General features: G+C 58.1%; 115 protein-coding genes (1 of these 115 running past the window's edge). 63 read left to right on the top strand and 52 right to left on the bottom strand.

The window, feature by feature from the left end; genetic code table 11:
- The 4 genes from H7847_RS09035 to regB all read right to left on the bottom strand — a co-directional run.
- A protein-coding gene (locus tag H7847_RS09035) for an aminoglycoside phosphotransferase family protein (protein WP_227269152.1) crosses the window boundary here: on the bottom strand, positions 1–336 show its start. It extends 684 nt beyond the left edge of the window; 336 of the gene's 1020 nt are visible here — the first part of the coding sequence; the start codon lies at positions 334–336; the stop codon falls past the left edge of the window.
- Positions 333–809 (bottom strand): tRNA (adenosine(37)-N6)-threonylcarbamoyltransferase complex ATPase subunit type 1 TsaE, encoded by a 477-nt coding sequence (gene tsaE / locus H7847_RS09030; protein WP_227269151.1) that lies wholly within the window; start codon positions 807–809, stop codon positions 333–335. The genes H7847_RS09035 and tsaE overlap by 4 nt, the downstream gene beginning before the upstream one ends.
- Before the next feature lie 63 nt (positions 810–872).
- Positions 873–2420: a PAS-domain containing protein gene (locus H7847_RS09025; RefSeq protein WP_227269150.1), complete on the bottom strand. Its 1548-nt coding sequence runs from the start codon at positions 2418–2420 to the stop codon at positions 873–875.
- A gap of 88 nt (positions 2421–2508) precedes the next feature.
- Entirely contained in the window at positions 2509–3897 is a 1389-nt protein-coding gene (gene regB, locus H7847_RS09020) for a sensor histidine kinase RegB (RefSeq protein WP_227269149.1), read from the bottom strand.
- A 91-nt stretch (positions 3898–3988) separates the two neighbouring features.
- On the opposite strand from regB, the gene H7847_RS09015 reads away from it, so the two are divergent.
- Positions 3989–4612, top strand: a complete 624-nt coding sequence (locus H7847_RS09015) for an SCO family protein (protein WP_227269148.1) — start codon at positions 3989–3991, stop codon at positions 4610–4612.
- Between the two features lie 90 nt (positions 4613–4702).
- Positions 4703–5257 carry an ActR/PrrA/RegA family redox response regulator transcription factor gene (locus H7847_RS09010; protein WP_227269147.1) on the top strand — a complete coding sequence of 185 codons (555 nt, stop codon included), beginning with the start codon at positions 4703–4705 and terminating at the stop codon, positions 5255–5257.
- 15 nt (positions 5258–5272) lie between these two features.
- On the opposite strand, the gene H7847_RS09005 is transcribed toward H7847_RS09010, so the two are convergent.
- Positions 5273–5758: a GNAT family N-acetyltransferase gene (locus tag H7847_RS09005; protein WP_227269146.1), complete on the bottom strand. Its 486-nt coding sequence runs from the start codon at positions 5756–5758 to the stop codon at positions 5273–5275.
- Complete coding sequence (locus tag H7847_RS09000) at positions 5755–6351, bottom strand: YfbR-like 5'-deoxynucleotidase (RefSeq protein WP_227269145.1); 597 nt, start codon at positions 6349–6351, stop codon at positions 5755–5757. The genes H7847_RS09005 and H7847_RS09000 overlap by 4 nt, the downstream gene beginning before the upstream one ends.
- A 191-nt stretch (positions 6352–6542) precedes the next feature.
- Between H7847_RS09000 and ahcY the strand changes: the two genes are divergently transcribed.
- Together ahcY and H7847_RS08990 are read left to right on the top strand one after the other, a co-directional pair.
- Positions 6543–7931 carry an adenosylhomocysteinase gene (gene ahcY, locus H7847_RS08995; RefSeq protein WP_227269144.1) on the top strand — a complete coding sequence of 463 codons (1389 nt, stop codon included), beginning with the start codon at positions 6543–6545 and terminating at the stop codon, positions 7929–7931.
- Positions 7932–8269: 338 nt separating this feature from the next.
- Entirely contained in the window at positions 8270–8611 is a 342-nt protein-coding gene (locus H7847_RS08990) for a DUF2853 family protein (protein WP_227269143.1), read from the top strand.
- Positions 8612–8905: 294 nt separating this feature from the next.
- Here H7847_RS08990 and H7847_RS08985 read toward each other — a convergent pair whose 3' ends face one another.
- The 4 genes from H7847_RS08985 to tsaD are packed head-to-tail and all read right to left on the bottom strand — an operon-like array spanning position 8906 to position 11658.
- The gene (locus H7847_RS08985) at positions 8906–9328 is read right to left on the bottom strand and encodes an EVE domain-containing protein (protein WP_227269142.1); all 423 of its coding nucleotides are present in this window, start codon (positions 9326–9328) and stop codon (positions 8906–8908) included.
- Positions 9328–9600: a YciI family protein gene (locus tag H7847_RS08980; protein WP_227269141.1), complete on the bottom strand. Its 273-nt coding sequence runs from the start codon at positions 9598–9600 to the stop codon at positions 9328–9330. The genes H7847_RS08985 and H7847_RS08980 overlap by 1 nt, the downstream gene beginning before the upstream one ends.
- Before the next feature lies 1 nt (position 9601).
- Positions 9602–10564, bottom strand: a complete 963-nt coding sequence (locus H7847_RS08975) for an NAD(P)H-dependent glycerol-3-phosphate dehydrogenase (RefSeq protein WP_227269140.1) — start codon at positions 10562–10564, stop codon at positions 9602–9604.
- The gene (gene tsaD / locus H7847_RS08970) at positions 10561–11658 is read right to left on the bottom strand and encodes a tRNA (adenosine(37)-N6)-threonylcarbamoyltransferase complex transferase subunit TsaD (protein WP_227269139.1); all 1098 of its coding nucleotides are present in this window, start codon (positions 11656–11658) and stop codon (positions 10561–10563) included. The genes H7847_RS08975 and tsaD overlap by 4 nt, the downstream gene beginning before the upstream one ends.
- A 102-nt stretch (positions 11659–11760) precedes the next feature.
- Between tsaD and H7847_RS08965 the strand changes: the two genes are divergently transcribed.
- The 4 genes from H7847_RS08965 (at position 11761) to H7847_RS08950 (ending at position 17853) form a co-directional block, all read left to right on the top strand.
- Entirely contained in the window at positions 11761–12444 is a 684-nt protein-coding gene (locus tag H7847_RS08965) for a uroporphyrinogen-III synthase (RefSeq protein ID WP_227269138.1), read from the top strand.
- A 58-nt stretch (positions 12445–12502) separates the two neighbouring features.
- Positions 12503–13993: a hypothetical protein gene (locus H7847_RS08960; RefSeq protein WP_227269137.1), complete on the top strand. Its 1491-nt coding sequence runs from the start codon at positions 12503–12505 to the stop codon at positions 13991–13993.
- 11 nt (positions 13994–14004) lie between these two features.
- Entirely contained in the window at positions 14005–15537 is a 1533-nt protein-coding gene (locus tag H7847_RS08955; protein WP_227269136.1) for a heme biosynthesis protein HemY, read from the top strand.
- A gap of 69 nt (positions 15538–15606) precedes the next feature.
- The gene (locus H7847_RS08950) at positions 15607–17853 is read left to right on the top strand and encodes a heavy metal translocating P-type ATPase (protein WP_319799759.1); all 2247 of its coding nucleotides are present in this window, start codon (positions 15607–15609) and stop codon (positions 17851–17853) included.
- A gap of 18 nt (positions 17854–17871) precedes the next feature.
- Here H7847_RS08950 and H7847_RS08945 read toward each other — a convergent pair whose 3' ends face one another.
- A complete protein-coding gene (locus H7847_RS08945; RefSeq protein ID WP_227269134.1) occupies positions 17872–18699 on the bottom strand; it encodes a helix-turn-helix domain-containing protein in 828 nt (275 codons plus the stop codon).
- Between the two features lie 168 nt (positions 18700–18867).
- Here H7847_RS08945 and H7847_RS08940 point away from each other — a divergent pair, with 168 nt between their 5' ends.
- Both H7847_RS08940 and H7847_RS08935 read left to right on the top strand, forming a co-directional pair.
- Positions 18868–19797, top strand: coding sequence for a fatty acid desaturase (locus H7847_RS08940; RefSeq protein ID WP_227269133.1), 930 nt, complete (start codon positions 18868–18870; stop codon positions 19795–19797).
- Positions 19798–19888: 91 nt separating this feature from the next.
- The gene (locus H7847_RS08935) at positions 19889–20695 is read left to right on the top strand and encodes an enoyl-CoA hydratase (protein WP_227269132.1); all 807 of its coding nucleotides are present in this window, start codon (positions 19889–19891) and stop codon (positions 20693–20695) included.
- Positions 20696–20733: 38 nt separating this feature from the next.
- Here the strand turns inward: H7847_RS08935 and H7847_RS08930 are convergent, their stop codons facing one another.
- Positions 20734–21810 carry a DUF2793 domain-containing protein gene (locus H7847_RS08930; protein WP_227269131.1) on the bottom strand — a complete coding sequence of 359 codons (1077 nt, stop codon included), beginning with the start codon at positions 21808–21810 and terminating at the stop codon, positions 20734–20736.
- Positions 21811–22131: 321 nt separating this feature from the next.
- Here H7847_RS08930 and H7847_RS08925 point away from each other — a divergent pair, with 321 nt between their 5' ends.
- Complete coding sequence (locus H7847_RS08925) at positions 22132–23217, top strand: Hint domain-containing protein (RefSeq protein WP_227269130.1); 1086 nt, start codon at positions 22132–22134, stop codon at positions 23215–23217.
- Positions 23218–23276: 59 nt separating this feature from the next.
- Here H7847_RS08925 and gyrB read toward each other — a convergent pair whose 3' ends face one another.
- From gyrB to mutM, 8 genes are all read right to left on the bottom strand, one after another.
- Entirely contained in the window at positions 23277–25691 is a 2415-nt protein-coding gene (gyrB, locus tag H7847_RS08920) for a DNA topoisomerase (ATP-hydrolyzing) subunit B (RefSeq protein ID WP_227269129.1), read from the bottom strand.
- Positions 25692–25819: 128 nt separating this feature from the next.
- Positions 25820–25990, bottom strand: coding sequence for a hypothetical protein (locus H7847_RS08915; RefSeq protein WP_227269128.1), 171 nt, complete (start codon positions 25988–25990; stop codon positions 25820–25822).
- A complete protein-coding gene (recF, locus tag H7847_RS08910; RefSeq protein ID WP_227269127.1) occupies positions 25987–27087 on the bottom strand; it encodes a DNA replication/repair protein RecF in 1101 nt (366 codons plus the stop codon). Before recF ends, H7847_RS08915 begins: the two co-directional genes overlap by 4 nt.
- 73 nt (positions 27088–27160) lie before the next feature.
- Positions 27161–28279, bottom strand: coding sequence for a DNA polymerase III subunit beta (gene dnaN, locus H7847_RS08905; protein ID WP_227269126.1), 1119 nt, complete (start codon positions 28277–28279; stop codon positions 27161–27163).
- A gap of 142 nt (positions 28280–28421) precedes the next feature.
- A complete protein-coding gene (dnaA, locus tag H7847_RS08900; RefSeq protein ID WP_227269125.1) occupies positions 28422–29786 on the bottom strand; it encodes a chromosomal replication initiator protein DnaA in 1365 nt (454 codons plus the stop codon).
- Positions 29787–30309: 523 nt separating this feature from the next.
- Entirely contained in the window at positions 30310–30573 is a 264-nt protein-coding gene (rpsT, locus tag H7847_RS08895) for a 30S ribosomal protein S20 (protein WP_227269124.1), read from the bottom strand.
- Positions 30574–31388: 815 nt separating this feature from the next.
- Complete coding sequence (locus H7847_RS08890; RefSeq protein WP_227269123.1) at positions 31389–32165, bottom strand: enoyl-CoA hydratase; 777 nt, start codon at positions 32163–32165, stop codon at positions 31389–31391.
- 63 nt (positions 32166–32228) lie between these two features.
- Positions 32229–33107: a bifunctional DNA-formamidopyrimidine glycosylase/DNA-(apurinic or apyrimidinic site) lyase gene (gene mutM / locus H7847_RS08885; protein WP_227269121.1), complete on the bottom strand. Its 879-nt coding sequence runs from the start codon at positions 33105–33107 to the stop codon at positions 32229–32231.
- A gap of 87 nt (positions 33108–33194) precedes the next feature.
- Between mutM and ubiE the strand changes: the two genes are divergently transcribed.
- Positions 33195–33947, top strand: a complete 753-nt coding sequence (ubiE, locus tag H7847_RS08880; RefSeq protein WP_227269119.1) for a bifunctional demethylmenaquinone methyltransferase/2-methoxy-6-polyprenyl-1,4-benzoquinol methylase UbiE — start codon at positions 33195–33197, stop codon at positions 33945–33947.
- Positions 33948–35495, top strand: a complete 1548-nt coding sequence (gene ubiB / locus H7847_RS08875; protein ID WP_227269117.1) for a 2-polyprenylphenol 6-hydroxylase — start codon at positions 33948–33950, stop codon at positions 35493–35495.
- 29 nt (positions 35496–35524) lie between these two features.
- Here the strand turns inward: ubiB and H7847_RS08870 are convergent, their stop codons facing one another.
- A complete protein-coding gene (locus tag H7847_RS08870) occupies positions 35525–36703 on the bottom strand; it encodes an acetyl-CoA C-acyltransferase family protein (protein WP_227269115.1) in 1179 nt (392 codons plus the stop codon).
- A 121-nt stretch (positions 36704–36824) separates the two neighbouring features.
- Between H7847_RS08870 and H7847_RS08865 the strand changes: the two genes are divergently transcribed.
- The 3 genes from H7847_RS08865 to tdh all read left to right on the top strand — a co-directional run bounded on the left by H7847_RS08865 (position 36825) and on the right by tdh (position 39707).
- Positions 36825–37388 carry a helix-turn-helix domain-containing protein gene (locus tag H7847_RS08865; protein ID WP_227269113.1) on the top strand — a complete coding sequence of 188 codons (564 nt, stop codon included), beginning with the start codon at positions 36825–36827 and terminating at the stop codon, positions 37386–37388.
- A gap of 94 nt (positions 37389–37482) precedes the next feature.
- Positions 37483–38670, top strand: coding sequence for a glycine C-acetyltransferase (locus H7847_RS08860; RefSeq protein WP_227269111.1), 1188 nt, complete (start codon positions 37483–37485; stop codon positions 38668–38670).
- On the top strand, positions 38667–39707 hold the full coding sequence (gene tdh / locus H7847_RS08855) for an L-threonine 3-dehydrogenase (RefSeq protein ID WP_227269109.1): 1041 nt from the start codon (positions 38667–38669) through the stop codon (positions 39705–39707). Before H7847_RS08860 ends, tdh begins: the two co-directional genes overlap by 4 nt.
- A 9-nt stretch (positions 39708–39716) precedes the next feature.
- Here the strand turns inward: tdh and H7847_RS08850 are convergent, their stop codons facing one another.
- From H7847_RS08850 to H7847_RS08840, 3 genes are all read right to left on the bottom strand, one after another.
- The gene (locus tag H7847_RS08850) at positions 39717–40445 is read right to left on the bottom strand and encodes a metallophosphoesterase family protein (RefSeq protein ID WP_227269108.1); all 729 of its coding nucleotides are present in this window, start codon (positions 40443–40445) and stop codon (positions 39717–39719) included.
- A gap of 123 nt (positions 40446–40568) precedes the next feature.
- On the bottom strand, positions 40569–42164 hold the full coding sequence (serA, locus tag H7847_RS08845) for a phosphoglycerate dehydrogenase (RefSeq protein WP_227269106.1): 1596 nt from the start codon (positions 42162–42164) through the stop codon (positions 40569–40571).
- A 58-nt stretch (positions 42165–42222) separates the two neighbouring features.
- Positions 42223–43362 (bottom strand): phosphoserine transaminase, encoded by a 1140-nt coding sequence (locus H7847_RS08840; RefSeq protein ID WP_227269104.1) that lies wholly within the window; start codon positions 43360–43362, stop codon positions 42223–42225.
- A gap of 158 nt (positions 43363–43520) precedes the next feature.
- Between H7847_RS08840 and serB the strand changes: the two genes are divergently transcribed.
- Complete coding sequence (gene serB, locus H7847_RS08835) at positions 43521–44402, top strand: phosphoserine phosphatase SerB (RefSeq protein WP_227269102.1); 882 nt, start codon at positions 43521–43523, stop codon at positions 44400–44402.
- Positions 44403–44407: 5 nt separating this feature from the next.
- Here the strand turns inward: serB and H7847_RS08830 are convergent, their stop codons facing one another.
- Positions 44408–45388, bottom strand: a complete 981-nt coding sequence (locus H7847_RS08830) for an asparaginase (RefSeq protein WP_227269263.1) — start codon at positions 45386–45388, stop codon at positions 44408–44410.
- Between the two features lie 176 nt (positions 45389–45564).
- Between H7847_RS08830 and H7847_RS08825 the strand changes: the two genes are divergently transcribed.
- The 3 genes from H7847_RS08825 to H7847_RS08815 all read left to right on the top strand — a co-directional run bounded on the left by H7847_RS08825 (position 45565) and on the right by H7847_RS08815 (position 48132).
- A complete protein-coding gene (locus H7847_RS08825) occupies positions 45565–46095 on the top strand; it encodes an invasion associated locus B family protein (protein WP_227269101.1) in 531 nt (176 codons plus the stop codon).
- A 106-nt stretch (positions 46096–46201) separates the two neighbouring features.
- Complete coding sequence (rlmN, locus tag H7847_RS08820) at positions 46202–47386, top strand: 23S rRNA (adenine(2503)-C(2))-methyltransferase RlmN (protein ID WP_227269099.1); 1185 nt, start codon at positions 46202–46204, stop codon at positions 47384–47386.
- Positions 47386–48132, top strand: a complete 747-nt coding sequence (locus tag H7847_RS08815) for a DsbA family protein (protein WP_227269097.1) — start codon at positions 47386–47388, stop codon at positions 48130–48132. Before rlmN ends, H7847_RS08815 begins: the two co-directional genes overlap by 1 nt.
- Here the strand turns inward: H7847_RS08815 and H7847_RS08810 are convergent.
- Positions 48129–48965, bottom strand: a complete 837-nt coding sequence (locus H7847_RS08810; RefSeq protein ID WP_227269095.1) for an LOG family protein — start codon at positions 48963–48965, stop codon at positions 48129–48131. The two genes, H7847_RS08815 and H7847_RS08810, sit on opposite strands and share 4 nt — an antisense overlap.
- Before the next feature lie 249 nt (positions 48966–49214).
- Here H7847_RS08810 and dapD point away from each other — a divergent pair, with 249 nt between their 5' ends.
- The 7 genes from dapD (at position 49215) to rnr (ending at position 55936) form a co-directional block, all read left to right on the top strand.
- Positions 49215–50042, top strand: a complete 828-nt coding sequence (gene dapD, locus H7847_RS08805; RefSeq protein ID WP_227269093.1) for a 2,3,4,5-tetrahydropyridine-2,6-dicarboxylate N-succinyltransferase — start codon at positions 49215–49217, stop codon at positions 50040–50042.
- A gap of 104 nt (positions 50043–50146) precedes the next feature.
- Complete coding sequence (locus tag H7847_RS08800; protein ID WP_227269091.1) at positions 50147–51058, top strand: hypothetical protein; 912 nt, start codon at positions 50147–50149, stop codon at positions 51056–51058.
- A 9-nt stretch (positions 51059–51067) separates the two neighbouring features.
- Positions 51068–51421: a hypothetical protein gene (locus H7847_RS08795; RefSeq protein ID WP_227269089.1), complete on the top strand. Its 354-nt coding sequence runs from the start codon at positions 51068–51070 to the stop codon at positions 51419–51421.
- A 92-nt stretch (positions 51422–51513) separates the two neighbouring features.
- Positions 51514–52659: a succinyl-diaminopimelate desuccinylase gene (gene dapE, locus H7847_RS08790; protein WP_227269088.1), complete on the top strand. Its 1146-nt coding sequence runs from the start codon at positions 51514–51516 to the stop codon at positions 52657–52659.
- A 2-nt stretch (positions 52660–52661) separates the two neighbouring features.
- Positions 52662–53078 (top strand): GNAT family N-acetyltransferase, encoded by a 417-nt coding sequence (locus H7847_RS08785; RefSeq protein WP_227269262.1) that lies wholly within the window; start codon positions 52662–52664, stop codon positions 53076–53078.
- A complete protein-coding gene (locus H7847_RS08780) occupies positions 53075–53674 on the top strand; it encodes a TIGR04282 family arsenosugar biosynthesis glycosyltransferase (RefSeq protein WP_227269086.1) in 600 nt (199 codons plus the stop codon). The genes H7847_RS08785 and H7847_RS08780 overlap by 4 nt, the downstream gene beginning before the upstream one ends.
- A gap of 6 nt (positions 53675–53680) precedes the next feature.
- Positions 53681–55936 (top strand): ribonuclease R, encoded by a 2256-nt coding sequence (rnr, locus tag H7847_RS08775; protein ID WP_227269084.1) that lies wholly within the window; start codon positions 53681–53683, stop codon positions 55934–55936.
- On the opposite strand, the gene H7847_RS08770 is transcribed toward rnr, so the two are convergent.
- Positions 55933–56625: a glutathione S-transferase family protein gene (locus tag H7847_RS08770; RefSeq protein WP_227269083.1), complete on the bottom strand. Its 693-nt coding sequence runs from the start codon at positions 56623–56625 to the stop codon at positions 55933–55935. The two genes, rnr and H7847_RS08770, sit on opposite strands and share 4 nt — an antisense overlap.
- Positions 56626–56705: 80 nt before the next feature.
- Between H7847_RS08770 and H7847_RS08765 the strand changes: the two genes are divergently transcribed.
- Both H7847_RS08765 and H7847_RS08760 read left to right on the top strand, forming a co-directional pair.
- Complete coding sequence (locus H7847_RS08765; RefSeq protein WP_227269081.1) at positions 56706–57419, top strand: helix-turn-helix transcriptional regulator; 714 nt, start codon at positions 56706–56708, stop codon at positions 57417–57419.
- A gap of 75 nt (positions 57420–57494) precedes the next feature.
- A complete protein-coding gene (locus H7847_RS08760) occupies positions 57495–58850 on the top strand; it encodes a lytic murein transglycosylase (protein ID WP_227269080.1) in 1356 nt (451 codons plus the stop codon).
- Positions 58851–58876: 26 nt separating this feature from the next.
- Here the strand turns inward: H7847_RS08760 and H7847_RS08755 are convergent, their stop codons facing one another.
- The 7 genes from H7847_RS08755 to H7847_RS08725 form a co-directional block, all read right to left on the bottom strand.
- Complete coding sequence (locus H7847_RS08755; RefSeq protein WP_227269078.1) at positions 58877–60055, bottom strand: ABC transporter permease; 1179 nt, start codon at positions 60053–60055, stop codon at positions 58877–58879.
- A gap of 4 nt (positions 60056–60059) precedes the next feature.
- Positions 60060–61763: an ABC transporter permease gene (locus H7847_RS08750; protein ID WP_227269076.1), complete on the bottom strand. Its 1704-nt coding sequence runs from the start codon at positions 61761–61763 to the stop codon at positions 60060–60062.
- Positions 61760–62050, bottom strand: coding sequence for a DUF1330 domain-containing protein (locus H7847_RS08745; protein ID WP_227269075.1), 291 nt, complete (start codon positions 62048–62050; stop codon positions 61760–61762). Before H7847_RS08745 ends, H7847_RS08750 begins: the two co-directional genes overlap by 4 nt.
- Before the next feature lie 71 nt (positions 62051–62121).
- Positions 62122–63228 carry an extracellular solute-binding protein gene (locus H7847_RS08740; RefSeq protein WP_227269073.1) on the bottom strand — a complete coding sequence of 369 codons (1107 nt, stop codon included), beginning with the start codon at positions 63226–63228 and terminating at the stop codon, positions 62122–62124.
- Between the two features lie 122 nt (positions 63229–63350).
- Positions 63351–64451 (bottom strand): ABC transporter ATP-binding protein, encoded by a 1101-nt coding sequence (locus tag H7847_RS08735; RefSeq protein WP_227269071.1) that lies wholly within the window; start codon positions 64449–64451, stop codon positions 63351–63353.
- A gap of 248 nt (positions 64452–64699) precedes the next feature.
- Positions 64700–66097, bottom strand: coding sequence for an aspartate aminotransferase family protein (locus tag H7847_RS08730; protein ID WP_227269070.1), 1398 nt, complete (start codon positions 66095–66097; stop codon positions 64700–64702).
- A gap of 70 nt (positions 66098–66167) precedes the next feature.
- Positions 66168–66866: a GntR family transcriptional regulator gene (locus H7847_RS08725; protein WP_406675982.1), complete on the bottom strand. Its 699-nt coding sequence runs from the start codon at positions 66864–66866 to the stop codon at positions 66168–66170.
- A gap of 158 nt (positions 66867–67024) precedes the next feature.
- On the opposite strand from H7847_RS08725, the gene H7847_RS08720 reads away from it, so the two are divergent.
- Genes H7847_RS08720 through H7847_RS08700 form a run of 5 tightly spaced genes read left to right on the top strand, consistent with a single transcriptional unit; the run spans position 67025 to position 72349 of the window.
- The gene (locus tag H7847_RS08720; RefSeq protein ID WP_227269067.1) at positions 67025–68107 is read left to right on the top strand and encodes a polyamine ABC transporter substrate-binding protein; all 1083 of its coding nucleotides are present in this window, start codon (positions 67025–67027) and stop codon (positions 68105–68107) included.
- Between the two features lie 58 nt (positions 68108–68165).
- Entirely contained in the window at positions 68166–69293 is a 1128-nt protein-coding gene (locus tag H7847_RS08715) for an ABC transporter ATP-binding protein (RefSeq protein WP_227269066.1), read from the top strand.
- A 37-nt stretch (positions 69294–69330) separates the two neighbouring features.
- On the top strand, positions 69331–70206 hold the full coding sequence (locus H7847_RS08710) for an ABC transporter permease subunit (RefSeq protein WP_227269064.1): 876 nt from the start codon (positions 69331–69333) through the stop codon (positions 70204–70206).
- Positions 70203–71018 carry an ABC transporter permease gene (locus tag H7847_RS08705; RefSeq protein WP_227269062.1) on the top strand — a complete coding sequence of 272 codons (816 nt, stop codon included), beginning with the start codon at positions 70203–70205 and terminating at the stop codon, positions 71016–71018. The genes H7847_RS08710 and H7847_RS08705 overlap by 4 nt, the downstream gene beginning before the upstream one ends.
- A complete protein-coding gene (locus H7847_RS08700) occupies positions 71018–72349 on the top strand; it encodes an NAD(P)/FAD-dependent oxidoreductase (RefSeq protein ID WP_227269061.1) in 1332 nt (443 codons plus the stop codon). The genes H7847_RS08705 and H7847_RS08700 overlap by 1 nt, the downstream gene beginning before the upstream one ends.
- Here H7847_RS08700 and H7847_RS08695 read toward each other — a convergent pair.
- A complete protein-coding gene (locus tag H7847_RS08695) occupies positions 72346–73023 on the bottom strand; it encodes a flagellar hook capping FlgD N-terminal domain-containing protein (RefSeq protein ID WP_227269059.1) in 678 nt (225 codons plus the stop codon). The two genes, H7847_RS08700 and H7847_RS08695, sit on opposite strands and share 4 nt — an antisense overlap.
- 10 nt (positions 73024–73033) lie before the next feature.
- The gene (locus tag H7847_RS26990; protein ID WP_227269058.1) at positions 73034–74416 is read right to left on the bottom strand and encodes a flagellar hook-length control protein FliK; all 1383 of its coding nucleotides are present in this window, start codon (positions 74414–74416) and stop codon (positions 73034–73036) included.
- Positions 74417–74533: 117 nt separating this feature from the next.
- Between H7847_RS26990 and H7847_RS08685 the strand changes: the two genes are divergently transcribed.
- The 5 genes from H7847_RS08685 to flbT all read left to right on the top strand — a co-directional run bounded on the left by H7847_RS08685 (position 74534) and on the right by flbT (position 77510).
- The gene (locus H7847_RS08685; RefSeq protein WP_227269056.1) at positions 74534–74812 is read left to right on the top strand and encodes a rod-binding protein; all 279 of its coding nucleotides are present in this window, start codon (positions 74534–74536) and stop codon (positions 74810–74812) included.
- Entirely contained in the window at positions 74805–75164 is a 360-nt protein-coding gene (locus H7847_RS08680) for a flagellar biosynthesis protein FlgN (RefSeq protein WP_227269055.1), read from the top strand. The genes H7847_RS08685 and H7847_RS08680 overlap by 8 nt, the downstream gene beginning before the upstream one ends.
- A gap of 207 nt (positions 75165–75371) precedes the next feature.
- Positions 75372–76661, top strand: a complete 1290-nt coding sequence (locus H7847_RS08675) for a flagellin (protein ID WP_227269054.1) — start codon at positions 75372–75374, stop codon at positions 76659–76661.
- Positions 76662–76737: 76 nt separating this feature from the next.
- On the top strand, positions 76738–77109 hold the full coding sequence (gene flaF, locus H7847_RS08670) for a flagellar biosynthesis regulator FlaF (protein WP_227269052.1): 372 nt from the start codon (positions 76738–76740) through the stop codon (positions 77107–77109).
- A complete protein-coding gene (gene flbT / locus H7847_RS08665) occupies positions 77106–77510 on the top strand; it encodes a flagellar biosynthesis repressor FlbT (protein ID WP_227269051.1) in 405 nt (134 codons plus the stop codon). Before flaF ends, flbT begins: the two co-directional genes overlap by 4 nt.
- 484 nt (positions 77511–77994) lie before the next feature.
- Here the strand turns inward: flbT and H7847_RS08660 are convergent, their stop codons facing one another.
- The gene (locus H7847_RS08660; protein ID WP_227269047.1) at positions 77995–79371 is read right to left on the bottom strand and encodes a FliI/YscN family ATPase; all 1377 of its coding nucleotides are present in this window, start codon (positions 79369–79371) and stop codon (positions 77995–77997) included.
- Between the two features lie 81 nt (positions 79372–79452).
- Between H7847_RS08660 and H7847_RS08655 the strand changes: the two genes are divergently transcribed.
- The 9 genes from H7847_RS08655 to H7847_RS08615 are packed head-to-tail and all read left to right on the top strand — an operon-like array spanning position 79453 to position 84100.
- Entirely contained in the window at positions 79453–79851 is a 399-nt protein-coding gene (locus H7847_RS08655; protein ID WP_227269046.1) for a FlgB family protein, read from the top strand.
- Between the two features lie 12 nt (positions 79852–79863).
- On the top strand, positions 79864–80256 hold the full coding sequence (gene flgC, locus H7847_RS08650) for a flagellar basal body rod protein FlgC (protein ID WP_227269045.1): 393 nt from the start codon (positions 79864–79866) through the stop codon (positions 80254–80256).
- A gap of 54 nt (positions 80257–80310) precedes the next feature.
- Positions 80311–80637, top strand: a complete 327-nt coding sequence (gene fliE / locus H7847_RS08645) for a flagellar hook-basal body complex protein FliE (protein WP_227269044.1) — start codon at positions 80311–80313, stop codon at positions 80635–80637.
- Position 80638: 1 nt separating this feature from the next.
- Positions 80639–80908, top strand: coding sequence for a flagellar biosynthetic protein FliQ (locus H7847_RS08640; RefSeq protein ID WP_227269042.1), 270 nt, complete (start codon positions 80639–80641; stop codon positions 80906–80908).
- Between the two features lies 1 nt (position 80909).
- Complete coding sequence (locus H7847_RS08635) at positions 80910–81623, top strand: flagellar hook-basal body complex protein (protein ID WP_227269041.1); 714 nt, start codon at positions 80910–80912, stop codon at positions 81621–81623.
- Positions 81624–81644: 21 nt separating this feature from the next.
- Positions 81645–82430, top strand: a complete 786-nt coding sequence (gene flgG, locus H7847_RS08630) for a flagellar basal-body rod protein FlgG (RefSeq protein ID WP_227269039.1) — start codon at positions 81645–81647, stop codon at positions 82428–82430.
- Positions 82427–82849 (top strand): flagellar basal body P-ring formation chaperone FlgA, encoded by a 423-nt coding sequence (flgA, locus tag H7847_RS08625; protein WP_227269038.1) that lies wholly within the window; start codon positions 82427–82429, stop codon positions 82847–82849. The genes flgG and flgA overlap by 4 nt, the downstream gene beginning before the upstream one ends.
- Before the next feature lie 9 nt (positions 82850–82858).
- On the top strand, positions 82859–83590 hold the full coding sequence (flgH, locus tag H7847_RS08620; RefSeq protein ID WP_227269037.1) for a flagellar basal body L-ring protein FlgH: 732 nt from the start codon (positions 82859–82861) through the stop codon (positions 83588–83590).
- 9 nt (positions 83591–83599) lie between these two features.
- Entirely contained in the window at positions 83600–84100 is a 501-nt protein-coding gene (locus tag H7847_RS08615) for a flagellar basal body-associated FliL family protein (RefSeq protein WP_227269035.1), read from the top strand.
- A gap of 56 nt (positions 84101–84156) precedes the next feature.
- Here H7847_RS08615 and H7847_RS08610 read toward each other — a convergent pair whose 3' ends face one another.
- From H7847_RS08610 to H7847_RS08565, 10 genes are all read right to left on the bottom strand, one after another.
- The gene (locus H7847_RS08610) at positions 84157–84552 is read right to left on the bottom strand and encodes a hypothetical protein (protein ID WP_227269261.1); all 396 of its coding nucleotides are present in this window, start codon (positions 84550–84552) and stop codon (positions 84157–84159) included.
- 5 nt (positions 84553–84557) lie between these two features.
- Positions 84558–85646, bottom strand: a complete 1089-nt coding sequence (gene flhB / locus H7847_RS08605) for a flagellar type III secretion system protein FlhB (protein WP_227269034.1) — start codon at positions 85644–85646, stop codon at positions 84558–84560.
- Entirely contained in the window at positions 85643–86413 is a 771-nt protein-coding gene (locus tag H7847_RS08600) for a flagellar biosynthetic protein FliR (RefSeq protein WP_227269032.1), read from the bottom strand. The genes flhB and H7847_RS08600 overlap by 4 nt, the downstream gene beginning before the upstream one ends.
- Positions 86410–88494, bottom strand: coding sequence for a flagellar biosynthesis protein FlhA (flhA, locus tag H7847_RS08595; RefSeq protein WP_227269030.1), 2085 nt, complete (start codon positions 88492–88494; stop codon positions 86410–86412). The genes H7847_RS08600 and flhA overlap by 4 nt, the downstream gene beginning before the upstream one ends.
- A gap of 2 nt (positions 88495–88496) precedes the next feature.
- On the bottom strand, positions 88497–89213 hold the full coding sequence (locus H7847_RS08590; RefSeq protein WP_227269029.1) for a transglycosylase SLT domain-containing protein: 717 nt from the start codon (positions 89211–89213) through the stop codon (positions 88497–88499).
- Between the two features lie 100 nt (positions 89214–89313).
- Positions 89314–91569: a hypothetical protein gene (locus H7847_RS08585; RefSeq protein WP_227269028.1), complete on the bottom strand. Its 2256-nt coding sequence runs from the start codon at positions 91567–91569 to the stop codon at positions 89314–89316.
- Complete coding sequence (gene motA / locus H7847_RS08580; protein ID WP_227269026.1) at positions 91566–92435, bottom strand: flagellar motor stator protein MotA; 870 nt, start codon at positions 92433–92435, stop codon at positions 91566–91568. Before motA ends, H7847_RS08585 begins: the two co-directional genes overlap by 4 nt.
- Before the next feature lie 63 nt (positions 92436–92498).
- Positions 92499–93095 (bottom strand): MotE family protein, encoded by a 597-nt coding sequence (locus H7847_RS08575; RefSeq protein WP_227269025.1) that lies wholly within the window; start codon positions 93093–93095, stop codon positions 92499–92501.
- A complete protein-coding gene (locus H7847_RS08570) occupies positions 93092–93478 on the bottom strand; it encodes a hypothetical protein (RefSeq protein ID WP_227269024.1) in 387 nt (128 codons plus the stop codon). The genes H7847_RS08575 and H7847_RS08570 overlap by 4 nt, the downstream gene beginning before the upstream one ends.
- Before the next feature lie 10 nt (positions 93479–93488).
- A complete protein-coding gene (locus tag H7847_RS08565; protein WP_227269022.1) occupies positions 93489–93977 on the bottom strand; it encodes a flagellar basal body-associated FliL family protein in 489 nt (162 codons plus the stop codon).
- A gap of 122 nt (positions 93978–94099) precedes the next feature.
- Here H7847_RS08565 and fliF point away from each other — a divergent pair, with 122 nt between their 5' ends.
- The 5 genes from fliF (at position 94100) to H7847_RS08540 (ending at position 98581) form a co-directional block, all read left to right on the top strand.
- Positions 94100–95722: a flagellar basal-body MS-ring/collar protein FliF gene (fliF, locus tag H7847_RS08560; RefSeq protein WP_227269021.1), complete on the top strand. Its 1623-nt coding sequence runs from the start codon at positions 94100–94102 to the stop codon at positions 95720–95722.
- Positions 95722–96312, top strand: coding sequence for a FliH/SctL family protein (locus H7847_RS08555; RefSeq protein WP_227269019.1), 591 nt, complete (start codon positions 95722–95724; stop codon positions 96310–96312). The genes fliF and H7847_RS08555 overlap by 1 nt, the downstream gene beginning before the upstream one ends.
- Positions 96313–96323: 11 nt before the next feature.
- A complete protein-coding gene (locus tag H7847_RS08550) occupies positions 96324–96602 on the top strand; it encodes a FliM/FliN family flagellar motor switch protein (protein ID WP_227269018.1) in 279 nt (92 codons plus the stop codon).
- 56 nt (positions 96603–96658) lie between these two features.
- Positions 96659–97339: a flagellar type III secretion system pore protein FliP gene (gene fliP / locus H7847_RS08545; RefSeq protein WP_227269017.1), complete on the top strand. Its 681-nt coding sequence runs from the start codon at positions 96659–96661 to the stop codon at positions 97337–97339.
- Positions 97340–98311: 972 nt separating this feature from the next.
- Positions 98312–98581: a hypothetical protein gene (locus H7847_RS08540; RefSeq protein WP_227269016.1), complete on the top strand. Its 270-nt coding sequence runs from the start codon at positions 98312–98314 to the stop codon at positions 98579–98581.
- A 75-nt stretch (positions 98582–98656) separates the two neighbouring features.
- Here H7847_RS08540 and pncB read toward each other — a convergent pair whose 3' ends face one another.
- Entirely contained in the window at positions 98657–99949 is a 1293-nt protein-coding gene (gene pncB / locus H7847_RS08535; protein WP_227269015.1) for a nicotinate phosphoribosyltransferase, read from the bottom strand.
- Positions 99942–100550: a bifunctional nicotinamidase/pyrazinamidase gene (gene pncA, locus H7847_RS08530; protein WP_227269013.1), complete on the bottom strand. Its 609-nt coding sequence runs from the start codon at positions 100548–100550 to the stop codon at positions 99942–99944. The genes pncB and pncA overlap by 8 nt, the downstream gene beginning before the upstream one ends.
- A gap of 117 nt (positions 100551–100667) precedes the next feature.
- Here pncA and trhO point away from each other — a divergent pair, with 117 nt between their 5' ends.
- The 6 genes from trhO (at position 100668) to H7847_RS08500 (ending at position 107543) form a co-directional block, all read left to right on the top strand.
- A complete protein-coding gene (gene trhO / locus H7847_RS08525; protein ID WP_227269012.1) occupies positions 100668–101552 on the top strand; it encodes an oxygen-dependent tRNA uridine(34) hydroxylase TrhO in 885 nt (294 codons plus the stop codon).
- A 132-nt stretch (positions 101553–101684) separates the two neighbouring features.
- On the top strand, positions 101685–102524 hold the full coding sequence (locus H7847_RS08520) for a flagellar motor protein MotB (protein ID WP_227269011.1): 840 nt from the start codon (positions 101685–101687) through the stop codon (positions 102522–102524).
- 99 nt (positions 102525–102623) lie between these two features.
- A complete protein-coding gene (locus tag H7847_RS08515; RefSeq protein WP_227269010.1) occupies positions 102624–103934 on the top strand; it encodes a flagellar hook protein FlgE in 1311 nt (436 codons plus the stop codon).
- Between the two features lie 55 nt (positions 103935–103989).
- Positions 103990–105435: a flagellar hook-associated protein FlgK gene (gene flgK, locus H7847_RS08510; protein WP_227269009.1), complete on the top strand. Its 1446-nt coding sequence runs from the start codon at positions 103990–103992 to the stop codon at positions 105433–105435.
- A gap of 3 nt (positions 105436–105438) precedes the next feature.
- Positions 105439–106443, top strand: coding sequence for a flagellin (locus tag H7847_RS08505; protein WP_227269008.1), 1005 nt, complete (start codon positions 105439–105441; stop codon positions 106441–106443).
- Positions 106440–107543, top strand: coding sequence for a flagellar basal body P-ring protein FlgI (locus H7847_RS08500; protein ID WP_227269007.1), 1104 nt, complete (start codon positions 106440–106442; stop codon positions 107541–107543). Before H7847_RS08505 ends, H7847_RS08500 begins: the two co-directional genes overlap by 4 nt.
- 252 nt (positions 107544–107795) lie before the next feature.
- Here the strand turns inward: H7847_RS08500 and H7847_RS08495 are convergent, their stop codons facing one another.
- The gene (locus tag H7847_RS08495) at positions 107796–108533 is read right to left on the bottom strand and encodes a class I SAM-dependent methyltransferase (RefSeq protein WP_227269006.1); all 738 of its coding nucleotides are present in this window, start codon (positions 108531–108533) and stop codon (positions 107796–107798) included.
- A gap of 239 nt (positions 108534–108772) precedes the next feature.
- Between H7847_RS08495 and H7847_RS26725 the strand changes: the two genes are divergently transcribed.
- The gene (locus H7847_RS26725; protein ID WP_264479512.1) at positions 108773–108907 is read left to right on the top strand and encodes a hypothetical protein; all 135 of its coding nucleotides are present in this window, start codon (positions 108773–108775) and stop codon (positions 108905–108907) included.
- A gap of 519 nt (positions 108908–109426) precedes the next feature.
- On the opposite strand, the gene H7847_RS08490 is transcribed toward H7847_RS26725, so the two are convergent.
- Together H7847_RS08490 and H7847_RS08485 are read right to left on the bottom strand one after the other, a co-directional pair.
- Entirely contained in the window at positions 109427–109714 is a 288-nt protein-coding gene (locus H7847_RS08490; RefSeq protein WP_227269005.1) for a type II toxin-antitoxin system RelE/ParE family toxin, read from the bottom strand.
- Positions 109701–109952, bottom strand: coding sequence for a ribbon-helix-helix domain-containing protein (locus tag H7847_RS08485; RefSeq protein WP_227269004.1), 252 nt, complete (start codon positions 109950–109952; stop codon positions 109701–109703). Before H7847_RS08485 ends, H7847_RS08490 begins: the two co-directional genes overlap by 14 nt.
- 281 nt (positions 109953–110233) lie before the next feature.
- Here H7847_RS08485 and H7847_RS08480 point away from each other — a divergent pair, with 281 nt between their 5' ends.
- The 3 genes from H7847_RS08480 to H7847_RS08470 are packed head-to-tail and all read left to right on the top strand — an operon-like array spanning position 110234 to position 112312.
- Entirely contained in the window at positions 110234–110941 is a 708-nt protein-coding gene (locus tag H7847_RS08480) for a hypothetical protein (RefSeq protein ID WP_227269003.1), read from the top strand.
- Positions 110938–112077 carry an XRE family transcriptional regulator gene (locus H7847_RS08475; RefSeq protein ID WP_227269002.1) on the top strand — a complete coding sequence of 380 codons (1140 nt, stop codon included), beginning with the start codon at positions 110938–110940 and terminating at the stop codon, positions 112075–112077. The genes H7847_RS08480 and H7847_RS08475 overlap by 4 nt, the downstream gene beginning before the upstream one ends.
- A gap of 55 nt (positions 112078–112132) precedes the next feature.
- Positions 112133–112312 (top strand): WGR domain-containing protein, encoded by a 180-nt coding sequence (locus tag H7847_RS08470; RefSeq protein ID WP_319799758.1) that lies wholly within the window; start codon positions 112133–112135, stop codon positions 112310–112312.
- Positions 112313–112514: the final 202 nt, after the last annotated feature.

Here is a 112514-nt window from a genome sequence, read left to right as displayed (position 1 = left end):
GTAAAGCGGGTTTTCCCGTGCCGGATCGGCGGCAATTTCACGTGTAAAGAGGCTGTCCCCCAGGTCTTCGATCAGTAAAAACCCCTGCACCGGGTCACAGTGATAGATTTCCGGGGCGCTGAGCCCCAACGCCGTGAGATGCTTTGCAATCTGCACGAAGGGTCTGACATCTTCGCCTTTCTCCGGCGGGGCATCCATCAGCACGGCTCTTGTGCCGCCGGGGTGGCGCAGTCTTTTATACGTTCGGTTCGAGGCATCCCCCGCCAGATGAGAGACCTGCGCCTCTGCCCATCCGGCTGCCGCAATGAAACGGTTTGCGTCCCGTGCCCGGCTCATGCCGCGGCCCAGCTCTGGATCGGGTCGGACCAGCGTTGTGCCGTCCAGGTCGCTGTGAGATGGCGCGCCTCCTCCTTATCCGCCGGGCTGAACGACAGGGTCAGCGCATCGGGCGGGGCCAGAGCGCCCAACCGGTCCGGCCATTCCACCAGACAGATCGCCGTCTCGAAAGCTTCGCTGAGACCAAGTTCTTCGACCTCGAAGACAGAGGACAGGCGGTAGAGGTCCGCATGCCACAGGGTTCCGCGCGTTGTCTCGTAGCTTTGCACCAGTGTGAAGGTGGGCGAGGGGACGTCTTCGGGGTCGGTCAGGATCGACTGGATGAGCTGACGTGCAAAATGGGTCTTGCCGGCCCCGACAGGCCCTTCAAGCAGCACAACATCCGCAGGTCGCAGGGTGGCACCAAGGGTTTGCGCGTAGCGGGCGGTTTCGTCAGCGGAGCCGAGCAGGAGGGAGAACGTTTGGCAGGCCATGCGCCATGCTTACCGTGCAAAGAGCGGGCTGCAAGAGGATAAGCGCGCCGGTTTGCCTTGGTATCAGCCGGAACGTGAATCTGAGCGTGGGCCTGGCGTGTCTTGCGCGGGATGTGACGTTTTCAGGAACCGCACAATCGTCGCCCCGGAGGCGATGCGGGACACGGTGCATTTCAACTGTGTGCCACAGGCCAGAAAGGCGGGCATTTCCCACGATGACTTCTCGCCATAGTCCAGCACAAAATCCGTCAGGGCTGCCCAGCGCGCGCCGGGCGCGCAGAGTTTTTTCCATTCCTGAACAGAATCGTTGATCGTGACGTCGGCAAAGGAGTTGTCAGGGTCCAGCCCCCACATCTCGCGGTAGGCCAGGTTGCAGAAGGTCAGCACACCCGAGGACGAAAAGACCACCAAAGCTTCGTCAAAAGTGTCCATCAGGGACTGGCCCAGTTCCAGTTCCGCCCGGAAATTGCGGGTCAGGGAAATCTCGGCACTGATGTCTTCGATCAGAAAGGCAATCGCGCCATCCGGGTGCGGCCGGCCCCGAACGCGGTAGGTCTGCCCGGTTTCAAGCGTCCAGGTCTCCTGGTAGCGCCCGTCGGTCGCGGCGGCGATCACCTCGGCAATCTGCTGACGCCATGAATGGTAGTTCTTTGGCTCCGGCATGCGTCGGTTTTCCCGGATACGGTCAAAGAACGACAACAGTGTCGGTCGCCCGCTGAGGAAATCTGCAGGCAGCTCCGTGAGGTCGATCAGGGCAGGGTTGAACAGCGCAAGCTGGCCGTTGCGATCAAATATGGCCAGACCGATGGACAGTTGTGCAAAGGTCTTGGCCAGCGTCTGGACAAAATTGCGCTGGGCAATTTCTGACTTCACAACCGCGTTGACATCGATTGCATGGAAAATGGTGATGTCACCCACACTGACGGCGCTGACGTCATACCAGTCTTTATGCGTATCATTGGGCAGTTTGGTCGAGACCCGTTGATGCCCTGTGTTTTCGTCAAACTCCATCGTGATATTGAACACCGGCTTATCTGCCACCGGATCGGATTGATGCAACCTGCGGTAAAGATCGGTGTAGGCGGCATTGCACCAGGTGACCAATCCGTCGGACCCAACCTGCCAAATGGCATGGGGTGTGGTGTCGCTCGCGCGGCGGAGGTCTTCCAACTCGCGCTGAAGGCTCTTGAGTCTTTGCGACTGAATCGAGCTCTGGGCCCGGCCTTCTTGCATGCTGATGCGGGTGAAGGGACCTTTGCGGGTTACGTAGAGCGTGGCACCATCTTCGAAATCGCGGGCCGGGACCGTGGTTTGGCCGGGGGTGGCGTCGCGTGGATTTTCGGGCAGGTTGGGAAACCGGTTCAACAACCGTTCGCGCATTCCGCCCCAGTCATCCCGACCCGGGATCAGTTGATACAGCTTTGCTGCCGTGTCAGACGCGTGATGCAGGCTTTCATCCTCGAAAAGAAACGAAATACCATGAGCCGCCTCATCCCTGACCTGCGGCTTTTCGGGCACAGTCTGTGCCTGTTGCCGTTTGATCCAGAAAATTGCCGCAAGGGTACTGGTGCCTGCGGCACCGACAATGGCAGCGACGTCAAAAATCTCCATGTAGCTCGAACCCTATGCGACGCAGTCAGGTAGCAGTCCCATGGGTTGGTTAACGCAGGGTTAATTTTTCGGTCGCTGCCCCTGTTTCCTAAATCGGAATACGTTGGTTGGCGCCCTGCGGCACAGGGCTGTCCCCGGTGACCGCGTCGATGTCGCGCCGGCGCCAGGTTACTTCGACAACCGCGCCGATACCGCGCGCAACACCTTGATCAAGCGGCGATTCTTCGCGACCGTTGGCAAAACTCAACTCCGCACCTGACCGCTCAAGCAGCGTTTTGGCGATGAAGAGCCCCAGACCCATACCCTCGTATCCCGGTCGGGCGCCCTTTTCCGAAACCGACCTGCGGTGTTTCATGAATGGGTCCCCGATTCTGCCAATCATCTGGGGTGGAAAGCCGCGCCCGTCATCCATGATTCTCAACCCGATGGTCTTTTCGCTCCACCGTGCCTCGATCCAGATCTGCTGTTCGGCAAAATCCACCGCGTTCTGGATGAGATTTCGAATACCGTGGATGATCTCCGGTTTGCGCAGGATGAGAGGCTGATCCACTTCCCGCCCGACGAGTTGAAACGCGATCTCCTTGCCGCGGTCCCGATGCGGCTCTGCGGCTTCTTCGAGCACCGTGCGCAGGGGGGCTTTCTTGAGATGCAGATCATCTTTGCCGGCGCGGCCCATGTCGCGCAGAATGTCACGGCAGCGGTCTGCCTGTTCGCGGATCAGGGACGCGTCTTCCTGCAGGTCCGGCTTGTCTGCGAGCTCTTCATAAAGCTCACCGCTGGCAAGCTTTATCGTCGCCAGCGGTGTACCCAGCTCATGGGCAGCCGCGGCAACCACCCCGCCGAGGTCGGTCAGTTTTTGTTCGCGCGCCAGCGCCATCTGCGTGGCCGATAGCGCATCTGACATGGTGTGAATTTCGGAGGTGACCCGCACGGAGTAGGCACTGATGAAGATGATCGCGATGATAAGCGCGATCCAATTGCCGAAAACAAAGATATCCGGAATCGCCAGAATGAGCCCCTGTTCCGTCCGCAACGGGTAGTTGAACTGCGCCAGCAGTGACACCAGCATGATCGCCGTGGCCCCCAGAAACACCGTGGAGCGCAGTGTGAGCACCGCGGCGGAAATGGTCACGGGCCCCAGCATCAAAAGCGCAAAGGGGTTGTGCAGCCCGCCGGTGAGGAACAGCAGAAAACTCAGTTGCAGCAGGTCAAAGAGCACCATCAACATGTTTTGCGTGTCGGTCAGGCGCTTGTTTTCGGGAAAGACGAAAATCGCAACCAGGTTCGCGATGACCGAGGCACCAATGGCCAGATAGCAAAGCCCAAGCTCCAGTTGCAGCCCGTACATCTGCTGCGCCACGGTGATCGCGGTCAGCTGTCCGGCGATGGCAAACCAGCGCAGCAGGATCATTGACCGCAGCCGGATCCAATTGGCCCGCGTGCCGCCCGAAAGGGGCTTGAGATTTGTATCCGCCACGTTATCACCGCTTGTTGAGTTGATAGTTTGTCGCAGGACGTTAGGACTGCGCCATGATACCATCAAGCTAAGCTTTTTCGAGGAGTTTGCCATGAACACGCGTCTGATTGCCTTGTTTGCCGTTGCCGCCGTTGTCGGCCTTCTGGGAGGGGTCTGGATCGCCACGCAGAGCTCCGACGACGCGGATCAGTTCGCCCAATGCCGGGCCAGCACCGTTGCCGGTGGGGCAGGCGCTATCGGCGGGCCGTTCGAGCTGGTCAACGCCGATGGCAATACCGTGACGGATCAGGACGTGATCACCGAGCCTTCATTGCTGTATTTCGGGTATACCTTCTGCCCGGACGTGTGCCCGCTCGATGTGGCGCGCAATGCGGTCGCGGTCGACGTGCTGGATGAGCGTGGCATGAGCGTGACCCCGGTTTTCATCTCTATCGACCCCCAGCGGGACACGCCCGAGGTTGTGGGCGACTTTGCGGCAAATATGCACCAGCGCATGATTGGCCTGACCGGGTCACCTGAACAGGTCAAAGAGGCCAGCACCGCCTATCGTACTTACTACCGTGCGCAGGAAGGCGATGAGGATTACTATCTCGTGGATCACTCCACCTTCAGCTATCTGGTCCTGCCGGAGCACGGGTTTGTGGAGTTCTTCCGCCGCGAAATCTCTCCCGAGCAGATGGCGGATACGGTCGCGTGCTTTGTCGAGAATGCGTGACCTGACATGAGGGAAACGGGCGTTCCCATTTGACCTGTCGGGTCTCGCGACACATATATACCGCAAGGCCTGCCTAGGGAGAGAGCAAAGATGCCCGATACATTACATCCTGATCTTGGTGAGGATAAAACCCTTTTGCTTTTGGACGATGATGAGCCGTTTTTGCGTCGCCTCGCCAAGGCGATGGAAAAGCGGGGATTTGACGTGGAGACGGCAGGGTCCGTGACCGCAGGCCGCGCCATCGCGACGGCGCGGCCGCCCGCTTACGCCGTGGTGGACCTGCGCCTTGACGATGGCAATGGTCTGGATGTGGTTGAGGTCCTGCGCAGCAAACGTCCCGACGCACGGGTCGTGGTGCTGACAGGGTATGGCGCCATCGCGACAGCCGTCGCTGCGGTCAAGATCGGCGCGGTTGATTACCTGTCGAAACCGGCCGATGCGGCAGACATTGTGAACGCCCTGCTGGCGCGCGGCGATGATCTGCCACCCCCGCCCGAAAACCCGATGAGCGCGGATCGCGTGCGTTGGGAACATATTCAGCGTGTCTACGAGCTTTGCGACCGTAATGTGAGCGAAACGGCGCGGCGGCTGAACATGCATCGCCGCACCTTGCAACGGATCCTGGCAAAGCGGTCGCCGCGCTGACAGTCGCGCCAAGGCTTAAACGTCATAGCGCTTGCTGATCTTGTCGACGATGGTGCCGCTTTCCAGCAAGACCGCTTCGTCAACGGCCCAATCCCGAAACCCCCGGCTTTGGTAATAGGTCAGCCCGCCGGTGTTGTCCGCGCGAATTGTGGCGTTGATCCAGGAATACCCAAGGTCTTTGGCGGCCTTTGCGGTTGCGCTGAAGAGGGCCGAGCCAATGCCAAGCCCGGTGCGTCCGATCTGGACAAATGTCGCGATATCCGCCGCCTCCGCAGGAAGCTTCGGGTGGGGGCTGATCCATTGAAACCCGACAACCTGCTCCGCCTCGTCCAGCGCCACATGCCAGGCGGATCGCTGCGCGTCGGTGGCCATCCAGTCGGCCAGATCGTCCGCGGTCACGGGACGGGTCAGAGCGGTTGTGCCGCCTTTTTCGATGATGGCGTTGAGCAGGTTTGCCATCGACCGGCAATCCAGCGCCATGGCGCGGCGCACGGTCCTCATCCCATGCTCTCCAACAGGCTGTTATGGCGTGCGGTAAAGGCATCGCGTGTCTCTGCCGGGGGGCGGAGTGTGAGGGTCAGATCCGCGATCACGGCGGTATCCGGTTTGCCAAAGAACTTGCTGGCCTCCGTTTCGGAGAAACCCGCGATCTGGGTTGCTTCCATCCAGGCGCTGATCTTATCGGCCTTTTTGATCTGCCGCTTGATCTGAACCGGCAGGGCCGCCGGCAGGCCAAACCGCAGATGAATGGCGGCCGTCAGTCGCACGTCCAGCGCCTCATACCCCGGCCCCACCGCCGCTTTCACTGGCGAGATCATATCGCCAATCACGTATTCCGGGGCATCATGCAAAAGTGCGGCCAGCCGCCATTTCACCGGTGCCTTGGGGGCGATGCGGGCAAAAAGCGTCTCGACCAAAAGCGAATGTTCTGCCACGGAATAGGCATGGGCACCGCGTGTCTGGCCATTCCAGCGCGCCACAAAGGCCAACCCTCGGGCGATATCTTCGATCTCGATATCAACGGGCGTCGGATCCAGCAGGTCGAGCCGCCGTCCCGACAACATGCGCTGCCACGCCCGTGCCTGAGGTGCCATCGGTTGCTCCTTCCCATGATCCGTCTGAACGTCAGCTTTGCCCCGGCGCGCCACAGGGTGCAAGCCGGATAAGCGCCGGGCTGTTGGCACCATTGGTAACCCTTGGTTCAGCGTGAACGCAAAGCCGCATTGTCTAACAGGGTGGTCAGTGCTATCTGCGCCACAACCCGGATAAACAGGACATGATATAGATGACCAACGATTATGTTGTGAAAGACATCGCACTTGCGGATTACGGCCGCAAAGAGCTCGACATTGCCGAAACTGAAATGCCCGGCCTGATGGCGCTGCGGGATGAGTATGGCGAGAGCAAGCCGCTGGCGGGCGCGCGCATCGTCGGGTCGCTGCACATGACGATCCAGACAGCGGTGCTGATCGAGACGCTCGTGGCGCTGGGGGCCGATGTGCGCTGGGCGTCCTGCAACATCTTTTCGACCCAGGATCACGCCGCCGCCGCGATTGCAGCAGGCGGCACACCGGTTTTTGCCATTAAGGGTCAATCGCTTGAAGAGCATTGGGACTACGTCGACAAATCCTTCATGTTCCCGGAGGGACCGAACCTGATCCTTGATGATGGCGGTGACGCCACGCTTTACGTGTTGCTGGGCGCGCGGGCCGAGGCCGGCGAAGAGATCATCCCGGTGCCCACGTCCGAGGAGGAAACGGTCATCAAGGCGCAGATCAAGAAACGGCTGGAAGCATCGCCGGGCTGGTTCACCAAGACCCGCGACCAGATCGTCGGTGTGTCGGAAGAAACCACAACCGGTGTGCACCGTCTTTATGAGCTGGTGAAACAGGGGCAACTGCCCTTCCCTGCCATCAACGTGAACGATTCTGTCACCAAGTCGAAATTTGACAACAAATACGGCTGCAAGGAATCGCTGGTGGACGGCATTCGCCGCGCTACCGACACCATGATGGCCGGTAAGGTCGCGGTGGTCATGGGCTACGGCGATGTCGGAAAAGGCTCCGCCGCCTCGCTGCGCGGTGCCGGTGCCCGCGTGAAAGTCACCGAAGTTGACCCGATCTGCGCCTTGCAGGCCGCCATGGACGGGTTTGAGGTTGTCCTGCTGGAGGATGTCGTCGGATCAGCGGATATCTTCATCACCACCACGGGCAACAAGGACGTGATTCGCATCGAGCACATGCGCGAGATGAAGGACATGGCGATTGTCGGCAATATCGGCCACTTTGACAACGAAATTCAGGTCGCGGCGCTGAAGAACCACAAGTGGACCAACATCAAAGAGCAGGTCGACATGATCGAGATGCCAAACGGCAACCGTCTGATCTTGCTGTCCGAGGGGCGTCTGCTGAACCTCGGCAACGCCACGGGGCACCCGTCGTTCGTGATGTCGGCATCCTTCACCAACCAGGTGTTGGCGCAGATCGAGCTCTGGACCAAGGGCGAAAATTACAAAAACGATGTCTATATCCTGCCCAAACATCTGGATGAAAAGGTCGCACGCCTGCATCTGGACCGGATCGGGGTGAAGCTGACCCAGCTTGATGCTGACCAGGCGTCTTACATCGGCGTTGCCCCCGAAGGTCCCTTCAAGCCGGAGCATTACCGCTACTGATTGAACGCCGCAGGTCAACGACAGCAGGCTTTTTCAAAACGCTGCCCGAAGTCGCCGGGCGGCGTTTTTTATGGAACCTCTGTCTGGACGCGTTCTCTTTGGCCGTATTTCAAAGAGCAGCTGGCTCAACCTGCTCCAGAGATGAATATGTTTTTTCAAGCAACAGCCCGCTTATCTCCCATGACGGCCGCGTCCTGTCCCGGCGGCATTTGCCGTCAGGGGCCGTTGATGGGGGAATTCCCGGTCAGAAATCCCTTTTGTGAAACCCAATTCGATTCTAGTGTTTCAGGCAGGTCGGGAAATTATCGGCTAGAAACCAACGAGGGAGACTCTTTTATATGGGTAAGCGGGACGATTTGATCGCGCATTATGCGGACGATTTGAAAAACAAATGCGGTATGACACCGGACATGGATCTGTTGACCAAGGTCACCATTGGGTGCGGGCCGTCAATCTACGATGCGGATGCGTCGACCGTCGCCAGCAGCCAGCCCGCTGAGCTGGAAACGGTGAAAGAGAATTTTCTGATGAAAAAACTAGGCCTTGCGGATAGCCCGGCCCTGATGGAAGCGATCGACAAGGTGATCGAGACCTATGGCAAGTCCGAGCGCAACAAATACCGCGCCGTGGTCTACTACATGCTGACCAAGCACTTCGGGAAAGAATCCGTCTACGGATAATCTCACGCAACTGCGGATTTTGGGGCGCCTCTTTTCTTAAAGAGGCGTTTCTATTTTAGATTGCTTTTAAACGACTGAAAAATTGCAGTTTTTCTGTAGACTGATATAGATATTTCACCCGGCCAGTATGGCCAGGACCAGTTTCAAACACGTGCGGTGGGTATGGGAGCACGTGGGGCGAAGAAGGGTTCTGGCGATGGCTCAGAACCCTTTTTCTGTTTCAGATGTATCCACAACAGCCGTGAGAACAGTTTCATGTTCCGCGATGTCAGCGATACGCAGGGCTGACAGACCCTACTCCGGGGGCACGCCTGCCATCGCGCAGACAATCTGCCATTCTTCCGCTGTGACAGGTTGCACGGACAGGCGCGAATTGCGCAGCAGCGCCATCTCTGCCAGCTTTGGGTCCTGCTTGACCATCTCGAGGCTCACCGGCGTCTTTACCGAACGGAGGGCCTTGATATCGACGCACTCCCACCTGTCATCGTCGGTTGTGCTGTCGGGATGCGCCTCCGCAATCACCTCGACAAGGCCAACAACGGATTTCTCTTTCTGCGAATGATAAAAGAACCCGCGATCACCAACCTTCATCTCGCGCATGAAATTGCGGGCCTGATAGTTCCGCACGCCGTCCCATTCTTCGCCAACATCGCCCTTGGCAAGCTGATCGTCCCAGCTCCATGTCGAGGGTTCGGATTTAAACAGCCAATAGCGCATCACCCGATCACCCGGTTCCAGGCGATCAGGTCCAGCTTTTCAAAAAGCCCGGCCTTTCCGTAAGGGTCCTGTGCCGCCCAGGCTTCGGCTTCGGCCATGTTTGCCACTTCCAGAATAATCAACGATCCGCACATCTCCCCCTCCGCATCGAGCAAGGGACCCGCCTGACGCACCGCCGATCCCGACTTCAGGTAGTCGACATGGGCCGGGCGGTTTTCCTGCCGGATCGGCAATGCACCGGGTTTGTCATGGGCAATCAAGGCGACGAGCATGTTATTCTTCCTTCAAAGAGCGAGACAATAGCGCCGTCATGGCGTCCTCCACATCCAACCGCTTTTCGACCAGCGCTGCAACAGCGCTGGAAATGGGCAGATCGATCCCCTGCGCCTTGGCATAGGCCGCAACCGCTTGGGCAGTGGCGGCGCCTTCGACCGTTGCGGCGGGGTCAAAAGCCGCGCCGGTTCCGATCGACAGACCAAAGCGGTAATTGCGCGATTGTGCAGAGGTGGCCGTCAGCACCAGATCCCCAAAGCCCGACAGGCCAAAGAGCGTTGTGGGGTCTGCCCCCTTATGCGCCGCCAGACGCTGCATTTCGGCGTGACCGCGGGTCATCAGCGCCGCCCGCGCGCTTTCACCCAGACCTGCCCCAATGGCCGCCCCGCAGGCAATCGCGATGACATTCTTGAGCGCACCGCCCAGCGCCGCCCCGATTACATCCCCTGTCCGGTACAGTCGCAACGTGTTGTTCGACAGCGCCTGTTGCAGCGCGATGCACTGGTCCTCATCGGTGCAGGCGAGCGTCAGGGCGGTGGGCAGACCCTGTGCGATGTCGCGTGCAAAACTCGGCCCGGTCAGCAGCGCACGCGGGCTCTCGGGGCAGACCTCCGCCATGATCTCCAGCGGGCCAAGCCCGGTTCTAAGCTCCATCCCCTTGCAACAGGCCACCAGGGTCTTGCCCGTCAGAGGGCGGCGGGCTTCCTCCAGAAAAGCGCGGAGCTTTTGCAGAGGCACCGCCACGAGAACGGTATCGAGGGCGTCTAAATCCGTCAGATCAGAGGTCACTGTCAGCCTATCCGGCAGGGCCACACCCGGCAGCCGCGCCGCGTTTGTGCGGTCCCGGGCCATCTGGTGGGCCTGCGCCGGGTCTCTGGCCCAGAGGGTCATCGGCCCCTTCTGGCTCAGAGTGATGGCCAGTGCCGTCCCGAACGCGCCTGCCCCCAGAACACCGAGGCTCATGATTTCGCGCCTTTCTTGCCGCTGCCGGTCAGGGCCGGGCTGGTGGTGTCCAGCGGCCAGCGGGGCCGGGCGGAGAGGGTCATGTCATCGGGCGGATAGCGCGCCATCCGCTCCAACGCGGCAAAACCGATCATCGCGGCGTTATCGGTGCAAAGCGCCAGCGGCGGGGCAACAAAGGCGGTGTCATATTCTGCTGCAATCGTCTCTAACACGGATCGAATCGTCATGTTTGCCGCTACGCCTCCCGCAACGCAGAGCGCGGGCCGCGCCGGAGAGACCTCGAGGTAAAGCGTCATCGCGCGGCGGGTTTTTTCAGCCAGCACATCAGCGACAGCAGCTTGAAACCCCGCACTCAGGTCTGCTTGATCCTGTGGGTAGAGACCCCCTTGCGCTGCGATCAGCGCCTCCCTTGCCCGCAGCACGGCAGTTTTGAGACCGGAAAACGACAGGTCGCATCCGGGTCTGTCCAACAGCGGGCGCGGCAGGCCAAAGCGGGCCGGATCGCCCGCCTGTGCCGCCCGTTCCACCGAAGGGCCACTGGGTTGCGGCAGGGCCAGCAGGCGCGCGACTTTGTCAAAGGCCTCCCCCGGTGCATCATCAATGGTGCCGCCAAGCCGCTTAAAGCTGTCCGGTCCCAGCACCAGAAGAAACTGGCAATGCCCGCCGGAGACCAGCAGCATCAGGTAGGGGTAGCTGACATCATCGGTCAGCCGCGGTGTCAGGGCGTGGCCGGCAAGGTGATTGATCCCGTAAAGCGGCTTGCCGATGGCCATCGCCAGCCCCTTGGCACACATCACGCCCGAGACGACGCCACCAATGAGGCCGGGTCCGGCGGTGACCGCAATGGCGTCGATCTCGCCAAGCGGTGTCGCGGCCTGCTCCAGCGCTTGCTCGACACACAGATCGATCACTTCGGCATGGGCCCGTGCGGCAATCTCGGGCACGACGCCGCCGAATGCGGCATGCAGGCTGTCCTGACCGCGCACAATTGACGCCAGGATATCGGTGCTGCCATCTGCCTGTCTGCGCAGGACGGCTGCTGCCGTATCGTCACAACTGCTTTCCAGCGCAAGGACTGTCTGAGTGCGGCTCACCGTTCGCTCCCGTTGCACGCGTCTGACTTGGCAGGTAACACCGAAGGCAGGCGCAAACAATGCCGGGGGTGTGCAAGGTCGGTGCAACGAATTCCGCTCATCATGACGCGGCCCGAGGGGTCTAACGCATCGTTTGTCGATCAGATCGCAGCGGATGTCATGGCGCGGCTCGACGTCATCGAAAGCCCGCTGATCGGGATTGAACCTTTGGGGACACCGATCGAACTCAGCGCTGGGGCTGTTGCGATTTTCACCTCCTCCAATGGTGTCAGGTTTGCGCCCCAGGGGGCGGGGCGCGCCGCGTATTGCCTTGGCCGCAGGACCACACAGACGGCAGAGGCCGCCGGATGGCGGGCCACTTTTGCAGGGCAGACAGCGGCAGAGCTTGTACGGTTTATCACCGCAGCCCATCCAGCGGGCAACCTGCATCACCTCTGCGGTGTCCATGTCAGGGGGGACGTGGTGGCGGATCTGGTCGCCGCAGGTCTAAAGGCCCGGCGCGCGGTGATCTATGACCAGCCTCTTTTGCCGCTCAACGCCCGGGCAAAGGACGCTTTGGCAGGCAATTCGCACGTCTTAGTGCCGCTTTTCTCGCCCCGCGCGGCAGCGCATTTCGCCGCATCAGTACCAGCCAATCCGGCAGTTCGCATTGCAACGTTGAGTGCTGCGGTCAGCGAATCCTTGGGAAAAGCACCGTTTGGCGAGGTGATGACGGCGACATCGCCGACGTCTCAGGCAATTGCCAAGTGCATTGAAAAGCTGGCGCGCGCTGTCGCCTTGGGTTGAGAGGCCTGACCCGCAGGAGTAAGGTTGTTTAGCAGTGCGCCTGTGAAGATTCGAAAAGGTGGAAATTTTGGCCAAATCACGCAAGCCCAATGAGACAGCCGATAAAGCTGACGCAAAGATTGAGGTCCCCCAGGACGCGAAGAATATTTCGACTTCCACGAAGCCTTCCGAGATACCGGAAAGTGACATCGAAGCGGAAGACGCACCGATTTCTGCCAAGAGCCCATCCGAGGATGGTAAGGAGAGCGAGGCGGTCAAAGACCTCGAAACCGATGAAAAAGCTGCCGAAAGAGCAGAGCCAGAACAAGGTGGTGCCTCAGGGGATGCCGTTGATGCGTCCGGTAAAGACGCCGATGAGACGACAGATCCCTTGGCGGCAAAAGACGAGCCCGAAACCGGGGAGAAGCCGGGCCTGGACCCGGATCGGGCCCGCGACGACAGTGACGAGCGCGCACAGACAGAAGACACGCCGACATCTGACGACAAGGACGCGGCCCCGTGGGGGAAGCGCAAGGACCCCCGGGAAGGGTCTGTTTTCCCGCCGGAACCAGCCGCCGCAGCGGCACCGCCGCCTGAACCTCAAATCGTAAGGGGGAGCATCTGGCCCGCGGTCTTTGGCGGGGTGATTGCCGCGATGATCGGCTTTATCGCAGGTCGGGCAGATGTGTTTGACACCTATCTGCCCGCTTCAATGCAGCGCCCGACGGTCGATCTCACGGCGATCGAAGAGGCGGCGGCGCGTCTTGCAGCGCAATCCGATGCGCAGGCGGAACGGCTGACCGCACTGGAAGCCGTCAGCCCGTCAGATGTGACGGCGGACGTTAGCACTCTTACCGCGTCGATTGGCGATCTGGAAAGCAGCGTTGCGGCGCTGGTCGACCGCGTCGCCGAGATAGAGGCCCGACCCGAGGCCCCTGCTTCTGTTGTTGAAAACAGCGGTGCGTCGTCTGAAGCGGTTGAAGCGCTGCAAGCTGAAATCGACGCCCAAAATGCACAGATCGCGGCCCTTGCCGAGCGGGTGGAAGCCGCCGAGGCCGAGGCGGCGGGAGAAGCGGCGCGGCTTCTGGCGCGGGCGGCGCTGACGCGGGTGGTCACCGCCGTGGACAGTGGAGAGAGCTTTGGCCCGGCCCTGGGTGATCTTGAGCAGTCAGCACCCGTTGAGGTGCCCGTGGCGCTGCGCGAGGCCGCTGAAACCGGTGTGCCCACCATGGCGTCCCTGCAGGACAGCTTTCCGGATGCCGCCCGCGCCGGTCTCGCCGCTGCCCGCGCCGAGGTGCCCGAGGCCGAGGTCGATGGCATTACCGGATTTCTCAGACGACAGCTCAACGCGCGGTCGGTAACGCCGCGCGAGGGGACGGATGCGGACGCAATCCTGTCACGCGCGCAGGCGGCTGTCAGAGCGGCTGATCTGGAGACGGCCCTGACAGAGATGGAAGCACTGCCGGAGGCAGCGCAGTCCGCGATGAGCGATTGGCTGCAGGCAGCCTCAGCCCGCAAGGCCGCACAGGATGCGGCGCAAGATCTGGCTGACCGCCTGAACAGCAACTAAGGAAGACATCTATGCTTTGGTCCCTGATAAAGATCGTTCTCTTCGTTGTCGCTGTCGCTGCAGCGGCCCTGGGCGCGGGCTATCTGCTGGAAAGCGAAGGCGGCGTTCAGGTCACCGTGATGGGCAGTGAATACACCTTTGGAGCCCTGCAATCGGTCATTGCGATCATTGTCCTGGTGCTGGTGGTGTGGCTCTTGCTCAAGCTGTTGTCTTTGCTGGCCGCGGTCTGGCGTTTTCTCAACGGGGATGAAACGGCGATCTCGCGCTATTTCGACCGGAGCCGGGAACGCAAGGGCTTCAATGCCCTGTCTGAAGGTCTCATGGCTCTGGCCAGCGGTGAAGGCCGTGTGGCCATGACCAAGGCGGCGAAGGCGGAGAAATACCTCAGGAAACCGGAGTTGACCAACCTGCTGGTGGCGCAGGCCGCAGAAATGGCCGGGGACCGGCGCAAGGCCGAGGAGACCTATAAAAAGCTGGTCACGCAGGATGCGACGCGTTTTGTCGGGGTGCGCGGTATCCTGAAGCAAAAGCTGGCGGACGGCGATACTGAAACAGCCCTCAAGCTGGCGGAGAAGGCTTTTGATATCAAGCCAAAGCATGAGGAAACGCAGGATGTTCTGTTGCGCCTGCAGGCCAAGGTCGAAGACTGGTCCGGCGCACGCAAGACGCTGAGTGCCAAACTGAAGTACAGCAGCCTGCCGCGCGATGTGCACAAACGCCGGGACGCGGTGCTGGCGCTGTCGGAGGCCAGGGATATCCTGGCCGACGAAAGCTCCATAGAGGTGCAGGAAAAGGCGATTGAGGCGAACAAGCTCTCACCGGATCTGATCCCTGCCGCGGTGATGGCGGCCACGAGCTACATCCGGCAGGACCGTAAACGGCTTGCGGTGCGGCTGTTGAAAAAGGCCTGGGAGGTGCAGCCGCATCCCGATCTGGCTGCTGCTTTTGCATCGATCGAGCCCGACGAAACCCCCTCTGAACGGATCAAGCGTTTTGCGGTGCTGACCCGCGCCAAGCCGGAGGATCCCGAAACCAGGATGTTGCTGGCGGAGCTGCACATTGCCAACGAGGATTTCCCCGAAGCGCGGCGCGCGCTGGGTGATCTGCCCGAGGCGGATCCGACAGCACGGTCCGTCACCTTGATGGCCGCGATTGAGCGCGGTGAGGGCGCCTCTGATGCGGTGGTGCGCGGCTGGCTTGCCAAGGCCCTTACCGTCTCGCGCGGGCCGCAGTGGATCTGTGACAACTGTCAGCATATCCATGCGGAATGGGCGCCGTTCTGCGAAAACTGCGAGAGCTTTGACACCCTGGCCTGGAAGACCCCCCCGATGACCGAGATGGCGATGCCGGGCGGGGTGCAGATGCTGCCGCTCATTGTGGGGGCGCTGGAAGACAAAGCCGACGATCCCACCCAAGAAGACCTGGCAGATGAACCAGAGATTGAAGATGCGGAACTGTTGCCTGATGACGACGAAGCTGCGGATGCCGCGCGGACGGTCAACGGCGGCAGCGATACCTCTCCGGAGACGACAAAGGCCGGTTAGGGCACCGTTCTTGACCTTTATGTCCGACAACCCCTTATATGATATACCATCATTCAAGGGAACCGGATGATGTCGCAGACCATAACACTCTCTATTGACAAGATGCACTGCGGCTCCTGCGTGGGCCGCGTGGATCGTGCCTTGGCAGGGGTGCCAGGGGTGGAGGCTGTGTCGGTCAACCTTGCGACGGAAACGGCAGTGGTCAAGGGGCAGGGTGGCGGACTTGTGGCTTCGCTCATCTCGGCTGCGGAAACGGCTGGTTTTCCCGCGCGCGTCGCCCGTTCCGCAGATTACGACAAGCAGGACAAGCGCGATCAGGAAGCGGTAACGATCCGGTTCAGAACGCTGATTGCCGCTGTTTTGACGGCACCGGTCTTTGTGCTTGAGATGGGAAGCCATGTGTTTCCGGCGTCTCACCACTTTATCCACCAGAGCATTGGTCTGGGCACCAGCTGGTGGATTCAGGCGGTGCTGACCACGCTGGTCCTCGCCGGTCCGGGCCGCAGCTTTTACAGCGCGGGTTTTCCGGCCCTGGCGCGTGGGACACCGGATATGAACAGCCTTGTCGCGGTGGGGACGATGGCGGCATATCTCTACTCCATGACGGTGCTCCTGTTCCCTGCGGTCCTGCCGGAGCAGTCGCGGGCCGTTTATTTCGAGGCGGCGGCGGTGATCGTGGTCCTGATCCTGCTGGGCCGCTGGCTTGAGGCGCGGGCCAAGGGGAAAACGGGAGCTGCGATAAACGCGCTGATGCGTCTGCAACCCAGGACGGCGCAGGTCCTGCGGGACGGCCGGCCGCAAGCGGTCGCGGTCGAAGCGCTCGTGCCGGGCGACGTGGTGCTGCTGCGCCCCGGCGAGCGGGTTCCGGTGGATGGGACCGTTCTCGAAGGTCAGAGCCATCTCGACGAAAGCATGGTCACCGGTGAGCCGATGCCGGTCGAAAAGGCGGTTGGCGATCCTGTGACCGGCGGCACGGTCAATGGCACCGGCAGTCTGCAGATCACCGCCACCCATGTCGGGCGCGATACGGTTCTGGCCGGGATTGTCCGCATGGTGCAGGAGGCGCAGGGGGCCAAGCTGCCCATTCAGGCTCTGGTGGACCGGATCACGCTGTGGTTCGTGCCTGCTGTCCTGGCCCTCGCGGTGATCACCGTCGTGGTGTGGCTGCTCTTTGGTCCGGCCCCGGCGCTGTCCTATGCGCTGGTCGCGGGCGTGTCCGTCCTTATCATTGCCTGCCCCTGCGCCATGGGTCTTGCCACACCGACCTCGATCATGGTCGCAACGGGGCGCGCGGCGGAACTGGGCGTTCTGTTTCGCAAGGGCGATGCGCTGCAATCCTTGGCCGAGGCGGATGTGGTTGCGTTTGACAAGACCGGCACCCTCACCGAAGGCAAGCCGGTCCTGCGTGACATCCTGCCCGCCGAAGGGGTCGCCCGTGCCGACGTGCTGCGGTTGACGGCGGCCGTCGAGGCCCGCGCCGAGCATCCCGTGGCCAAGGCGCTCGTGGCCGCTGCGCATCAAGAGGGGCTGGCCCTGCCGGAGGCGCAAACCGTCACAGCCAAAAGTGGTCTGGGGATTGTGGGTGAGGTCGAGGGGCGGCAGATCCTCATCGGATCTGACCGGTTCCTGACGGCGCAGGGGGTGGATGTCTCATCCTTCGACGAGCGCATGCGAAAGGCGGCGCGGCGCGGCGAGACCGTGTTCTTTGCCGCCGTGGATCGTCGTGCCGCCGCCATGCTGACGGTGGCAGATCAGCTCAAACCCCATGCCGCCGACCTGATCGGCGACCTGCGTGCCCGCCAGATCGAAACCGCGCTTATCACCGGCGACAAGTCCAACACCGCAGAGGCCATCGCGGCAGCTACGGGGATCAAAACCGTGGTCGCGGACGTTTTGCCGGGCGGTAAGGTGGAGGCGATCACCGCGCTGCAATCGGGTGGTCGCCGGGTTGCCTTTGTCGGCGACGGGATCAATGACGGCCCCGCGCTGGCGGCGGCAGATGTGGGGATCGCGATTGGGACCGGGACGGATGTCGCCATTCAATCGGCGGATGTGGTCTTGATGTCCGGTGATCTACGGGGCGTCGGGACCGCGCATGATGTCTCCACCCGGACCATGCGCAACATCAGGCAAAACCTGTTCTGGGCCTTTGGATATAACACGGCGCTGATCCCGGTGGCCGCGGGCGTGCTTTTTGTACCGTTCGGGATGCTGCTGTCGCCGATGCTGGCCGCCGGAGCCATGGCGCTGTCGAGTGTTTTTGTGCTCTCAAATGCCCTGCGTCTGAGAAAGCTGTCTGCCGCTTCCTCTGGCTGACTCTGTGCCTAACAGGGGCTAAACGGCCTCTGCCAACCCGATTAAGGTGTCGTGCACCCGGTCTGATCCGATCACGGCCTGACGCACCAACCTGTCGAACTGGCGGGCAAATCCACGCACCTGGTCGGGACCGCTGACCACGAGATATGCATCCCCGATGTAAAGCGCGACGCGCTGATTGCCAAAGACCGTAAAGGGCGCGGAAAAGACCCGCGTCCCGTCATAGAGATGCAACCTGAGGGCGGGGTAGTTTTCGCCGCAGATGCGCGCCATGTGGAAGAGCTGCCGGCGACAGCTGTCGCGAGAGGCCTCTCGCCATAATCCGCTGCGGGCCGAAAGGTCTTGCAGGGTTTGCAGCGGCATGGCGACCTCGACATCCATGTCGTTCAGCGAGATACGCTCCAGCACATTTTCAACGCCACCCCCGCGGGCGTCCTCATGCGCATCCCGCTGCTTTGTTTCCGGCGCAAGACTGACGATATCCGGTAGGGTCGACGGGACTGTCCTGAGCTTGAACCCGGCGGCCTCATGGCGCCATTGGTCCAGTGGCGTAGAGCCGTCGGCCTGCACCTCCTTTTCGATCTGAACGCTTTGGGTGACTTCCTGCCGTCCCTCGGGGGCGTTTTCCAGACAAAGCAGCCAGTCAACTGAAACGCCGCTGACAGCAGCGATCCGCCGCAGGGTTTCCGCGCGCGGCATGCGGTCGGTGTCCGGGCTCAGGAACTGGCTGAGGGCCGAGCGATCAATGCCCGTGGCCCGCATAAAATGTCCGCGCCCGTCGGGATGCGAAGAGACGACCCGCCGCAATCGATCCTTGAACAAACGGGAGAGATGTCTTTTGTCCATGTCGCTAAAACACATCATCTGAAGCGAAACCACAACATCTAATCAATACTGCTGCATATGTTTTGCTAAACTACCAGATTCACGCGCTTGTTCCGTAGGGCTCATTTTCGAAAGATGGCGGGGCGGATCTTGAAACTCACCAAGACCGCGTCGGAGCTGATTTAGACCATGACCCATACCACGACCTCCTCTGCCATCGAATGGCCGACCCTGTTGATCTGTGCGCTATGCTACGGCGGGTTCATCCTGTCGACGGCGTTTGCTGATGATCTGGGGCTGTTGCTGTCCGCGGTGATCCTGACAGTGACGCTGACCCTCTATTCCTCGTTCAGCCACGAGGTGCTGCATGGCCATCCGTTCAGGAACGAGGCGGCCAACACCGCGCTGGTCTTCCCTGCCCTTGGTCTTCTGGTACCCTATCACCGGTTCCGCGATACGCATCTGGCGCACCATCATGATCCGTCATTGACCGATCCCTATGATGACCCGGAGAGCAACTACATCGACCCTGCGGTATGGGTGCGCTGGTCCCGCCTGCGGCAAGGTATCTACAATTGGAACAACACCTTACTGGGCCGTATGATGATCGGTCCGGTGATCGGTCTGGGCACGTTTTATTGCGCCGATGCGCGGGCCTTGCGGACCGGCGATCGCAGGATTGTCGCGGCGTACCTGTTTCATCTGGCGGGTCTTGTCCCGGTGATCTTGTGGCTTGTCTGGATCAGCGACATACCGTTCTGGCTCTATGCGGTGGCGGTCTATGGCAGTCATTCGATCCTCAAGATCAGGACCTTTCTGGAGCACCGCGCCCATGACAAAGCCCGCTGCCGGACAGTCATCATCGAAGATCGCGGCCTGTTGTCCTATCTTTTCCTCAAGAACAATCTGCACGCGGTTCACCACGCCAGCCCCAACCTGCCGTGGTACGCGCTGCCGGATGCCTATGCCGCCAGACGCGACGCGATCCTCGTACGAAATGGCGGATATGCCTTTCGGTCCTACCTTGAAATTGCCCGGTTATTTCTCTTCACGGCGAAGGATCCGGTGCCTCATCTCCTTCGGCAGACCCCCAAGGTTGGGGGGCGTTTCAGAGCCTGAATCCCACAAAGATTGGCACCCGCGTCTGTCTTTGCTTGCAAGTCGGATGCGTGATCCGCTTTGATAGGCAGCATCAAGCTGGGAGGCCGAGATGAAGGATACTGCAGACACGCCGGTTTTGTTGGAGGTGGACGCGGGGGTGGCGGTTGTCACGCTCAACCGGCCGCAAACGCTGAACGCCTTGTCCGAGGATATGCTGGACGCGTTGCAACACACCTGGGAGACGATCGGGCAGGACCGCAGGATCAAGGCGGTTATTCTGCGCGGTGCCGGTGCGCATTTCTGTGCCGGTCACAACCTCAAGGAAATGACCGCGCGGCGCGCGGATGCGGATGGCGGGGCCGGGTATTTCAACACGCTCTTTGCACGCTGTTCCAGGATGATGATGTCGGTTGTGCATTTGCCCCAGCCTGTGATTGCCGAAGTGCAGGGAATTGCCACCGCTGCCGGCTGCCAATTGGTGGCGACATGTGACCTGGCCGTCGCCGCCGAGGACGCCCGGTTCGCAACGTCAGGTGTGAACATCGGGCTTTTCTGTTCCACCCCGATGGTGGCGCTGTCGCGCAATGTCGCCCACAAACAGGCGATGGAGATGTTGCTCTTGGGAGACTTCATTCCCGCCAAAAAGGCGGTCGACATCGGGTTGATAAACCGGGCCGTTCCCGCGGATACCCTGGCACAGACCACGCAGGCCATGGCGCGCCGCATCGTGGACAAATCCCCGGTGGCCATCAGGATCGGCAAGGAAGCCTTTTACCGGCAAGCGGAAATGGGGCTGGAAGAGGCCTATGCCTACGCCGGGGCGGCCATGGCGGAAAATATGATGGCGCGCGATGCCACAGAGGGCATCAACGCCTTCATTGATAAAAAACGTATGCCGGATTGGACCGGAGATTAGACCCTAACTTGGGAATTTCAAGCTGTTTGCGGCCTGCATCAGCCGACCTTATAGCCCCAGAAATCGGTCCGGTCCGCCATGAAGTACCCGGGCTGGTTTCGCAGGATACCCTGCAATTCCACCGTATCGCCGGCCGCCAGCACAACCATCGTCTGGATCGAAGCTGTCGTGCGCTCCGACACATGCGCGCCGGTGCTTTCGACCTGTGACCCCACAACCGGGTCACTGCCGTTGACCACAAGCCGCGCGCCGATGCGGGAAGCCGTGCTGGCGTCCGCCTTGAAGGTCAGCACGGCACCCATCATGTAGGTGCCCGAAACCTCTGCCGTGAATTCGTTTGATCCGGCATCAAAAGCGACCTGTTCGTTATAGGCCATGTCGTTGATAGCGATCCGGGTCCAGACGTCCGCCGCACAGTAATTGTCAAAGTTGGTCTGGCCCTTGAACCGGGGCAGACGAGGCTGATCGACAATGCCCGACCCGCTGTTGACGATCAAACCATCATGGAAGGTCGTGCCATCATCCGACGTGGCCAGCCGCAGGTTATCTGTCCCAAACAGGCCAAAGAGCGCCCGCGTCTGAAAATCCTGCTGAAAGATCAGCCCGGCATCGTTGCCGGTGGCTTCCTTGTTCAGCGTGCTCATCATATCGCCGGTCCCGCCATCGGCCTGATAGAGCGCTGTCCAGAGGGCGGCATTCACCTTGGCCGAAAACGGTGCATCCGGCAAAGAGGTCATGCCGAGGCCGAATGTCTCGATCTCTTCAAGTTCCGAGCTGTCCAGATCAAGCCACTCTGACCCGTCATAGGCAACAAGCGCTTCGCGGCTGACAACAAACGCCCGCCAGCCCGCACGGGGGACGAAAAAGCGCCAGGTACCCTCCTCGAAAAGGGCGATTTCACCGTCGTGCCCGGTCCAGTCGTCGCTGCCGTTCTCCTCCACGATATAGCGTGCACCCTCTGCTGGCGACGCGGGGGGGACTGTTTGGTCGTCGGTCGCAACACTCAATTGCGTCACGACGTCCAGAATGCGCAGGGCTTCGTTATGCGTGACGTGTTTCTGCGCCTGGCTCGGCTGGATGAAAGGTAAAGACAGACTGCTGGAGGTATCGGCCATGTGAATTCCCACGAGAAATGTTTGATCGAGGGCATTTTTCGGCAAAAGCCTTGCAACCGGCTTAGGGCAGCGCCCCGGCAGTTATCCTTTCGTTAAGACACAAAAACCGCCTGCGCGCGCCTCTGGGCATAATCTTGCGCAGGACTGACGGATGCGGGTGATGGGTGACATGCATTTGAGAGCGCGGTCTTGATCTTGTTCAAGGCCGTAAATAGCTCGTTAACAGTATGCGGACGTGATGACTATGTATCGCGGCACTGCAAGGCTTTGTGTTTTGGGCAGGTGACGGGTCATTCAGCCCCATGAAACGGAGCGATCTTGATGGCCAATGTGACCCTATTCCTGCGGGGCGACCAACTCGGACGCTATACCAGTTTCTCCGGGCAGGGAAATGGACCCGATCGCGTTGTGACGGTCAATGGCGTCGAGGCTCTAGGCCAGCCGAACGAGCAGTTTACCGTCCTGCTGGAACAGGTGAACAACAACGCCACGGAATTTCGGAATGGCCAGTTCATCAGCATTTCCGATTCGAATGGCAATGTCGTGGTCCCGAGAACAGGTGTCCAACCTGATATCGAACAGGGCCTCGGAGGCGGTGACGAGCATCTGATCCTGCCCGGTCGGCGGTTTCTGATTGACTTGGGGGGCGTTCCAGCGGGCCCTCAGACTGTCACCTATACGCAGGCGGACGAAGTTGGAGATGCAACCGGGGACGATGACGGCAACCTGGATTTCAATAACTTTCCCTGTTTTGCGCCAGGCACGTTGATCGACACGCCCATAGGTCCAAAGGATGTGGCTCAGCTGGCCATCGGTGACCCGATTGCGGCCCAGGACCATGGCAGCGTGCCGGTCCGCTGGATCGGGCAGCGGACAATTGATCTTGATGGTGCGCCTGGGACCGCAAGACCCGTTCTGCTGAAGGCGGGGTGTTTTGGGCAGGGTGCGCCGTCCCGCGACACCATCGTTTCGCCGGATCATCGCATCCTGATCCGCCACAGCGCTGTTGAATTCCTGTTTGGGCTCAGAGAAGCGCTGGCCCCGGCAAAGGCGCTCTCGGGTCTTGCACGGATCAGGCAAATGGCGGGGCGTAAGAGGATCCAGTACTTTACGCTTCTGACAGATCGCCATGAGGTGATCTTTGCCAACGGTTTACGGGTCGAAACGCTCTATCCCGGCCCCGAAGCGCTGAAACGTCTCGGTGCCATCGGGCGTTCGGCCGTGACGTCGCTTTTGCCGGATCTGCTGAGCCATGACGTGTCGGTGGTTTATCCGCCTGCCCGCCCGATGCTGAGCGTGACGCAAGCCAGGGCGCTTGCGGCCGCAATGCGGCTCAAGGCATCTGTCGGCAGCCCGCTTGCGCCAAAAAGACCGGTGCCCTCGGCCCTGCGGGTTGTCAGGCACTGACCCACGCCTAGCATCTCTGTTGTGAGCGGATCATTGATGCTCCGCGGATCGCCTGCAGTTCAGAAATCAAGGTTTTCCACGCTCAGCGCGTTTTGCTGAATGAATTCGCGGCGGGGCTCAACCACGTCGCCCATCAGCTTGGTAAAGAGATCGTCAGCCTCCGCCATGTCATCCACCTTGACCTGCAGCAGCGTGCGCGCGTCCGGGTCCAGTGTCGTCTCCCAGAGCTGGTCGGGGTTCATTTCGCCCAGACCTTTGTAGCGCTGCAGCGAGAGGCCCTTTTCGCCCTCCTGCAAAATCGCGTCCAGGAGGTCCATCGGCCCGTGGATGATCTGCGTGCGATCCTTGCGCACCAGCGTCGCAGGCAGATTGTAGACCTCTTGCAGGTGCTGGGTAAAACTACCGCTTCGGTTCGCTTCGCCGCCGCGCAGAATGCGCCCATCCAGCGTGCGCACCTCTTCGACACCGCGCAGCATGCGGGCCAGCCGGATACCGTGATCCTGCGTGATCCGACCCTGCCAGCCGCGCTCATACTCCAGCGCAATCAGGTTGAGCCGGGTTGCCACCTTGTCTGCCACACCCTGCAGATCCGCATCCACAGCGCCGGGCGCAAAGGCTCCGGCGATGGCGGCTTGCTCAAGGATATGGCGGGGGTAGTGCGTCGGGAAGGCGTCCAGCACCCGGCGCATCTGCCGGGCCAGATCAACCACGCGGGCCAGATCGGCCCCGGTGATCTCTTCGCCGTTGCCCTGCCGCAGCATCGCCCCGTCGATCCCCTGCTGGATGAGATATTCCTGCATCGCGGTTTCATCCTTGAGGTAGACCTCGGATTTGCCGCGCGAGACTTTGTAAAGCGGCGGCTGCGCGATGTAGAGATGCCCGTTCTCGATCAACTGCGGCATCTGCCGGTAGAAGAACGTCAAGAGTAGCGTCCGGATATGTGCGCCGTCCACATCCGCATCCGTCATGATGACAATCTTGTGGTAGCGCAGCTTGCTGATGTCGAATTCATCGCGCCCGATGCCGGTGCCCAGCGCCATCACCAGATTGCCGATCTCCTGGCTGCCGAGCATGCGGTCGAAACGGGCCCGCTCGACGTTGAGAATCTTGCCTTTCAACGGCAGAATGGCCTGGGTTTGCCGGTCGCGACCTGTCTGCGCAGAGCCGCCCGCTGAGTCCCCCTCGACCAGAAAGACTTCGGTCTTGGAAGGGTCTTTTTCAGAGCAATCCTTGAGCTTGCCCGCGAGAAAGTTCACATCCATTGCCGTCTTGCGTCGCGTCAGATCGCGGGCCTTGCGCGCGGCTTCGCGGGCATGTGCGGCCTCGATGATCTTGCTCACCACGATCTTGGCCTCGTTGGGGTTCTCCTCGAACCACTCGGCCAGTTTCTCGTTCATCAACCCTTCCACTGCCGGGCGCACTTCAGACGACACCAGCTTGTCCTTGGTCTGAGAGCTGAACTTCGGGTCCGGCACCTTCACCGACAGCACGCAGGTCAGCCCCTCGCGCGCATCATCACCGGTAAAGCTGACCTTTTCCTTGCGCGCGATGCCGGAGGACTGCGCGTAGTTGTTGATGGTGCGCGTCAGCGCGCCGCGAAAGCCCGCCATATGCGTGCCGCCATCGCGCTGCGGGATGTTGTTGGTAAAGGGCAGGACGTTTTCGTGGTAGCTGTCGTTCCACCACATGGCGACTTCGACGCCGATATCGTCCTTTTCGCCGGTGATGAAGATCGGCTCCGGCATGACGGAGGTCTTCGACCGGTCGAGGTATTTGACGAACTCTTTCACACCGCCTTCGTAATAAAGCTCGGACCGCAGAGGCTCGGCGGGGCGTTCATCCACGAGAATGATCCGCACACCGGAGTTCAGGAAGGCAAGCTCCCGCAGGCGCTTTTCCAGCGTGTCGAAGGAATATTCGAGGTTGGAGAACGTGTCGGTCGAGGCCATGAAACGTACCTCTGTGCCGGTCTGGTCCGTTTCCCCCACCACTTCGAGGTGCTTGGTGGTAAAGCCCCCTTCAAAACGGGCGATGTGTTCCTTGCCCTCGCGCCAGATGCGCAGCTCCAGCCAGTCGCTGAGCGCGTTGACCACCGACACCCCGACCCCGTGCAGACCGCCCGAGACCTTGTAGGAATTGCTGTCGAACTTACCCCCCGCGTGCAACTGGGTCATGATGACCTCAGCAGCAGAAACACCTTCCTCTTCGTGAATGCCCACCGGAATACCGCGCCCGTTGTCAGAGACAGAGACGGAACTGTCCGCGTGAATTGTGACCGTGACCGCGTCGGCATGACCGGCCAGCGCTTCGTCAATTCCGTTGTCGACGACCTCATACACCATGTGGTGCAGGCCAGAGCCATCATCGGTGTCACCGATATACATCCCGGGGCGTTTGCGAACGGCCTCTAACCCCTTGAGAACCTTGATGGAATCGGCACCATATTCTTCGGGGGCCTGCGCGTTGTCGGACATGTCGTCATACCTTCGTATTTTCTTGAATTTATACGATTTTTCTGGGGCAATGTCACGCGACGGACACAATATTTTGTGTCAAAGCACCGGGAGCAACACACCGACCAAAATCAGCAGAAAACCGGAGGTCAGATTGATCCGCCGCAGGTTGTCAGGCCGATTGATAAAGCCTCTGATCCGGTCGACACAGACCGCCAGCAGCACAGGTTCCCCGCGGGCAGGACGGTGACCGAGGCTGTGATGATGAGGGTCACAAGCGTGCCTGCGTTGCGCAACAGATCGCTGATGGTGATGGTCATGAGGCCAAAACGTCAGAGGCCCCGTCTGCCTCGTCTACCTCGAAATACTGGGCCCGGTCGCCCAGGGCGGAAAAGAGTTGCTTTTCGGTGCCGGTCATCCAGGCCTGCGCGCCGAGCGCTGCAATCTCATCGTAAAGCGCGGCGCGTCGGTCGGGATCGAGGTGCGCCGCCACCTCGTCCAGCAGCAACAGCGGGGCCGCCCCGAATGCCGCCGCCAGCGCCCGCGCATTGGCCAGAATAAGAGAGACCAGAAGCGCCTTTTGCTCCCCGGTGGAGCAATCCTTGGCAAGCACCTGCTTGTCCGCATAGGTGCCAATCAGATCGGCGCGGTGCGGCCCGATCAGCGTGCGCCCGGCGGTCAGATCGCGGTTGCGGCTCTCGGCCAGAGCGGTGCGCAGGTCGTCCTCCGACGTGGGCAGCGCCGCCTCGTTGTGGATCAGATCGAGGTCGGCGGTGGGAAAGGCCGTTTGCGCACCGCTCTGCGCCTCCGCCAGTTGGGCCAGCGCCCTGCGGCGGTTGCGGTCGATGGTGATCCCGGCCTCGGCCATCTGCGCTTCCAGGGCGAGATACCACGAAGGCTCGCGCACCATATCCTTGAGCAGACGGTTGCGTTCGCGCATGGCTTTCTCATAGGCCAGCGTGGCCTCGGCGTGATCGGGCTCAAAACTGAGCGTCATGCGGTCGAGAAAGCGCCGCCGCCCGTCGGCCCCTTCGATCCAGAGCCGGTCCATCGCCGGGATCAGCCAGAGCACGCGGGCAACACGGCCCAGGGCGATCTGCGGTGCTGCCTTGCCGTCGATGCGCACCTGCCGCGCCGCCCCGTCCTCGGACCATGTTTCGATCTCGTGGAGCTGGCCCAGCGACGACAGCTCGGTTGTGAGTTTCCAGCCCAGAGCCTCGGGTCGGCGGGCCATATCCAGGGCGCTGGCGCGTCGCAACCCGCGACCGGGGGAGAACATGGAAACCGCCTCAAGAACGTTGGTCTTGCCCGCGCCATTGGATCCGAAGAGCGCCACGGGCCTGCCGTCCAGCGCAAGGCGGGCCAACCGATGCGACCGGAAATGCGATAGCGTCAGGGTGTTCAGGCGCAAGACCACGGTGCGGGCTCTCTCTGCCTAGCGGCCGCCTTGGGGCGACGTCTGAAAAAGGGTGTCGTCCGGCCCGCAGGGATCAAACGCGCATCGGCATGACAACATAGACCGCGGACTGATCATTGCCTTCCCGCATCAGGGTCGGATCACCGGAGGAGTTGAAGAGGAAAACCGCATTCTCCCGGTCGACCTGACTGGCAATCTCCAGCAGGTATTTCGCATTAAAGCCGATCTCAAGCCGTTCATCTGCGTAGGCGACGGCCAGTTCCTCTTCGGCGGCACCGCTGTCGGGCGCGTTGACCGACAGGATGAGGCGGTCTTCATCCAGTTGCAGTTTCACCGCCCGCGAGCGTTCCGAGCTGACGGTGGCCACGCGGTCCACGGCCTGGGCGAAATCGGCGGCGTCTACCTCCAGCTTGCGGGTGTTGCCCTGCGGGATGACCCGGGTGTAATCGGGGAAGGTGCCGTCGATCACTTTCGAGGTCAGGGTGATATCGGGCGTGGCAAAGCGGACCTTGGTCTCGGAGACGGAGACCGCAATCTTCATCTCGTCATCCTCCAGCAGTTTGCGCAGCTCACCAACTGTTTTGCGCGGGACGATCACGCCCGGCATCTCGGCCGCCCCGTCGGGCAGGTCCGCATCGATCCGCGCGAGCCTGTGGCCATCTGTTGCCACGCAGCGCAGGACACGACCCCCGTCTGCCTCGGCGACATGCATATAGACGCCGTTCAGATAATACCTTGTTTCTTCTGTGGAAATCGCGAATTTCGACTTATCGAACAGCCGCCGCAAGACCGGCGCGTTGGCAGAAAAATTCGTGTCGTATTCGGATGATGCCATGATCGGGAAATCTTCTTTCGGCAGGGTCGCCAGAGAGAAGTTCGACCGGCCCGCATCGACCGTCAGCCGGCCTGTCGCGCTGTCTGCCGTCAGCGTGACAAGCGCCCCGTCCGGCAGTTTGCGCACAATCTCGTGCAGGGTGGTGGCGGAAACCGTCGTCGCCCCGGCGCGTTCGACCTGAGCCGGGGCCTTATCGACAATTTCGATATCAAGGTCGGTGGCCCGGAACGTGACATCGCTGCCTTCCGCTTCGATCAGCACATTGGCCAGGATCGGGATGGTGTTGCGCCGCTCCACAACAGACTGTGCCTGAGACACGGCCTTCAGCAGGGCCGCGCGTTCGATGCTGATCTTCATTGAGCCACTTCCTAATCCACTGTCGGGAGGGGCAAATTACCCTGTTTGACCGACTTCACAAGAGTTTTATGGATTTGTCGTGTGGAATGGGCAAGGCGTCAAGGTCTGTGGAGGCGTTCCGCACCCACAGACCCTGTTTTCCTCACTCTTCAAGGGCGCGGCGCAGCAATTCCAGATCTTCGGCGATCTGGCCGTCCTGCACCTTGAGTTCCTCGATGCGTTTGACACCATGCATGACAGTGGTGTGGTCGCGACCGCCGAACCGGCGGCCGATCTCGGGCAAGGACCGCGAGGTCATCTTCTTGCACAGATACATCGCCACCTGACGCGGACGCGCGTAAGAGCGCAGGCGCTTGGGGCCGATCATATCGCTCAGGCGGATGTTGTAGTGATCCGAGACCTTGCGCTGAATTTCCTCGACGGTGATCTTGCGCTCGGAAGCCCGCAGCACATCCGACAGACAGTCCTGGGTCAGATCCATGTTGATCTCGCGCCCGACCAGCGAGCCAAAAGCACAAAGCCGGGTCAGCGCGCCTTCGAGCACCCGCACGTTGGTCGAGATGCGATGCGCCAGGAATTCCAGAACGCCTTCTTCGATCTCCAGTCCCGGATAATTCTGGCGTTGCTGATCCATCTTGCTTTGCAGAATCCCGAGCCGGAGTTCATAGTCTGTCGGATGCAGGTCGACGACAAGGCCACACTGCAGGCGGGATTTCACGCGTTCTTCCATATCCTTGATCTCACCCGGCGCGCGGTCGCCCGAGATGATGATCTGCTTGTTCTGGTCAACAAGCGCGTTGAAGGTGTGAAAGAATTCCTCCTGCGTGCTGTCCTTGCCCGCAATGAATTGCACATCGTCAACCATAAGCACATCGACGGACCGGAAAATTTCCTTAAAATCCATCATTTTCCGATCACGCAAGGCTTGCACGAAGCGGTACATGAACTGCTCCGCCGAGAGATAAAGCACATTCAGGTCCGGGCGGCGTTGGCGCAGCTCATGGGCAATCGCGTGCATCAGGTGAGTCTTGCCGAGGCCAACGCCCCCATAAAGGAACAGCGGATTGAAGGTCACGGGCCCGCCTTCGGCGACGCGCTTGGCCGCGGCATAGGCCAGCTCGTTGGGTTTGCCGACGATGAAGTTCTCAAAGGTAAAGCGCGCATCGAGCGGGGCCGCGGAGAGATGGCCTGTCGCGCGGTTTTTGGCGGCAGGGGCCCGCGCGGGTTCGGCGGCGGCCTGTGATGGCTTGGCACCCGAGTTCACATGCGACGGGACGGCAAAGCGCAAGCGGCGGACCTCCGGATCCTCGCAGCGCAGCTCGTGCAGGATAAGGTCAGCAAAATTCTGGCTCACGTAATTCCCCAGGAAATTCGTGGGCACCTCAAAGGTCGCAATCCCGTCATGCGAATTGCTGAATTCTATTGGCTCTATCCAGTTCTTGTAGTTGTTCTGCCCCACCGTTTTGCGTAACCGTTGTCTTAGCTGTCCCCATTGCTCTTTTGTCATTTTTGACCTGCATTCCTTATAGCATTCCAAATTAACGTCCGACCCCACCATTCGAAGGCCACACCGCCACCCACTTTGCCCGACAAGGCTCCGCCATGCTCTTTCCTTAGGAGGAAAAAGGCGTCGTCCGTCGGACATTTTACAGAAGGGCATCGACCGATCTTTGAAAGCCCTGCACACCTGAGCCTTCTTCAGATCAGATCGGGTTGCCCCAACCGTACTCTTATTTGACAGGGCAAAACGTTGACCGTGCAGCGCTTGCAGACTGAAGGCAAAGTGTTTCCAAATTACCCAGCCCCCGACATCCCTTGTGTCGCTGCAAAACGACGAGATTCGAGGCCTGTCCCCCCATGCGAGATGAATCGCACTATGTTGGTAGCAACTTCGCCAGCGACGGGGCAACCTAACTTCATTCTTGACTCTGAGTATTTCGAAAAAGAATCTCTCGGCCCCCGGAAGAGTCTCAAAAACGGCATAAAAAAAACGCCGCTGAGCGGCGTTTCCGTTAATAATCGTTAAGCGTTTAGGCCAGTGCTTTGACGCGGGAGGCGAGGCGAGACATTTTCCGAGCAGCCGTATTCTTGTGAAAGACGCCTTTTGTCACACCGCGCATCAGCTCTGGTTGAGCAGCGCGCAGAGCGGTGGTTGCCGCGTCCTTATCGCCGGAGGCAATGGCCTCTTCGACGCGGCGCAGAAATGTCCGGATGCGCGAGCGACGCGCTTTGTTGATCTGGAAACGGGTCTCGTTCTGACGAGCACGTTTTTTGGCTTGGGGCGTATTTGCCATGCGTGAAAAACCTTTTCTTGGGTTTGTTGTCTTATTTCGAACGCGTGACGCCAACCCGGAACGGAGCCTTTGGCCCTTCGGTGATTCTAGCCTGAGCGGGCTGCACGCGCATGTCTGGCGCGCTCTATACGCAGGTTCGCGGCCAATGCAAAGCACAAAAAAGACGAAAGTGCATGGTTTGGCATGTGGTTACGCTACATGAAGCCGCAGTTGGAGAGCAGCGAGCGTCCCAGCATATGTTTCACCTTCGACGCTCATAAAGGCGTCCATGATAACAACAAATCTCCCGTGCCTTCGGTTTGGCCAGATTAGCGGTGACAACAGCGGCGCATCAAATGGCCAGGTCGAAATTGAGACTGGCCGGGATGGCACCGCGACCCGGGAAGGTGGCTTTGGTTCTGTCAGAAATAGCCACCACGCCCCGATGGACATCTCTGGCTGGCAGATCCGGTCTGACCCTGCGGGGACGCATGCGCCAGACCGGCCACATGATGGTCTCTATCATATCCTCCCGCCGGATACGGTCCTTTAACCCTTTGGACTATTATTATTAATGAGATAAACGGATCCATGCCCAATTGAGTGCAGAAGGTCCCTGAGGATGGCATGCGCCCCTGCCCGATCCGGGCAATCTCCGGAGCGGGTGCGGGTCTGCTGAACCAATGCGCAAGCCCGTCAGCCCATGCGCGGCCAGGAACGCCGCAGTGCAGCGTGACGGTGGCAAAGGCGGCGCTTGGATTTTTGGCCGGCTCCGGGCAATTCGCTGGGCTCAGCAATGCGAAATTACTGCTGCGCGTCCGATGATATAACACCCGTCATTTATCCCGGAATTGTGCCTCGCGCTTCTCCACAAAGGCGGCCATTCCTTCGGACTGATCTTCGGTCGCGAAGAGTGAATGGAACACGCGGCGCTCGAACAGGAGCCCTTCGCTCAGCGTCGTCTCATATGCGCGGTTCACCGCCTCTTTGACGACCATGACTGAAATCATCGATTTCTCGGCAATTTTCTGCGCAGCTCCATGTGCCTCTTCCAACAGCTTTTTGCAGGGCACCACCCGGCTGACGAGACCTGCGCGTTCTGCTTCTTCGGCATCCATAAAGCGACCGGTGAGGTTCATGTCCATGGCCTTTGACTTGCCCACCACGCGTGTCAGACGCTGCGTGCCCCCCATACCGGCGACCACGCCGAGGTTGATCTCCGGTTGGCCGAATTTGGCGGTATCAGAACAAATGATGAAATCGCACATCATCGCAAGCTCGCAACCACCGCCAAGCGCGTAGCCCGAAACAGCAGCAATGATCGGCTTGCGGACCCGCAGGATCTGATCGGTTTCGGCCGTAAAGAGATCGCCCGAGAAGACATCGACGAAGCTCTTGTCTTTCATCATCGCGATATCCGCGCCAGCCGCGAAGGCCTTTTCGGACCCGGTGACGATAATGCAGCGGACTTTGTCATTGTCCTGAGCGGCGCTCAGCGCGTCGGCCAATTCTCCCATCAGCTCATCGTTGAGCGCATTCAGCGCATCCGGACGGTTCAGTGTGATCTGTGCCACATGGTTTTCCACGTCCAAGATGATCGTTTCATAGGCCATGAAGTAAGCTCTCGTTGTTGTCTTGAGGTGGCAGTCAATATCATGACACCCGGTTGGTTCAAGCTATCTTTGACATTGCGCACAGTAGAAAGATGAGCGTCCCGATTGCACGATTCGCCTGATGACGCCGGGGCAGTCGGGCGTGCGGCAGGGGTCGCCTTCGCGCCCGTAGACGTCAAAGCTGTGTTGGAAATATCCAAGTTCTCCATCAGCTTGGCGGAAGTCCCGCAGGGAGGATCCGCCCGCTTCAATCGCATCTGACAGCACATCACGGATGATCGGAACAAGTCGGGCCACACGCGGCGCACTTACCTTTCCCGCCTTGCGTGCAGGGTGAATTTTTGCGCGAAAAAGTGCCTCACAAACGTAGATATTCCCCAATCCGGAGACAATCCGCTGGTCAAGCAGAACGGATTTGACCGGGGAATTCTTGTTTTTGAAGGCGTGAATCAGATGTTTTTCGTGGAAATCATTGCCCAGAGGTTCAGGGCCCAGCACCGTCAGCAGCTTGTGATTGGCGGCTGTTGCCGTCGCCATCAGGTCCATCGCGCCAAAGCGGCGCGGGTCATTGAAAGTGATCCGCGCGCCATTGGCCATGTGAAAGACCACATGATCGTGTTTTTGCGCCGGAGGGTGGTCGTGCACGAACTGGCCCGGCATGTGTTCGGCCAGCCTTGGGTTGGACGGATCGCCCGAGATCAGCATCCGCCCTGACATGCCCAGATGGATGAGCAACGTCTCGTCGCTGTCCAGATCAGCGAGGATGTATTTCGACCGCCTGCGCAGCCGTTCCACCTTTTTGCCCGTCAGCCGGGCGGCCATGTTCGCCGGAAAAGGCCAGCGCAGATCGGGCCGGTTCACATCCGCCTGCGCGATGACCACGCCCTCCATCGCGGGGGCCAGGCCGCGACGGACGGTTTCAACTTCAGGAAGCTCGGGCATTTCATTTCCCTGTGACCAAAGGGACGCATTGTGCCTGCCCTCTCGCACTCTATAACAAAGGACGAAGTGCAAGGACCACAAGAGCTTATGAGCGACGAAAGCGACAAAACCACCCATTTCGGATTTGAAACCGTGCCCGAAGGCGAAAAGGCCGGGCGGGTGCAGGGGGTCTTTTCTTCAGTGGCGAGCAGATATGACATCATGAATGATGTGATGTCAGGCGGTATCCACCGGCTGTGGAAAGACGCCATGATGGATTGGCTGGCCCCGCGCGCCGGTCAACGGCTGCTCGATGTGGCGGGTGGCACCGGTGACATCTCCTTTCGGTTTCTCAAACGCGCGGGCACGGGCCATGCGACGGTGCTGGATCTGACTGAATCCATGCTGGTGGAGGGCCGCAAACGCGCTGAAGCCGAAGCCATGAGCGACCAGCTCGATTGGGTCACCGGGGATGCCATGGCGCTGCCCTTTGCTGACAACAGCTTTGACGTCTACACGATCTCTTTCGGGATCAGAAATGTGACCCGGCCCCAGGAGGCGCTGGCCGAAGCCTTCCGCGTGCTGCGTCCCGGCGGGCGGCTGATGGTGCTTGAATTCAGCCAATTGCCTAACCCGGCGATGCAAAAAGCCTATGATCTCTATAGCTTTAACGTCATTCCGCGGATGGGTCAGATGATTGCGGGCGACCGCGACAGCTATCAGTATCTTGTGGAATCCATCCGCAACTTCCCCGATCAGGAGACTTTTTTGCAGATGGTGCGCACGGCAGGGTTCGAGAATGCCAAATACCGAAACCTGACGATGGGCGTCGCCTGTCTGCATTCCGGCTGGAAGCTCTGAATGCGCGGACCTCACAACATCTGGCGCTTGATCCGAACAGGCGCCACGCTGGAACGCACCGGCGCCATGAATGTGGTGCTGGACGCCTTTGAGGCGCCGCCGGCCTTGCGGTTCGTCGCGCGGGCGCTTGGGCTGCCGTTCAAGTTTCTGGGCTACAAGGGCGATCCGACCATGCCGCCGGCCACCCGTGCGCTGACCGCTTTGGGCCCGGCCTACATCAAGTTCGGGCAAATCCTGTCGACCCGCCCGGATGTGGTGGGCGACGAATTGGCCGTGCAACTGCGCGTGTTGCAAGACAAGCTGCCCCCCTTTTCGGTGGCCGAGGCCAAGGCGGAGGTCCAAAAGGAATTGGGTGTTTCGGTTGATGCGGTGTTCTCCGAGTTCAGCGCACCGGTGGCGGCCGCCTCCATCGCGCAGGTGCATCAGGCGACCATCTCTGAAACCGGTGAAAAGGTCGCGGTCAAGGTCCTGCGTCCGGGGATCGAACGCGCCTTTGCCAAGGATGTGGATGCGTTTTACCTCGCGGCCCGCATGGTCGAAATTTTTGCCCCCGGCGCGCGGCGTTTGCGCCCGATGGAGGTGATCGAGCACTTTGACGGGGTTGTGCAGGGTGAGTTGGACCTGCGGCTTGAATCCTCCGCCGCGTCCGAATTTGCCGCCAACACCAAGACCGACGAAGGCTTTCAACTGCCCGAGATCAAATGGGAACTCTCGGCCCGCCGGGTGATGACCCTTGGCTGGGCGGATGGCGTCCCGATGGGGGATAATGCCGCGATTGACGCGGCCGGGCACAACCGGATCGACCTGGGCAACCGGGTACTGCAGCTCTTTCTCAGTCACGCGTTGCGGGACGGGTTCTTTCACGCTGATATGCACCAGGGCAACCTCAAGGTCGCGCCCAATGGTGATATCATCGCCTATGATTTCGGCATCATGGGGCACATCGACGAATACACCCGCCGCGTTTACGCCGAAATCCTCTTTGGCTTTATTCGTAAGGATTACAAACGGGTGGCCGAGGTGCATTTTGAGGCAGGCTATGTGCCCGCTGACAAGGATGTGGATGAATTTGCCCGCGCCCTGCGTGCCGTGGGCGAGCCGATTTTTGGCATGGACGCCAATAAGATCTCCATGGGGCGGTTGCTGAATTACCTGTTCGAGGTGACCGAGCGGTTCGGCATGGAAACGCGGACCGAGCTGATCCTCTTGCAGCGCACGATGGTGGTGGTGGAAGGGGTCGCGCGGTCGCTCAACCCGCAGATCAACATCTGGCAGGTCGCGAGCCCCATCGTGACCAATTATATCTCGAAATCCATCGGGCCGCGGGCGACGCTGAGCGATCTGGCCAAGACCGCGCGCGTCGTGTCCCGATTCGGCCCGCGGCTGCCCGCGCTGGTCGAAGAGGCCCTGATCCGTCAGGCGAACCCCCCACCGGCGCGCAGGGAAAGCGGCCTTTTCCGGTGGGTTTTGGGGGCGGTCATCCTGGGTCTGACCATCGGGATATCGGGGTCTCTGACGTTGATCGCGGTGGATATGATCCTGTTCTGACGCGGGTGCCGAAGCGTCACCCGCCCTTTTCAGAGGCTCTCGATCGCCAGCGCAATGCCCTGCCCGCCACCGATACACATGGTGATGAGCGCCCGCTTGCCCTGGATGCGCTCCAGCTCATAGAGCGCCTTGAGCGTGATGATCGCCCCCGTCGCCCCGACTGGATGCCCCAGCGCAATCGCGCCGCCGTTCGGATTGACCTTGTCCCCGTCGAGCCCCAGCTCCTTGCTGACGGCCAGCGCTTGCGCCGCAAAGGCTTCGTTGCTTTCAATCACGTCGAAGTCACCAACGGTCAGGCCGGTGCGGTGCATCAGGTTTTGCACCGCCGGGACAGGCCCGATGCCCATGACTTCGGGGCGCACACCGGCATGCGCATAACCCAAAACCCGCGCCTTGGGTGAGAGCCCCGCCGCTTCTGCGGCCTCGGCCGTCGCCAGCACCAGTGCTGCGGCGCCGTCATTGATACCGCTGGCATTGCCCGCCGTCACCGTGCCGTCTTTCTGGAACACCGTGCGCAGCCCGGCGAGCGCCTCTGCCGTGGTTGCCTTGGGGTGCTCGTCCACCTCGAAGCTGACCATGTCGCGTTTAACGCGCACCTCCACGGGTGCGATCTGCGAGGCAAAATGCCCTGCCTCCAGGGCTGCGGCCGCGCGTTGCTGGCTTTGCAGGGCAAAGCTGTCCTGCTCGGCGCGGCTGATGTCATGCTCGGACGCGACATTCTCTGCCGTGACGCCCATGTGCCCGGTGCCAAACGGGCAGTTCAACGCCCCCAGCATCATGTCGAGTGATTTGACATCGCCCATCTTTGCACCCCACCGTTGTTGCGGGATGATGAAGGGGGAGCGCGACATGTTCTCCGCCCCACCCGCAAGGCCAAATCCGGCATCGCCCAGCATCAGGGACTGAATGACGGACACGATGGCCTGCGCGCCCGACCCGCAAAGGCGGTTCACATTCATCGCCGGCACGCTGTCCGGGACACCGGCCTGCATCGCGGCGACACGGCTGAGGTACATGTCGCGCGGTTCGGTGTTTATCACATGCCCAAAGGCCACATGCCCGATCTGATCGCCCGCGACGCCGGATTTCTCCAAGGCTGCTTTGCTTGCGGTTGTCGCAAGCTCGATGGGAGGCGTTGCAGCCAGTGCGCCGCCAAAGGTTCCGATGGCCGTGCGTGCGCCGTCCAGAATTACGATGTCGTGGGTCATGGTATCCTCCGCTTGCATGTTTTGGGCACTATGCCTTTGAGGGGCAGCATTGTCAGTGGCAACGTGCCGTCAAGCGGGATGCGATATTGACAGTCTCCTTTATATACGCGAATTATCCGATATGGCGGATACCACTGACCCGATCCTCGGCCAATTGCCCGCACGTCTGAAAGAAGCACGGCAGGGGCTTGGGCTGTCACTGGATGCGGTGGCGAAACTGTCCGGGGTATCCCGGTCGATGGTCAGCCAGATCGAGCGGGGCGAGAGCAGCCCGACAATTGCCACCCTGTGGAATCTGACCCGCGCCTTGCAGGTCGATTTTGCCGGGTTGCTGGACATGGCGGCGAAGACCGCAGAGATCGAGACCTTGCGCAGTTCAGACGTGCCAACCATCAATAATAAAGGAAAAAGCGTTCGTATTCGCATTCTGTCCCCCCCGGAGGAGGCCGGGCGGCACGAGGTCTATGAGCTGGTGTTTGCCCTCGATGGGGAGCTGGACAGCCAGCCTCATGCCAGGGGCGCGCGCGAGCATCTGACCGTGATCGAAGGTGTCGTCGATGTGACAAGCGGTGAGAACGTCAGCCGTCTGCAAGCCGGCGATACGGCGCGCTATAGCGCCGATGTCCCCCACCGGATCAAAGCTGTTGGTACCGCCCGCGCGTTTCTGGTTGTCCAAACCGGCTAATGACGTGATACTGGAATAATTCCAAAATAACAGAAATATATATTTCGGAATCATATCCGACATGGTAAAGGTGCCCGCAAAGGAGAGTTTTGACATGACCCAGGCCTATCTCGCGCATATCACCGACACGCTCGACCAGATTGCGGCCGACGGTATGATGAAGCGTGAACGGGCGATTACATCGCCGCAGTCGGGCACAATCTCCGTCGGGGACCGCAGCGTCATCAACCTCTGTGCGAACAATTATCTGGGTCTTGCCGATCATCCTGATCTGATTGCGGCGGCCCGTGACGCGATGGCCCCGCGCGGCTTTGGCATGGCATCGGTTCGGTTTATCTGCGGTACGCAGGACCTGCACCGGGCCTTGGAAGCGCGTCTTGCTGAATTTCTTGGCATGGAGGATTCGATCCTTTTCGCGGCGTGCTTTGATGCCAATGGCGGTCTTTTCGAGCCGCTTCTGGGGCCCGAGGACGCGGTGGTGTCTGACGCGCTCAATCATGCGTCGATCATTGATGGCATCCGGCTCTGCAAGGCGCGGCGCTACCGCTATGCCAATTCCGACATGGCCGATCTGGAGGGTCAGTTGAAACTCGCCCGTGACGAAGGGGCACGTTTTACAATGATCGCGACGGATGGTGTTTTCAGCATGGACGGCTATCTCGCGAAACTACCCGAGATCAAGGCCCTGGCGGAGAAATACGAGGCGATGGTGATGGTCGATGACTGCCACGCCACCGGGTTCATGGGCCCGCAAGGTCGCGGCACCCCGGCAGAGGCGGGCGTGTCGGTCGACATTCTGACCGGTACCTTGGGCAAAGCGCTGGGCGGGGCCATCGGCGGCTATATCGCGGGGCCGCAGCCGGTGATCGATCTGCTCAGGCAGCGTGCGCGGCCTTATCTCTTTTCCAACTCCCTTCCGCCATCCATTGTCGCGGCGGGGCTCAAGGCGCTCGACCTTGTTGAAGCAGGCGATGACCTGCGCGAAAAGCTCTTTGCCAATACGCGGTACTGGCGGGACGGCCTGACTGCGGCGGGGTTTGACCTGTTGCCCGGCAGCCATCCGATTGTGCCGGTGATGCTGGGGGACGCACAGGTGGCACAGGATATGGCGGCGCGGCTTTTTGAGGAGGGGGTCTTTGTTTCGGGGTTTTTCTACCCGGTGGTGCCGCGCGGACAGGCGCGTATCCGCACGCAGATGAGCGCGGCCCTGAGCCGGGAGGATCTGGACAAGGCGTTGGCGGCCTTCAAAGTTGCCGGTAAAGCCGTGGGGGTGATCGCATGAGCAACGAGATGAAGGCACTGTCGAAACTGTACCCGCGCGAAGGGTTGTGGATGACCCAGGCGCCGGTGCCGGAGATCGGGCCGGAGGACGTGCTGATAAAGATCAACAAGACCGGCATCTGCGGCACGGATATCCACATCTGGAACTGGGATGACTGGGCCGCCGAGACGGTGCCGGTGCCGATGATCACCGGCCATGAGTTTGCGGGCGAGATCGTGGAGCTTGGGCGCAATGTCACCGATCTGACCATCGGTCAGCGCTGTTCGGGCGAGGGGCACCTGATTGGCAAGACCTCGCGCCAGAGCCGCGCGGGCAAGTTTCACCTCGATCCCGGCACGCGCGGCATCGGCGTGAACGAGCAGGGAGCCTTTGCGCAATATCTGCGCTTGCCGGCCTTCAATGTCGTGCCGTTGCCGGATGATATTCCCGATGAGATCGGCGCGATCCTCGATCCTCTGGGCAATGCGGTGCACACCGCATTGAGCTTCGATCTGATCGGAGAAGACGTGCTGATCACCGGCGCGGGTCCCATCGGGATCATGGCCGCCGCCGTGGCGCGTCATGCGGGCGCACGGCATGTGGTCATCACGGACGTGAATGCGGACCGGTTGGCGCTCGCCACCAAGGTTGCGGATGTGGTCCCCGTCAATGTTACAGAGGCCGATTTGGCCGAAACGGTCTCTGATCTGGGGATGAAACAGGGCTTTGACGTGGGTCTTGAGATGTCGGGCAACCAGCAGGCTCTGGATCAGATGGTGGAGGCGATGACCATGGGCGGCCGGATCGCGATGCTGGGGATTCCGCCTGGAAAATCGCCGGTTGATTGGAGCCGGATCGTCTTTAAGGCGATCACGATCAAGGGTGTTTACGGGCGCGAGATTTTCGAGACCTGGTACAAGATGATCGCCATGTTGCAGAACGGTCTGGACGTCAGCCGGGTCATCACCCACACATTCCCGGTGGATGCGTTCGAGGCGGGGTTCGCGGTGATGAGGTCGGGTAAATCGGGCAAGGTCGTGCTGGATTGGACCATCTAGACGGCAGGATCAGGGGATCAGCGGAACCCGGCCGGCATCGGACAACAGCCAGCAGTCGCGGCCTTCGAAAACCGCGGCATTCAGCGGTCTGAAATAGCCAGCACCCCCATCAAGGTTGACCCGGTTGCCTGCGTGCTGGGGATGCTCCAGCGCGGTATGGCCATGCACCACCAGTTTGCCGAAAGAGCCCTTGTGGGTCAGAAACGGGTCTCTGATCCAGACCAGATCATCCTCCTCCTGTTGCGCAAGCGGCACACCGGGGCGCAGACCGGCATGCACAAAGATCAAGTCGTCGGTTTCATGTATCAGCGGCAAGTTTCGCAGAAAGTCGAGATGGGCCTCGGGCACGGCCTGCCGGGCCTCCGCATGGATCGGGGGAATGGGCCAGCCGTCTTCTGCCAGCACGCCATAGGACAGCAGTGTTTTGTCGCCCCCCAAACGCGGATGAAGCCAGAAAAGACCCGTGGCTGTGCAGGGGTCCTGTATGATCATATCATCCACAAACCGGGTCAGATAACGGTCGTGATTGCCTTTGAGGCACATCCAGTTGCGGCCTCGCGCTTGCCCGTCGATCAGTGTCTGCACAACGGCCTTGCTGTTCAGGCCGCGATCGACATAGTCGCCGACAAAAACCACCTTGGCCTCTGGGCCACCTTCTTTCTCGATCAGCTCCAGCACACGGTGAAGCTCTTCGAGCTGTCCGTGGATGTCTCCAATCGCGTAAATCGGGTCTGGCATGGCGGCGTTCCTGTTTTGAATAGTGATGCCGTATCCAGCCCGCGGTGGAAAGACCCTGAACCGGCCGGTGGAGAAAGAAAAAGCGCCCTGTGGCGCCTTCCCTTGGTTTGGGTGAGGAGTGGCTTAGGCCACGTCGAACATCAGCGGCTTCACCTGGGTAAAGAGCCCGGTCTCCTGCAGCTTTTCGATCACCGGTCCGGGCACCTGCTCGTCCACGTAGAGAAGTGCGATGGCCTCGCCCTTCGCAGCGGCCCGGCCCAGTGTAAAGTTCGCAATGTTGACGCCATTGGCTCCCATCGTCTGACCCAGCGTGCCGATGATGCCGGGCACGTCCTCGTTTGTGGTGTAGAGCATATGTGCGCCCACTTCGGCGTCGATCTGGATGCCCTTGATCTGGATAAAGCGCGGCTTGCCATCCGAGAAGACGGTGCCCGCAATCGACCGCTCGCGTTTGTCCGTGACCACGGTCACCTTGATGTAGCCGTCAAAGACGCCGGATTTGCTCTGGTTGGTGGTCGAGATCTTGATCCCGCGCTCCTGTGCGATCACCGGGGCAGAGACCATGTTCACATCCGGGTTGGCCTTTTTCATGATGCCCGCCACAGCGCCGCAGTTCAGCGCAGAGAGGTTCATCTCCGCCACCGACCCGTCGTAGAGGATATTGATCGCCTTGATCGGCTCATCGGTCATCTGCCCGATAAAGGCCCCAAGGTGGCCCGACAGCTTGAGCCACGGGCCCATGACCTTGGCCTCTTCGGCGGTAACAGAGGGCATGTTGAGCGCATTGGCCACCGCGCCGGTCAGCAGGTAATCCGACATCTGCTCTGCCACCTGCAGGGCGACATTTTCCTGCGCTTCGGTGGTGGCGGCCCCAAGATGCGGGGTACAGACGACATTTGGCAGGTTGAACAGCACGTTTTCCGTCGCCGGTTCCTGCGCAAAGACGTCAAAGGCAGCCCCCGCCACATGGCCTGATGTCAGCGCTGCAGCCAGCGCTTCCTCATCCACCAGCCCGCCGCGGGCACAGTTGATGATCCTTACCCCAGGTTTCATTCTGGCGATGGCATCGGTGCTGAGGATATTCGCGGTTTGATCGGTAAAAGGCACATGCAGCGTGATGAAATCGGCGCGTGTGAGCAATTCGTCAAGTTCGACTTTCTGCACACCCATCTTCTCGGCCTTTTCTGCCCCAAGAAAGGGGTCATAGGCCACAACCTTCATCTTGAGGCCAAGGGCGCGGTCGCAGACGATGCCGCCGATATTGCCGGCGCCGATGACCCCCAGCGTCTTGCCGGTCAGCTCCACACCCATGAACTTCGATTTCTCCCATTTGCCCGCGTGGGTGGAGGCAGAGGCTTCGGGGATTTGACGCGCAACGGCAAACATCATCGCAATGGCGTGCTCCGCCGTCGTGATCATGTTCCCGTAGGGTGTGTTCATGACGATAATACCCTTTTTAGAGGCTGCATCCTTGTCGATGTTGTCGGTCCCGATGCCCGCGCGACCGATCACTTTCAGGTTGCCCGCCGCTGCGATGATCTTTTCGGTGACCTTGGTGGCGGAACGGATCGCGAGACCATCGTAGTCACCGATGATCCGGGCCAGTTTCTCTTTGTCCTTGCCCACGTCGGGCTGGAAATCGACCTCGATGCCGCGGTCTTTGAAAATCTGTACTGCGGCAGGAGAAAGCTTGTCGGAAATGAGTACTTTGGGAGCCATTTTCGGGGTCCTTTTTTGAGAGGGGTAAAGCGGCGCAGAGGGGCTGCGCGCGCTGAAACTAGCTGTTGATTTCGGCGTCGAACGCCCAGGCGAGCCAAGGCAGCATCGCTTCGATATCTGCGGTCTCAACCGTGCCGCCGCACCAGATGCGCAGGCCCGCAGGGGCGTCGCGATAGGCCCCGATGTCGAATGCGATATCCTCGTCCGCCAGCCGTTTCGCAACGGCCTTGGCGAAGGCCGCACCATCCGTGATGCGCGGGTCGGTGAACTTCAGACAGACCGAGGTATTGGAGCGTGTCGCCGGATCAACCGCCAGAAAATCGATCCAGTCATGTGTCTCTACAAAGGTGAAAATCGCCCCTGCGTTGGCGTCGGCGCGGGCGATCATCCCTTGCAGGCCACCGACGGATTTGGCCCAGTCCAGCGCCAGCAGATAGTCTTCGACACAGAGCATCGACGGCGTGTTGATCGTGGCCCCGGTGAAGATCCCGTCGATCAGCTTGCCGCCTTTGGTCAGGCGGAAAATCTTGGGCAGCGGCCAGGGCGGGGTGTAGCTTTCCAGCCGGTCGACCGCGCGGGGGCTGAGGATCAGCATGCCGTGGGCCGCTTCACCCCCCAGCACCTTCTGCCAGCTGAATGTCGTTACATCGAGCTTGTCCCACGGCAGATCCATCGCAAAGGCCGCCGAGGTCGCATCACAGAGCGTGAGCCCGGCGCGGTCCGCCGGGATCACATCGCCCGAGGGGACACGCACACCCGATGTCGTGCCGTTCCAGGTAAAGCAGACATCGTTGTCGTAATTGAGAGTGGCCATATCCACGATCTCGCCATAGTCCGCCGTGTGAAGGCTGTGCTCGATCTTGAGCTGTTTGACCACATCCGTGACCCAGCCCGCGCCAAAGCTTTCCCAGGCGACCATCTGCACAGGCCGTTCGCCCAGGAGCGACCACATCGCCATCTCATAGGCCCCGGTGTCCGAGGCGGGCACGATACCGATACGGTAGTTGGCGGGCACCCCCAGAACCTCGCGGGTGATCTCGATTGCTGCGAGCAGTTTTGCCTTGCCCTCAGCCGCGCGGTGCGACCGGCCCAGCGGGGCGCCGGCAAGTTTGGTCAGATCAAAGGTGGGGGGTTTGGCACAGGGGCCCGATGAAAAACGCGGATTAGCCGGCCGCGTTGCCGGTGTCTTTATAGCCATCAATGCTATCCTTCCAGATAAGCGCCCTTCGTTGGGGAAGGGTGTCCCACCGACGCGTCTACGGGTCTGTGCAGGCTGGCGCAACAGGCAAAATGACGCTAGAACGCCGCAAATTCGCATTTTTGCGACCTCCCTGATGCGGATCGGAAACTTCGCCCATGTTCACCGTGACCCTGTTGTGTGCCCCCCAAAACCCTGTGTTGGATCCTGCTTTGGTCGCCGCCCTGCGCAACGCCTGGGGGGGGGGTGAGGCGATCTGGCTTGCCCCGGATATTGCCGCAGAGTTCGAGATTGGCCACCTGCCCGATAACCAGTGGCAGGTCTGGCAGAACCTGCAGGAGCGTGCCGTCGATCTGGTGATCCAGCCGACGCAAGGGCGTCGGAAAAAGATGCTGCTTGCGGATATGGACAGCACGATGATCCAGCAGGAATGCATCGACGAGCTGGCGGATGAAGCAGGTGTCGGGGCGCGGGTCAAAGACATCACCGCCCGTGCCATGAACGGTGAACTGGATTTTTACCAGGCGTTGACAGAGCGTGTCGGCCTGCTGAAAGGGTTGCCGGTGGCGACGATCGAAAAGACGCTGCGCGAGCGGATCACGCTGATGCCCGGCGGACCGGCGCTGCTGGCCACGATGAAGGCGCAGGGCGCTTACGCAGCGTTGGTCTCTGGCGGTTTTACCGCCTTTACGCAAAAGGTCGCCGCGACGCTGGGGTTTGACGAGAACCGGGCAAACACCTTGCTGAGCGCGGATGGTGCGCTGACCGGGGAGGTTGGCCTGCCGATCCTGGGGCAGCAGGCCAAAGTGGAGGCTCTCACCGAGATCACTCACCGTTTGGGGCTGGCAGAAAGCGAGGTGATCGCGGTCGGCGACGGGGCGAATGACCTCGGTATGCTGAGAAGGGCGGGGACGGGTGTGGCGCTGCACGCAAAACCGGTGGTTGCCGCTGAATGCGACATCCGCATCAACCACGGTGATCTGACGGCACTGCTCTATCTGCAAGGCTACGCGGAAAGCGATTTCGTCAGCGCTGTGTGAGCGGATCAGAGCAAGGCCGGGCCGGGGCGTATCCAGCCCGTGACGATCTCGCGCCGGTTCAGAATGGGCGCGTTCATCAGCCTGGCGGCGGCAGGGTGATCCGGCTCTAACACGCCCAGTTTCACCAGAATAGCAGCAATCGCGCATTCGGACGCGCGCGTTGCCCCATCGCTGATTTTCAGCGCGATCCCCAGCTTTTGGTCGGGAAGGATGGCATTGTAGAACCCCTCCGCGCCGGTTTTGATGACAACCTTGTCCTTTGTGGCGCGCATTAACTCGGTGCAGGCGCTGCCTTCTCCTGCCACAAACTCGGGGTGCAGGCGCATGGCCCGGTGCAGCGTGGCTTCGGGACTGCCCTCCGGGCTGGCCGCGAAATGCGCCATCGCCCGCGCCATTGCATGCAGGCTTCCGGCGAAATTCGGGGCCGAGCAGCCGTCGATCCCGAAACCGGGCGATGTCTCGCCGGTGACCCGTTCAAAGGCCTCCAAAACCGCTTTCTGCACGGGATGGTCTGTCTCGATGTATTCGGGGCCTGCGCGCAAATGCCGAGTCAACGTCAGAAACCCCGCATGTTTGCCGGAACAGTTGTTGTGATACTGGCAAGGGGTTTCCCCGGCCCGCCGCATCGCCTGCTCTGTCGGTGCATCATAGGGGAAATGCGCCCCGCAGCGCAGGTCGTGATCCGTCAAACCCAGGTTTGAGAGCCATGCGGTGACCCATTCGGTGTGCAGTGGCGCTCCGCGATGTGACGCACAGGCAAGCGCCAGATGCTCTGGCTTCAGCCCCGCCGCCTCAGCGGCCCCCGATGTCACCAAAGGCAGCGCCTGGATCATTTTGGAGGCGCTGCGCGACAGAACCACCTGATCGGGATTTCCCCAGGCGTCGACGATCTGGCCGGTATCATCGCAGATCACCGCATGCCCGTTGTGCACACTCTCCAAAAAGGGACCACGCCAAATTTCAACCATCGGAACGGAGTTCATGATTTTTTCCTCGGGATTTGGCAAATTTTTGCCAATCAGTCTTTCGTCTGCTGTGAAGTTTGCGCTACTGTGCCATGTGTCAGGACACAAGCAGGGAATTGCATCAGAGTGGCACAATAATCGCCACCGTAAAAGTCCGGCGCAAGTTGAGGTAAGGACAGCTGGAGGCTGTGTAAAACATGCAAATTTCGAAAAGTTTCCTTGGGATGGCGGCGCTTATCGCGATGGTTGGTCAAAGCGCTATTGCCCAGAACGTTAGCAACAACCGTGTTGCGGCAAAAACCGATTGGAGCGTTTTTGTCGAAGAAAACCCAAAAGAATGCTGGGGCGTTTCGGTCCCTACCGAAACTGTCAATACCCGCGATGGACGTGTGGTGGCGGCCAATCGCGGCGAAATTCTGTTGATGGTCTTTTTCCGCCCATCGGCTGAGGCCAGCGGACAGGTTGCCTTCACCGGCGGGTACCCGTTTCGGGAGGGTAGCCAGGTGAGTGTCGAAATCGGTGGCTCCGAATTTTCCCTGTTCACCGATGGGGATTGGGCCTGGCCTGCGAGCGCTGCTGATGACGCTAAGCTGGTTGCCGCGATGAAGCGTGGATCTGATGCGGTCGTGACCGGTCTGTCGAGCCGGGGCACAACCACCAAGGACACGTTTTCGCTGCTGGGCTTTACCGCGGCGGTTGAGGATGCCGAAACCCGCTGCGCAAGCTGAACCGCTGCCTGTTTGCGACAAAGCCCCGCTTGTGGTGGGGCTTTTTCTTTTGATCTGGCCGGAAACCTCTATATAGAGCGGCATCCACTCACCGAAGGGTCCGATCATGTCCGCCACCGCGCCGATCACGCAAGACGTCCACACCATGCCGCGCAAATTGCCGCAAGGGCCGGTGAACCTTGTCGGTTTGACACGCAGCGCGCTGCGGGAGGCACTGATCGCGGCGGGGACCCCGGAAAAGCAGGCAAAGATGCGCGCGGGCCAGATCTGGCAATGGATCTATCAGTGGGGGGTCCGCGATTTTGACGCGATGACCAACCTGGCAAAGGCGTACCGCGCTGATCTGAAAGAGAAATTTGTGATCGAAGTGCCCGAGGTCATAACCCGGCAACTCAGCGAGGACGGCACGCGGAAATACCTGGTGCGGATCGCCGGCGGTCATGAGGTTGAGGTGGTCTATATCCCCGAAGAAGGGCGCGGCACGCTGTGTGTCTCGTCTCAGGTCGGGTGCACGCTGACCTGCTCGTTCTGTCACACGGGCACCCAGAAACTGGTGCGGAACCTGACCGCGGGAGAGATCATCGGACAGGTGATGGTGGCCCGCGATGATCTGGGTGAATGGCCCGAGATCGGCGCGCCGAAAGACGAAACCCGGCTTTTGAGCAACATCGTTCTGATGGGGATGGGCGAACCGCTCTACAACTTCGAGAATGTGCGCGACGCGATGAAGATCGCCATGGATCCCGAGGGCATCCAGTTGTCGCGGCGGCGAATCACACTTTCGACCTCCGGTGTGGTCCCGGAGATCGCGCGCACCGCATCCGAGATCGGGTGCCAGCTGGCGGTGAGTTTCCATGCGACCACGGATGAGGTGCGCGACAAGCTGGTGCCGATCAACAAGCGCTGGAACATCGAGGCACTGCTTGAGGCGTTGAAAACCTATCCCAAAGTCTCCAACTCCGAACGCATCACCTTTGAGTACGTGATGCTGCAGGGGGTCAATGACAGCGACGCCGATGCCCACCGGCTGGTCAGGCTGATCGAGGGCATCCCGGCCAAGATAAACCTGATTCCCTTCAACGAGTGGCCCGGTGCACCTTACAAACGCTCGTCGAACAATCGTATCCGGGCCTTTGCCGATATCATCTACAAAGCAGGCTATGCCTCGCCCATCCGCACCCCACGGGGCGAAGATATCATGGCCGCCTGCGGTCAGTTGAAATCCGCCACCGAACGGGTGCGCAAATCCCGCAAGGAAATCGCGGCAGAGGCAGGTCTGGCAGGCGGCTGATGCGCCGCCGCGATGCGCTTGTGATTGGGGGGGCGATGGCGGTGGCCATTGCGATCCCCCCTGTTTTGCGGCGCATCCCGTCCGATTTTGAGTTTGAGCCGTTGAACGGCTTTGAGGGGTTTCGGCAGATCAAGGGGGGCTCTGTTTCAGGTGGCGCGGACCCGTTTTTTGGTCTGGATCAAACAAGCATTGCGCCCGAACCACCTGCTGATGAGCGGCGGATATCCCCTTGTTTAGAGTTGTTCGGCCCCGCGGGGTGGTCCGACAGTCAGCTCCCCGTTGCGATTTTCAGTGATTTCAACTGCCCCTATTGCAAGCTCCTGGAAAGGCGGTTGACCGATCTGCGGGATTCCGATGGCGCGATACGGCTGATCTGGCACGAGATGCCGCTTTTGGGGCCTGCGTCGGTGCGGTCCGCGCGGGCGGTTCTGGCAGCCCGCATCATGGGCGCGGAGGCTGCAGCACGGGACTACCTCTCGGCGCGCAATCTGCGTCCCGGGCCGGCGGCCTTGCGGCGCATGGGAGAGGCGCTGGACCTGGACCCGGACCGGCTGGTGGCGGCGGCAAATGGCGATGAGGTTTCGGAGCTGCTGAGACAAAGCCTCGCGTTGGGGCGCCGTCTGGGCATTCCCGGCACACCGGGCACGGTCATTGGCCGTACCCTTGTGATCGGGGCCATCACCCCGCCGGACCTGACAAGACTGATCGAGGTCGAACGCAGCGAAGTCCAAACGATCTGCACCTAACGACCGGGGATCGCCTCGCGGGCGGGGATGTCTTGCCAGCTTTCGATAACCTGCACCGCGTCGGCGGCACTTTCGACAAAGTTGAAAAGTTCCAGATCATCTGCCGAGATGGTACCGGCCTCCGCCAGCGCTTCCCAGTTGAGGATGCTGTCCCAGAACGCGCGGCCAAAGAGCAGCACCGGCACCGGTTGCATCCGCCCGGTCTGGATCAGGGTCAGGGATTCAAAGAGCTCGTCCAGGGTGCCGAACCCGCCCGGAAAGACGCAGATCGCGCTGGCGCGCATCAGAAAGTGCATCTTGCGAATGGCAAAGTAGTGAAAGTTGAAACACAGCTCCGGGGTGACGTATTCATTGGGGGCCTGCTCGTGTGGCAGGACGATATTCAACCCGATGGAACGCCCGCCCGCGTCGACGGCACCGCGGTTTCCCGCTTCCATCACGCCGGGCCCACCGCCGGTCACAATGACATGCTCGCGCCCATCGCTTTGCAGGCTTTTGAGCGTCATCAGCCGGGAAAATTCGCGGGCTTCTTCATAGAAATGCGACAGCTCTGCCAGCGTCTTGGTCCGCGCCTTGTCCCGTTCCGCCGGGCTGGGAATGCGCGCGCCCCCAAACAGCACAATCGTGCTGTCGATCCCAAGCGCATCAAGATGCATCTGCGGCTTCAGCAGTTCCAGTTGCAGGCGCACGGGTCGCAACTCCTCGCGGCACAGAAAATCATCGTCCGCAAAGGCCAGACGGTACTGGGGCGCGCGGGTTTGCGGCGTATCCGGCACATCGCGGATTGCTTTGCGGTCGGCGCGGGCGTGGCGTAGAGGGTGGCGTCGGTTCATTCTGAGAGATCTCCGGCTGATCGGTTGGGGGCAAGGGGCCATGTTGCGACCCAAGATGCAAATGAATTGGTTGTTTTTTTACGAAAGCGCCCTGTGATTTTCGCTGGAGGGATTTGTGCGGCGCAAGCTCCCGAGCCATCCGCGCTCCCCATCCGAAGTGGTTCTGGAGGGTTCCAGAGCCGTAAGGGCGTTGAAGCTTGGCGCGAGCGCGGATAGAACCGCGAAAACCTGTTTTTGATCGGAGCCATCATGTCCAACGCAGAGCTTGAAACCGCTATCGAGGCCGCTTGGGAGGCGCGTGACACGATCACGCCCGCGACCAAGGGGGAAACCCGCGAAGCCATCGAGGACACGCTGGCCGCGCTCGACAGGGGCACGCTGCGCGTGGCAGAAAAGCAGGCCGGCGGCGACTGGCATGTGAACCAATGGGCCAAGAAGGCTGTGCTGTTGGGTTTTCGGATCAAGGATATGGAAATGCAGACGGGCGGCCCGCAAGCGGGTGGCTGGTGGGACAAGGTCGACAGCAAGTTCGCGGGCTGGGGTGACAATCAATGGCGGGCCGCAGGCTTTCGCGCGGTGCCGAACTGCGTTGTGCGCAAATCGGCCTTCATCGCACCGGGTGTGGTGCTGATGCCGTCTTTCGTGAACCTCGGCGCTTATGTGGACGAAGGCACGATGGTCGATACCTGGGCCACGGTCGGGTCCTGTGCGCAGATCGGCAAGAACGTGCACCTCTCGGGCGGGGTGGGCATCGGTGGTGTGCTGGAGCCGATGCAGGCCGGGCCCACGATCATCGAGGACAACTGCTTTATCGGCGCGCGGTCCGAAGTGGTCGAGGGCTGCATCGTGCGCGAAGGCTCGGTGCTAGGCATGGGGGTCTTTATCGGAAAATCCACCAAGATCATCGATCGCGAGACCGGCGAGTTCACCTATGGTGAAGTGCCCGCAGGCTCTGTCGTGGTCGCGGGTTCCCTGCCGTCGAAAAACGGCGTGAACCTCTACTGTGCGGTGATCGTGAAAAAGGTCGATGCACAGACACGCTCGAAAACCTCGATCAACGATCTCCTGCGGGACTGAGATTAACGAAATCTTAGGACTTGGGGCAGCCCTGCCCCAAGATTTCCCGCCTCTCGACAGGAAGGCGATGTATTCCCGCCTGCTTGTCGGGCTAGGAAAAATGCATGCGACATTTTTCTCCTCCTATGACGTTCAAGACCATGCAGGTTGTCTCTGATCTGCAGAGTGCAGCCGCCACCGGGTTTGCAGGCCTTGCGACGCGTCTGAGCCCCGAACTGAAACCGATCCTGCGGCGGCTGATCTTTGATCAGGAATGCAAGATGACCGCCGAAGACGCCGAGGCCATGCACGCGGAACTGATGATGGTCGCCTCGATGCCGGATCAGGATCACGCAAGCTTCATGACCGCAACCATCGTGCTGTTGTCCGACCGGCTGCAGGGCGGTGCGGGGGATGATGACCTCTTTTGGAACTGGGATGCCTTTCAGGAACGCTTTCGCGAGGCACCTTCGCCGATCCGCGCGGCCCTGATGAACGGGTTCCGCGGGGCCCATGCGCTTGAACTGGTCAAGCTGGATCAGCCGCCGCAGGGCACTGACCTGCGGACCTATGACGAGGATGACCTTCTCCGCCTGCTCAAGATCATTGCCCGCTCCATGACCGAGGACATGCGCGATATGGTCTGTGCTCTGGCAGAGGAAGAAACCCAGCCGGTGCATCGCAAGGCGCTGGATAACTGTCTCAAAAGCAGTTGTATCCTGTCAGAATTTGGCGGCTGGTTCCCGTGTCAGGTTGTCGACGAGGTTTCTCTGGACCCGGAGCATCCTTGTTATGCCGCCTGCACGGCGCTGATGATCCTGGACGCGATTGCCACCAAAGATGCCGCGGGCAAGATGGCACGGCGCTATGAGGCTCAGGCAGACGACTACAACCTGTTGCCGACCGAACAGCGCGTGCCCCTGCTTGCGGGGCTGCGTAACCTGCATGAAATGGACGCGGGATGGGAGCCTTACGCCGACTGGCCCGCCGACAAACGTCTCGACAAAGCCATTGTGGTGCCCTTCGCCAAGCCGTAAGCAAGGCGCATGGCACAGCAAAAGAAGCAATCGCGCCAACAGGTCTATACCCTTGTCGTCCAGATCGGCCGCAAGGACGGGGACGGCCTGCCTGCAAAGGCGACCGGTGCGGGCCTTGTGGTCTTTGCCAGCGGTGTTGATGAGGCGGAAGCCGTGCGCGAGACGGTTGCGATTCTCAAGCAGGCCGATACCGCTCCTTTGGACGTAACGGGCTATGGCACCCTTGATGAACGGCTGGCCGAAGGGCATGAGATCCCCGATGAGGAACGCGCCCTGATGCAGCGCGCCCTGGATGAGAATGCCGTCATCGTCGCACAGATGGAGCCGTTTTACGGCACACATCCGGAAACCGACGCGGATTAGGCTCCAGTCTCCGCAGCCGGTTTGTTGACCTTGCAGCTTCCTTGAACACCTGTAGGAAGGAGAGCGAGCATTCGAGACCGAAGGAAAACACAATGGCTGACGTTGATCCCGTTGACCTGACCGCAAAGCTGGTGCGCTGCGCCTCTGTCACCCCGGCGGACGACGGGGCGCTGGACGTCTTGCACGACCTGCTGTCGGGGGCGGGGTTCGACTGTGCCTGGGCGGATCGCGGCGGTATTCGCAACCTCTTTGCCCGCTGGGGTCCGCGGGGGCATGCGCGGACCTTTGGCTTTAACGGTCACACCGATGTGGTGCCCATCGGGCAGGCCGCAGATTGGGCGATGCCGCCCTTTGGGGCAGAGATAAAAGACGGCATCATGTATGGGCGCGGCACCACCGACATGAAATCGGGTGTTGCGGCTTTTGCGGCGGCGGCGGTGGATTTCGTGACGCACAGGCCGCCCGAGGGGGCGATCATTCTGACCATTACGGGGGATGAGGAGGGCGACGCGACCGATGGGACCACGGCGCTTTTGGCACATATGGCTGCGACAGGCGAGCAGATGAGCGTTTGTCTCGTGGGGGAGCCCACCTGCCCCGACCAGATGGGCGAGATGATCAAGATCGGGCGACGTGGATCCATGACCGCGTGGATCAGGGTGATGGGCAAGCAGGGCCACTCTGCCTATCCGCATCGGGCGTGCAACCCCCTGCCTGCCTTGGCGCGCCTGATGGACCGTCTGGCGCGCCACAAGCTGGATGACGGGACGGATTACTTCGACCCCTCGACCCTGGCGATTGTCACAATGGACACGGGCAACCCTGCAACAAACGTGATCCCGGCAGCTTGCAGTGCGGCGGTGAACATTCGCTTTAACGACGCCCACAGCGGTGCCTCGCTCTCCACCTGGATCAAAGAGGAAATCGCCAGAGTAGAGACTGAATTCGGCGTTAAGACAGAGCTGAAAATCAAGATCTCCGGCGAAAGCTTTGTCACGCCGCCCGGTCCGCTGTCTGATCTCGTGGCGACGGCGGTCAAGGCCGAAACGGGCCTTGATCCGGTGCTCAGCACCACCGGCGGGACGTCGGATGCCCGCTTTATCAAGGACCACTGCCCGGTGGTTGAGTTCGGGCTGGTGGGCCAATCCATGCATCAGGTGGATGAGCACGTGGAGGTCGCGCATATCCGGCAACTCAAGGCGATCTACGCACGGATCCTGGCGGAGTACTTTGCGTGACGGTGCAGATCGTTCAGACCGATGAAATCGAGACCTGCCAGGCTTTACGCGCGCGTGTCTTCATCGAAGAGCAAGGCGTGTCTCAGGCAGAGGAGGTGGACGGGCGCGACGGCGAGGCGCTGCACCTGCTGGTTTGCGACAACGACAAGCCCATCGGCACCGCGCGCATGCTGGTATCGGGCGATGTGGCCAAGATCGGACGCGTCTGTATGCTATCCGAGGCACGCGGCAGGGGCCTTGGGGCGGCTTTGATCCGTGCCGCGCTGACGTTGGCGCGCAACCAGCCGGGGGTGACGCGGGCAAGGCTGGGCGCGCAGGTCTCGGCGCTGGCGTTCTACGAGGCGTTGGGCTTCGTGGCAGAGGGACCCGTCTACGATGACGCCGGCATCCCCCACCGGGATATGGAACGCGCCTTGTGAAACGCACGCTGGTCGTGATGCTGAAAGAGCCGCATCCGGGGCGGGTCAAGACCCGTTTGGGGCGCGCCATTGGTATGACCCCGGCCGCGTGGTGGTTTCGGCATCAATGCGCTGGTCTGATCCGCAGGCTGGATGATCCGCGCTGGCAGCTCGTGCTGGCTGTTGCGCCGGATGTGGCGGGACTGCAAAGCCGGGTCTGGCCGCGCCATCTGCCACGTCTGCCGCAGGGGCGGGGGGACCTCGGGGATCGCATGGCGCGGATGCTGAGGCATCAGCCGCCGGGGCCTGTTTGTGTCATCGGGGCCGATATCCCCGGTATAGAGCCGTTTCATATCCTGCGCGCCTTTCGGGCCCTCGGTTCTGCAGAGGCTGTATTCGGGCCCGCGCCGGATGGAGGCTACTGGCTTGTCGGTCTGAAGCATCCCAAGCGCGCGCCCCGCCGGCTCTTTGCCAATGTGCGATGGTCGTCTGAGCACGCTCTTGCCGACACGGTTGCGTCACTGGGCGGCTTGCACCCCAGTTATATCGACAGTCTGCGCGATGTGGACACTTTGGAGGATTTGGCGATGACGGCACCGGGTCCCCGTGCTACCTGAGGGAGTATGAGCAAACTCCCCCAAAAATCAGATATTCTGGACTGGATCGAACAGAACCCGGCCCTGACCGCAAAGCGTGACATTGCCAAGGCGTTTGGTATCAAGGGTGCCGCGCGCATCGACCTGAAACGCCTGCTGAAGGAACTTGAAGCCGAGGGCCACCTGGAAAAGCGCAAGCGAAGCTATCAGGACCCCGACCGCCTGCCCCCTGTCAGCGTCTTGCAGATCACCGGGCCGGACAGTGACGGGGACCTTTTTGCCAAACCCATGGAGTGGCGCGGCGAAGGCAAGGAACCCTCGGTGCTTGTGATCCCGCGCGCGTCTGATCCTGCGCTGGGGGCGGGAGACCGCATTCTGGCGCGGCTTACGCTGGTCAAGAACGAGACGCATCACTATGAGGCGCGCCTCATTCGTCGCATTGGCACCAACCCGCGCCGCGTCCTGGGTGTCTTTCGCAAGACCGATGCAGGCGGGCGCATCCAGCCGATTGACAAGGGCGCTGACAGGGAATGGCAGGTGGACGCCGGGGCCACCCATGGGGCGAAGGATGGCGAACTTGTGGAGGCGGAGCAGGCAGGCCCCAAAGGGCGCATGGGTTTGCCGCGCGCGCGCATTGTGCAGCGGCTGGGTGATCCGTCCGCGCCCAAGGCGGTGTCGTTGATAGCGATCCACCAGCACGGCATCCCCGACAGCTTTCCCGATGATGTGATCGCGCAGGCAGATGCGGCCAAACCGGCCGGGCTGAAAGGGCGCGAGGATCTCCGCGACCTGCCGCTGATCACCATCGATCCGTCAGATGCGCGGGATCACGACGATGCCTGCTACGCGCAGGCGGATGAGGACCCGAAAAACGCCGGTGGCCATGTGCTCTGGGTCGCGATTGCCGATGTCGCGCATTACGTCACACCGGATAGCCCGTTGGACCGTGAAGCGCGCAAACGCGGCAACTCCACCTACTTTCCCGACCGGGTGGTTCCGATGCTGCCGGACCGGTTGTCCGGCGATCTGTGCTCCCTGCACGAAGGGGTGCCGCGCGCCTGTATCGCCGTGCGGATGGTGCTGGACAAAGCGGGCAACAAGCTCGGGCACAGCTTTCACCGCGGGTTGATGCGGTCGCCCGCATCACTGCACTACGAAGAGGTGCAAGCCGCCGTCGATGGCCAGCCCAATGATCGCACAGAGCCCCTGTTAGAGCCTGTTTTGAAGCCGCTTTATGCAGCCTATGCTGCTCTGGCCGCCGCCCGTGAGCGCCGTCAGCCGCTGGATCTGGACCTGCCGGAGCGCCGCATCGAGCTTGCCGACGACGGGACCGTGACGTCGGTGCGGTTCAAGGAGCGGCTTGAGGCGCACCGCCTGATCGAAGAGTTCATGGTGCTGGCCAATGTTGCCGCCGCTGAAACGCTGATCGCCAAGAAGACACCGCTTTTGTTCCGCGTCCACGAAGAACCCAACCCGGAAAAGCTAGATGCCCTGCGGGAGACGGCGAAGGCCAGCGGCTATGTGCTGGCCAAGGGGCAGGTGCTCAAGACGTCGCATCTGAACCGGTTGCTCAATGATGCGGCAGGCACGGATGAGGCGGAACTCATCAATATCTCGACGCTGCGGTCGATGACGCAGGCCTACTACAGCCCGACCAATCTGGGGCATTTCGGGCTGGCTTTGCCGCGCTATGCGCATTTCACCTCGCCGATCCGCCGCTATGCGGATCTGATTGTGCATCGCGCGCTGATCGCCGCACATGATTGGGGAAAGGACGGACTGCGGCCCGAGGATTACGACAGCCTGGACGAGATAGGCACGCATATCTCTGACACCGAACGCCGCTCCATGGTGGCGGAGCGCGACACCACGGACCGCTACCTGGCGGCCTATCTGAGCGAACGGGTCGGCACCGAATTCACCGGCCGTGTGAGCGGTATCGCCCGGTTCGGCATCTTTGTGAAGCTGGATGAGACCGGGGCGGATGGCCTCGTACCGATGCGCGCGATCGGGCGGGAATACTTTCACTTTGATGCCGAGGCCAACACGCTGATGGGCGCGGATAGCGGGCAGATCATCAGCCTTGGGCAGCGCGCAACGGTTCGTCTGGCCGAAGCAGCGCCGGTGACGGGGGGCATCGCCCTCGATCTGCTCGCCCTTGAGGGCACGAAGCTGGCGCAGGGGCGACCCTCGCCTGCTGGTCGCGCCCCGCGCCGGCGCAACGTGAAAGCCAAGCGCAAGGCGGATAAGGTAAAACGCAAGGTCAAACGCAGCAGACGCTAGCCGCAGGCGGCCTCGACGCGGGCAACATAGCCGGTCAGCACCTCGTTTTTCGTCAGCATCTCTTTCAGCCTTGTGTCGCCGGGCGTGACCATTATCGCCGACAGCATGGGTGCCACCGATGCATCGGCCGCACTGGGCTGGTCGCCAAAGAGGAATTTCCCCTGCCAAAGCCGTGTGGTGATGGCTTCGATATCAGGCTCTATACGGGCCAATCTTTGATCCGTGTTCAGACGCCCGAGTCCCTGATAGTGCAATCCTTTCAGGAGCCCTTTGCGGATCACCCCGGCAATAACATGCCTGACCCCGGCGGGCATCTTGCTGAAATAGGTGTCACGCACCATCGGCCAAACCCGGTCATCCGCCCAACGGTCCATGACAAGGTGAAAGTAGAGGTGCTCTTCGGCCATGCGGATGAAGGCGCGGGCATTGGCCCGATCCAGATCGCTGAGGTGCTTGTCAAAATCAGCGCCGTTTTCCTCAAGGTAGGCTCTGATATTGTCACTATCGGCAATCATGCGACCCTCCGTCCGGATCACCGGCAGCTTGCCATGGGGCGTTTTGCGCGGATCAAGCGTCTCTACCGGGGTCCATTGCTGGCCGGAGAGGTTCAACAGGTAGGCCGCCTTGATACAAAACGGGCTGGACGAGGCCAGGCCAAAGGCGGGCGGGTAGGTCAGAAGGTCGATCATGGAAAATCCTCAATTTCAGTGGTCGCAGGGTAGGCGCGTATACTGTCAGTTTTTGTCACGATACATGGTATGATCCTTTCATGAGCCGAACGCACCGCCTTTTCCAGATGATGCAGACCCTGCGCCACCTGCCATCGCCGGTGACGGCCGCACAGCTTGCCGAAGAGATGCAGATGTCGCCGCGCACGATCTATCGCGACATCGAGGCGCTGCGCAGCATCGGCGCGGTGATCGATGGCGAAGCGGGGTTCGGCTACACGCTGGTCGAGGATGCCGCCCTGCCACCCCTGGCGTTCGAGGATGAGGAGCTTGAAGCCCTTGTGCTGGGTCTGCGCGATGTCGCCGTGATCGGGGACCCGGCACTGGCACAGGCGGCCCGCTCCGCACTGGCCAAGATCAAGGCGCGGGTGCCGCCCCGTCAGGCGCATCGGCTGCAACATGCGGTGCTGACAGCGCATCGCTTTAGTAAACCGCCGCCCGTCGAGATTGATGTCGCAGCGCTGCGGAGGGCCACCTGGGATGAGGTTACGGTGGCCTTCGACTACACGGATGCCAAGCAGGCCGAGACCCGGCGCAGGGTCTATCCTCTGGGGTTGGTTTATCTCGACAACAGCAACGTGCTGATGGCCTGGTGCCACCTGCGCCAGGACTACCGCACCTTCCGTCTGGACCGGATGCGCAACCTTCAGCTTACCGATGAGAGTTTCCGCCCGCGCCGCGTGATAATGCTGCGCGAGCACCTTGCCCGGCTGCGCGCCGAGATGGAGAAATCGGCGGCGGATCGCGATTTCTAGACAGGCTTCTTTTTCCGAATCCAAAGTCGCGCTACACTCCCAATAATAATAAAAAATCGTAGCAGGACACTTTCAATGAAACGCATGATCTTTGGCGCGAGCTTTTTAGGTGTGGTTTTCGGCGCGCAAACCACTGTGGCCCAGTCTTTGGGGCAATCTCTCAGACCTGTCGTTCGACCGGCAGTCGTTGCACCGGTAAACGTGATCGACGTATCCGCAACCGTTACCGCGATTGACCGGGCGGTACGTCCCAAAACCCGCCCCTCGACCCTGGCCGGGCAGGCAGAACAGGCGATGCAGGTCGCAACCTCTGCCGCCGGGTTTGACCGCTGGGTCGGTGAGTTCCGCAGCCGGGCTGAACGTCAGGGCATTCGGTCCGCGACGCTGGATGCCGCCTTTCGCGGGGTCAGCTTCGATGCGGATGTGATCCGGCGGGACCGCAACCAATCGGAGTTCACCAAGACGATCTGGCAATACCTGTCCAGCGCGGCCTCCGACACCCGGATCGCCAACGGCAAGGCGGCGCTTGCCAGACATCGGGCAACGCTCGAAGCGATTGAGCGGCGCTACGGCGTCGAGAAGGAAGTTGTTGTTGCTGTCTGGGGACTGGAAAGCGCCTACGGCAGCTATCGCGGGTCAAATGACATTGTCCGCTCCCTCGCCACGCTGGCCTATGAAGGACGGCGCGGCGCTTTCTTTGAAGAGCAGTTGTTTGCAGCGCTGAAGATTCTGCAAAGCGGCGATACCAGCCCGCGTAACATGACGGGAAGCTGGGCCGGGGCAATGGGGCACACCCAGTTCATCCCGACCTCTTATCTGGCCTACGCGGTTGATTTCAACGGCGACGGGCGGCGTGATATCTGGTCGGAGGACCCAACCGATGCCCTGGCTTCGACCGCCGCCTACCTCAAGCGGTATGGCTGGACCAAGGGTCAGCCCTGGGGGGTTGAGGTGCAGCTCCCCCGCGGATTTGACTACACCCAGGCGAACCGCACGATCAAAAAGAGCCCCAACGCCTGGGCGCGGGATGGGATCATGGACATGAACGGGCGCAAGGTGCCAAACCATGGGCGCGCCTCGATCCTGCTACCGGCAGGGGCGCAGGGGGCGGCTTTCATGATATTTGACAATTTCGCCGCGATTGAAGCCTACAACACCGCCGATGCCTATGTGATCGGGGTCGGGCATCTGAGCGACCGGATCAAGGGAGGCAGCCCGATCCGGGCAAGCTGGCCCACCGGGGACCGCGCGTTGAGTTTTGCAGAGCGACAGGAATTGCAGCGCCGCCTGACGCAGGCCGGCTTCAGCACGCAAGGCATAGACGGGCGCATCGGGCCAAAGACAATCGATGCGATCAGATCCTTTCAGCGCAACCGGGGACTGGTGCCGGATGGATATGCCTCGCTGGCGCTATTGCAGCGCCTGCGGTGACACCTGTCGGCGGGTGAGCGCGGCGGTCAGGCCGGGCTCATCCCGCGCAGGCGTTCAGAGCGACGCCGCAACAGCTCCACCACGGTCAGAAGTGCGATGGAGACGATCACCAGAATGGTCGCCACCGCGAGGATGGTCGGGCTGATTTGTTCCCGCAGCCCGGTGAACATCTGCCATGGCAGGGTTTTCTGCCCGGCCGAGCCGACAAAGAGCACCACGACCACCTCGTCGAAAGAGGTGATAAAGGCAAAAAGCCCGCCCGAGATGACCCCTGGCAGAATAAGCGGCATCTGCACCCGAAAGAACGTGGTGACAGGGTTTGCGCCCATGTTAGCTGCCGCACGGGTCAGCGAATTGTCAAAGCCCACCAGTGTCGCGGTCACGGTGATGATGACAAAGGGAATGCCCAAGGCGGCATGGGCCAGCACCACGCCGAGATAGGTTCCTTGCAGGCCGATCCGGCTGTAAAAGAAATACATACCCGCAGCGGAGATGATCAGCGGCACGATCATCGGGGAGATCAGGATCGCCATGATCGCCCGGCGAAAGGGCACATGCGGCTGGCTCAACCCGATCGCGGCCAGCGTCCCAAATGTGACCGACAGCAAGGTCGCCGCAGGCGCAATCTTGATCGAGTTTGCCAGGGCCCCCTGCCAGTCGGCGTTGGTAAAGAAGTCCTCGTAGTGCTTGAGCGAATAGCCCGCAGGATCAAACCGCAGCATCTCCGGCGTGAAGGTAAAGAAGTTCTGCGCATTGAAGCTCAGCGGCATCACCACGATGATCGGCGTGATGAGAAACACGAGGATCGCGCCGCAGATCACCCGGAAAGCATAGTGCCAAAGCACCTGACCGGGTGTCAGGTAAGGCACCAGATGCTGCCGGTAGCGCGATTCGTAGAGCCAAAAGCTGAACCAGCCAAAGAACCAGCCAAAGGCCGCCCCGATGAGCCCGGCGGGCAGGCCACCCATGAAAAACCCAACCGCCGCGAGCAAGGCAAGCAAAGCCCAGCGTCCGGGTTTTTCGGCTTTGACGACTTGCGTCAGCACAAAGGCCACGGCTGCCATTGCAAGGGCGCCGATCACAACACCCAAGAGGGAACTGCCCTGCGCTGTGCCAACAAAAAGACCTGCAACAGCGCCGGCGGTGGCCACGACGGGCACGTAAAACGAAGGGGCTGTGCGGGATACAGGGGTGAGTGCAACCATGGCGTCAGCCTCCCAGCTTTACATTGTCGATGCCGACGATCTTGTCATAGGCCCAGTAGAGCCCCAGCACGACGGCCAGCAGAATCGCCCCGAGCGCTGCGGCCAGACCCCAGTTGAGCGAGCTGGAGATATGATAGGCGATCCGGTTCGAGATGAACGTGCCTGTCGTGCCGCCAACGATTTCGGGCGTGATGTAGTAGCCGATGGAGAGAATGAACACGAGGATCGAGCCTGCGCCAATCCCCGGCACCGACTGCGGGAAATAGACCCGCCAGAAGGCTGTCCAATTCGTGGCCCCCAGCGATTTGGCCGCGCGCAGGTAGCTGGGCGGTATCGTCTTCATCACCGAGTAAAGCGGCAGGATCATGAAGGGCAGCAGGATATGCGTCATGGCGATGATCGTGCCGGTCTGGTTGTTGATAAGCGCCAATCGACTGTCATCCGCGACAATGCCCAGCCAGACCAGCGTGTCATTCACGACGCCCTGTTGCTGCAACATCACCTTCCAGGCCGAGGTGCGCACCAGAAGCGATGTCCAGAAGGGTAGCAATACGAGGATCATCAGCAGGTTTGCAGTGCGGGCGGGCAGGTTCGCGAGAATCCACGCCACCGGATAGCCCAGCAGAATACAGCTTCCGGTGATGACCAGCGACATGAAGAGCGTGCGCATGAAGAGCATGATATGAAGCTGTTCGTTCTCGGGCCGCATCTCGGGGCCATCGGGCGATTTCTTCATATCGACGGCATTGAGGAAATAGCCGGAAGTGAAATCCGGGCTGTAGGTCTGGATCGTCTGCCACACCTCGATGTCGTGCCAGTCCTCGTCAACATCATGGAAAGCCGCCGTGTAATCGACGCTTTCAAACCCCGCCACCGCGGCGGCGGCCTCCTGCAGCTCGGTTGCACCGGGACCGCTCAGGCTGGCGACATCCGCGCCGCTTTGCAGGTCTTCGTAAAGCGCGGAATAGACGATGGCCCAGGGGTCTTCGTTTGCGAGGTTGTCTTCATCCTCGAACTGCACGAAATCGGCAAAGGTCTGAAATGTCGCGGCGGTTTCGGGCAGAACCGCAGCAACCTCCTCGCGCATTTCAAAGGGCGGTTGGCTCCCTTCGCGGTCCTCGCTCCACGCTGTGATGTCGTCAAGCCAATCTGGCGTGGCCATCATCCGGTTCCAGTTTTCACCATCCTCCCAGAACGCGTTCAAGTCCTCGAACTGGTCCTGGTAGACTTCGCCCATGTCGTCCACGTTCCGGCCCGACTTGCGAAAGAGCGATGAGACGCCGGTGAGTTCGTAGTTCAGGCGGGATCCGAGGCGGGTGTGCAGCTTGCGTTCCTGCGCGATAAAGATGTCCTTGTAGAGGGCTTCAAACACGACGGGGGGCGGGATCTCTCCGGCGTCGCCATCCCAGGTGGCCAGTTCCGTCGTGGTGCGCGGTAGCGTTTCCGACACGATCTGGTTTTCCACCGACCGAAACAGCATATCGGCAATCGGTGCGATAAAGGTCACAAGGACAAAGATCAGCAGCGGCGCGATCAGCATCATCGCGCGCAGCTTTTGCCGTCGTAAGGCGCGGTTCAGACTGGCCTTGAGCGGGCGGCCGTCTGCGGCGAGCATCGGCCCGCTGTCGGCGGTCTCTGTTTTGGGGGCGGGGCGGCCGGAGGCCGCGCCGTCAAACTGATCGGGTCCTGCAGCGGTATTGTCGGTCATGCGGCGCCCTCGGCGAGAATAATGGTGCTGTCCGCCGTCCGGCGGCGAATATCTGCGACCTCCTGATAGGCGGGGTCGTTATAGGCAGCCTGCGCTGCTGCATAAGATGGGAATTCGATCACCACATGACGCTCAAAGCTGGACCCTTCGACAACCTCAGCCTGTCCACCTCTGACCACGAAGGTGCCGCCAAGACCCTTCAGGATCGGGGTGTCCCGATCAATGTATTCCTGATAGGCGGCGGGGTCGTTCACGGTGATATGGGCGATGATGTAGCCTTTGGGCATGATCCATCCTTTCGTCCTGGTGCGGAAGGCCGCCTGTCGCGGCCTTCCCGGTTTTCAGTCCCTATACGGGCTTATTGCGCCAGCCAGGCCTGGAATTTCGCGTCGATGTCGTCGCGGTAATCCGCCCAGAACTCGTAGTTGAAATTGAAGACATTCGTGGCATTTGCCGGATCGGTTGGCATATGCGGCGCCATATCAATACCCAGTTCCGCATGCGTGCTGACCAACGGTGCGGAAGAAGCGCGCGCCGGACCGTAGCTGATGTATTTGGCCTGATCTGCCAAACGCTGCGTGTCGGAGGCAAATCTCACGTAATCAAGCGCGCGCGCTTTACGATCTTCAGGCAGACCTGCGGGGATGATGAACACGTCCAGATCGAACATTTGACCGTCCCAGAGCATCTCGACGGGCTGGTTCTGCTCTTCAATCACCGAAAAGAGCCGCCCATTGTAGGTCGAACCCATGACGACCTCACCATCAGCCAGAAGTTGCGGTGTATCCGCCCCGGCAGACCACCAGATCACATCGTCCTTGATCGTATCGAGCTTGGCCAGCGCCTGCTCCTGACCTTCCGGGGTCTCCAGCACATCGTAGATTTCGTCCTTTGCCACGCCATCGCAGAGCAGCGCCCACTCCATGTTCCCGATGGGGCGCTTTTCGAGGCTGCGTTTGCCGGGGTAGGCTTCGGTGTCGAAAACATCGCAGACCGTCGTGGGCGGCGTGTCACCAACCATATCGGTGCGATATCCAAAAGTCGTCGAGAAAACGATCAGCGGAATGGCGCAGTCGTTGATGATGGTGTCGCCGAAATCGTCGCTGGCCGAGGTCCCGTCGGGTGCCGCTGCCAGATCCTCGTCGAAATCGATCTCCATGGCGAGACCCTCATCGCACAGCCGGATGGAGTCTGCCGCAGTCACATCGACCACGTCCCAAGTGATATTGCCGGCCTCGTTCATCGCGCGCAGCTTCGCCACGGCTTCGGCGGAGGATTCGTCATTGATGATGTTGACGCCCGTCATCTCCATGTAGGGATTATGGTAGGCTTGCTGCTGCGAGTTGGAATAGGCGCCACCCCAGCTGACGATCGTCATTTCATCAGCCATTTCGGTCTCGGCGGACACCATGCCCGCGGCGACTGTCAAAGCAGTTGTAGCCAAAAGCGTTTTGGTCAGTTTCATGTATGGTCTCCCAATTTATATGCCCGTTTTGGTTTGGAGGAGAGTGACAACGGGCTTGGCCACCGCCTCTTTCGGATCGTACGCCTTGGAAAGGCACACGACAGGTCGCACGCACCGGACGGTCAGGCGTCCAAGGCGCGGCAATCTTCAGGCAGCCAGCCAATCTCGATGGTCTGGCCGGGCTGCAAACGCTCCACATCGGGGGCGTTGCGTGTCTTGATAACGAATTCATCCGCGCCCGCGACTTTCAGGCGGGTGCGGAAAATGTCACCCATGTAGATGAATTCCAGCACCTCCGCATTCAGCGTATGCGCGTCAGGGCTGAGGCGGTCCTTGTTGTACTCGACCCGCTCGGGGCGGATCGACACGCGGGTGCGATCACCCGCCGCGGAGACGTTGATCGGCTTGGCATCGATCAGCTCCCCCCCGTCGAGCTGTACCACACAGGTATCGCCCTTGATCTCTTTGACAATGCCTTCAAGCGTGTTGTTTTCGCCAATGAACTGCGCCACGAAGCTGTTCTCGGGCTGCTCATAAAGTTGGTCGGGTGGGGCGAGCTGCTGGATGCGGCCGTCATCGAACACGGCCACCCGGTCCGACATCGTGAGCGCTTCTGTCTGGTCGTGGGTCACGTAGACCACGGTGATGCCAAGTTTATGGGCCAGTTTGGTGATCTCGAACTGCAAGGTCTCGCGCAATTGCTTGTCCAACGCCCCCAAGGGTTCATCCATGAGCACCAGCTCGGGCTCGAACACAAGTGCGCGGGCCAGGGCGATCCGCTGCTGCTGCCCGCCTGAAAGCTGGGCAGGTCGCCGCCCGCCAAACGCGCCCATCTGCACCATGTCGAGCGCGCGCTTTACCTTTGCCTCACGCTCGGATTTACCCATCTTTCGCACTTCGAGCGGAAACGAGAGGTTCTCGGCCACGGTCATATGGGGAAAGAGGGCGTAGTTCTGAAACACCATGCCAATACCGCGCTTGTGCGGCGGGATGTTGTTGATGGATTCCCCATCGAGCCGAATATCACCGTGTGTTGCTGTCTCAAATCCCGCCAGCATCATCAGGCAGGTGGTCTTGCCGGACCCCGAGGGCCCGAGCATCGTGAGAAATTCGCCTTTCGGCATGAAGAGGTTGAGGTCCTTTACAACCAGATTTTCTCCATCGTAGCTTTTCTGCACACGATCAAATTCGACGAATGCGTCGCTTCCACTATCTACGGCCAATTGTGGCTCCCCGTGTTTTCCGGCGGTTATCCGCGCTTGTTGGGCTTAAGGTAACACGACAGTGACGGCGAAGTGCAAGCAGTTAGCTTTCTCACCGATCAAATCGTGCAATATCCAGAGAAATTTGCTGAAAATCAGCACACCAAAGGAAAATAGCCTGCCGACGCGCGGGTCAGCAGGCTATCTTCCCTGTACCAGCCGTATTTTTAAACCGCCGTTCTCAGGCGGGCACCCGAATCTGTTGTCGTTCAGGATGCCGCCTTCAAAAGATCTTGCCGCTTGGCCTCCGCATAGGTCTCATCGAGGGCTTTGGAGGCTCTGCTGACCAGCGTGTCGATGTCTTCACGCCCCATGATAAGCGGCGGAGAGACGATCATCCGGTCGCCCACGTGACGCATCACGAGGTTATTGGCAAAACAGCGGTCGCGGCAGATCATGCCGATGGTGCCTCGATCCGCCGCGAATGTCGCGCGGCTCTCCTTGTGCGGTGTCAGAGGCAGTGAGGCCATCATACCGGCCACGTTCACCTCGCCCACCAGCGGATGATCCGCCAGCGTTTCCAGACCCGCTTTCAAATGCGGGGCGGCAACATTGCGCACATGCTCGATCATGTTTTCCTCTTTCATGATCCGCAGGTTCTCAAGCGCAACCGCGGCCGCCACGGGATGTCCCGAGTAGGTATATCCGTGGTTGAACTCCGTGTGTCCGATCACTTCGGCCACAGCGTCGCAGACGATTGAACCGCCAATCGGCTGGTACCCGGACGACAGACCTTTGGCGATGGTCATGATGTGCGGCCTGATCCCCATGGTTTCCGAGCCAAACCAGTTGCCGGTGCGGCCAAACCCGCAGATCACCTCATCGGCGATCAGCAGGATCTCGTATTTGTCACAGATGCGCTGAATCTCCGGCCAATATGTCTCGGGCGGTACGATCACACCTCCCGCACCCTGTATCGGCTCTGCGATAAAGGCCGCGACGTTATCCTCGCCCAGTTCCAGAATTTTTGCCTCCAGCTCCTGCGCGCGGGCGACACCGAAATCAGCGCGGCTCATCTCGCCCCCCTCAGACCACCAGTCGGGCTGATTGATGTGATGGATCCCCTCAATCGGCAGACCTCCCTGCGCATGCATATGGGCCATGCCTCCCAAACTGCCGGACCCGACCGAGGAGCCGTGATAGGCGTTCTTGCGGCTGATGATATGGGATTTTGAGGGCTTGCCCTTTTCGGTCCAATAGGTCCGAACCAGTCGGATATTCGTGTCATTTGCTTCCGACCCGGAGCTTGCAAAGAAGATCTGGTTCATGCCGTCGGGTGCCAGCGCGGTGACCTCCTGTGCCAGCGCAATTGCCGGCACATGCGTCGTCATGAAGAAGGTGTTGTAATAGGGCAGTTCCTTCATCTGGCGGGCCGCGGCCTCGGCCATCTCGTGACGTCCATAGCCGATGTTGACGCACCACAGCCCGGCCATCCCATCGAGGATCTGATTGCCGTCGCTGTCGGTCAGATAGACACCTTCCGCCCGCGTGATGACCCGCGCGCCGCGCTTGGCCAGCGTGTCATTGGCCGTAAAGGGGTGCATGTGATGCGCCGCATCCAGCGCCTGAAGCTCTGCTGTCGGCATATGGTTGGAAATCAAGGACATAGGGCCTCCGGGGGTTGGCGAATGACGAGAGTGCGATTGCTTCGGTAGAATATGATCAAATTATAAGCTGTCAATCGAATCGATGCAGCAGCGATGTATCCTTGAGTGCGTCACGAATTTGCACCATGCCCTGGTGGACGTCTTCCGCCATCGCGTTCTCCGCACCGCTGACGTCCCGCAGCGCCAGTGCGTCCAGCAGGTCGGCGTGTTTGTCGGGCAGGTTCAACGTGCCGTAGCGTCCGCAGACCACGCGCAACGATGGACCAAACCGGAGCCAGAGCCTGTCGACGGTTGCCGTGATGATGGGTGCCTCGGCACAGGCATAAAGGGTGGCGTGGAACCTGTAGTTATGCGTCAGATAGGACCGGATATCACCCTGTGCAATCGCGGTATTGAGCGCCGCATCCTGCGCCTGCAGCCTTGTCAGCGTGGCATCGGTAATATGCGCAACCGCCCGTCCCGCAAGTTTTGGCTCGAGCGTTTTTCGCATGAAATCAAGCTCATCAATGCATCTTTCGGTGATCTGGGGGACAATCACCCGGCGATTGCCCATCATGTTCAGCGCCCCATCCGATGTCAGCCTGCGGATCGCTTCCCGCACCGGGGTGATGCCGGCGTCCAGCTGATCTGCAATGCCCTGGATCGTCACGGCCTGGCCAGGCGCGAGCTCTCCAAACAGGATCAGATCGCGGAGCTGCTCGTAGACGGATTGATGGGCCGGGCGTTTGGGAGGTTTCGCCGCTTCGGGTGGTGCTGAATTTTTTAGCATCTGCATTGCGGTGGAAATCCCTCTGACTGCCTGCACGGAAGCATCCCTTGCACAGGGTGATCTTGCGTGAAACCATAAAGTATCTTGCCAAAATGGGCAAAAGTTGATCAAAATCTGGCGAACCGGGATGAACTCGGTCGTACCAACGGGAGTATGAAATGAAAAAGCTCATGATGAGCAGCGCTGCCTTGGCGCTGACAGCGACGGCGCTCAGCGCTGACGAAGTGCGTGTGTACAACTGGTCCGACTATATCGACGAGGCGCTGCTGGAGAAGTTCGAGCAGGAGACCGGGATTGAGCTGATCTACGACGTCTTCGACAGCAACGAGGTGCTGGAAACCAAGCTGTTGGCAGGCGGGTCGGGCTATGACGTGGTGGTCCCCACCGGCACTTTCCTCTCCCGTCAGATCCAGGCTGGCGTTTTCCAGCCGCTGGACAAGGCGCAATTGCCCAACCTCGACAACATGTGGGACGTGATCGAAGAGCGCACGGCGCAATATGATCCCGGAAACGCCTATTCGATCAACTACATGTGGGGCACGACCGGTATCGGCGTGAATCTCGGCAAGGTGCAGGAAATCCTTGGTGCTGACGCGCCTATTGCCTCGCTCAGCCTGATCTTTGATCCGGGCAACATGGAAAAGCTGGCTTCCTGTGGTGTGCATTTCCTCGACGCCCCGACCGAGATGATCCCAGCCGCGCTCACCTATATGGGCGAAGACCCGGATTCCAAGGACGAGGAGGCGCTGGCCCGGGCAGAGGAAGTGCTGTCCGCCGTGCGCCCGCATGTGCAGAAATTCCACAGCTCGGAATACATCAACGCGCTGGCGAATGGCGACATCTGCGTGGCCTTTGGCTGGTCCGGTGACATCCTGCAGGCGCGCGACCGCGCGGCAGAGGCGGACAACGGTGTCGAGATCGTCTATAACGCCCCGAACGAGGGCGCGCTGATGTGGTTCGACCAGATGGCCATTCCCGCCGACGCGCCCAACCCCGAAGCGGCGCATACCTTCCTGAACTTCATCATGGATGCGCAGAACATGGCGGAGGCATCGAATTACGTCTATTACGCCAATGGCAACGAGGCCTCCAAGGAATTCCTGGTCGAGGATGTGATCGGCGATACCGCGATCTACCCGGACGAGGCCGCGTTGCAAAACCTCTATACCGTCACCACCTGGGCACCGCGCGACCAGCGCAACCTGACCCGCAGCTGGACACGGATCAAATCGGGCACCTGAGCCTGACGCCGGGGCGCGGGGATATTCTCCGCGCCCTTCCTTTTTCGGGAAGAAACCATTGGCCCAGACAGTTTTCGCCCCGTGGGACGAGCCCGCCGAAAAGCCGCTGATCCGGTTCCGCAATGTGACCAAGCGCTTTGGCAGTTTCGTCGCCATCGATGACCTGACATTGGACATCTTCGAGCGGGAGTTCTTTGCGCTTTTGGGACCCTCTGGCTGTGGCAAGACCACGATGATGCGGATGCTCGCTGGCTTTGAGGACCCAACCGCCGGGGCCATTGAATTGGCAGGGGAGGATATTGCCGCTGTACCGCCCAACAAACGGGCCGTGAACATGATGTTTCAGTCCTATGCCCTGTTCCCGCATCTGAGTGTCTATGAAAACATCGCCTTCGGTCTGCGGCGGGACAAGAGGCCCAAAGCCGACCTTGATGACCGGGTCGCCGAGATGCTCAAGCTGACCCGGCTGGAGAAGTTCGCCCGGCGCAAACCGCATCAGATCTCGGGTGGTCAGCGCCAGCGCGTGGCCCTCGCCCGCAGCCTGGCCAAAGCTCCCAAACTGCTGCTGCTGGACGAGCCTCTGGGGGCGCTGGACGCCAAGCTCCGTCAGGCCACACAGTTCGAGCTGATGGATATCCAGGAGAAAACCGGCACCACCTTTGTCATAGTGACCCACGATCAGGAAGAGGCGATGACCGTTGCCAGCCGTGTGGCGGTGATGGATGAGGGGCGTATCATGCAGGTGGCCACGCCCGAACGAATCTATGAGGCTCCAGACAGTGTTTATGTCGCTGATTTCATTGGTGAAGTGAACATCGTATCCGGGAGGGCCCGGGCCATCGGTGACGAGCGCTATGCGGTGGAGTGGCAGGAGGGGCAAACGCCTTTGATTGCCGCCTCTGAGCGACCCTTTGCGGACGGGCAGCCCTGTCATCTGGCATTGCGCCCCGAAAAGGTGGCCATCCACGCTGAGCAACCAAGTGATATCGACAACGCGGTGCAGGGGAAAATCCTCGATATCGCCTATCTTGGCAACCTCTCAACTTATCATGTCGAAGTCCCCGGCGGGCAGGTCATCAAGGCGCAAACCGCGAATACCCGGCGCATATCGCGGCGCAGCTACACGTGGGAAGACACGGTCTGGCTCAGTTGGACACCGACTGCGGGGGTGTTGTTGCCGGAATGACATCAAACGCGCAGATCACACCGGGGGATCTCCTGTAATGCAGCGCCTCGTCCTGATTGCGGTACCCTATGCGTGGCTGCTGGCACTGTTTCTTGTGCCCTTTGCCATCGTCTTCAAGATTTCACTGTCCGATATTGCCTTGGCCATCCCGCCCTATACACCGACGCTGGACGATGGTCTGGCGACTTTCTTTGCCGCGCTGGACTTTGAAAACTTCACCTTCCTCGCCTCGGATGACCTTTATTGGAAAGCTTATCTGAGTTCGCTCCAGATCGCGTCGGTCTCAACCGTTCTGACACTCTTTGTGGCCTATCCGATCGCCTACGGGATGGCCCGCGCGCCGCAGGAATGGCGGCCCACTCTGATGATGCTTGTGATCCTGCCATTCTGGACGTCTTTTCTGATCCGGGTTTACGCCTGGATGGGGATCCTCAGCCAAGAAGGTTTCCTGAACCAGTTCCTGCTCTGGACCGGAATTGTCGGGCAGCCTCTGACCATTCTCAACACTAATATCGCGGTCTATATCGGCATCGTCTACACCTATCTGCCCTTCATGATCCTGCCGATCTATGCGGCCCTCGACAGGCTTGACGGATCGCTCATTGAGGCCGCCGAAGATCTGGGCTGTTCGCGGTTTCAAGCCTTTTGGCTGGTCACCATCCCCTTGTCCAGGAACGGCATCATCGCGGGCAGCTTTCTGGTCTTTATCCCCGCTCTGGGAGAATTCGTGATACCCTCGCTTTTGGGCGGGTCGCAAACCTTGATGATCGGCAAGGTGCTGTGGGAGGAGTTCTTTAACAACCGTGATTGGCCGGTGGCCAGCGCGGTGGCTGTGATCCTGCTGCTGATCCTGATCGTCCCCATCGTGCTCTTTCAGCGCAACCAGCAAAAACAGGCGGAGCAGGACGCATGAGCAGGCTCAGCTGGTTCAATGTCACATCGCTGACGCTGGGGTTTGCCTTTCTCTACCTGCCGATGGTGATCCTCATTATCTATTCCTTCAACGCCAGCCAGCTTGTCACTGTCTGGGCCGGGTTTTCCACCAGATGGTATGGCGAGCTGCTCCGGAACGAGGCCTTTCTGGACGCGGCCTGGGTGACAATCAAAGTCGCCATCATGTCTTCGACCCTGGCAACGGTCCTGGGCACCATGGCGGCTTACGTGCTGGTGCGCGGGGGGCGGTTCATGGGACGGACGCTGTTTTCCGGCATGATCTACGCGCCGCTGGTGATGCCCGAAGTCATCACCGGCCTGTCGCTGTTGCTGCTCTTCATCGGGATCGGTCTGGATCGCGGGGTTCTGACCATCGTGTTGGCGCATACGACCTTTTCGATGTGCTTTGTTTCGGTGGTGGTTTCGTCGCGCCTGTTGACATTTGACCGCTCGTTGGAGGAGGCCGCGCTTGATCTGGGTTGCTCGGCTTTTGACGCCTTCCGACTTGTCACCTTGCCGATTATCGCGCCTGCGGTCGTTTCAGGCTGGTTGCTTGCCTTCACGCTCAGCCTGGATGATCTGGTCATCGCGTCTTTTACCGCGGGCCCTGCAGCAACAACGCTCCCGATCAAGATCTTCTCTGCTGTCCGTCTGGGGGTCTCGCCCGAGATCAACGCGTTGTCGACGATCATGATTGCAGTCGTGACCGTCGGGGTCATAACCGCGTCGCTCGTGTCAAAACGCAGCATGGTGCGCAAGCAGAAAGAAGAACGCGCCGCCGGTCAGACCTGATGAGGCGCATCTTTGCCGCGTTTGCCTATGAAGACGTGCCGCGCAAGGGCTGCTGGTGGGATAAGACCTGCGAGATGCCCCCGACGGAAGTCTTGGAGGGTTCCCGGCGGGTGCAGGTGGCGATCATTGGCGGGGGTTTCACCGGCGTGTCTGCCGCTTTGTATCTGGCCACGGCCGGTGCCTCGGTCGCCGTGCTGGAGGCACAGGATTTTGGATGGGGTGCTTCGGGGCGCAATGGTGGGTTCTGCTGTCTTGGCGGTGGTATGGCGGAGGATGCTGAACTGGATGCGCGCTTTGGGCGTGGCGAACGGATCGCATTCCGCCAGGCTGAAAAGTCAGCCGTTTTGTTCGTGGAAAACCTTATCAGGAGATATCGGCTAGACGTGGATCGCCATTCTCAGGGTGAAACCGAGCTGGCGCATCGCCCGAAAGACATGAAAACCTTGCAGGCCAGGGCTGCGCGTATCTTCGAAAACTACGGCGTTGAGCCACAGATTATCGAAAAATCTGACCTTGAAGACCAAGGCATGAAAGGAGGCCCGTTCTTTGGTGCCCTGACCGTTCCTTTGGGGTTTGGCCTCAATCCCCGCAAATATCTTGCGGGTCTTGTGAAGGCGGCCCGGTCTGCGGGGGCCCAGCTCTTTCGGCGTAGCCCCGTTACCGGGATGACCCGCCGGGATGGGTTGCATCATCTGACCGGCCCGTCCGGCACAGTTATTGCGGAACATGTCATTGTCGCGACTAACGGCTATTCCTCAGAGGACCTGCCCGATTGGCTGGCGGGGCGCTACATGCCGGGACAATCAACGGTGTTGGTAACGCGCCCCTTGAGCAAAGCAGATCTGGAGGCGCAGGGATGGACGACGGATCAGATGTGCTATGACACGCGCCATCTGCTACACTATTTTCGCCTGATGCCGGATGGTCGGTTTTTGTTTGGCATGCGGGGTGCGCTTTTGACCGGGCCACGGGCAGAGGCTGCTGCCCGTCGTAAGGTGCGCCAGGACTTTGAAAGCCTGTTTCCCCGTTGGGCGCATATCGAAAGCCCGAATTCATGGTCGGGCATGGTCAGCCTTGCGCGAAAAAAGCTCCCCTTTGTCGGTGAAATTCCGGGTCTCAAAGGGGTGTGGGCTGCGATGTGTTACCATGGCAACGGGGTCGCCATGGGGAGCTATGCAGGCAGGCTGGCCGCGGATTTGGCGCTGGGTCGCGAGACAGGAGAGTGTCCGTCTGTCATGCGCGCGCCCTTGGCCCGTTTTCCCCTTGGCCGGGCCCGGCGTGCGCTAATGCCGCCGCTTTATGCCCAACTAATGCTGGCCGACAGGGTTTAGCTGATCTCCCCGGGTGCTTCGCGCAGACCGGCTATTTCCGATGCGAATACAATGGAGCCACCCGACAGCACAAAAGCCGTCTCGGATCCTGCGCGGCGTGCTTCTGTAATGCGTGTGTAGGTTTCTGCCGGGATCGTGCTTAAGGTCTGGCCTGTGGCGCGGCTCTCGACGGCAAAGCTGTAGTTGCCACTGGGCAATGTTGATCCATCGTCGGCAACACCCTGCCATTCGAAAGGCTCGTTTCCGGTTGGAATCTGCTCACGCAGGACTTCCTCGCCATCGGGCCCATAGGCGATCAGGAATACTTCATCCGCGCCTGCTGCCGACGTGGGCAGGATCGTAATTGGCTCACCCTCAAACGGAACAGGTGCTGTGGTGCGCGCTTCCAGCCCGATCCACGACGCGATTTGCCCGATGTTGCCCGATGTCATTTGGGCGCCTAGTGCAGTGAGCAGATCATTGGAGAGCACCTGTTGTTCCACCATTGAAAACTGCGCAAGCTGGGCGGCGTATTCCGACGAAGAGATGGGTTCCAGCGGATCCTGATACTTCGCCTGAGCTGTCAGCATTTGCAGAAAGGTCTCAAAATCCGACGATAAAACTGCGCTTGCCTGGCTTTGCGAGGCCGCAATTTGGCTGGTTGTCTGGGCTGCTTGCGTGTTGGTAATATCCATGTCTGGTCCTCTAAAGCCTGATGTCTACGCCAGTTGAGGAGGTCATTGTGCGTTCGGTCGCAACGGGCTCCTCCACCGATGTCAGATCGAGATGTGTTTGTGCGGTCTCAGGTTGCGGATCATTTCCGCCATCTCCAAAGTTTCCCCTTGTCTGACCTTCCGCAAAGGAAAAGTTGATATTGTCATATCCGATGGCCTGAAATTCGCGAGTCAGTTGGTCGATGTTTCGGCGCATCAGATCAAGCGTCTCAGGGCGCTCGGCGACCACGTTGACCGTGATGCCCGCTTCGGCTGCCGAGATATTCATTCGAACACGCCCAAGCTCCCGCGGATTGAGAGAAATCTCAACGGGCCGGTCCGGCAGTTTTTGCAGCGCTTCCGCCATCTGACGTCCGATCATCATCGGTGTGTCAGGGCGGTTCAGCGCCTGCGCCAAAGTGGCGCCTGCGGCCTGCGGCCCACTGCGGGCATCCAAAGGCGCGAGCGGGTCAAGATCGCCGAAGCTTGCCGCAGAGATTTCGGTTTTGTCCTTTACAGCTTCAAGCTTGATCTGTTGGGCCTGCAACACCTGCATCAGCGGTGCCTGTTGTCCCGGAGCCGGTTTTATTGTCGCAGCAGGCTGTGTATTTTCGCTGCGGGTCAGGCTTTCTTTTACCGGCAGATCATCTGCGGGGTCTCTCGGTGTTTCCGCATTTACGGCAGCCTTGGCCGGGTCTGCATTCTGTAGGCCAACAGGTGCTTTTGTCCCGTTTTGCAGCTGAGGCGCTGCATTGGTCACATGGTCCTGCCCGGCTTCGGGAGGTTTGCCGCCCGAAAGAGATGCCGGCAGGTCAATCGTTTCGGAATTTGCCGCAGCCTTGGTCAATACCACCGTTTCGACACTGGGTTTCGTTGCCAAGACAGGTGCCGTTTTCTCCGCCTGTGTTGATTTGACAGAAGCTTGCTCAACACCATCCACGATCTTTGATACTTGCGAGGCATCTTGAGTGCTTTGAGGTTGCCGGGCAGCGGATGCCTCTTCTGATGTGGTGGTCCTGAAAGCGGATTTATTGTCCGTGCTGTTGAGCGTGTTTTCGCCCTGCGCAGCACCGGCCGGAAAAACTTCTGGCGTCAGATCGGGTTGATCTTGCCCGGCTGTCGCCGCCTCGGTTTCAACATCAGCTGCCTTCGACGCCCCTGTTTCTTCAGCGCTTTGGTCAGCCTCGCCCTGGCTGGCAGATTCACTATCGGGCGCCTTGTCACTTTCAGCCCGGGCTGTTTTTTCGCCTATTGCCTCATACTCTTTTTCGAATTCCTGATCCGCTTCGGCGGCAGATTTTTCATTCGTGGAACTCTTGGCATTTCGCATGCCAGCCTCGGATGTGGGCGATTGGATCACTGATATTTCAAGCACTGAAGCCTCCGGGATTTCTTCCGCGTTACGATCCTATCTATGACAGTCCTTGGTTACCGCTTCTTTACCCGTTTGGTGCAAGGTTAGGAAAAATACATGCAATTGGAGATAGTTGACATGAGCGAAGTTAATCCGGTGGGACCAACCGTTCCCAACGCTGTGAATAAAGACAAGGCGTTGCGTGAGGCGGCCGAAAAAATGGAGGCCGGGTTTCTTGCAGAGATGCTCAAATCCGCCGGTCTGGGTAAAACGAGCAGTCAGTTCGGCGGCGGCGCGGGGGAGGACCAGTTCTCCTCCTTTCTGGTGCAGGAGCAAGCGATGCAGATGGTCAAGGCGGGTGGGATTGGCCTCGCCGAAGCCTTGTTCGAATCTTTAAAGGAGAAAACCAATGAGTAATACTGACTTTAGCAATGTCGTGGATGCGCTTGATGATGTTCTGGACGCGGAGCGCGAGGCACTGCTGACCGGAAATCTTGAAAAGATCGGGCGTCTGCTCGAACAAAAAGAGGCATTGATCGAAGAACTTTCGGTTCTTGAAGAGCTCGAAGCCAAACCGCTTCAGGATTTGACTGGTAAGCTGAAGCGCAACCAGGACCTGCTGGATCATGCCCTGCAAGGGATTCGCTCGGTGGCGAATCGTCTGGCGGCACTCCGGCGTGTGCGCAGTACGCTCGACACCTATGATTCCAATGGTGCAAAGCGGTCGATCAACCTGTCGCAAGATGGATCCGTCGAGAAGCGTGCTTAAGATCAATTTGCATAAAAGCCGAAGTAACAGAGGGATATGACTTTAGGACTCATTAGGGTTTTCAGGGGCATGGTGCGCTTGCATCCGAGGTCGGATGGCGCATTGCCTGCGAAGGTGAATGCATTGGTCAGAAAGACAGTTCTTATCCGGTTTGAGTAAAACCGGGTGCAAACCGCGCAAAGCGTGAATGATCAAAGGAACATGCTTATGTCGAGCATTCTTACCAACAACAGTGCAATGGTTGCACTGCAGACCCTGAAATCCATCAACATGGACCTGGGCAAAGTGCAAAGCGAAATCTCCACCGGTAAAACAGTCGAGAGCGCCAAAGACAACGCTGCCGTCTGGGCAATTTCCAAAGTGATGTCGTCCGACGTCGAAGGTTTCAAAGCGATCTCTGACTCGCTGTCGCTCGGTCAGGCAACCGTCGGTGTGGCCCTGAATGGTGCTGAATCGATCACAGACCTGCTGACAGAAATCAAAGGCAAGATCGTCAATTCTCAGGAATCGAACGTAGACCGTTCCAAGATTCAGACGGATATCGAAGCACTGACAGATCAGATCGGATCGATTGCTGGTGCGGCCCAATTCAACGGCCTGAACCTTCTTTCCGGCGGCGGAACCGTTTCAATCCTCTCTTCGTTGGACCGCGCATCTGACGGTTCCGTTACACCGAACAATATCGACGTGACGGTGCAGGACCTTGGCTCTCAGCAGCTGGAAATTGCAAGTGACGCAGTCTATGCGGCGGGTAGTGGCACCGTAGGTGCGGCAGCTGCCACTCTGAATGGCACGCAGACTCAAACGCTGGATATTTTGGGTGTCGAAGCTGGTGTTGCTTTCAGCATCGGGTTCACAGCGGCGGACGCTGACAACAGTACTTTCGACGCTGCCGCGCTGGGCAATCTTACGACGACTGCTGACGTTGCTGGTGCATCTGAAATCGTGTACGTCGCCAAGGAAGGTGATACGGCAGCAGAAGTAGGTGCCGGTCTGGCAGCCGCTTTCGCAGCTTTTGCGGCCGACCCGGCAAATGGCATCGACACCGCAGACTTGAACTTTACGGCGACGGCAACCGGTCTGTCCGCAACATCCACCACAACAACTGCTGGTGATACCATTGCGGTGCGGGTCGACTCGATGACATCTGCATCTGACGGTATGGTTGCTGGGGGTGGCCTTGCCGCGCTGGCAGACATCGATGTAACAACGTCGGAGGGCGCTACTGAAGCGCTCGAGAACATCGAGGGTCTGATTCAGACTTCAATCGATGCGGCAGCTGCGTTTGGTTCCAGCGGTCGTCAGATCGACACACAGATGGAATTTGTGGGCAAGCTGACGGACCTGCTGACATCCGGCATCGGTACGCTTGTGGATGCAGACATGGAAGCGGCTTCGGCCAAGCTTCAGGCGCTGCAAACGCAGCAGCAGCTTGGTGTACAGGCTCTGTCGATTGCCAACCAGGCACCGCAGACGATCCTGTCTCTGTTCCGTTAAGAAGATTAATACAGGGGCGCGCGACCGCGCGCCCCTGACCCAAATAACCCCGGCAAGCTGATATAAAGGTTGTATTGTGAATTCTTTTGCTCAGGCTCAACGCGCTTATGCGCCCACACAGGCCGCAACCAAAACAGCGCGAAGCAGTGAGTATGATGTTATCGCACGGATTTCTCACCGAATTAAACGGGCGCTTCAGAGAGATGACTTCGTCGCACTCGCGGAAGCTTTACATGAAAACAATCAGCTTTGGACCGCCCTCGCAGTGGATGCAGCCAACCCAGAGAACCTGTTGCCTGATGACCTGCGGGCCAGAATTGTCTACTTGGCAGATTTTACACGGCAGCATTCGCACAAAGTTCTCAGGAAGCTCGAATCCGCCGTTCCATTGCTGGAAATTAACGCCGCGATCTTGAAGGGTCTAAAGCAAGAGGTAGTAGGTAAATGAGTGGTTTGGTTTTGAAGCTTAGTCCGAAGGAACGGGTTCTGGTGAATGGGGTCGTGATCGAGAATGGTGACCGACGCAGCCGGCTTTCCATTTTGACACCTGACGCCAACATTCTCCGCCTGAGAGACGCTATTCATCCCGAAGATGCAAAAACACCAGTTCGACGTGTCTGTTTTGCCATGCAACTGGTTCTGTCTGGCGACAAGGACCCGGAAGATGCGCATCTCCCGCTTTTGCGCCAGATCGAGCAGTTGAGCCAGGTTTTTACGGATCCTGACAGCAGAAATGTACTGTCTGAGGCAACACGTGGCCTTGTGGAAGGGCAACATTACCGTGCTCTTAAAGCTTTGCGTGCGCTGCTACCACGTGAGGACAGACTCCTGGCAGCGCGCCCAAACTGATTACTTTTGCACAGCGCCAATACCGATGTGAATCTGACGGCGCTGCTTAGAACGAGTTCAAGTCACCAGATCATTTGTTGCTGTCGCTCTTGCAGCTATTGGATTTGAAAAGGTCATCTTTTTGAAAGTCGAATTGTCTTGTGATCGGGCCTGTCAGCAAAAATGTCCGGGCTTAGAAATGCACTCTTTGATGGTGGCATTTCTACACGAGTTGTATGGTCAATTTTGCTGCGCTTTCAGATCAAAAAACCACGCCACATAGCTGCGTGATCAAGTCTTGTTCCTAGAATTCAATTACTCAGTTTTTTGGCTTTACGGCTTCAAAGCCAATGCTGCATTAAGGTGTTGTAAGATTCATTCACTCCAGATTTGGCCCTGAGCGCCAGCCATTACGCTGCATATGCTCTGAAAAGAAGTATGACTTTCTGTCCGCCAGCGCACAGTTTGACAGGCTACACCCAGAGATGAACGAATTCTTTAGCGTTTACGCTGCGGAATTGGGGCGACCCCTGCTTGCCGGTAGGTTGGGGCGTGTTGGAACCTGATTGCGCCGCATGACAAGTTCGAGTTGCGTAAAGCTGTTTGCGACGCTTTGTTTTTCAGCTTTCGCCAGATAACCATCCAGGTCGGGCCAAAGTTGGATCGCTAGATCGATGTCAGAATCGCTCCCTTGCGAATATAGCCCAGCGCGTATCATCATTGCATTTTGATCGTAAATCGACAGGTACCGCCGTGTCGTTGTTATCAAATTGTTTTCTGCTTCTGTTGCGGCGCCGGGTAGGCTTCTGGAAACGGATCTCAAAACGTCGATTGCCGGATAGCGACCACGCTCAGCAATGGTCCTGTCCAGAATGACGTGCCCATCGAGAACACCTCTCAAAATGTCCGCGATCGGCTCTTCCATATCTGAGCCTGCAACGAGAACGCTGAAGATGCCCGTGATGTCGCCTTGTGCACCTTCACCCGGCCCTGCCCGCTCGCAAAGCGACATAATCAAATGCGCGGTCGATGGTGGGTAACCGCGAAGCACAGGGGCCTCGCCGGAGGCAACGGCCACTTCTCTATGTGCTTCCGCAAAGCGGGTGATCGAATCGGCGAGCAGCAAAACAGATAGTCCCTGGTCGCGAAAATGCTCCGCCACCGACATGGCAGCCCAAGCGCATCGGCGTCGGATCAGCGGCGACTGGTCAGAGGTCGCGCAGATCACGACAGCTCTTTTCAAGCCATCGGCTCCCAGTACTTCTTCGATGAAGTGTCGAAGCTCCCGACCCCGCTCGCCGATCAGCGCGATCACGACCACGTCTGCCGTCATGTTTTGTGCCAGATGCCCGAGAAGGCTAGATTTACCGACGCCGGAGCCTGCAAAAAGCCCCACCCGCTGGCCTTTTACAATCGGCAACAACGTGTTCAGAACGGCCATTCCGGTGTTCAGTCTTTCGCCCATCGCCCGCCGGCGGGCGGGCTCGGGCGGAGGGTTTCTCAATCCGCGGGCGTCCGGACCCCGTAGTAGCGGTTTGCCGTCAAGCGGGTTGCCAAAAGGATCAATCACACGACCAACCCAACCGTCAGAAGGTGCGATTCCGCGGGCCTCCAACAGGGCTGCACGGTCATTCAAGGCAACGCCGTCCGGCGCCTGGTCTGGCAGTAGCACGAGGCGATCCCCGTCCAGTTGCAGAACCTCGCCCGATAGGGGCTCTCCCTGCCTGTAAACAACGACCAGATCGCCAATTCTTGCTTTCCCTGCAAGGCCAGAGACGTGCACGACACCTCCTTCCACACGGCTGACGCGTCCGATGGAACGCACAGGGTTGAGTTCTGTGATTTGCGCGGTGAGGCCCGCAAAGGGAATCGGCTTGGTCATGTCAATCCTTTGGCTTCTGCACACTCTTTCTAAAGGAATCAGAGTTAAGTCTTGATGAAATCACATGAGGGAGAACCCCGGATGTTTGAAAATCTAGAAGTCTTCAAGATATCGCACGCGATGGCTGTTCACGCGGGCCAAAAGCAGGCGGTTACGGCACAGAATGTCGCGAATGCGGACACACCTGACTATAAGGCGCGGGATGTTGCGGCTTTCGCCGACAGCTATTTGGCCGATGGATCCAGCGTTGGCCTCAGCGGTCAAAAGGCAACGAGAGACACCCATCTCAACGGCTCTGCTGATGCCCAGATGATGGAGCCGTTCATCGACCGCAACGGTATAGAAGCGCCGAACGGCAATACCGTTTCCCTGGAAAACGAAATGCTCAAGTCCTTGGATGCAAAACGTCAGCACGACCGGGCGCTGGCGATCTACAAATCATCCATGAATATTCTGCGCGCTACGTTGAGCCGGTCATAGAGGTGTCGATCAATGAGTGAATTTGCAAAGTCTCTCAGCGTTACAACAAGTGGTTTGAAGGCGCAGGCGACACGCCTACGTCATCTGTCCGAGAATATCTCGAATGCAGATACGCCCGGTTACCGCAGAAAGCTGGTCTCTTTTGAGACTGCATTCAACGGCGGTCAAGGTGTTGCGACGGTCGAGACAGGTCCAGTGAGGCTCGATCAGAATGCGTTGGAACGAGTCTATGATCCTTCGCATCCGATGGCTGATCCGGATGGCTATTTCGATGGTTCCAACGTCGATCTGATGATTGAGCTCAGCGACGCGCGTGAAGCGCAGCGCAGCTATGAAGCGAACCTCAAAGTTTTTGAGCAAACGCGAAAAATGTCCAGCAGCTTGATGGAGCTGCTGCGCAAGTAACCAAGATAACGACTGCTCTCGGCGAAGTCCGAAGCTAACTTAAGGAGATCCAGAATGGATATGAAAGCCGTTTCCGCTATTCAGAACTTTACCAGCGCACGGGCTGCGTCTGCAATTCAAAGCTATGAGCAGGCGCGTCCCGCGACAGAACCGATGCTTGAAAACACCTCCGCATCAGAATCTTTGGGCCAGATCGCAAAAGATTTTGCCACGACACTGGCAGAGACCGAGCAGACGGCAAAGACATCTATGATCGGTGATGCAGACCCACACGCTTTGGTGCAGGCTTTGGCACAGACCGAGCTGGCCGTAGAGGCTGCCGTCAGTGTCCGGAACAAAGTCGTCGAAGCCTATCAGGAAATTCTGCGGATGCCTGTCTGATATGGCTGACCAGATCGTTTTTTTCGACACCCTAAGACATGGGCTTTGGATCGCTGTGCTGATCTCTATCCCCGTGCTGACTGCCGCTTTGATCACAGGTGTTTCGATTGGATTGGTACAGGCGCTGACGTCCATTCAAGAAATGACATTGACGTTTGTGCCAAAGCTGGCCGCGATCGTGTTGGTTTTCTGGATTTCGATGGGGTTCATGACACAGACTTTGGTGTCGTTTTTTCACGATCAAATCATCCCGCTGATTGTCGGAGGTTGAGATGGAAAATACTGGTTACACGACGATTACCCGTCAGTCCGGGTTGCTGCGTGAAATGCGTGTCGTCGCCAACAACATAGCGAACGCGGCCACATCAGGATTTCGACAAGAAGGCATGGTGTTTTCTGAATACGTGCAGTCGATTGATGGGGGTTCCAGCCTGTCCATGGGCCAGGGGAACGTACGTCACACGTCCTTCCAGCAAGGCACTCTGACGCAAACCGGCGGGCAGTTTGATTTCGCGATTGAGGGAGAGGGTTTCTTCCTTGTCGAGACCCCGATGGGTGAACGTTTGACACGCGCGGGTTCATTCTCCCCCAACGCCGATGGCGATCTGGTTACGCCTGATGGATATCGTGTTCTAGATCCCGGTGGCGCGCCGGTTTTCATTCCACCGGGGGTGTCTGATTTGGCTGTTGCCGCAGACGGCACAATTTCCAGTGAAGGAAATCCTGTCGGGCAGATGGGTTTGGTACAACCGCTAGATCCGCAAAGTATCATACGAGAAGATGGCGTCATGTTCCGGGCTGACGACGGTTATGAGCCTGCCGAACAAGGACGCATTCTGCAGAGGTTTGTCGAAAGCTCAAACGTCAATCCGATCTTACAGTTAACCCGCATGATCGAAGTCCAAAGGGCCTACGAGCTTGGGGCCAGTTTTCTGGAAGCCGAAGATGAGCGCGTCCGCCAGGCCATGCGGGCCATATCCCAATAGAATGTAGCGAGGAACTTCGTCATGAGAGCATTAAAAATTGCAGCCACAGGGATGAGCGCCCAACAGCTGCGTGTAGAGACAATCTCCAACAATCTTTCAAACATGAGCACCACGGGATACAACGCCCGACGCGCAGAGTTCGCTGATCTGCACTACCAACAAATGGCCCGCCCGGGCACCGTGAATGCAACAGACGGCACCGTATTGCCAACGGGCGTCCAGCTCGGTTTGGGCGTGCGGCCTTCTGCGGTTTCCGTGCAGTTGCAACAAGGCTCACTGAGCCAGACGGGTGGAGATCTTGATCTCGCGATTGAAGGAAATGGGTATCTTGAGATTACCCTCCCCTCCGGTCTGGCGGCCTACACGCGCGATGGTGGGCTCAAAAGAGATGGTGAGGGGTTGATCGTCACATCGGATGGATTTCCGGTGGAGCCCGAGATTGTGATTCCTGATGACGCACGCAGTATTTCGATCAACAGTGCCGGTGAAGTCTTTGCCTATTTTGCAGATGATCCTAATGCGCAGCTCTTGGGCCAATTCAATATGGCCGGTTTCACGAACCCCAAAGGGCTTGAAGCGCTGGGCGGTAATCTCTTCGCCGAGACCGAGGCTTCTGGCGCTCCTCTCATTGCGACACCGGGTGAAGATGGTCTTGGGACAGTGCGTCAGGGCTATCTTGAGGATAGTTCAGTAGATGCCGTGCGCGAAATCACGGAACTCATCGAAGCGCAGCGTGGCTATGAAATGAATGCAAAAGTGATCTCGGCGGCTGATCAGATGATGGGCGCGACGACGCAGATCCGATGAAGAGGTGGATTGGTTTCATACTCTTTTGCTGTTTTCCCGCAGCTTCACTTGCGGAGTCAGTGGTTCCCACGCGAACCATTCGGGCAAACGCCACGATTTCCGAGGCGGATGTCGCGATCAAATCAGTTGCCAACCCGAATGCCTTTTCGAGGGTGATGGATGTGATCGGGCAAGAAGCAAGAACAACGCTTTATGCGGGCAGGCCTATTCTTTTTGTCGATGTGGGTCCTCCTGCACTCATCGACCGCAATCAGATCGTCTCGCTCAAATTCAAGACAGCAGGGCTGATGATTATCACGGAAGGACGCTCATTGCAGCGTGGTGGCGTGGGGGACCGTATCCGCATCATGAACCTCGATTCCAGAACAACCTTGTTCGGTCAGGTTCAACCGGATGGAACCGTACGCGTTTTTGAATAGGAACAGATGATGAGATATTCGTTCATTGGTGCTTTGGCGACAGTCGTTGCGATCTCGGGCTGTGCTCGGTTCGATCATATTGGCAAGCCACCGTCGTTTACCCCGGCAAATGAAACCAGGGAGCATAGTGCAATGCTCTCTCCGGGGCTTCCGCTGCGTGTTGAGGCCCCGACCCCCACCGAGGCCGCTTCGCTTTGGTCTGGGGCGCGGCAGTCGCTTTTGGGTGATCGCAGAGCCATACAGCAAGGTGATATTCTCACGGTGGTCATTGAAATCGATGAGGAGGCGGAGATCTCCAACGCCACGGACCGCTCTCGGTCCGGTTCAGAAAGCCTTGGCATTCCGGAGCTATTCGGGCTTCCGCAGCGCATCGACAGAAACCTGCCAGATGGGGCGAGTCTGGCGGACTCGGTCTCGATAAATTCAAACTCTTCTTCTTCGGGTGACGGTTCGGTGAAAAGGAATGAGAAACTGACCCTCCGCGTGGCTGCAACGATTGTCGATGTTCTGCCCAACGGTGTTCTGGCAATCTCCGGAAGCCAGGAGTTGCGGGTAAATTTCGAGATGCGCGAACTGTTGGTGTCAGGCTACGTCCGCCCCGAAGATATCTCGCGACAAAACGAGATCACCTATGACAAGATCGCGACCGCGCGCGTCTCTTACGGCGGTCGCGGCCAGATTACAGACGTCCAGCAGCCAAGATTGGGACAACAAGTCCTTGATGCTGTTCTCCCCTACTAAGGTTATGACATGAAAAAGCTTCTACCAATTTTGATGCTGCTCGTCGGATCAGGTGCTGGTGTTGGCGCAGGGGTATTTTTTCGACCTGATGCCGCCCCGGTGGAAAAAGCTGATGTCGAAGACACCCCTGCAGACGAAGTCGAAAAGTCCGATGAGCCAGAGAAGGACGGGCTTCCCACGCAGGGTAAGGAATACATCAAGTTAAGTAACCAGTTTGTTGTCCCCTTGGTCGAGAATGAACGGATTGCGTCGATGGTCGTCATGACGCTCAGTGTCGAAATCCCCGAAGGTCAGGGGCAGGCGGTTTACGACATTGAACCCAAGATTAGGGATGAGTTCTTGCGCGTGTTGTTTGACCATGCTGCGATCGGTAGTTTTCGCGGCGCGTTCCTGACCAACCAGAACCTGGACACAATTCGTACCAGCCTGCGCGACGTAGCATTCAAGACCTTTGGCAAGGACCTGATAAGTGATGTGCTGATATTTGAGATTGCTCGGCAGGACTACTGACAGCTTAGTGCAGTCTACGCTTGATCTGTGGATCACATGGCACCTGGGCTTCCCTTTTATTTAAAGAGCCAGTTATTGATTGCGGTGCCGAGCAGCTTCGAGTGGCCTTTTTTCTGTTCAATTTCAGCTTGGTTCTGCATGAGTTCGCGACTTACAAGTAGCTTGCCGTAGTCTTTGCGGGCGTCTTGCAACAACATTTCTTTCTGGGCGAGGACCTGAGCGAGTTCAAGGTTCAGTGAGGTTTTCGTTCGACCCAGCCAGGCATTCCAGATCACGTCTGCACCGATTGCTTGCAGGTACTGGTGCTGCGAGGTTTCAGCAGTCCGGGCCTGTTCGTCCAGCCGCGATAGCTGTGCGCGAAGCCGCCTTTCCTGAAGGATGATCTTTGACACCGCACCTTGCTTCTTTTGAAACTTCAGGGCGAGAAGCTGTTCGATTTCTTTCATCTCCATCGCGGTCAAAAGCCTCGGCTTTTTGCTTTTTGCCGCATTGCCTCTGCAAAGCGGATTGCAGCAGCCACGGCCCGGTAATGATCGGGGGAAATCTGCGCGCCAATGTTCGTGGTCGCATGAAGCGCACGGGCCGTGGGCGGGTCGCTATGGATCGGCACGGCGTTTTCATGTGCGATTTCACGAATTCTCAGCGCGGTTTCGTCTATACCCTTTGCCACACAAATTGGCGCTTCACCGGGTTTACGTTCCCACTTCAACGCGACCGCAAAATGTGTCGGGTTGACGATAATGACGTCTGCTGACGTGACCTCCGTGGCCATTTGGGAGTTTGCAAGAGCTTGCGCACGCTGGCGCCGTTCTTGCTTCATATGTGGATCGCCTTCGCTATTTTTGGTCTCATCCATGATTTCCTTGCGGGACATTCGGTTTTTGCGAAGGTGTTCAAAATGCTGCCATATTGCATCAATCCCGCCGATAACGGCAGACACAACGACGACAACCATGAGAAACTCAACGCATATCTCTGCCAGAAGTATGACCGTTGTCTGCGGCGTGGTCTGGATCGCGGCTACCATCTGATCGAGCCGCAGGTAGAGGAATACAGCGAGGCAGATGGAGTAGATTGAGAGCTTTATAAAGCTTAACGCGAATTGAAATAGGCCATTTCTGCCGTACTTATTCTTTGCGTTTGAAATCAGCGAGATCTTGGATAGTTTCGGCTGAATTTTGACAGGGGCGAAAACAATCCCACGGGTTGCAAAAAGCGCAAGCAGAACGGCCAACGCCGGTAACGCAAAGATCGGTAACAATGCGAAATTCAGAGCACGCAGAATACCCTGCACAGGTGCGCCGGCTGCACCATCAAAGAACAGAGGGGCCAATTGTCCGGACTGATCGATCAGGACCTGGAGTGTGGATCCAAGGTGAGACAGCCCGCCCACGCCGGCGATCAGAAAGGCCATCAGCAACCCGAAATAGGCCGCGGCTGTGAGCAGTTCGTTGGACCGCGCAATCTCCCCTTTCTTTCGCGCTTCCAGGAGTTTTTGGGCGGTCGCTTCAAATGACTTGTCGGACTGGTCGTCTTGCGCGCTCATGGGGTCATCCGGAATGGGTCCGCCAAGAACCTGTCCATTTCATTGATCCAGACTGTCAACATGTAGGGTGCAGAAACCATAAGCAGCGCAAGCCCTCCCAATGTGATAACGGGTGCCCCCACAAAGGCCACCATGAGCTGCGGCATGGCACGGTTTATCGCTCCGAGCGCAAAGTTATAGAGCACTGACAAAATCACAAAGGGTGCCGCGAGCGTAAAGGCAAGCGAGAAGGCCTGTGCGACCTGATGTACGCCCCATTCCGAAATCTGAGAGGCTGCAACAAACCGACCCGTCGGAAGAAAATCATATGACAGAATGATGAGCTGAGCCGCTTTTACATGCAAACCTGTCATGACTGCCAACGCCAGCCCTGCAACAATGAGGATGTATCCCATCGCGGGCAGGGGATCTACCGCAGCGCCACCCAAGACTTGTGACAAAGATGTAGACTGAGCAGCGATTGATCCTGCGGTTTGCAAAGCGAGAATAAAGAGGCGAAGGCCCAAGCCCAGCGCGAGGCCAGACAGTGTTTCAGTTCCGATCAACAGAAATGTTTCGCCCATGCCTGCCGGAGGGGGGGAGATAGGCAAAGCCGGTGCGACAATGAGGGTGAAGCACAGGGCCACGACAAGCTTGATCCGCGTCGGGACCGTTTGTTCGCCAAATCCTGGTAAAAGCGCCGTCATGGCCCCGACACGCAGAAACACAATGAATCCGTGCCAGAGTGCGCTGTTGAGCCACGGCAGTAACTCTTCTAACGCGGTCATGCGGCAACAACCCCAACAAGCGAGGGCCGGGCGTCCAGGCCAATCTCCTCAAACGAGAGGACCGGATTGTTGATCCCCTTTGCTTTCATAACAGTTCGCATGAATCGTCTGCGCTTTGTGTTGGTCACAAGTGCTGCGTTTATCCCGTTTTTATTGGCAACCTGCAGCTTTTCCGAAACACAGTCGGCAAGATGATTGAACAGATCGGGCGGCAAGGCGATATCAAGACCGCGGTCGGCATCAACCTGATAAGTGTTAAATGTATCCTCCCATTCGGGCGCAAGCTGGATCAATGGCAGGGTTCCGTCGTCGCGGCGCATTTCTGCGACGAGTTGGAAGCCAAGCCGCTGGCGCACATGTTCACAAATCGCCTCCGGTTGCGAGTTGTGGCTCCGCGCTTCTGCAGTTGCCTCAAGGATAAGGGGAAGGTTTCTGATGGAAACCTGTTCGTCCAACAGCAGGCGAAGCACGGAATGAAGCACGTCAATGGGTACTTTGTCGGGGATCATTTCGTCCAGGAGCTTACGGTTGGCTTCTGCGCGGGCGGGGTTGGAGATGTTGGTTAACTCAGACAGCAGACGACGGAGCGACTTCAAAGTGAGCAGTCGGCTGAAATTACGTTTGACGGTTTCAAGAAGATGCGTCGCCAGAATTTCCGCTGGTGTTACAAGGGTAAGACCTTCCAGAGCTGCCTTTTCCTGATCTTTGCTGTTTATCCACCTTGCGGGGGCACCATATACCGGCTCATTGGTGTCTGTGCCACTTGGCAGGCTAACCGGCTCTTCAGGGATCAGTGCCAAGACCTGATCTGCGTTTAGTTGCGCGCGCGCCTGTTCGACCCCCTGAATTTTCAAAACGTAGGTACCGACGGGCAGAGCTGGATTATCGGTCAATCGAATCTCCGGCAGGATTAGCCCGAAAACAGATGCCACGTGGGTCCGCATATTGGTAATCCGCGCATCAAGACCGGTGCCAGGATCAAGAACCATGTTGACCAGATCTGGAGCGAATTCAACATGCACATCGTCAATCTCCAAGATATCGCCGAGCGCCTTTTCTTTTGGCAATACATCTTGTTGCTGTTCTTCTGAAACAAGCGCCAATTGTGTTTTTTGCTTTTTATGGAGTTGGAAGGCTGTAAACCCCAGAGCGGCGCCTCCCAGGATGAACGGCGTAAAAGGCAGGCCGGGAAAGAGCGCAAAAAGCGCCATCAAGACAGCTACGGTTGCAATGGCAGAGGGATGTTTGCCAAGTTGGGCGAACACTGCAAGGTCAGTTGCACCTTGAGCCCCGCCCCGTGCCAGCAACAAGGCTGACGCAATGGAAATCACAACGGCCGGGATTTGAGAGACCAGACCATCGCCTACCGTCAGAATTGCATAAGTCTCAAAGGCTTGACCGATCGGCATATCATGAACTGCGACGCCCATGATCAACCCCGCGACCAGGTTGAGCAAAGTAATCAGCAGCCCGGCAATAGCATCGCCCTTGACGAATTTGGACGCACCGTCAAGCGATCCAAAGAAGGTCGTTTCCTGCTGTTCGCGTTCTCTGCGTTCTTTCGCTTCGGTGTGCGTTATCGCACCGGCCGACATATCGCTATCGATTGCCAGTTGTTTGCCGGGCATGCCGTCCAAGGCAAACCTTGCCCCGACCTCTGCCATGCGGGTGGCGCCCTTGGTGATCACCATGAAGTTCACGATCAAAAGGACACAAAAGACCACCAGACCCAGAAAGACGCTTCCACCCATCACAAATTGAGCGAACCCTTCGATAACCTCTCCGGCCGCATCTGTTCCTGTGTGACCCTGACCAATAATCAGTTTCGTGGACGAGACGTTGAGCGAAAGTCGCAGCATGAGTGACGCGAGGAGAATGGTAGGAAATGCTGAGAAGTCGAGTGGCCGTTCGATAAACAGAGTGATGGTAAAAATCAGAATCGCGAGTGCGAAAGAAGCTGCCAGGCCAGTGTCCAAAACCCAGGCGGGCATTGGCAAAATCATCATCACGATGACTGCCATCAACGCGATCGCTAGAAGAATCGTTGGGTTGAAGAGTGCTTTGACGCTCAGGTTTTGCATGTTTACCCCCGTGTCCCAGAACGCATCAACAGACTTCCACGGGACGCCGTTGTTTCGGGGAAGAGCGAGCCGCCTGTTCTTGCCCGCGCCGTTCCTTGCAGTAATGGGAATGCATTCTGCTCTATGACGTTTGTGCTGTCGCTGGCCAAACGGACAGGAGCGTTGCGAAGTTCTTTCAGTATTGGCTTCAGTCGCGCCATATACTGGCGCGACAGTTCGGCGTTACGGGAGTGGTAGGCGCCAATCGCAGATTGCCAGTTTCCAAACTCTGCATATAGATTTTTAAGGAATTCAGCCGCGTATTGGGCGTTGGAAACTGGATCAATAATTTCCCGGAACGAAGAAAACTGAGCACCATGCCATCTATGATTAATCTGGAAGCACCCGATATCGATATTTGTGGCGCCACGGCTGTGGTGGCCGACGATATAGTTTAAGGCGTCTCGTTCGGAGTCCAGATGTATGCCGCGTCCCTCGACATTTACGGTCCAAGGCCAGGGGCCAAAAGCACCGTTTTTAGTTATGCCGCTCTCGGTTCTGGCAATGGCCTTCAAGATATCCAGCGGTACACCTGTTTCGCGAGACGCTCGTCCCGCAGCTTGATCACAGATTTTGGAAAAGTATCTTTGCTCCTCGTTGGCATAAGAGTGGTTCGCTTGGACCGAAACTATGAAGAATTGTGCGGCGATTAGAAAAACCGATACTCGTCGACTTGGCATTTAGCTCTCCAGCTGCTGCGTTCTGCAGTAGTTTAAGGGCTATCCAATTTTAGTTTATTTTGAGTAACTGTTCCCGAATTTATCTCGCAAATCTTTTCGGCTATTCAACAATGTCCAAGTCGGTCAAAAGTGTCTCTATGGTATTTCTGGCAGTGATACTGGCGCTTATCGCGTTCTGGCTTTCAGGTAAGATGTTTTCGGTGACTGTAAGATCGATTGGTTCTTCGTTAGCCATTTGACCAACAGATCCAAATACCGGCGTTGCGGGATCGACCAGTTCTGACCAATTCTCCGAGAGCCAAAGCGCTTCAGCCGCTCTATCTGCAGCCTGTACGGTTTCAAATTCCGCTGCCGCGGCGCTGCTTTCACCCAGACCTTCCAAAGCTCTTCCCCGGATCATGGCGACCTCATTTCCGTCCAGACCTTCGATTTGGTCAAGGCTTTGTGCGTAGGAACCATTCTTGAGCAGAATTTCAGCCGCGATTTTTCGTTGCTCTTGCTCCGCAGAACCGGGAGGTAAATCCTCAACAACCTGCTGAGCTTCACTGTCGAAACCAAGGCCGACAAGCCGTTTGGCGACAGCCAGTTTAGCGGACGGTTCAATTGCATCACGAAGTAGCGGGTAATGAAGGAAAAAGCCTTCTAAAAACTCTGCCCCATCTGAGTTATCTGCAAGGCTATCGAACAAGAAACTACTTAACTCATTTTTAAGCGATGCCTCTCTGGTCTCTCTATCCAACACTAAAGCTTCAAAGGCTTTTGTGAACTGGCCCGATTGGATTGATGCGAGAACGGATGCTCTAAATGTCAGATCTGCCAGGTTACTATTTCTCATCTCAAATGCATAAGCTTCGGCAAGCAGGGCGATATCGGCCGGTACCCGAGTGTTGTTGGCGACATGGCTATCGATCAGGTCTATTATCGCGATCGGTGCTTCCGCTGTATCATCTGAAATGATATCTTCCAGAATGCGATCAGCATTCTCTAACTGGCCTTCGAGCAGAGAAACTTGCGCGTCAACGATTCTGGGCTCATCAGGATCATGCTCTTCAACACGCTCGAACATCCTGATCGCTATATTTGCACTTTCTACGTCACCGTAGTCTAAAAATCTTTTACTGAGCTCTGGCCCCAAGGCGTACTTCAATGGGCTTGGAAGTTTGTCCAACGCACGCAAAGCGGCTTTTGCATTAAAGGCGCGTTCCGGGGGGATCGACGCCCCAGCCAGAATACCCCAAAGCGCAAAGTCTGAATCGCAATCTGCGAAACGATGCAGGCTTCGCGGATTTCTTGCAAACCCGTGCTCCAACACACTAGCGATATCAACCAATTCCGGATGGGCCTCAGGCAGCCCTGAAACCAGCTCCAGCGCCTGCTTGGCTTCAGCTCCAAATCCGAAATAGAGGTACATTTTCGCGCGCTTGAGCGCCTCATCTTGGTTTACGCGACCAATATCATTGAAAAGTGCAGCGTTCGATTGTGCGAGTTTTTGATTGAAATTGGTATCTGATTCCCATGACGCAATGTCTATCAGGTTGGGGTTGGGACAGGCAGCACCTGCAAGGCTTACATTAGTTTCTGCAGTTTCAGTTGGGATATCGTTGCTATTCGATATTCTTAAATTGGCCATCGGAACAACCGGTTCAACTGGTAAAATATCTGATGAATCAAAGACTTCTGGCTGATCTAGTACATCTGCTTCTTTTTTGCCAGAGGTTATGACTTCGCCATTGGCTTCGATGATGCCGCGTGATGCAGCATCTGAAAACGCGCGCAAAAGCCGATCTTGCGTTTCTTCCACCAAATCTGAAGTACGTGCATCGGTCCCTGTATCCAGAGATGTGCTACTGTTGCTCAATTCAGTGTCTGTGCCGATCTGCGGAGAGGTGTCAGGTATGTCTTCCTGATTTGGTGCCCATAAGAGATCACCATAGGCGAACGATGAGCTGGGCAGAGCCTGTCTGAACACAGGCCGTTGCTCATCGGCGCGCAAGGTAGAGCCATCTTGAATGTCCAAGACAAGAAAATTTTCCTGCTCCATGTATGCTTCCACATCGCAATTGCAGGTCAACTGGAGTTCCAACTCGGAGGGTTTTGTCAGCAGTGCTTGGAGCCTGGTCCGAGGAATGATGTCAAACGCATCGCTAACATCAAAGCCGTCTTTGAAATTCTTCAGCACCACGATGCTTCGGCCAACTTCGTTTACAAGCTCCCATTCAGCATTTTCCGGCAGTTCCATCACAAGCCGCGTGAAATCTGCATGTTCACCCGAACGGACTGTAATTGGATCAGCGTCTGCGAACTCTGCAAAGAGCAGTGCGGATGCGAATGATAATACCCCAGATAGATGCTTCATGCCGCGCCTTGCTTGACTGCCTTAAGAGCTTCTTCCAGTTCTGAAAAACTTGGGCGATGATGCGATGGCGTATTCTGACGACCGACCTCAATGCAGATATTGGTCGCATGTGCGTGTAAGTTAGCAACAAGAACCTCGCGAATTAGCTGATAAAAATGCCCGTCTTCTTCTGTGACGTTTTTAACCTTTGCTGCAAAAGGACCAACGAAGCCGTAGGCCAGGAAAACGCCCAAGAAAGTCCCTACCAATGCACCACCAATCAGCTTGCCTAATACCTCTGGCGGCTGGTCAATGGATCCCATTGTTTTGATGATTCCCAAAACCGCAGCAACGATTCCCAAAGCAGGCAGCCCGTCAGCAACGGTTTGCAATGCATGGCTGGAATGCAGCGCATGATGCATGTTTGCCTCCATGCGTTTTTCCAGCACTTCCTCAACTTGATGGGGGTCATCGTAATTCATCGACGCAGATCGAAGCGTGTCGCAAATCAATGCAATTGCCTCGTCATCTTTCAAAATCTTTTCATACTTTGAAAAAATTGCAGAGTCTTTGGGCGCCTCGATATGCTCTTCGATAGCCACTGGATTTTGACGTGCCAATCTTATGAGCTCGAAAAGCAGGCACAACAAGTCACGGTAATCGTCGTGTGACCACTTGGGCCCTTTGAACACCCGTCCCATATCGCGGGCAGTTTGTTTGATCGCAGACATATCGTTGCTGATGAGAAACGCACCAACGGCGGCCCCGCCAATCATTGTCAATTCGAAGGGAAGTGCTTTGAAGATGATTCCCATTTTGCCGCCAGCGGCCAAGTAGCCGCCGAACACCATGGCAAAAACCGTAATGATTCCGATGATTCCGATCATGACTTCCCCCTAGAACGAGTGACCCAGATAATTACAGAAGGAGGTTAAAAAACTTCACACAATCTAGCCTTTTGGTACCTGTGCATTGCGACCCGCCAAAATCACGCTGATCGTGTAGGCCGCTTGCGGCGACAGTCCAGCCATGATCGCCGCAGCCGCGTCGGGGCGCATTCTGCCAAGAAAGCCAGCAGCGAATTCAGGCTCCATTTCTTCGAACAGGGGAGCAGCGTCTTTCGGTTTCATATTTTCATAAACAGATGTCAGTGTCGCCAGATCGTCTTCTGCTGCTGTATCTGCAATCGCAAGCATTGACCGGAGCGACTCTTCGGCTTGCTGAAGAGTGCTGAGCCGCTTTTCGATTTCCTTATCAGCGACCTCGAGGGCTTTCTGGCGCACTTCTATCTGTCGTTCAAGTCTGGCGATTCGTTCTTCTCGGGCTTGAAAGGCCTTTAACATTTCAGAGATTCCATCGCGGTCTACCGGTTCTTCCAGATTTGTGGGTGGCCTATTTTCGGCCATGGCGACGGGAACCGGGCTTTCTGTCGCGACTGCCTTGCCGGCCTCACTGCCGACTCGTATCGCTGCCGACCCAAGCAGCAGACAGGAAATCAATAAAATAGAGCCACGACCATTTCGGTTTTGGAAAAATCCTATCTTCATTGCTGTCGGGCCTCCGATCCACGGTGCCGAACGAACATTGGCTCACCAGCTGTTTGCTGTGCAGGCGCCGGTTGAGGGGCGGGCGCCGCGTCGGGAGCGCGGGGAATGTCGTGCAAAGATGCCATTTGCAGCTCCAGCCGTTGCGACATTGCTTCAGCTCGAACGGTTAAATCGGTCAAGGTTTGAGCGGATACAGACGCCGTATTCTGAGCGGCTGAAAGTGTTTTGGTTAGATCATCAACCTGAGCGGAAAGCACGGCAACAGCGCCTCCAACTCCTTTTTCAAGATCATTGAACCTGTTCAACCGGCGTCCCAGAATGAAGCAGTAGATGCCAGCTCCGACCGCGCCCGCAGTCAGAAAAATATCAGCGATTATGTCCATGTCGCTCTCCTTAATTCAGTACAAATTCCATGATGAGTAGATCGTTGATCCTGCCTGGACCTGCGACAATTTGAACGCGGCGCAGCATTTGAGCACGCAGACGTGTAAGTGAAGCCGCATCTTCAATGTCCCGAACGTCGACAGCCCTGAGATAGCTGTTCAAAACATCCACGATGCGTGGAACAACTGTTTCGACGTCCGAGGCATATTTTTTTTCAACTTCCAGCTCTGCCCGAAAGCGCAGATGCTTATATTTGCTGCTCGGTGGCATCGACACCGTCAAAGGATCTAACGGTACAAAGGCGATATCTTTGAAACCGCTCAAAGGTTCCATTTCCGTGGTTTCTTCCTTTGGTGATTCGGATGCGAGGATCAAACCCTGAGACGTTGCATAGAACCCGCCACCGCCACCCAGAAGTGCAAGGACAAGCCCGATTATTAAGGGCAGTTTCCCTCCCTTTGGGCGCTCCGCTGTGTCTGGTATGGCTGCGTCAGTCATATTCTTCCAATCCATGTCTACGAAACTCGTTATAGACGCATTTGCACTAACCGATTGTTAAGGCAGATGGTTCATTGCTGTTGTCATCGTTGAACAGAACGTTCAGCTTGACGGAGGCAGTTGTGCAGCAATTATTAAACGCTTGGACCGGGCTACAGTTACGTCGTCAAATAATCGTGGCGCTGGCGACAGGAGCGATGTTTTTTGCGATTCTTGCCATGTCTCGTATGGCAACGGCGCCAAGCATGACACTTCTCTACGCCGGCTTGGAAAACGGCGCGGCAGGCGATGTGGTACGCACGCTTGAGCAGCAGGGCGCAACGTTTGAAGTCCGCGGTGGCTCGATATTCGTTGATGCGAAGGACCGCGATCAGCTTCGTATGACCTTGGCGAGCGAGGGCCTCCCGGCGAACTCAAGCCGAGGATACGAGCTTCTGGATACGTTGTCTGGATTTGGGACAACGTCCCAGATGTTTGACGCAGCCTACTGGCGTGCAAAGGAAGGCGAGTTGGCAAGGACGATTGTCTCCAGCCCTCACATTTCTATGGCGCGGGTTCATATTGCCAGTACCGGATCAAATCCGTTTCAACGGGGTGTGACGCCAAAAGCATCCGTTGCTGTCACGCCGAACGGAGCGGCAATCAGCCCGCAACAGGCGAAGGCGATTCGCTTTCTCGTTGCATCCGCAGTCGCTGGCCTCGCGGCAGAGGATGTCGCGGTGATTGATGCAAATGGTACGCTGCTGGGTGCTGCTGACGAAGCGGCTCCAACCGTCGGTGGTGAGGACAAGGCGGACGTTCTCAAAGCGCGTGTCCAGCGCTTGCTGGAAGCGCGAGTGGGTTTTGGGAACGCGATTGTTGAGGTCAGCGTAGACACCGTTAACGAAAGTGAAGCAATACGCGAGCGTATTTTTGATCCTGAAAGCCGCGTCGCGATCAGTACAGATACCGAAGAGCGAAACACATCTTCATCGGAAGCTGGCGGGGGGAATGTGACGGTTGCGTCCAATCTGCCGGATGAAGAGGGTGATGGGGGAGAGAACAGCTCATCGCAAAACAACGAAACACGCGAACGGATCAACTATGAAGTGTCCGAAACAGAGCGTGAAGTTGTTCGAGTCCCCGGTGCAATAAAACGGGTAACCGTTGCTGTTTTGGTGAACGAGGCAACTGTGCTGGACGAAAATGGTCAGCAATCCTTTGCGCCGCGCGAAGCAACCGAGCTTGATGCGCTGCGAGACCTGGTCGCATCTGCCGTTGGGTTTGACGAGGCCCGCGGGGACATCATCACCATAAAATCAATGGGTCTGCAAAGTGTCTCCCCTCAAGGGACCGAAGTAAGCACGTCACTGCTAGATGGATTTAACATCGATGTTATGTCCGCGATACAGATGGCGGTCTTGGCTATTGTCACGCTGATCCTTGGACTATTTGTCGTGCGGCCATTGCTGTCGCGCACCGAGGCAACTGACACGCAAAATCTGGCTGCCCTTCCCGCAGCAGATGATAGTCAAGACAGCCCGTCAGGTCTTACAGGCGAAATTGAAGATGACGATTTTGAGCTGCCTGACCTGCCCATGATATCCGGCTTTGGAGATGACGGAGGAGACCTACCAGACCTCAATATGGGATCTGCGATGTCAGACGATCCAGTTGATCGGCTTCGATCACTGATCGGTGAACGCCAAGACGAGACGGTCGAGATCTTGCGCGGTTGGTTAGAAGATAAAGAGGAGAATGCCTAGTGTCCGTTTCACACAGATATCGCAACTTTGGCGGGGCAAAAAAGCCGCCTGCTGAGGAGGTTGAGTCCGCATCCGAAGCGATGGAAGATCAAAAGCTGCAGGCTTTTGAAGCGGGGTACCAGGCAGGATGGGATGACGCGACCAAAGCACAGGCAGAAGATAAGGAACGAATTTCCGCAGAATTTGGTCAGAATTTGCTGGACATGTCCTTTACCTACCAAGAGGCGCTCTCGAAGCTGACGCTTTCGTTTGAACCAGTGATGAAGCAGATCATCGAAAAACTCCTGCCGGAGATCGTGCGTACGGCTTTAGGCGCGCACATCATAGAGCAGGTACAAGCAATGATAAACGATCACGCGCATCGCCCTATTGAGATCGTTGTGAGTGCTCCAAATGCTGAAACTGTAAAGAGCATCGCCGGTGAAAAACTGACCGAACCGTTTCAAGTCGTCGCGGAAGATTCATTGGGTGAAGGCCAGGCGTTTGTTCGTATTGGCGACAGCGAAAGGCAGGTCGATCTAGACACCGTTGTACAAGAGGTCTCCAAGGCAATGGCAGCATTTTTTGATGAAAGCGCACAGGAATCATGAGTAATTCTAACATGGACGGCAACGCAGCCCTTGATTCTAAAAATCCGTTTACTTCCGTACCTATCGAAATCACGGTATCTGTCGGCAAAGCGCGACCGCTGATCCGTGATCTCGTTAATCTGGGTGAAAACGCCGTATTAACACTGGATAAATCTGTTGATGACCCTGTTGACCTCTACGTTGGTGACCGGTTGATCGCCAGAGGGATGTTGGAAGAGCAAGAAGGCGAGCATGCGGGCCAGCTTGTAGTGCGTCTGACCGAAGTGGTCGATCTTCAAACAGGTCTGTAGAATCGATGCCGTCAGGCCGCTTCTTTTTCATTCTCCTTGGACTTGTGATGCTTCCGATGGCAGCACAGGCGCAGGATATCTCCATCTCTTTGGGAGAGGATGGATCTATTTCGGCGCGGACGATTCAGCTTTTCCTGCTCATCACTGTTCTCAGCCTCGCGCCCGGTCTGGCAATCATGGTTACTTGCTTTCCGTTTCTGGTGACCGTTCTTTCAATCTTGCGGCAGGCAATCGGTCTCCAACAATCGCCACCGAATATGCTTATTGTCAGCCTGGCTTTGTTTCTGACTTACTTCATCATGGAGCCGGTTTTTTCCGAAGCTTGGACGAATGGCATTCAGCCGCTCGCAGACAATCAAATTGACACAGAAACTGCGTTTTTCAGAACGTTGGAACCATTTCGGGTGTTCATGGCAGGCCGAATTGATCCTGATACGTTTTTTGCAATGGCCGAATTGCGGCCGGAAACGATAGACGCCACGCCCGTACCGGATGCGCCGCTGTCCGTACTTGTCCCCAGTTTCCTGCTGTCAGAGATTGCCCGTGCTTTTCAGATTGGGTTTCTGATATTTCTGCCGTTTCTGATCATCGATCTGGTCGTCGCAGCGGTCCTAATGTCCATGGGCATGATGATGGTTCCGCCCGCTATTGTATCACTGCCGTTTAAACTTGCGTTTTTCGTGCTGGCAGATGGTTGGAGCCTTATCGCAGGAAGCCTCGTCCGAGGATACTTCTGACAAAAACGACAGCCCTTGCGAGAATGGCAGACGCGCCAGGACTTTCCCCGGTGGTATAGCCTTGCCGGAGAGGCAATGGGTTACAGAGATGACTGGCTTTTCCGGCAACGGGCGGTTTTGGAAAGACATCTGGCTCTGGCACCCAGCGGAAATCATCCCCAGCTGAGTTGGTTCTGTTTCTGAGTGGCTGTTATTGAACACCGATGATCAGGGGGTTCAGGACCGTTGGCCTTTTGAATTTCGGTCAATTCACCACAAAGCAGGCCCGGCTTTTGCGCCGGAACGAGATGAGATGGAATCTGGGCTTGTCTGATGTCATGACAAAGGCTCACAGAGGTCGGGCCGATCAACGCCTTGGTGCCTTCAGGTTATTCGAAAAAGCGCGAATCAAACCCAGGTCACACCGCGTTCGAAGCGAGATTCTACTATGCATTGAACTTTTGGTCTGCTGCGGCCGTATCCTTAATTCTTGTTATTAAACAGTTGGTTATATGGAGGGAAGATCAGCTTTCAACCGACGGTAAGCATTCAATGAAAAAGCAATCAGTGCAAAATCGGCAGAATGTTTCCGGTTAAGGGATAGAAAGTTTGATTGTTTGAATCTGCCTGGGATTTTGACGTAATCATGGGCGCGCAGACGGTGCGGTCTGCGAGGTAAGAAGCCGGCTGGGAAAGCAACCTTAAGCACGTGTAAAATGGCGTTTAGGTCAGGGTTTTGAGTGAATTCTGCTATGGCGCTCTTTCCCTTGAGTAGTCGTGCCTTGGCTAAATGGGAAAGTTGTGGAAGACCGCTGCAGCGTAGTGAGGAAGTGCGGGCGACTGCCGCAGAGTGTAATGAGGAGAAGTTCAACGATGACCTTGCAGATGGCCAAATTCAGACGTCTTGAAGTATTGACGCGGTCCCGCAAAGACCATGTGCTTGTCAGGCCTGCAGCGCATCACTCGCTTGTTAAACTGCCCGAAGAGGGCACGTTGGCCGCCTATCTTATTGATGCATTGTGGCGCGGCTGCCGGATCGACAGCCTCGAGACCGAAACGGGTTGGTCAAAGCCTACTGTGCTGGTGAACCTCTATAAGGTCGCCAAAAAAACCGGTGTTGGCATCAGGCGCAAAGCGGACACGCTGCATCTTATTTTGCCTCAAGGGTCAGGGCATACCCGTCCGCGCTCAAAAGGGGTCGGGAAAGGCAGCGATATCCGCTCGATGGCCGCGGAAGTAGTCATCATTGCATCAGATACCTAGGAGAGCGACCCGGCTTCAGGACGACCGGATCGGCCAGCGTTGTCGGCTTGCTGTCGGTCGGGGGCCATCAGCCATTCAGACCAAAACCTCTTGCGCCGTCTGGTGGCCTACATCAAAGACACGTTTATAGCGATCAATCTCTGACAAGGGGCCCATCGCCTTGTTGGGGTTGTCCGACAGCTTGACCGTCGGACGTCCATTTGCTTCGACGGCTTTGCAGACAAGTGAAAACGGCGCGAGGCTGTCGTCGGGGACCAGATTGCGAAAATCATTGGTCAGCAAAGTACCCCAGCCAAAAGAGACATGGACCCGCCCCGAGAACTGCTGATGCAGGCTGCGGATTTTATCAACATCCAGCCCATCGCTGAAGATCACCCGCTTGCTGCGGGGGTCTTCGCCCCGGGCCCGCCACCAGGTGATGGCTTCCTCTGCCGCCGTGGCCGGATCGCCGCTGTCCACGCGGATACCCGTCCAGCCAGCCAGCCAGTCCGGTGCCTTTTTCAGAAACCCGGTGGTGCCAAAGGTATCGGGTAGGATGATGCGCAGATTGCCCTCGTGTTCTTCATGCCAATCAGACAGGACATCGTAGGGGGCCTGTGCAAGGTCGGCGTCATTTTCGGCGAGGGCCGCATAGACCATCGGCAGTTCATGCGCGTTGGTGCCGATTGCCTCCAGCTCGCGGTTCATGGCGATTTTGCAATTGGAGGTGCCGGTGAAAGCGGTGCCCAGCCCTTCCTGCATGGCCTGCACGCACCAGTCCTGCCAAAGATAACTGTGCCTGCGGCGGGTTCCAAAATCCGCAATGGAGAGATCCGGAATGCCGCGCAGCGCTTCGATTTTCTCCCAGACACGCGTCATCGCCCGCGCATAAAGGACCTGAAGCTCGAACTTGCCCATCTGGTTCAGGACGGCTCTGCCGCGCAGCTCCATCAGCACTGCAAGGGCAGGAATTTCCCATAGCATGACTTCAGGCCAGGGACCTTCGAAGGTCAGCTCATACTGATCACCCTTGCGCTCCAGGAAGTACGGCGGCAGGCGCAAATGCTCGAACCATTCCATGAAATCGGGCCGGAACATCTGCCGTTTGCCATAAAATGTATTGCCCCGCAGCCAGGTGCTTTCGCCGCGCGACAAGGACAGGGACCGGATATGGTCAAGCTGTTCGCGCAACTCGCCCTCATCGATCAGTTTGGCGAGCGGTATGTGCTTGGACCGGTTTATCAGGCTGAATTTCACGCGGGTATCGGGCCTGTTGCGAAAGACCGACTGGCACATCAGCAGCTTGTAGAAATCCGTGTCGATCAGGGACCGGACAATCGGGTCGATCTTCCATTTGTGGTTGTAGACGCGGGCCGCAATATCAACCATGACCCTGCTCCAGCGTGACCCCGGCGGTTTCCATCCCTGCGCGGGCGGCAGCCAGCGAGCCGTCCAGATCAATGGCGCGACACAGGTCCTCGCGGACAGTCACGCAAAACCCCAGTTTGGCCGCATCAACGGCAGAGAAGTTGACGCAGAAATCCAAAGCCAGCCCGACTAGGGTCACCTCATCGATGCCACGGGTGCGCAGATAGCCTTCCAGCCCGGTTGGGGTCGCGTGGTCGTTCTCAAAGAAGGCGGAATAGCTGTCGATGGCCGGGTTGTACCCTTTGCGGATCACCAGATCAGCCTTGTCGGTTTGCAGATCGGGGTGGAACTGGGCACCGACACTGCCTTGAATACAGTGGTCCGGCCAGAGCACCTGCGAACCGTAGGGCATTTCGACCCGATCATAGGGCGATTTGCCCGCATGTGATGAGGCAAAGGAGGAGTGCTCCGCCGGGTGCCAGTCCTGTGTCAGGATCACGGCATCCGCCTTGGCCATCAGATTGTTGATACCCGGCACAATTGCGTCGCCCTCGGGCACGGCAAGTGCGCCGCCGGGGCAAAAGTCCTTTTGCACATCGATCACGATCAGGGCCTGGCGCATGTCATCTCTCCTACTTAAGCAATGGCTAAGGGGCCAAACCGCGCGCGTCAATGCTGCCTGCGGGGTTCCGCCCAAGCGCTCTTGCTTCAGACAGCACGCGGGCGTAATTGAACCGCCATGTATATCATCGCAGCCCTCTACCACTTCTCCCGCTTCGATCATCCGGAGGCCTTGAAACCAGAGCTTCTGAATATCTGCGTGGCGCAGGGTATTACGGGTACGCTTCTTTTGGCCCCCGAAGGGATGAACGGCACCGTTGCAGGCTCCCGCAGCGGGATTGATGCGGTTATTGCGCATCTTCGCAGCTTGCCCGGATGTGCTGATCTGGAGTGGAAAGAGGCGGCCAGCGATCACGCCCCGTTTGGCAGGATGAAAGTCCGGATCAAGCGTGAAATCGTCACCATGGGTCAACCCGACGTGGACCCGCGCGCGCGGGTCGGGCATTATGTAGCGCCTGAAGACTGGAACGACTTGCTGGCCCAGCCAGATGTAGCGGTGATAGATACGCGCAACGATTACGAGGTTGCCATCGGCAGCTTTGACGGGGCAATCGACCCGAAAACCCAGAGCTTCGGTGAGTTCCCCGCATGGTGGGAAAAGAACAAACACCGGTTTCACAACAAGCGGATTGCCATGTTCTGCACGGGCGGTATCCGGTGCGAAAAATCCACGAATTATCTGTTGGGCCAGGGGGTGGAGGACGTCTACCATCTTAAAGGCGGCATTCTGAAGTATCTCGAAGAAGTCCCAGTCGAGCAAAGCACCTGGAAGGGTGAATGCTTTGTTTTTGACAATCGCGTCAGCGTTGGACACGGCCTTGTTGAGGGGCCTCATCTTTTGTGTCACGGGTGCCGTCAGCCGATCCTGCCCGCGGATACGGAACGCCCAGAATACGAGGCGGGTGTCAGTTGCCACAACTGTTTCGCTAAAACGACCGATCAGGACAAAGCGCGCTTTCGGGAGCGTCAGAAACAGATCGAGCGGGCGCGGGCTGCTGATTGACGGCCAGAGTCAATCCAATCATCCCATTTCGGTGTTTGAAGATGCCGATATGCTTTTTCCGGACTTGTTAAGCTTGCCGAAAGACCTTTTGCGATAAAACTGCTCTTGGGTGAATTAGAGAGTGGTGGAGACATGGCTGCGCAGAGCAATCTGGCACCAGTCATCATCAAGAAAAAAAAGAAAGTCGTAGGCGGGGGCCACCATGGTGGCGCCTGGAAGGTCGCTTATGCGGACTTCGTGACTGCGATGATGGCTTTTTTCATGATGATGTGGCTGTTGAATGCGACAACGGAACAACAACGTCAGGGGTTGGCCGATTACTTTTCGCCAACGATACCGATCAACCGCATTTCCGGCGGTGGCGATGGGGCGTTCGGGGGCGACAGCATCTTTTCTGAAGAAACTCTGCCGCAGAACGGCTTGGGGGCGACCGCGCAGCATGCCACGCGCAAGCAGGCCGCAAGCGGGGAGACCGGATCGGACTCAGAGGGCGGCGAACGGGACTCCTCTGACGAAGAATTGCAGGCGCTCATTGACGAGTTGATGGGCCGCGGTGGTGAGTCGACTGTGATGGAGAATGCCCTGAAACACATCGTGACGCGGATCACGGATGAGGGGCTGGTCATTGAACTCTTTGCGCTGGAAGGCGTGCCAATTTTTGAGGGAAACAGTGATGTTCCGACACCTCTGATGACCCAACTGGTGGAATTGGTCGCGAGTGTTGCGACCGCCGCGACCAACGATATAGCCGTTGGCGGTCATGTGCCGGCTCGTCCGATTGTTGTTGCGACCAATCCGGTCTGGGACAGCTCGGCGGCGCGCGCCACCCGAACGCGTCTTTTGCTGGAAGAAAATGGAATCGTGCCTGACAGGATGCAGCGCGTCACGGGTCACGCAGACCGTGAGCCGATCCATCCCAACCCAATGGCTGCACGCAATGACAGGGTGGAAATCGTGCTCTTGCGGCAATGATGGCATAAATATGGCGCATTTTATCTGTTAGCGCGGTGTTAAGTCGGGACGTCTATCTGATGTTGGAACATTGGACCAACACATCAGAAAGGCGTGCCCATGTCGATTTCATCCTCGCTCAATGCAGGCGTTGCAGGATTACAGACAAATTCGCAACGACTGGCTTCTATTTCGGACAATATTTCGAACGCTTCGACCTTTGGCTATAAGCGTGTCCAGACTGATTTCGAATCCATGGTGCTATCGTCAGGTGGTGGGGCGTATTCAGCGGGGGGTGTTCGCGCCAATACACAACGCCTGATTGACCAACGCGGCACGCTGGTTGGCACTTCCAACCCTACCGATATTGCGGTGCGCGGGGGGGGTATGCTGCCTGTCGCGCAAGCCGCTCAAGTTCAAACCGCCGGCGCTGATGCGTCGATGTTCCTCACCACCACCGGATCGTTTCGAATGGACGCCAGCGGGTATCTGACCTCGCAATCAGGGCTCGTTCTGATGGGGTGGCCGGCTGCTGCCGATGGCTCGATACCGGCACTCCCCCGTGATACTTCCGATGGCCTTGAGCCGATCCGAATCAACGCTGGCCAGCTTGCAGGCAACCCAACGACATCAATGTCGCTTGGCATCAATCTGCCCGCGACGGAAACAGAGGCCGATTCCGCCGGCCTGGTTGAGCAACTCTCCGTCGAGTACTTCGATAACCTGGGCACATCGCAGAGCATCAGCATCACCTTTACACCCGACGTGCCCGCTGCCGGTTCTCCGGCCACAAACACCTGGACGATGGAGATGTTCGATTCCACGAATCCTGGTGTTTCCATCGGCTCTTATACGCTGGAATTCAACGATGCCAGAACCGGAGGCGGAACGCTTTCTGACGTGACACCGATTGGTGCAAGCCCGGCCTACGATGATGTGACCGGTCTGCTCACGGTGAATGTCGGGGCGGGGCCGATCGAGATTGATATTGGCGCCTTGGGCGATACCGAGGGGTTGTCTCAGCTCTCCTACAGCTTTGCGCCGATCTCCGTAACCAAGGACGGCTCGGCAATTGGTAACTTCGTTGGTGTTGACATCGACGCCAATGGATTTGTCCGGGCCAGCTTTGATACCGGTGAAATCAGGACGATTTACCAGGTCCCGCTCATTAACGTCCCCAACCCGAACGGCCTTCAGGCGTTTGACAGCCAGACATATTTGCCATCACGTCAAAGTGGATCGTTCTTTCTCTGGGATGCCGGCGACGGCCCGACCGGAGACATCGTTTCTTTCGCACGGGAAGAATCGACCACGGATGTCGCGGGTGAACTGACCGATATGATCAAGACACAGCGCGCATATTCGTCCAACGCGAAGGTCATCCAGACCGTCGATGAGATGTTGCAGGAAACAACCAACATCAAACGTTAATGGGTGGGCTTGCCAGGCAAGTCGCACCGTAAACGCATAAACTTATGAGGCCGAGATGAGTATTTCAGGAGCACTTTCAAATGCAATGACCGGGCTGCGTGCTGCGGGTCGAACTTCGGAGATCATCTCGGCCAATATCGCGAATGCCATGACGCCCGGCTATGGCGTTCGCAATCTGTCATTGTCATCGTCCCAACTCGGCGGTGTGTCGATCAACGGCGTCGTTCGGAATGTCGATCCCAGCCTGCTTGCAGATATGCGTTTGGCGGATGCGACGTTCACCAACGCGACGGACCGGACACGATTTCTGACCAATTTTGAAAACCTTTTGGGCACACCGGACGAACCATATTCGCTTTCGGCGCGGCTTTCTGACTTTGAGAACAGTCTGATAACGGCTGCAAGTCGCCCTGATGCTCCAGAACGGCTCAACAGTGTTGCGGATACCGCCCGTGACATGACGACGCTGATCTCCGCGGCATCTGACGGGGTTCAAGAAGCCCGCAGCAATGCGGATCGCAACATCCAGATACAGGTCGACAAACTCAATACGTCGCTGGCAAATGTAAAGGAATTGAATTCTCAGATTACCCGCACGGTCACGACCGGAGGTGATCCTTCCGCACTTCTAGACAGCCGACAAGCGATTGTAGATGAGATCAGCGCGATCGTCCCGATCCGGCAGGTGCCCAGGGATAACGGACAAATTGCGCTTTACTCGACAGGCGGCGCAATTCTAATCGATGGCGGCGTGGCGGAAATTGAGTTTACGGCCGTTAATCAGGTCACGCCCTTCATGACGCTCCAGAATGGTACACTTTCGGGCATCACCATCAACGGGTTTGCAGTCCGCACAGATAGTGAAAAAGGGGCCCTAAGCGGTGGGTCGCTGGGGGCTCAATTTGAAATTCGGGATGAGCTTGGGACTCAGGCGCAATCACAACTCGATGCATTCGCAAGAGACTTGGTTGAGCGCTTTCAGGATCCTGCCGTTGATACCACCTTGATACCCGGTGATGCCGGCCTCTTTACAGACGCTGGTGCCGCTTTTGATCCACTTAACGAGGTTGGGTTATCGGCAAGGCTTACTCTGAATGCGGCTGTAGATGAGCGGCAAGGCGGGGAGGTTTGGCGCATTCGTGATGGTATAAACGCCGCGACGCCTGGTGATGTTGGGGATTCTCGTCTTCTGCAGGCGTTGTCGGATGCTTTGACCGTCAAACGCACCCCTCTTTCCGGCGATTTTGGCGCCGGGGCTTTCTCGGCGGCGAATTTGGTGTCCACACTGACATCGCAGATCGGGGCAGAACGGTTTCAAGCGGAGCAAAAGCTTAGCTTTGCGTCATCGCAATTTGACGAATTGACCCAACAGATTCTGGCGGATGGTGTCGACACCGATCAGGAGCTTCAAAGGCTTTTGATCGTGGAACAGTCCTATGCGGCAAATGTGCGGATGATCGAAGCCGCAGATGAAATGATGCAAACGATTTTGAGGATTTAAACCATGAGTTCAGTTTCTTTGGGTGATCTTTCCCAGTCATTTCTGATGCAGAAGCGTAGCGTGGCCTTACGCCAGGATCTGGCACGTCTGACCGACGAGTTATCCAGCGGCAAGGTAGATGATATCCGCAAAGTCCTCGCTGGAAATCACAACTATTTGTCGAGTCTCGAGCGGAGGCTTGACATTCTTGAAGGTTATTCAGTGGCAAACGAGGAGGCTAAATACTTTACGGGCGCAATGCAGGCATCTCTTTCAAGGATCCAGGACTTTAGCGGACAGCTCGGTCTTGACCTTATTCTTGCCAGCGGTGGACCTATCGGTGTGGTCGCGGGGAGCCCTTCCGAAAATGCGGCGACACAGCTCCAAGGTATGATGAACCTGCTGAATGCGGATATTGCTGGCCGCAGCCTCTTTGCAGGCACTGCAACTGACGGTGCGCCACTCGCAAGCGCCGATACCTTAGTGTCAGAATTGCTGACCGTCGTGTCGGGGCAAACCACGCCGCAGGATATCGTGGCTGCTGCGGAGGCTTGGTTCGCGGACCCGGCCGGATTTGATACTGTCATTTATACGGGCGCTGACACCGCCCTGGCACCCTTCGTGCTGTCCGAAACCGAGCGTGTCAGTTTGGATGTCAGGGCAAATGATGAGGCCCTGAAAACAGTACTCATGCACACAGCGCTCGCCGCTTTGGGGAGCGATCCCGCATTGGGTTTGGATGTTCCACAGCAATCAGAGCTGTTTGGCATAACAGGCCTCGGGCTCCAATCCAATCAGGATCAGATGACAGATTTGCGATCTCGGATTGGTTTTACGGAAGCGCGGATCGAAATGATCTCAACACGCAACCAAGCGGAAGAAACCAGCGCGGAATTCGCTAGAAATGCTTTGATAGCGGTGGATCCATTTGAGACAGCGACAGAACTGGAGAACGTACAGTTCTATCTGCAGAGCCTGTATTCAGTTACGGTGCGCAGCTCGCAGCTTTCTTTGGTGAATTTCCTATGAGGGCATTTTTTCTTTTTATTCTCTCGACCGTATTGATGCTTAACTCCGCGCAAGCCAACCCGGTGCGTATCAAAGACCTTGTTGAATTCGACGGTGTGCGCGGAAATGACTTGGTTGGATACGGCCTGGTCGTGGGGCTGAATGGCACTGGTGACGGTTTGCGAAACGCGCCGTTCACTGAAGAGATAATGTCGAATATTCTCGAACGTCTTGGCGTCAATGTGAGCGGTGAGCAGTTCCGACCCAGAAATGTGGCTGCTGTTTTTGTCACCTCCACTCTACCGCCCTTTGCACGCGGTGGCAGCCAGATAGATGTTACTGTTTCTGCCATTGGTGACGCACAAAGCCTGTTGGGTGGTACACTTATCATGACACCATTGAATGCGGCCGATGGTCAGATCTATGCGGTAGCCCAAGGTACTATCATCGCAGGTGGTGCGGTTGCAGAAGGCGACGGAGCCAATGTGACTCAGGGTGTGCCGACGGCAGGTGTGATTCCATCAGGCGCGCGGGTCGAGCGGGAAATCGAGTTTGATTTGTCGAGTTTGAACGATCTCAGGCTTGCACTTCGGGATGCTGACTTTACGACTGCGGCCCGAATTGAGGCGGCAATAAACAATGATTTTGGCAGGCCTGTCGCACTTATGCTGGATTCCGGAACGGTCCGTCTGAATGTCGAGCAGACCGAGACAATATCTGTAGCGCATGCCTTGGGCCGAATCGAAAATATCACAGTTGAGCCGGAACGGAAGGCCCGAGTAGTCGTCGATCAACGTTCAGGCACGATCGTGATGGGAGATGATGTCCGTATCTCGAGAGTTGCTGTTTCTCAGGGCAACCTGACCTTGCGGATTCAGGAAGCGCCAATCGCCATACAGCCCAATCCCTTTGCTCAGGGTGAGACGGTCATCGTCCCCCGTACGCGTGCAGAATTGGAAGAAGAACCGGGCATCGGGCTTGCTGAGGTTCCAGATGGTACATCGTTGTCAGAAGTCATTGCCGGTCTAAATGCACTCGGCGTATCACCTCGTGACATGATTGACATCTTAAAAAGCATAAAAGCTGCGGGAGCGCTGCATGCGGAGTTCATTGTCCGCTAGGCTGTCGATGCAATCCTCGGGAGTTTCTAGCTGGGAACGTTGGTCCAGAGCCGTTTATGCAAGATAAATAAAATGACCAGGATCGCGCCTCGACAACGCTAGCCCTAGATACCACACATAAAGGCTCCGAGACGCGCCCAGGTGAAGCGCCAAGGTCAAGTCTACAGGCCAACGCTGCCGCAATCCTTCTAAGCAAGGCTACAGTGTCTGCCGATTAATGAAGCTATGGGTGGTGCGCCGTCCTGATCAGAATCACGCACCTTGTTTTCGTGCGACGAAAGCATATCCAGAGCACTGCTGGGCCCATTGTGGATTGCTGATTTGTCGATCAAGCCAAGCTGCTAGCTTGGGGCGTTCGTCGAGTTTTTTGCTTAGCTTTGCAGGTATTACTTGATGCAACGCGGCAGTCAGAGGCCCATGCATAGGGTATAGAGTAAGTTCAGAGGCATCACGAAAGATGTATGCAAGACTGTCACGAGAGAAGCGCATGTAGTCTTGAAAGTTTAGTTTGTCCGGTGCGTGGTATCTGAATAGCCATGGAACATAGCCGTAAAGGGTTCCGCCTTCTTTCAGCATGTAGAAGAGGTTCCGAGCGGCGGCGAAGGGGTCGTAACAGTGCTCCATAACCGCTAGACAAATTATTCGGTCGTATCGCCCTCGGATTTCCGTATCTTCAAGTGGCTGGCAAAGGTCGCAAAGGATGTCAGGATAGGGTCCAAAGTCAAAGACATCGAGTGTTTCAAGCAAGCTCGCCTTGTCGCGTATTTTTTGAAAAAAATGTCGAGAACACTTTCCACAGTCGAGAACGATATCACCCGTCTTGATGTCCTCGTAAATGTGGTCGATGAAGTAACGGTTCTTGTAGCGAAATTGCTCATCTAGATGCACGGACTTGATCCGTTCAATCATGAACTCGTTGTTTTCAGTTGGAGTGCCGATTATTTTCTTAACCAAAATCAATTTCTCCGTTCGGTATAGCTTTGGTTTCATTTTTACTTCGCTTATGCTGCAAAGGTCGATGTTTGTCGACGTCGCTAGAAACCTATTGTGAAAGTTTCACACGTGCCCGGCGGCAAACTTCATTGGGGGAATCTCGCAATTTTGCCCAGTGCCCTGGCGAGCTCGGCAGAGACATTGTTCTTGAATTTCATTAGGCGAACTATCGACGAACGCTCGCTTCTAAGCTCATCCAACTTCCCTTGTGATTTCGACAAAATCAGGAGGCAGGCATGGGTGGTATCGGAAGCGGGCGAAACTGGCACTGGAGCGCGAAAAGCACAACGGCAGATTATCGCAGCACTGACGTGCGGCGCTGGGCGCGGGATGGCCTGCCAGAGCCGGGACGGCGCTTTACATGGCAGTAGTCAGTAGACGGCGAACAGATGTGGCCAGCATCGTGGTACAGGCCGAGCATGGACAGGTCAGGCTCATCTATCGAAGTCGGGACTGCAGCGATGACTGGGAGAGCCTCGATTATCCGGTGCGCCTCCTTTCCCAGCCTTGGCACCACGGCCGGCATCGCAAGTGGTTCGCCTGCCCAGCGCGCGAATGCGGTCGGCGGGTGGCGAAACTTTTCGACGGGCGCATTTTCGCTTGCCGCCACTGCTATGACCTTGACTATCCCTCTAAAACCCACTCGGTGGACATGGAGACTTCCCACTCTACCATCGCCTTACCTTGGACAAACGCATGTCCGTTCGATCAACATGACGCTCATGATTAGAAGTGTTCGCGGATTTTGCGATGCAGCATTTGGGGCTGCGAATACTGAGAAGCGCAAGTAAGCGGACCAGACTGGCTAGCCAATTCCTCGTTTGACTTGCCGAAGACTTCAGAACATTTGCCATACTGAAAGTTATCACTTGGTGGGCTGAAGGCCGGATTCACAAGCGCTCCGTAGTGTCTTGTGATCGTAGGATGGCCATGATCTCCACGTCTTCGCCTATGATGCGGTAGTAGATCGAATGGACGCCGCAGACGCTTCGCCTGTATTTTTCGCGAATGTCTGCAACCTCCTGATATAGCAGGGGCGTCTCGGCCAGAACTTCAAATCGTTGGATGAGCTGCCAGAAATACTCATCCGCCTTCGTTACACCGAACTCTCTGACGCCGAACTGATGGATACCTATCAAATCGTCTTTCGCCTCTTCCGAAAGCCTATAAGTCCCCATCTGCGCGCAGTTCTTTCTTCGACTGTTCTAGTATCTGATCTGGGGTCATGTCGGTGAATCCACGCTGCTCGGCACGGATCAGCTTTGCTCTGATTTCTTCCACGCCGTTCTCGATCTCACGAGCGCGGCGCAGGGCATCATTAACAGCTTCAGTCTGGGTCTTAAACTCACCGCTATCGACGCGAGCTTGCAGCCATTGATGATTTGGCTCGGTCAGGGTGATGGTCTGTCGTGGCATGTCGAACCTCCTATCGATATGGTGCAATAGTACACCAAAAACGACCAAAATGCATTAGGCATATGTTCCTACAATCGAAGGCGTCAGACATCAGGACTGGAGCCTTCCATACTGCACATTGTCACAAAGCGATCTGGTGCGGCAAAGGTCGTCCTGGTCCGTTGAGTTCACATACAAGGGCTTAAGCGTTATAAATTTCGCGAAAAATTCCGATTTTTGAATCATAACTTGCGTTTTTTATAAGAAAATGTATCAACGGTTGTGACTTGACCGGAGATCAGATGGATTCGTTTGAACGGCTTGATGCCGATGTTCGCGCAAACCTCTCGAAAGAATTCGTTGAGGCGGCAGAAAGCCGATTGCATTGGGAATACTCGTCATCCTTCGATGATGCGGAACGACGGGGAGAAAGGCTTGTTTACGGCAGACCAGGCCCGCTCGCACAGGGTTTGCTTGAAAGGCACATGCGCACACGAGCGAGCTTCGGTATGACTGCATTGACCGCGGCGGCATTTGACATGGGGGCAGATGTAGAACACTTGCTCCTGACAAATGGTCAGAGAAAGCCAATCGTCAGAACTGGTTGCTTTTGTTTTGTCGTTGAAACTATTCACGATCTCAACCACCAGCCAGCTTTTGCAGCCTACAAGAGAGGCCTAGCGCGAGCGAACACGGCTATTCGACAGCTCGAATTGGACCTGGGCGACAGGCCTTTCCACGTCGCAGATTGGAGCGGATGTCATCTTGGTGTTTTACTACACGGATGTCGTGGCGATACGTTCACACGAACGGGTACTGGTCTAAGCATGTTTCGGATAGGGTTCCCAAATTCTGCATATGACAGTTGGGTTTGGATCAAAGATGTGCTTTCTGGCCAGCTCAGCGACGATCTTGGTTGGACCAAAATACCTGCGGGAAAACCGCCGAAACAGTACGACAAAGTTGCAGTCCGTTTGCGTCCCTCATCCGAACGTCGAGAAACAAAATGAAACGAGGAGTTGCCAATTTTGTGCCGAGCAGACTTAGTCAGGCTCGCAGCCGTAGAGGATTCAAAAAGAAGGAATTGGCTGAAGAGCTTTGTGTGAGTTGCGAAGCGCTGCGCAGTTATGAAAACGGTGCAGCAAGACCATTGCCTGACAAAGTGCGTCGTATGTCTGAGGTCTTGAGTTTCCCAGAACACTTTTTCTCATCTGCGACACTGAAGTCGGGATCGCCACATGTGTTCTGGCGTGACCTTAAGTCTGTCACAAAGGCCAGTCGCGAAGCTGTAGACGCACGGGTTACATTTGCCTGCGAGATGTTTTCAGTACTTGATGAATACGTTGAGTTTCCTTCACTGAACTTACCTCACCTCAAACTTCCCGAGCATTGGTCCGACATAACGGATTACGATATTGAAGCTGCCGCTGAAGTATGTCGATCGGAATGGGGGCTGGGCGAATACCCTATCCCGGATATGACCTTAGCTGCTGAGAACATCGGTGTTCCGGTCTTAGCGCCGAGCATTGATAACCGAAAGCAAAGCGGCTTTGCTCATTGGGATGAAGTTACGGGTAGACCTTTTATTGGCCACAACATACGTCATACGACTGCGGCTAGCGCTCGCTTCAACCTTGCACACGAGTTGGGCCACATTCTACTGCATCGTGGTGTTACCGCAGACGATCTCGAGAATGCCGAGTCCTTTGATTACATTGAGAAGCAAGCTCACAGATTTGCGGGTGCCTTGCTTTTTCCACGAACAGCATTCTACCGCGAAGTCAGATATGCTTCATTGTCAGTGTTCGAGCTACTTAAGCGCGATTGGAACATTGCAATCACAGCCCAAATTGTCCGCGCAAGGCAGCTTGGCGTGATAGACGAAAGCAGAGCGACCAGCCTCTTTGTTGCCGCAGGTCGCGAAGGATACCGTTCGGCGAAGGGTGAACCGTACGATGACACAGTGCCGGTTGAGGAGCCTAGAATGTTGCGGAGGGCAGTGGACGCGATTGAAGACGCAGGAGAAATGCATCTCGAAGTGCTAAAGCATCGTATCCCCTTGCCTGAGGACGAAGTACAAGAGTTAGTGGGTAGAACCTTCGAGCCGACAATCTCAAATGTAGTCCAGCTTAGAAGGCCATTCTGAGTGACTGACGTTGCCCCCTGAAATCAGGCCATTGAACTGTTAGTGATCTGTCCAAGTGAGCCGCTCCCGTACGGAAATCGTGCGTGGCTTGTTCGGTGACTGGGGTTTTGTCCGGAACTGGGGCCGCATTGGTAGCTCTAGCCAGCAACGAACGGATTGGTTTGAAACGGAAACGGCGGCTAAAGATGCAAGTTTTGATCTTCATATGCAGAAGGCCAAGCGCGGTTATGAATAGTGAGTAAAGCGGTCATGAAAATGTGGTCATGGTGCGAGCGCTTCGCCGTCCATCGCTTGATACGGCCTTCCAATGGTTCTCTATCTGCGGCCGTTAATTCAAGTGGGTTTTTGATCTCATCGGGTTCATGGTTCTCTCCGAGGTCGGCAGTGCCGCCTCATAATGGCGTCGGGGACTGGTGCCTCAAAATGGTCCGCTGCGA

Origin of the sequence: Roseobacter weihaiensis (genome assembly GCF_020622345.1) — a bacterium.
In the GTDB taxonomy this organism is placed as follows: Bacteria; Pseudomonadota; Alphaproteobacteria; order Rhodobacterales; family Rhodobacteraceae; genus Roseobacter; species Roseobacter weihaiensis.
This window is presented reverse-complemented; position numbering and strand designations above follow the sequence as displayed.

Bases quoted from the DNA above. Each gene is read 5' to 3' on its own strand.
- H7847_RS08495 (WP_227269006.1), bottom strand. From the start codon at position 108,533: ATGAAACCAAAGCTATACCGAACGGAGAAATTGATTTTGGTTAAGAAA.
- gyrB (WP_227269129.1), bottom strand. From the start codon at position 25,691: ATGTCCGACAACGCGCAGGCCCCCGAAGAATATGGTGCCGATTCCATC.
- H7847_RS08965 (WP_227269138.1), top strand. From the start codon at position 11,761: ATGACGCGGCCCGAGGGGTCTAACGCATCGTTTGTCGATCAGATCGCA.
- H7847_RS08940 (WP_227269133.1), top strand. From the start codon at position 18,868: ATGACCCATACCACGACCTCCTCTGCCATCGAATGGCCGACCCTGTTG.
- H7847_RS08575 (WP_227269025.1), bottom strand. From the start codon at position 93,095: ATGAAGATAGGATTTTTCCAAAACCGAAATGGTCGTGGCTCTATTTTA.
- H7847_RS08505 (WP_227269008.1), top strand. From the start codon at position 105,439: ATGAGTTCAGTTTCTTTGGGTGATCTTTCCCAGTCATTTCTGATGCAG.
- H7847_RS08800 (WP_227269091.1), top strand. From the start codon at position 50,147: ATGCGACATTTTTCTCCTCCTATGACGTTCAAGACCATGCAGGTTGTC.
- tdh (WP_227269109.1), top strand. From the start codon at position 38,667: ATGAGCAACGAGATGAAGGCACTGTCGAAACTGTACCCGCGCGAAGGG.
- H7847_RS09005 (WP_227269146.1), bottom strand. From the start codon at position 5,758: ATGAGGACCGTGCGCCGCGCCATGGCGCTGGATTGCCGGTCGATGGCA.
- H7847_RS08980 (WP_227269141.1), bottom strand. From the start codon at position 9,600: ATGCTCGTCGCCTTGATTGCCCATGACAAACCCGGTGCATTGCCGATC.
- H7847_RS26725 (WP_264479512.1), top strand. From the start codon at position 108,773: ATGGGTGGTATCGGAAGCGGGCGAAACTGGCACTGGAGCGCGAAAAGC.
- H7847_RS08660 (WP_227269047.1), bottom strand. From the start codon at position 79,371: ATGACCAAGCCGATTCCCTTTGCGGGCCTCACCGCGCAAATCACAGAA.
- H7847_RS08865 (WP_227269113.1), top strand. From the start codon at position 36,825: ATGGCGGATACCACTGACCCGATCCTCGGCCAATTGCCCGCACGTCTG.
- H7847_RS08685 (WP_227269056.1), top strand. From the start codon at position 74,534: ATGAGCGAAGTTAATCCGGTGGGACCAACCGTTCCCAACGCTGTGAAT.
- H7847_RS08705 (WP_227269062.1), top strand. From the start codon at position 70,203: ATGAGCAGGCTCAGCTGGTTCAATGTCACATCGCTGACGCTGGGGTTT.
- H7847_RS08700 (WP_227269061.1), top strand. From the start codon at position 71,018: ATGAGGCGCATCTTTGCCGCGTTTGCCTATGAAGACGTGCCGCGCAAG.
- H7847_RS08755 (WP_227269078.1), bottom strand. From the start codon at position 60,055: ATGGTTGCACTCACCCCTGTATCCCGCACAGCCCCTTCGTTTTACGTG.
- H7847_RS08795 (WP_227269089.1), top strand. From the start codon at position 51,068: ATGGCACAGCAAAAGAAGCAATCGCGCCAACAGGTCTATACCCTTGTC.
- H7847_RS08850 (WP_227269108.1), bottom strand. From the start codon at position 40,445: ATGCCAGACCCGATTTACGCGATTGGAGACATCCACGGACAGCTCGAA.
- flhB (WP_227269034.1), bottom strand. From the start codon at position 85,646: ATGAGCGCGCAAGACGACCAGTCCGACAAGTCATTTGAAGCGACCGCC.
- H7847_RS08520 (WP_227269011.1), top strand. From the start codon at position 101,685: ATGGCTGCGCAGAGCAATCTGGCACCAGTCATCATCAAGAAAAAAAAG.
- flgH (WP_227269037.1), top strand. From the start codon at position 82,859: ATGAGATATTCGTTCATTGGTGCTTTGGCGACAGTCGTTGCGATCTCG.
- H7847_RS08810 (WP_227269095.1), bottom strand. From the start codon at position 48,965: ATGAACCGACGCCACCCTCTACGCCACGCCCGCGCCGACCGCAAAGCA.
- H7847_RS08680 (WP_227269055.1), top strand. From the start codon at position 74,805: ATGAGTAATACTGACTTTAGCAATGTCGTGGATGCGCTTGATGATGTT.
- H7847_RS08640 (WP_227269042.1), top strand. From the start codon at position 80,639: ATGGCTGACCAGATCGTTTTTTTCGACACCCTAAGACATGGGCTTTGG.
- H7847_RS08515 (WP_227269010.1), top strand. From the start codon at position 102,624: ATGTCGATTTCATCCTCGCTCAATGCAGGCGTTGCAGGATTACAGACA.
- rpsT (WP_227269124.1), bottom strand. From the start codon at position 30,573: ATGGCAAATACGCCCCAAGCCAAAAAACGTGCTCGTCAGAACGAGACC.
- trhO (WP_227269012.1), top strand. From the start codon at position 100,668: ATGTATATCATCGCAGCCCTCTACCACTTCTCCCGCTTCGATCATCCG.
- H7847_RS09015 (WP_227269148.1), top strand. From the start codon at position 3,989: ATGAACACGCGTCTGATTGCCTTGTTTGCCGTTGCCGCCGTTGTCGGC.
- H7847_RS08585 (WP_227269028.1), bottom strand. From the start codon at position 91,569: ATGAAGCATCTATCTGGGGTATTATCATTCGCATCCGCACTGCTCTTT.
- H7847_RS08720 (WP_227269067.1), top strand. From the start codon at position 67,025: ATGAAAAAGCTCATGATGAGCAGCGCTGCCTTGGCGCTGACAGCGACG.
- flhA (WP_227269030.1), bottom strand. From the start codon at position 88,494: ATGCAAAACCTGAGCGTCAAAGCACTCTTCAACCCAACGATTCTTCTA.
- H7847_RS08870 (WP_227269115.1), bottom strand. From the start codon at position 36,703: ATGACCCACGACATCGTAATTCTGGACGGCGCACGCACGGCCATCGGA.
- H7847_RS08825 (WP_227269101.1), top strand. From the start codon at position 45,565: ATGCAAATTTCGAAAAGTTTCCTTGGGATGGCGGCGCTTATCGCGATG.
- H7847_RS08975 (WP_227269140.1), bottom strand. From the start codon at position 10,564: ATGAGCCTCGGTGTTCTGGGGGCAGGCGCGTTCGGGACGGCACTGGCC.
- serB (WP_227269102.1), top strand. From the start codon at position 43,521: ATGTTCACCGTGACCCTGTTGTGTGCCCCCCAAAACCCTGTGTTGGAT.
- flgK (WP_227269009.1), top strand. From the start codon at position 103,990: ATGAGTATTTCAGGAGCACTTTCAAATGCAATGACCGGGCTGCGTGCT.
- H7847_RS08935 (WP_227269132.1), top strand. From the start codon at position 19,889: ATGAAGGATACTGCAGACACGCCGGTTTTGTTGGAGGTGGACGCGGGG.
- H7847_RS08890 (WP_227269123.1), bottom strand. From the start codon at position 32,165: ATGGCCTATGAAACGATCATCTTGGACGTGGAAAACCATGTGGCACAG.
- H7847_RS08675 (WP_227269054.1), top strand. From the start codon at position 75,372: ATGTCGAGCATTCTTACCAACAACAGTGCAATGGTTGCACTGCAGACC.
- tsaE (WP_227269151.1), bottom strand. From the start codon at position 809: ATGGCCTGCCAAACGTTCTCCCTCCTGCTCGGCTCCGCTGACGAAACC.
- H7847_RS08475 (WP_227269002.1), top strand. From the start codon at position 110,938: ATGAAACGAGGAGTTGCCAATTTTGTGCCGAGCAGACTTAGTCAGGCT.
- H7847_RS08655 (WP_227269046.1), top strand. From the start codon at position 79,453: ATGTTTGAAAATCTAGAAGTCTTCAAGATATCGCACGCGATGGCTGTT.
- H7847_RS08915 (WP_227269128.1), bottom strand. From the start codon at position 25,990: ATGACCATCACCATCAGCGATCTGTTGCGCAACGCAGGCACGCTTGTG.
- H7847_RS08730 (WP_227269070.1), bottom strand. From the start codon at position 66,097: ATGTCCTTGATTTCCAACCATATGCCGACAGCAGAGCTTCAGGCGCTG.
- dnaN (WP_227269126.1), bottom strand. From the start codon at position 28,279: ATGAAGATCAGCATCGAACGCGCGGCCCTGCTGAAGGCCGTGTCTCAG.
- dapD (WP_227269093.1), top strand. From the start codon at position 49,215: ATGTCCAACGCAGAGCTTGAAACCGCTATCGAGGCCGCTTGGGAGGCG.
- H7847_RS08950 (WP_319799759.1), top strand. From the start codon at position 15,607: ATGTCGCAGACCATAACACTCTCTATTGACAAGATGCACTGCGGCTCC.
- H7847_RS08930 (WP_227269131.1), bottom strand. From the start codon at position 21,810: ATGGCCGATACCTCCAGCAGTCTGTCTTTACCTTTCATCCAGCCGAGC.
- mutM (WP_227269121.1), bottom strand. From the start codon at position 33,107: ATGCCCGAGCTTCCTGAAGTTGAAACCGTCCGTCGCGGCCTGGCCCCC.
- flbT (WP_227269051.1), top strand. From the start codon at position 77,106: ATGAGTGGTTTGGTTTTGAAGCTTAGTCCGAAGGAACGGGTTCTGGTG.
- H7847_RS08760 (WP_227269080.1), top strand. From the start codon at position 57,495: ATGAAACGCATGATCTTTGGCGCGAGCTTTTTAGGTGTGGTTTTCGGC.
- H7847_RS08765 (WP_227269081.1), top strand. From the start codon at position 56,706: ATGAGCCGAACGCACCGCCTTTTCCAGATGATGCAGACCCTGCGCCAC.
- motA (WP_227269026.1), bottom strand. From the start codon at position 92,435: ATGATCGGAATCATCGGAATCATTACGGTTTTTGCCATGGTGTTCGGC.
- ubiE (WP_227269119.1), top strand. From the start codon at position 33,195: ATGAGCGACGAAAGCGACAAAACCACCCATTTCGGATTTGAAACCGTG.
- H7847_RS08745 (WP_227269075.1), bottom strand. From the start codon at position 62,050: ATGCCCAAAGGCTACATCATCGCCCATATCACCGTGAACGACCCCGCC.
- pncB (WP_227269015.1), bottom strand. From the start codon at position 99,949: ATGGTTGATATTGCGGCCCGCGTCTACAACCACAAATGGAAGATCGAC.
- H7847_RS08740 (WP_227269073.1), bottom strand. From the start codon at position 63,228: ATGAAACTGACCAAAACGCTTTTGGCTACAACTGCTTTGACAGTCGCC.
- ubiB (WP_227269117.1), top strand. From the start codon at position 33,948: ATGCGCGGACCTCACAACATCTGGCGCTTGATCCGAACAGGCGCCACG.
- H7847_RS08925 (WP_227269130.1), top strand. From the start codon at position 22,132: ATGGCCAATGTGACCCTATTCCTGCGGGGCGACCAACTCGGACGCTAT.
- H7847_RS09010 (WP_227269147.1), top strand. From the start codon at position 4,703: ATGCCCGATACATTACATCCTGATCTTGGTGAGGATAAAACCCTTTTG.
- H7847_RS08990 (WP_227269143.1), top strand. From the start codon at position 8,270: ATGGGTAAGCGGGACGATTTGATCGCGCATTATGCGGACGATTTGAAA.
- flgC (WP_227269045.1), top strand. From the start codon at position 79,864: ATGAGTGAATTTGCAAAGTCTCTCAGCGTTACAACAAGTGGTTTGAAG.
- H7847_RS08770 (WP_227269083.1), bottom strand. From the start codon at position 56,625: ATGATCGACCTTCTGACCTACCCGCCCGCCTTTGGCCTGGCCTCGTCC.
- H7847_RS08480 (WP_227269003.1), top strand. From the start codon at position 110,234: ATGGATTCGTTTGAACGGCTTGATGCCGATGTTCGCGCAAACCTCTCG.
- H7847_RS08725 (WP_406675982.1), bottom strand. From the start codon at position 66,866: ATGCTAAAAAATTCAGCACCACCCGAAGCGGCGAAACCTCCCAAACGC.
- H7847_RS08490 (WP_227269005.1), bottom strand. From the start codon at position 109,714: ATGGGGACTTATAGGCTTTCGGAAGAGGCGAAAGACGATTTGATAGGT.
- H7847_RS09025 (WP_227269150.1), bottom strand. From the start codon at position 2,420: ATGGAGATTTTTGACGTCGCTGCCATTGTCGGTGCCGCAGGCACCAGT.
- rlmN (WP_227269099.1), top strand. From the start codon at position 46,202: ATGTCCGCCACCGCGCCGATCACGCAAGACGTCCACACCATGCCGCGC.
- H7847_RS08750 (WP_227269076.1), bottom strand. From the start codon at position 61,763: ATGACCGACAATACCGCTGCAGGACCCGATCAGTTTGACGGCGCGGCC.
- pncA (WP_227269013.1), bottom strand. From the start codon at position 100,550: ATGCGCCAGGCCCTGATCGTGATCGATGTGCAAAAGGACTTTTGCCCC.
- H7847_RS08635 (WP_227269041.1), top strand. From the start codon at position 80,910: ATGGAAAATACTGGTTACACGACGATTACCCGTCAGTCCGGGTTGCTG.
- H7847_RS08610 (WP_227269261.1), bottom strand. From the start codon at position 84,552: ATGGAGATGAAAGAAATCGAACAGCTTCTCGCCCTGAAGTTTCAAAAG.
- H7847_RS08570 (WP_227269024.1), bottom strand. From the start codon at position 93,478: ATGGACATAATCGCTGATATTTTTCTGACTGCGGGCGCGGTCGGAGCT.
- fliE (WP_227269044.1), top strand. From the start codon at position 80,311: ATGGATATGAAAGCCGTTTCCGCTATTCAGAACTTTACCAGCGCACGG.
- H7847_RS08500 (WP_227269007.1), top strand. From the start codon at position 106,440: ATGAGGGCATTTTTTCTTTTTATTCTCTCGACCGTATTGATGCTTAAC.
- ahcY (WP_227269144.1), top strand. From the start codon at position 6,543: ATGACCAACGATTATGTTGTGAAAGACATCGCACTTGCGGATTACGGC.
- H7847_RS08955 (WP_227269136.1), top strand. From the start codon at position 14,005: ATGCTTTGGTCCCTGATAAAGATCGTTCTCTTCGTTGTCGCTGTCGCT.
- flgG (WP_227269039.1), top strand. From the start codon at position 81,645: ATGAGAGCATTAAAAATTGCAGCCACAGGGATGAGCGCCCAACAGCTG.
- dapE (WP_227269088.1), top strand. From the start codon at position 51,514: ATGGCTGACGTTGATCCCGTTGACCTGACCGCAAAGCTGGTGCGCTGC.
- H7847_RS08860 (WP_227269111.1), top strand. From the start codon at position 37,483: ATGACCCAGGCCTATCTCGCGCATATCACCGACACGCTCGACCAGATT.
- fliP (WP_227269017.1), top strand. From the start codon at position 96,659: ATGGCAGCACAGGCGCAGGATATCTCCATCTCTTTGGGAGAGGATGGA.
- H7847_RS08840 (WP_227269104.1), bottom strand. From the start codon at position 43,362: ATGGCTATAAAGACACCGGCAACGCGGCCGGCTAATCCGCGTTTTTCA.
- H7847_RS08985 (WP_227269142.1), bottom strand. From the start codon at position 9,328: ATGCGCTATTGGCTGTTTAAATCCGAACCCTCGACATGGAGCTGGGAC.
- flgA (WP_227269038.1), top strand. From the start codon at position 82,427: ATGAAGAGGTGGATTGGTTTCATACTCTTTTGCTGTTTTCCCGCAGCT.
- H7847_RS08485 (WP_227269004.1), bottom strand. From the start codon at position 109,952: ATGCCACGACAGACCATCACCCTGACCGAGCCAAATCATCAATGGCTG.
- rnr (WP_227269084.1), top strand. From the start codon at position 53,681: ATGAGCAAACTCCCCCAAAAATCAGATATTCTGGACTGGATCGAACAG.
- H7847_RS08600 (WP_227269032.1), bottom strand. From the start codon at position 86,413: ATGACCGCGTTAGAAGAGTTACTGCCGTGGCTCAACAGCGCACTCTGG.
- H7847_RS08710 (WP_227269064.1), top strand. From the start codon at position 69,331: ATGCAGCGCCTCGTCCTGATTGCGGTACCCTATGCGTGGCTGCTGGCA.
- H7847_RS09000 (WP_227269145.1), bottom strand. From the start codon at position 6,351: ATGGCACCTCAGGCACGGGCGTGGCAGCGCATGTTGTCGGGACGGCGG.
- H7847_RS08590 (WP_227269029.1), bottom strand. From the start codon at position 89,213: ATGCCAAGTCGACGAGTATCGGTTTTTCTAATCGCCGCACAATTCTTC.
- H7847_RS08615 (WP_227269035.1), top strand. From the start codon at position 83,600: ATGAAAAAGCTTCTACCAATTTTGATGCTGCTCGTCGGATCAGGTGCT.
- H7847_RS08695 (WP_227269059.1), bottom strand. From the start codon at position 73,023: ATGGATATTACCAACACGCAAGCAGCCCAGACAACCAGCCAAATTGCG.
- H7847_RS08565 (WP_227269022.1), bottom strand. From the start codon at position 93,977: ATGACTGACGCAGCCATACCAGACACAGCGGAGCGCCCAAAGGGAGGG.
- dnaA (WP_227269125.1), bottom strand. From the start codon at position 29,786: ATGACAAAAGAGCAATGGGGACAGCTAAGACAACGGTTACGCAAAACG.
- H7847_RS08815 (WP_227269097.1), top strand. From the start codon at position 47,386: ATGCGCCGCCGCGATGCGCTTGTGATTGGGGGGGCGATGGCGGTGGCC.
- H7847_RS08550 (WP_227269018.1), top strand. From the start codon at position 96,324: ATGGACGGCAACGCAGCCCTTGATTCTAAAAATCCGTTTACTTCCGTA.
- H7847_RS08945 (WP_227269134.1), bottom strand. From the start codon at position 18,699: ATGGACAAAAGACATCTCTCCCGTTTGTTCAAGGATCGATTGCGGCGG.
- serA (WP_227269106.1), bottom strand. From the start codon at position 42,164: ATGGCTCCCAAAGTACTCATTTCCGACAAGCTTTCTCCTGCCGCAGTA.